The 88,408-nt window shown below is 71.3% G+C and carries 85 protein-coding genes, 2 tRNA genes, 1 rRNA gene, 1 other RNA gene and 1 pseudogene (1 of these 90 running past the window's edge); 33 read left to right on the plus strand and 57 right to left on the minus strand.

Annotated elements, in window-relative coordinates; genetic code table 11:
- The 3 genes from AB0B33_RS33285 to AB0B33_RS33295 all read left to right on the plus strand — a co-directional run.
- On the plus strand, positions 1–69 hold the final stretch of the coding sequence (locus tag AB0B33_RS33285) for a hypothetical protein (RefSeq protein ID WP_360779069.1). Its footprint begins 1,251 nt before the window's first position; only the last 69 of its 1,320 coding nucleotides appear in the window; its start codon lies off the left edge, out of view; the stop codon is at positions 67–69.
- A gap of 135 nt (positions 70–204) precedes the next feature.
- Positions 205–2,256 (plus strand): DNA topoisomerase IV subunit B, encoded by a 2,052-nt coding sequence (locus tag AB0B33_RS33290; RefSeq protein WP_247014293.1) that lies wholly within the window; start codon positions 205–207, stop codon positions 2,254–2,256.
- 28 nt (positions 2,257–2,284) lie between these two features.
- On the plus strand, positions 2,285–4,768 hold the full coding sequence (locus AB0B33_RS33295) for a DNA topoisomerase (ATP-hydrolyzing) (RefSeq protein ID WP_247014295.1): 2,484 nt from the start codon (positions 2,285–2,287) through the stop codon (positions 4,766–4,768).
- 45 nt (positions 4,769–4,813) lie between these two features.
- Here the strand turns inward: AB0B33_RS33295 and AB0B33_RS33300 are convergent, their stop codons facing one another.
- From AB0B33_RS33300 to AB0B33_RS33345, 10 genes are all read right to left on the minus strand, one after another.
- Positions 4,814–5,071, minus strand: coding sequence for a hypothetical protein (locus tag AB0B33_RS33300; protein ID WP_247014297.1), 258 nt, complete (start codon positions 5,069–5,071; stop codon positions 4,814–4,816).
- Entirely contained in the window at positions 5,068–5,601 is a 534-nt protein-coding gene (locus tag AB0B33_RS33305) for a hypothetical protein (protein WP_360779074.1), read from the minus strand. The genes AB0B33_RS33300 and AB0B33_RS33305 overlap by 4 nt, the downstream gene beginning before the upstream one ends.
- Before the next feature lie 63 nt (positions 5,602–5,664).
- On the minus strand, positions 5,665–6,240 hold the full coding sequence (locus tag AB0B33_RS33310) for a hypothetical protein (RefSeq protein WP_360779077.1): 576 nt from the start codon (positions 6,238–6,240) through the stop codon (positions 5,665–5,667).
- Positions 6,237–7,106 carry an SDR family oxidoreductase gene (locus AB0B33_RS33315; protein WP_360779080.1) on the minus strand — a complete coding sequence of 290 codons (870 nt, stop codon included), beginning with the start codon at positions 7,104–7,106 and terminating at the stop codon, positions 6,237–6,239. Before AB0B33_RS33315 ends, AB0B33_RS33310 begins: the two co-directional genes overlap by 4 nt.
- Positions 7,106–7,945, minus strand: a complete 840-nt coding sequence (locus tag AB0B33_RS33320) for a MaoC/PaaZ C-terminal domain-containing protein (protein ID WP_360779083.1) — start codon at positions 7,943–7,945, stop codon at positions 7,106–7,108. Before AB0B33_RS33320 ends, AB0B33_RS33315 begins: the two co-directional genes overlap by 1 nt.
- On the minus strand, positions 7,942–8,373 hold the full coding sequence (locus AB0B33_RS33325; RefSeq protein ID WP_360779086.1) for an SRPBCC family protein: 432 nt from the start codon (positions 8,371–8,373) through the stop codon (positions 7,942–7,944). Before AB0B33_RS33325 ends, AB0B33_RS33320 begins: the two co-directional genes overlap by 4 nt.
- Positions 8,374–8,384: 11 nt before the next feature.
- Positions 8,385–9,569 (minus strand): lipid-transfer protein, encoded by a 1,185-nt coding sequence (locus AB0B33_RS33330; RefSeq protein WP_360779090.1) that lies wholly within the window; start codon positions 9,567–9,569, stop codon positions 8,385–8,387.
- Between the two features lie 79 nt (positions 9,570–9,648).
- Positions 9,649–10,953 carry a family 1 glycosylhydrolase gene (locus AB0B33_RS33335; protein WP_360779093.1) on the minus strand — a complete coding sequence of 435 codons (1,305 nt, stop codon included), beginning with the start codon at positions 10,951–10,953 and terminating at the stop codon, positions 9,649–9,651.
- A gap of 164 nt (positions 10,954–11,117) precedes the next feature.
- Positions 11,118–12,398 (minus strand): ThuA domain-containing protein, encoded by a 1,281-nt coding sequence (locus AB0B33_RS33340; protein ID WP_360779096.1) that lies wholly within the window; start codon positions 12,396–12,398, stop codon positions 11,118–11,120.
- Between the two features lie 31 nt (positions 12,399–12,429).
- Positions 12,430–14,262 carry a glycoside hydrolase family 3 N-terminal domain-containing protein gene (locus tag AB0B33_RS33345; protein ID WP_360779099.1) on the minus strand — a complete coding sequence of 611 codons (1,833 nt, stop codon included), beginning with the start codon at positions 14,260–14,262 and terminating at the stop codon, positions 12,430–12,432.
- A 154-nt stretch (positions 14,263–14,416) separates the two neighbouring features.
- Between AB0B33_RS33345 and AB0B33_RS33350 the strand changes: the two genes are divergently transcribed.
- From AB0B33_RS33350 to AB0B33_RS33365, 4 genes and pseudogenes are all read left to right on the plus strand, one after another.
- On the plus strand, positions 14,417–14,908 hold the full coding sequence (locus AB0B33_RS33350) for a DinB family protein (RefSeq protein WP_360779102.1): 492 nt from the start codon (positions 14,417–14,419) through the stop codon (positions 14,906–14,908).
- A 25-nt stretch (positions 14,909–14,933) separates the two neighbouring features.
- Positions 14,934–15,701 (plus strand): helix-turn-helix transcriptional regulator, encoded by a 768-nt coding sequence (locus AB0B33_RS33355; protein WP_360779105.1) that lies wholly within the window; start codon positions 14,934–14,936, stop codon positions 15,699–15,701.
- 49 nt (positions 15,702–15,750) lie between these two features.
- A pseudogene (locus AB0B33_RS33360) lies at positions 15,751–15,897 on the plus strand (IS630 family transposase); the annotation flags it as partial.
- Between the two features lie 132 nt (positions 15,898–16,029).
- Positions 16,030–17,166 (plus strand): 4-hydroxybenzoate 3-monooxygenase, encoded by a 1,137-nt coding sequence (locus AB0B33_RS33365; protein WP_360779268.1) that lies wholly within the window; start codon positions 16,030–16,032, stop codon positions 17,164–17,166.
- On the opposite strand, the gene AB0B33_RS33370 is transcribed toward AB0B33_RS33365, so the two are convergent.
- The 6 genes from AB0B33_RS33370 to AB0B33_RS33395 all read right to left on the minus strand — a co-directional run bounded on the left by AB0B33_RS33370 (position 17,163) and on the right by AB0B33_RS33395 (position 20,982).
- The gene (locus tag AB0B33_RS33370) at positions 17,163–17,678 is read right to left on the minus strand and encodes a YbaB/EbfC family nucleoid-associated protein (protein ID WP_360779108.1); all 516 of its coding nucleotides are present in this window, start codon (positions 17,676–17,678) and stop codon (positions 17,163–17,165) included. The genes AB0B33_RS33365 and AB0B33_RS33370 overlap by 4 nt on opposite strands.
- 4 nt (positions 17,679–17,682) lie before the next feature.
- Positions 17,683–18,063 (minus strand): YbaB/EbfC family DNA-binding protein, encoded by a 381-nt coding sequence (locus AB0B33_RS33375; RefSeq protein WP_360779110.1) that lies wholly within the window; start codon positions 18,061–18,063, stop codon positions 17,683–17,685.
- A gap of 3 nt (positions 18,064–18,066) precedes the next feature.
- Positions 18,067–19,200 (minus strand): C40 family peptidase, encoded by a 1,134-nt coding sequence (locus tag AB0B33_RS33380; protein WP_360779112.1) that lies wholly within the window; start codon positions 19,198–19,200, stop codon positions 18,067–18,069.
- On the minus strand, positions 19,197–19,547 hold the full coding sequence (locus tag AB0B33_RS33385; RefSeq protein WP_247014324.1) for a hypothetical protein: 351 nt from the start codon (positions 19,545–19,547) through the stop codon (positions 19,197–19,199). Before AB0B33_RS33385 ends, AB0B33_RS33380 begins: the two co-directional genes overlap by 4 nt.
- 112 nt (positions 19,548–19,659) lie before the next feature.
- The gene (locus AB0B33_RS33390) at positions 19,660–20,403 is read right to left on the minus strand and encodes a thioredoxin domain-containing protein (protein WP_360779116.1); all 744 of its coding nucleotides are present in this window, start codon (positions 20,401–20,403) and stop codon (positions 19,660–19,662) included.
- Between the two features lie 72 nt (positions 20,404–20,475).
- Entirely contained in the window at positions 20,476–20,982 is a 507-nt protein-coding gene (locus AB0B33_RS33395; RefSeq protein ID WP_360779271.1) for a MauE/DoxX family redox-associated membrane protein, read from the minus strand.
- 88 nt (positions 20,983–21,070) lie between these two features.
- Between AB0B33_RS33395 and AB0B33_RS33400 the strand changes: the two genes are divergently transcribed.
- The 4 genes from AB0B33_RS33400 (at position 21,071) to AB0B33_RS33415 (ending at position 26,370) form a co-directional block, all read left to right on the plus strand.
- Positions 21,071–21,901 (plus strand): glutamate ABC transporter substrate-binding protein, encoded by an 831-nt coding sequence (locus AB0B33_RS33400; protein WP_247014328.1) that lies wholly within the window; start codon positions 21,071–21,073, stop codon positions 21,899–21,901.
- Positions 21,898–24,282: an ATP-dependent helicase HrpB gene (gene hrpB, locus AB0B33_RS33405; RefSeq protein ID WP_360779120.1), complete on the plus strand. Its 2,385-nt coding sequence runs from the start codon at positions 21,898–21,900 to the stop codon at positions 24,280–24,282. Before AB0B33_RS33400 ends, hrpB begins: the two co-directional genes overlap by 4 nt.
- A 412-nt stretch (positions 24,283–24,694) precedes the next feature.
- Complete coding sequence (locus tag AB0B33_RS33410) at positions 24,695–25,609, plus strand: ATP-binding cassette domain-containing protein (RefSeq protein WP_247014331.1); 915 nt, start codon at positions 24,695–24,697, stop codon at positions 25,607–25,609.
- Complete coding sequence (locus AB0B33_RS33415; RefSeq protein WP_360779124.1) at positions 25,606–26,370, plus strand: ABC transporter permease; 765 nt, start codon at positions 25,606–25,608, stop codon at positions 26,368–26,370. Before AB0B33_RS33410 ends, AB0B33_RS33415 begins: the two co-directional genes overlap by 4 nt.
- Positions 26,371–27,149: 779 nt before the next feature.
- Here the strand turns inward: AB0B33_RS33415 and AB0B33_RS33420 are convergent.
- Positions 27,150–27,683, minus strand: coding sequence for a TetR/AcrR family transcriptional regulator (locus AB0B33_RS33420; RefSeq protein WP_360779127.1), 534 nt, complete (start codon positions 27,681–27,683; stop codon positions 27,150–27,152).
- A 50-nt stretch (positions 27,684–27,733) separates the two neighbouring features.
- Here AB0B33_RS33420 and AB0B33_RS33425 point away from each other — a divergent pair, with 50 nt between their 5' ends.
- Positions 27,734–28,861, plus strand: coding sequence for an FAD-dependent monooxygenase (locus AB0B33_RS33425; protein WP_360779130.1), 1,128 nt, complete (start codon positions 27,734–27,736; stop codon positions 28,859–28,861).
- On the opposite strand, the gene AB0B33_RS33430 is transcribed toward AB0B33_RS33425, so the two are convergent.
- Genes AB0B33_RS33430 through AB0B33_RS33440 form a run of 3 tightly spaced genes read right to left on the minus strand, consistent with a single transcriptional unit; the run spans position 28,806 to position 31,799 of the window.
- Positions 28,806–29,480 carry a response regulator transcription factor gene (locus tag AB0B33_RS33430; RefSeq protein ID WP_360779132.1) on the minus strand — a complete coding sequence of 225 codons (675 nt, stop codon included), beginning with the start codon at positions 29,478–29,480 and terminating at the stop codon, positions 28,806–28,808. The genes AB0B33_RS33425 and AB0B33_RS33430 overlap by 56 nt on opposite strands.
- Positions 29,477–31,045 carry a histidine kinase gene (locus tag AB0B33_RS33435; protein WP_360779135.1) on the minus strand — a complete coding sequence of 523 codons (1,569 nt, stop codon included), beginning with the start codon at positions 31,043–31,045 and terminating at the stop codon, positions 29,477–29,479. Before AB0B33_RS33435 ends, AB0B33_RS33430 begins: the two co-directional genes overlap by 4 nt.
- Positions 31,046–31,091: 46 nt before the next feature.
- Entirely contained in the window at positions 31,092–31,799 is a 708-nt protein-coding gene (locus tag AB0B33_RS33440) for a dienelactone hydrolase family protein (protein ID WP_360779138.1), read from the minus strand.
- A gap of 26 nt (positions 31,800–31,825) precedes the next feature.
- Here AB0B33_RS33440 and AB0B33_RS33445 point away from each other — a divergent pair, with 26 nt between their 5' ends.
- Together AB0B33_RS33445 and AB0B33_RS33450 are read left to right on the plus strand one after the other, a co-directional pair.
- Positions 31,826–32,035, plus strand: coding sequence for a hypothetical protein (locus AB0B33_RS33445; protein WP_247014339.1), 210 nt, complete (start codon positions 31,826–31,828; stop codon positions 32,033–32,035).
- The gene (locus tag AB0B33_RS33450; RefSeq protein ID WP_247014340.1) at positions 32,032–32,787 is read left to right on the plus strand and encodes a hypothetical protein; all 756 of its coding nucleotides are present in this window, start codon (positions 32,032–32,034) and stop codon (positions 32,785–32,787) included. The genes AB0B33_RS33445 and AB0B33_RS33450 overlap by 4 nt, the downstream gene beginning before the upstream one ends.
- Here the strand turns inward: AB0B33_RS33450 and AB0B33_RS33455 are convergent.
- Positions 32,760–32,981 carry a hypothetical protein gene (locus AB0B33_RS33455; RefSeq protein WP_360779142.1) on the minus strand — a complete coding sequence of 74 codons (222 nt, stop codon included), beginning with the start codon at positions 32,979–32,981 and terminating at the stop codon, positions 32,760–32,762. The genes AB0B33_RS33450 and AB0B33_RS33455 overlap by 28 nt on opposite strands.
- Before the next feature lie 8 nt (positions 32,982–32,989).
- Complete coding sequence (locus tag AB0B33_RS33460) at positions 32,990–34,114, minus strand: inorganic phosphate transporter (protein ID WP_360779145.1); 1,125 nt, start codon at positions 34,112–34,114, stop codon at positions 32,990–32,992.
- A gap of 195 nt (positions 34,115–34,309) precedes the next feature.
- Between AB0B33_RS33460 and AB0B33_RS33465 the strand changes: the two genes are divergently transcribed.
- Positions 34,310–35,710 carry a nitrilase-related carbon-nitrogen hydrolase gene (locus AB0B33_RS33465; RefSeq protein ID WP_360779148.1) on the plus strand — a complete coding sequence of 467 codons (1,401 nt, stop codon included), beginning with the start codon at positions 34,310–34,312 and terminating at the stop codon, positions 35,708–35,710.
- Here the strand turns inward: AB0B33_RS33465 and AB0B33_RS33470 are convergent.
- Complete coding sequence (locus AB0B33_RS33470) at positions 35,681–36,439, minus strand: acetylxylan esterase (protein ID WP_360779151.1); 759 nt, start codon at positions 36,437–36,439, stop codon at positions 35,681–35,683. The genes AB0B33_RS33465 and AB0B33_RS33470 overlap by 30 nt on opposite strands.
- A gap of 224 nt (positions 36,440–36,663) precedes the next feature.
- Here AB0B33_RS33470 and AB0B33_RS33475 point away from each other — a divergent pair, with 224 nt between their 5' ends.
- Positions 36,664–37,527, plus strand: a complete 864-nt coding sequence (locus AB0B33_RS33475) for a lipase (protein WP_360779154.1) — start codon at positions 36,664–36,666, stop codon at positions 37,525–37,527.
- Here AB0B33_RS33475 and AB0B33_RS33480 read toward each other — a convergent pair.
- The 6 genes from AB0B33_RS33480 to hutH form a co-directional block, all read right to left on the minus strand.
- Complete coding sequence (locus AB0B33_RS33480) at positions 37,511–38,662, minus strand: NAD(P)/FAD-dependent oxidoreductase (protein WP_360779156.1); 1,152 nt, start codon at positions 38,660–38,662, stop codon at positions 37,511–37,513. The two genes, AB0B33_RS33475 and AB0B33_RS33480, sit on opposite strands and share 17 nt — an antisense overlap.
- 113 nt (positions 38,663–38,775) lie before the next feature.
- Complete coding sequence (gene hutI / locus AB0B33_RS33485; protein ID WP_360779158.1) at positions 38,776–39,921, minus strand: imidazolonepropionase; 1,146 nt, start codon at positions 39,919–39,921, stop codon at positions 38,776–38,778.
- The gene (locus AB0B33_RS33490) at positions 39,909–41,141 is read right to left on the minus strand and encodes a formimidoylglutamate deiminase (RefSeq protein WP_360779160.1); all 1,233 of its coding nucleotides are present in this window, start codon (positions 41,139–41,141) and stop codon (positions 39,909–39,911) included. Before AB0B33_RS33490 ends, hutI begins: the two co-directional genes overlap by 13 nt.
- A 101-nt stretch (positions 41,142–41,242) precedes the next feature.
- Entirely contained in the window at positions 41,243–42,439 is a 1,197-nt protein-coding gene (locus AB0B33_RS33495) for an allantoate amidohydrolase (RefSeq protein WP_360779163.1), read from the minus strand.
- Positions 42,436–44,088 (minus strand): urocanate hydratase, encoded by a 1,653-nt coding sequence (gene hutU, locus AB0B33_RS33500; protein ID WP_360779165.1) that lies wholly within the window; start codon positions 44,086–44,088, stop codon positions 42,436–42,438. The genes AB0B33_RS33495 and hutU overlap by 4 nt, the downstream gene beginning before the upstream one ends.
- 2 nt (positions 44,089–44,090) lie before the next feature.
- On the minus strand, positions 44,091–45,617 hold the full coding sequence (gene hutH, locus AB0B33_RS33505; RefSeq protein WP_360779168.1) for a histidine ammonia-lyase: 1,527 nt from the start codon (positions 45,615–45,617) through the stop codon (positions 44,091–44,093).
- Positions 45,618–45,701: 84 nt separating this feature from the next.
- On the opposite strand from hutH, the gene AB0B33_RS33510 reads away from it, so the two are divergent.
- Together AB0B33_RS33510 and AB0B33_RS33515 are read left to right on the plus strand one after the other, a co-directional pair.
- A complete protein-coding gene (locus AB0B33_RS33510; protein WP_360779171.1) occupies positions 45,702–46,490 on the plus strand; it encodes an IclR family transcriptional regulator in 789 nt (262 codons plus the stop codon).
- A 30-nt stretch (positions 46,491–46,520) separates the two neighbouring features.
- Positions 46,521–47,765 carry a GGDEF domain-containing protein gene (locus AB0B33_RS33515; protein WP_360779174.1) on the plus strand — a complete coding sequence of 415 codons (1,245 nt, stop codon included), beginning with the start codon at positions 46,521–46,523 and terminating at the stop codon, positions 47,763–47,765.
- A gap of 2 nt (positions 47,766–47,767) precedes the next feature.
- Here the strand turns inward: AB0B33_RS33515 and AB0B33_RS33520 are convergent, their stop codons facing one another.
- Complete coding sequence (locus AB0B33_RS33520; protein ID WP_247014354.1) at positions 47,768–47,920, minus strand: hypothetical protein; 153 nt, start codon at positions 47,918–47,920, stop codon at positions 47,768–47,770.
- An 866-nt stretch (positions 47,921–48,786) separates the two neighbouring features.
- Positions 48,787–49,154, minus strand: a transfer-messenger RNA (tmRNA) gene (gene ssrA, locus AB0B33_RS33525).
- Between the two features lie 146 nt (positions 49,155–49,300).
- On the opposite strand from ssrA, the gene AB0B33_RS33530 reads away from it, so the two are divergent.
- The 6 genes from AB0B33_RS33530 (at position 49,301) to AB0B33_RS33555 (ending at position 54,198) form a co-directional block, all read left to right on the plus strand.
- Positions 49,301–49,975, plus strand: a complete 675-nt coding sequence (locus AB0B33_RS33530) for a sensor domain-containing protein (protein WP_360779177.1) — start codon at positions 49,301–49,303, stop codon at positions 49,973–49,975.
- Positions 49,972–51,105 (plus strand): sensor histidine kinase, encoded by a 1,134-nt coding sequence (locus tag AB0B33_RS33535; RefSeq protein WP_360779180.1) that lies wholly within the window; start codon positions 49,972–49,974, stop codon positions 51,103–51,105. Before AB0B33_RS33530 ends, AB0B33_RS33535 begins: the two co-directional genes overlap by 4 nt.
- Positions 51,106–51,144: 39 nt before the next feature.
- The gene (locus tag AB0B33_RS33540; RefSeq protein ID WP_247014358.1) at positions 51,145–51,786 is read left to right on the plus strand and encodes a response regulator transcription factor; all 642 of its coding nucleotides are present in this window, start codon (positions 51,145–51,147) and stop codon (positions 51,784–51,786) included.
- Positions 51,787–51,833: 47 nt separating this feature from the next.
- The gene (locus AB0B33_RS33545) at positions 51,834–52,424 is read left to right on the plus strand and encodes a hypothetical protein (protein ID WP_360779185.1); all 591 of its coding nucleotides are present in this window, start codon (positions 51,834–51,836) and stop codon (positions 52,422–52,424) included.
- A 150-nt stretch (positions 52,425–52,574) separates the two neighbouring features.
- Positions 52,575–52,790 (plus strand): hypothetical protein, encoded by a 216-nt coding sequence (locus AB0B33_RS33550; RefSeq protein WP_247014360.1) that lies wholly within the window; start codon positions 52,575–52,577, stop codon positions 52,788–52,790.
- Positions 52,791–52,884: 94 nt separating this feature from the next.
- Positions 52,885–54,198, plus strand: coding sequence for an acyltransferase (locus AB0B33_RS33555; protein ID WP_247014361.1), 1,314 nt, complete (start codon positions 52,885–52,887; stop codon positions 54,196–54,198).
- Here AB0B33_RS33555 and AB0B33_RS33560 read toward each other — a convergent pair.
- The 8 genes from AB0B33_RS33560 to AB0B33_RS33595 all read right to left on the minus strand — a co-directional run bounded on the left by AB0B33_RS33560 (position 54,188) and on the right by AB0B33_RS33595 (position 60,139).
- Positions 54,188–55,084: an amidohydrolase family protein gene (locus AB0B33_RS33560; protein ID WP_360779189.1), complete on the minus strand. Its 897-nt coding sequence runs from the start codon at positions 55,082–55,084 to the stop codon at positions 54,188–54,190. The genes AB0B33_RS33555 and AB0B33_RS33560 overlap by 11 nt on opposite strands.
- Complete coding sequence (smpB, locus tag AB0B33_RS33565; protein ID WP_247014363.1) at positions 55,081–55,563, minus strand: SsrA-binding protein SmpB; 483 nt, start codon at positions 55,561–55,563, stop codon at positions 55,081–55,083. Before smpB ends, AB0B33_RS33560 begins: the two co-directional genes overlap by 4 nt.
- Positions 55,564–55,610: 47 nt before the next feature.
- Positions 55,611–56,504: a permease-like cell division protein FtsX gene (gene ftsX / locus AB0B33_RS33570; protein ID WP_247014364.1), complete on the minus strand. Its 894-nt coding sequence runs from the start codon at positions 56,502–56,504 to the stop codon at positions 55,611–55,613.
- A gap of 48 nt (positions 56,505–56,552) precedes the next feature.
- On the minus strand, positions 56,553–57,242 hold the full coding sequence (ftsE, locus tag AB0B33_RS33575; RefSeq protein WP_003082104.1) for a cell division ATP-binding protein FtsE: 690 nt from the start codon (positions 57,240–57,242) through the stop codon (positions 56,553–56,555).
- Positions 57,243–57,354: 112 nt separating this feature from the next.
- Positions 57,355–58,458, minus strand: a complete 1,104-nt coding sequence (gene prfB / locus AB0B33_RS33580; RefSeq protein WP_247014365.1) for a peptide chain release factor 2 — start codon at positions 58,456–58,458, stop codon at positions 57,355–57,357.
- Between the two features lie 63 nt (positions 58,459–58,521).
- Positions 58,522–59,022 (minus strand): helix-turn-helix transcriptional regulator, encoded by a 501-nt coding sequence (locus AB0B33_RS33585; RefSeq protein ID WP_247014366.1) that lies wholly within the window; start codon positions 59,020–59,022, stop codon positions 58,522–58,524.
- A gap of 378 nt (positions 59,023–59,400) precedes the next feature.
- Positions 59,401–59,477 (minus strand) — tRNA-Met (locus AB0B33_RS33590).
- Between the two features lie 77 nt (positions 59,478–59,554).
- Positions 59,555–60,139 carry a TetR/AcrR family transcriptional regulator C-terminal domain-containing protein gene (locus AB0B33_RS33595; protein ID WP_360779196.1) on the minus strand — a complete coding sequence of 195 codons (585 nt, stop codon included), beginning with the start codon at positions 60,137–60,139 and terminating at the stop codon, positions 59,555–59,557.
- A gap of 94 nt (positions 60,140–60,233) precedes the next feature.
- On the opposite strand from AB0B33_RS33595, the gene AB0B33_RS33600 reads away from it, so the two are divergent.
- The gene (locus AB0B33_RS33600; RefSeq protein ID WP_360779199.1) at positions 60,234–61,655 is read left to right on the plus strand and encodes an FAD-dependent monooxygenase; all 1,422 of its coding nucleotides are present in this window, start codon (positions 60,234–60,236) and stop codon (positions 61,653–61,655) included.
- Positions 61,656–61,715: 60 nt separating this feature from the next.
- Here the strand turns inward: AB0B33_RS33600 and AB0B33_RS33605 are convergent.
- Positions 61,716–61,789: transfer RNA gene (locus tag AB0B33_RS33605), tRNA-Met, on the minus strand.
- A 67-nt stretch (positions 61,790–61,856) separates the two neighbouring features.
- Positions 61,857–64,859 (minus strand): UPF0182 family protein, encoded by a 3,003-nt coding sequence (locus tag AB0B33_RS33610; protein WP_360779202.1) that lies wholly within the window; start codon positions 64,857–64,859, stop codon positions 61,857–61,859.
- A gap of 149 nt (positions 64,860–65,008) precedes the next feature.
- On the opposite strand from AB0B33_RS33610, the gene AB0B33_RS33615 reads away from it, so the two are divergent.
- The gene (locus tag AB0B33_RS33615; RefSeq protein ID WP_360779205.1) at positions 65,009–65,548 is read left to right on the plus strand and encodes a PPA1309 family protein; all 540 of its coding nucleotides are present in this window, start codon (positions 65,009–65,011) and stop codon (positions 65,546–65,548) included.
- Here the strand turns inward: AB0B33_RS33615 and AB0B33_RS33620 are convergent.
- Positions 65,545–66,651: a PDZ domain-containing protein gene (locus AB0B33_RS33620; protein WP_360779208.1), complete on the minus strand. Its 1,107-nt coding sequence runs from the start codon at positions 66,649–66,651 to the stop codon at positions 65,545–65,547. The two genes, AB0B33_RS33615 and AB0B33_RS33620, sit on opposite strands and share 4 nt — an antisense overlap.
- Positions 66,652–66,751: 100 nt before the next feature.
- Here AB0B33_RS33620 and AB0B33_RS33625 point away from each other — a divergent pair, with 100 nt between their 5' ends.
- A complete protein-coding gene (locus AB0B33_RS33625) occupies positions 66,752–68,188 on the plus strand; it encodes a zinc-dependent metalloprotease (protein WP_247014370.1) in 1,437 nt (478 codons plus the stop codon).
- Between the two features lie 619 nt (positions 68,189–68,807).
- Here AB0B33_RS33625 and AB0B33_RS33630 read toward each other — a convergent pair.
- Entirely contained in the window at positions 68,808–69,317 is a 510-nt protein-coding gene (locus tag AB0B33_RS33630; RefSeq protein WP_247025317.1) for a M48 family metallopeptidase, read from the minus strand.
- A gap of 230 nt (positions 69,318–69,547) precedes the next feature.
- On the opposite strand from AB0B33_RS33630, the gene AB0B33_RS33635 reads away from it, so the two are divergent.
- The 3 genes from AB0B33_RS33635 to AB0B33_RS33645 all read left to right on the plus strand — a co-directional run bounded on the left by AB0B33_RS33635 (position 69,548) and on the right by AB0B33_RS33645 (position 73,046).
- Positions 69,548–70,603, plus strand: a complete 1,056-nt coding sequence (locus AB0B33_RS33635) for a ThiF family adenylyltransferase (RefSeq protein WP_360779212.1) — start codon at positions 69,548–69,550, stop codon at positions 70,601–70,603.
- Between the two features lie 52 nt (positions 70,604–70,655).
- Positions 70,656–71,996: an AarF/ABC1/UbiB kinase family protein gene (locus AB0B33_RS33640; RefSeq protein ID WP_360779215.1), complete on the plus strand. Its 1,341-nt coding sequence runs from the start codon at positions 70,656–70,658 to the stop codon at positions 71,994–71,996.
- A gap of 162 nt (positions 71,997–72,158) precedes the next feature.
- On the plus strand, positions 72,159–73,046 hold the full coding sequence (locus AB0B33_RS33645; protein WP_360779274.1) for a hypothetical protein: 888 nt from the start codon (positions 72,159–72,161) through the stop codon (positions 73,044–73,046).
- 285 nt (positions 73,047–73,331) lie between these two features.
- On the opposite strand, the gene AB0B33_RS33650 is transcribed toward AB0B33_RS33645, so the two are convergent.
- The 6 genes from AB0B33_RS33650 to AB0B33_RS33675 all read right to left on the minus strand — a co-directional run bounded on the left by AB0B33_RS33650 (position 73,332) and on the right by AB0B33_RS33675 (position 78,129).
- Positions 73,332–73,514, minus strand: a complete 183-nt coding sequence (locus AB0B33_RS33650) for a hypothetical protein (RefSeq protein WP_360779218.1) — start codon at positions 73,512–73,514, stop codon at positions 73,332–73,334.
- Entirely contained in the window at positions 73,511–74,383 is an 873-nt protein-coding gene (locus AB0B33_RS33655) for a class I SAM-dependent methyltransferase (RefSeq protein WP_360779221.1), read from the minus strand. The genes AB0B33_RS33650 and AB0B33_RS33655 overlap by 4 nt, the downstream gene beginning before the upstream one ends.
- A gap of 91 nt (positions 74,384–74,474) precedes the next feature.
- Positions 74,475–74,729: a hypothetical protein gene (locus tag AB0B33_RS33660; protein ID WP_247014376.1), complete on the minus strand. Its 255-nt coding sequence runs from the start codon at positions 74,727–74,729 to the stop codon at positions 74,475–74,477.
- Positions 74,726–75,082, minus strand: coding sequence for a WhiB family transcriptional regulator (locus AB0B33_RS33665; RefSeq protein WP_360779225.1), 357 nt, complete (start codon positions 75,080–75,082; stop codon positions 74,726–74,728). Before AB0B33_RS33665 ends, AB0B33_RS33660 begins: the two co-directional genes overlap by 4 nt.
- A gap of 151 nt (positions 75,083–75,233) precedes the next feature.
- Complete coding sequence (locus AB0B33_RS33670; protein ID WP_247014378.1) at positions 75,234–75,491, minus strand: hypothetical protein; 258 nt, start codon at positions 75,489–75,491, stop codon at positions 75,234–75,236.
- Between the two features lie 547 nt (positions 75,492–76,038).
- Positions 76,039–78,129: an ATP-dependent DNA helicase UvrD2 gene (locus tag AB0B33_RS33675; protein ID WP_247014379.1), complete on the minus strand. Its 2,091-nt coding sequence runs from the start codon at positions 78,127–78,129 to the stop codon at positions 76,039–76,041.
- A 65-nt stretch (positions 78,130–78,194) separates the two neighbouring features.
- Between AB0B33_RS33675 and AB0B33_RS33680 the strand changes: the two genes are divergently transcribed.
- Positions 78,195–78,923 carry a DUF4191 domain-containing protein gene (locus tag AB0B33_RS33680; protein WP_247014380.1) on the plus strand — a complete coding sequence of 243 codons (729 nt, stop codon included), beginning with the start codon at positions 78,195–78,197 and terminating at the stop codon, positions 78,921–78,923.
- A 60-nt stretch (positions 78,924–78,983) separates the two neighbouring features.
- Here AB0B33_RS33680 and AB0B33_RS33685 read toward each other — a convergent pair whose 3' ends face one another.
- Positions 78,984–79,373 carry an RDD family protein gene (locus AB0B33_RS33685; protein WP_360779276.1) on the minus strand — a complete coding sequence of 130 codons (390 nt, stop codon included), beginning with the start codon at positions 79,371–79,373 and terminating at the stop codon, positions 78,984–78,986.
- Positions 79,374–79,643: 270 nt separating this feature from the next.
- Between AB0B33_RS33685 and glnA the strand changes: the two genes are divergently transcribed.
- Entirely contained in the window at positions 79,644–81,068 is a 1,425-nt protein-coding gene (gene glnA / locus AB0B33_RS33690; protein ID WP_247014381.1) for a type I glutamate--ammonia ligase, read from the plus strand.
- Between the two features lie 300 nt (positions 81,069–81,368).
- Here the strand turns inward: glnA and AB0B33_RS33695 are convergent, their stop codons facing one another.
- The 6 genes from AB0B33_RS33695 to AB0B33_RS33720 form a co-directional block, all read right to left on the minus strand.
- Complete coding sequence (locus tag AB0B33_RS33695; RefSeq protein WP_360779231.1) at positions 81,369–81,854, minus strand: GNAT family N-acetyltransferase; 486 nt, start codon at positions 81,852–81,854, stop codon at positions 81,369–81,371.
- Entirely contained in the window at positions 81,851–82,276 is a 426-nt protein-coding gene (locus tag AB0B33_RS33700) for an acyl-CoA thioesterase (protein ID WP_360779234.1), read from the minus strand. The genes AB0B33_RS33695 and AB0B33_RS33700 overlap by 4 nt, the downstream gene beginning before the upstream one ends.
- Positions 82,277–82,290: 14 nt before the next feature.
- Positions 82,291–85,263, minus strand: a complete 2,973-nt coding sequence (locus AB0B33_RS33705; protein WP_360779237.1) for a bifunctional [glutamine synthetase] adenylyltransferase/[glutamine synthetase]-adenylyl-L-tyrosine phosphorylase — start codon at positions 85,261–85,263, stop codon at positions 82,291–82,293.
- Positions 85,264–85,292: 29 nt separating this feature from the next.
- A complete protein-coding gene (locus AB0B33_RS33710) occupies positions 85,293–86,426 on the minus strand; it encodes an inorganic phosphate transporter (protein WP_247014384.1) in 1,134 nt (377 codons plus the stop codon).
- A 97-nt stretch (positions 86,427–86,523) separates the two neighbouring features.
- On the minus strand, positions 86,524–87,273 hold the full coding sequence (locus tag AB0B33_RS33715; RefSeq protein WP_360779240.1) for a type 1 glutamine amidotransferase: 750 nt from the start codon (positions 87,271–87,273) through the stop codon (positions 86,524–86,526).
- A 15-nt stretch (positions 87,274–87,288) separates the two neighbouring features.
- Positions 87,289–87,711, minus strand: a complete 423-nt coding sequence (locus AB0B33_RS33720) for a rhodanese-like domain-containing protein (protein ID WP_360779243.1) — start codon at positions 87,709–87,711, stop codon at positions 87,289–87,291.
- Between the two features lie 111 nt (positions 87,712–87,822).
- Between AB0B33_RS33720 and AB0B33_RS33725 the strand changes: the two genes are divergently transcribed.
- Complete coding sequence (locus tag AB0B33_RS33725) at positions 87,823–88,263, plus strand: Lrp/AsnC family transcriptional regulator (protein WP_247014387.1); 441 nt, start codon at positions 87,823–87,825, stop codon at positions 88,261–88,263.
- A 54-nt stretch (positions 88,264–88,317) separates the two neighbouring features.
- On the opposite strand, the gene rrf is transcribed toward AB0B33_RS33725, so the two are convergent.
- A 5S ribosomal RNA gene (gene rrf / locus AB0B33_RS33730) occupies positions 88,318–88,408 on the minus strand; the annotation flags it as partial.

Genomic DNA, 88,408 nt, shown 5'->3' on the forward strand with positions numbered 1-88,408 from the left:
TTCCAGGTCCCGCGGAAGATCGAAGCCCTGCTGGGCCTGTGGCCCGACCTGGGCTACGACCCCCGCTAGCGGGCCGCCCCCGCCACTCCGGGACCGGGAGCGCGCGGAAGTTGTCGGGGTGGGCGGATATCCTGCACTACGGTGCAGGCGAGTCCGCACCACCACCAGCACTTTTCGCGAGCCACGATCCGGGAGAACGACCCTGTGACTGCCGAGACCTTGTACGGGGCCGACGACCTGACGCATCTCGAGGGTCTCGAAGCCGTCCGCAAACGACCCGGGATGTACATCGGCTCCACCGACAGCCGGGGCATCAACCACCTCTTCTCCGAGGTGGTGGACAACTCGACCGACGAAGGCGTGGCCGGGTACGCGACGAAGATCGTCGTCACGCTGCACGCCGACGGCAGCGTCCAGGTCGACGACGACGGGCGCGGCATCCCGACCGGCACCCACGCGAAGTCCGGTTTGTCCGGCGTCGAGCTGGTGCTGACCCGGCTGCACGCCGGCGGCAAGTTCGGCGGCTCCGGCTACAAGACCTCCGGCGGCCTGCACGGCGTCGGCGCTTCGGCGGTCAACGCGCTGTCCCACCGCTTCGACGTCACGGTGAAGCAGGACGGCAAGGTCCACCAGATGTCGTTCAAGCACGGCATCCCCGGCACCTTCGACGCACCCGGCCCGAAGGCGAAGTTCACCCGCCGCTCCGGGCTGAACCTCGTCGGCAAGATGAAGCGCGGCGAGCGCGGCGGCACGTCCATCCGCTACTGGTACGACGCGCGCTACTTCGAGTCCGGCGCGGCGCTGGACGTCGAGGGCGTCCGGACCAAGCTGCGCAACACCGCGTTCCTCGTCCCGGGCGTCACGTACGTGCTGCGCACCGCGATCGAAGACACGATCAACGAAGAGACGTTCCACTTCCCGCACGGCCTGGTCGACATGGTCGACTTCCTGACGCCGTCGGGCGAGAAGCCGGTCTGCGGCACCCTGCTGATCACCGGCGAAGGCACGTACAAGGAGAACGCGGCCGACGCCGCGGGCGTCATGCAGTCCAATGTGGAGCGCCACGCCGAGGTCGAGGTGGCGCTGCGCTGGGGCACCGGCTACGAGCGCACGGTCGAGTGCTTCACCAACACGATCCGCAACGTCCACGGCGGCACCCACCGCCGCGGGTTCGACCGCGCGGTCGCGAAGGCGTTGCAGGAGGCCATCTCCAAGACCCGCGGGCTGCTCAAGCCCAAGGAGGACATGCCGACGATCGAGGACGTCCTCGAGGGCATGACCGCCGTGGTGCACGTCCGGCTGCCGGAGCCGCAGTTCACCTCGCAGACCAAGGACGAGCTGTCCACCGCCGGCATCACCCGGGTGCTGCAGGGCATCGTCGACAAGCACGTCAAGGCGTGGACCGAGGACCGCAAGACCAAGTCCGAGGCCAAGGTCGTGCTGCAGAAGGTCGTCGACGCCTCCCGCGTCCGGCTGACCCAGAAGCAGCAGAAGGACGCGGCCCGGCGCAAGACCGCCCTCGAAGGCGCGGCCATGCCGCCCAAGCTGGTCGACTGCCGCACCACCGGCGTCGCCCGCAGCGAGCTGTTCCTGGTCGAGGGCGACAGCGCGCTGGGGTCGGCGCGGATGGCGCGCGTGTCGGAGTACCAGGCGCTGCTGCCGCTGCGGGGCAAGATCCTGAACGTGCAGAAGGCGTCGCTGGGCGACACGCTGAAGAACGCCGAGATCGCGTCGATCGTGCAGGTGCTCGGTGCGGGCACCGGCCGCACGTTCGACCTCACGACCATGCGCTACGGCCGTGTGATCCTGATGGCGGACGCGGACGTCGACGGCTCGCACATCCGCACCCTGCTGATCACGCTGTTCGCCAAGTACATGCGCCCGGTGATCGAGGACGGCCGGCTGTACGCGGCGATGCCGCCGCTGCACAAGCTCGTCACGAAGGGCCGCAACCCGGAGACGCACTTCACCTTCACCCAGCAGGAGATGGAGTCCAAGTACGCGGAGCTGGAGCGGGCGGGCAAGAGCATCGTCACGCCGGTGCCGCGGTTCAAGGGCCTCGGCGAGATGGACGCCGACGAGCTGTGGGACACCACGATGAACCCGGCCAGCCGCTCGGTCCGCCGGATCACCATGGACGACGCCGAGGCCGCCGAGGGCGCGCTGGAGCTGCTGATGGGCGAGAAGGTCGAGCCCCGGCGGAACTGGCTGGTCGCCTCCTCGGACCGGATCGACCGCGACGCCATCGACGCTTAAGTTTTCTCAGCTACCAAGGAGTTCTGCCGTGGCACGCCGCAAGGGCACCACCACCAAGGTCGATCCCAGCGCGTTCGACTCCGCCGGCGCGAACGTCTTCGACAACTCGCTGAAGACGGAGATCGAAGACTCGTACCTGGAATACGCGTACTCGGTCATCCACTCGCGCGCCCTGCCGGACGCGCGCGACGGGTTGAAGCCGGTCCACCGCCGCATCCTCTACTCGATGAACGAGAACGGCTACCGCCCGACGCACGCGTACGTGAAGTCGTCCCGCGTGGTCGGCGACGTGATGGGCAAGTACCACCCGCACGGCGACGTCGCGATCTACGACGCGATGGTCCGGCTGGCCCAGGACTTCTCGCTGAACGTCCCGCTGATCGACGGCCACGGCAACTTCGGTAGCCCGGATGACGGCCCGGCCGCTTCGCGGTACACCGAAGCGCGGATGTCGCCCGAGGCGATGCAGCTGGTCGGCGAGCTCGGCGAAGAGACCGTCGACTTCCGGCCCAACTACGACGGTTCGCTGCAGGAGCCGTCCGTGCTGCCCGCGGCCTTCCCGAACCTGCTGGTCAACGGCACGTCCGGGATCGCGGTCGGGATGGCGACCAACATGATCCCGCACAACCTCGGCGAGGTCGTCGCGGCGGCGCGGTGGCTGATCACGCACCCGAGCGCGACGCTCGACAAGCTGATGGAGTTCGTGCCGGGCCCCGACCTCCCGACCGGCGGCAGCCTGCTCGGCCTGGACGAGGTCCGCCGCGCCTACGAGACCGGCCGCGGCGTGGTCCGGATGCGCGCGAACTGCGAGACGGGGCCCCTCGAAGGCAGCCGCGGGCGGCAGGCGATCACCGTCACCGAGCTGCCCTACGGCGTCGGGCCGGAGAAGGTGATCGAGAAGATCACCGACGAGGTCAACAAGTCCAAGCGGCTCACCGGCATCGCCGACGTCAAGGACCTCACCGACCGCGAGAACGGCACGCGGCTGGTCATCGAGTGCAAGGTCGGCGTCAACCCGCAGGCGCTGCTCGCGGACCTGTACCGGCTGACGCCGCTGGAGCAGTCGTTCGGCATCAACAACCTGGTGCTCGTCGACGGCCAGCCGCAGACGCTGGGGCTGAAGGAACTGCTGGAGGTCTTCCTCCGCCACCGCTACGACGTCGTCACGCGGCGCACGAAGTACCGCCGCCGCAAGCGCGAAGAGCGGCTGCACCTGGTCGAGGGTCTGCTGGTCGCCCTGCTGAACATCGACAAGGTGATCCGGCTGATCCGCGAGAGCGAGAACGCCGCGGCCGCGAAGGACGGCCTGATGCAGCGGTTCAAGCTGTCGGAGATCCAGGCGACCTACATCCTGGACACGCCGCTGCGCCGCCTCACCAAGTACGACCGCCTCGAGCTGGAATCGGAGCAGGACCAGCTGCGCGAGGAGATCGCGGAGCTGAGCAAGATCCTCGACGACGAGTCGGTGCTGAAGAAGCTCGTCTCGGCGGAGCTGGCGAAGATCGCGAAGGACTTCCCGACCGAGCGCCGGACGTCCCTGATCGACGGCGACCTGAAGGAGGTCCTGGCGGCGTCGAAGCCTTCGGGCCCGCTGGAGGTCGCGGACGACCCGTGCCAGGTCATCCTGTCGGCGACGGGCCTGGTGGCCCGCACGGCGGCCGAGTCCGAGGAAGCGACGGAGACGCGTCGCCGCAACGGCCGCGTGAAGCACGACGCCGTCTCGGCGGTGGTCCACACCACGGCCCGCGGCCAGGTCCTGCTGGTGACCAGCCGCGGCCGCGCGTTCAAGACGGACGTGCTCCCGTTGCCGGTCCTCCCGGAACAGGCGGGCACGGTCTCCCTGCGCGGCGGCATGGCGGCCCGCGAGCTGGTCCCGCTGGAGAAGGGCGAGACGGTCATCGGCATCGCCCCCCTCGGCGACCAGGCGGCGGGCTCCCCCGGCCTCGCACTGGGCACCCGCGCGGGCGTGGTGAAGATCTGCTCCCCGGAGTGGCCGGTCCGCTCGGACGAGTTCGAGGTGATCAGCCTCAAGGACGGCGACGAGGTCGTCGGAGCCACGTGGCTGAAGGACGGCACGGAGACGCTGGCGTTCGTGTCCTCGGAAGCGTCGCTGCTGAAGTACGCGGCCTCGTTGGTCCGCCCGCAAGGCCTGAAGGGCGGCGGCATGGCGGGCATCAACGTGGGCGCGGGCTCGGTGGTCTTCTTCGGCGCGGTCCGCACGGACGACGACGAACACGGCGAGCCCCTGGTGATCACGGCGACGGGCCAGAGCGTGAAGGTGACGCCGTTCAGCGAGTACCCGCCGAAGGGCCGGGCGACGGGCGGCGTCCGAGCCCACCGCTTCCTGAAGGGCGAAACAGCGGTGCAGGTCGCCTGGATCGGCCCCCGCCCGGCCGCGGCGGCCCGCAACGGCGACCCGGTGGAACTCCCGGAGACCGACGTCCGCCGCGACGGCTCCGGCCACGCCCACCCGGGCCCGGACGTGGTGGGCCACCTGATCGAACGAAGCTGACACCCGCTCGTGAGTGGGAAACAGGGTTGTAACCCTGTTTCCCACTCACGAGCCGGGCCGGGAACGCTTCTTCTGCTCGCGGCGGATCAGGTAACGCCAGAGGGCCGCGAAGAAGAGCCACGTCAGCACGGCACGCGCGGCCGCGCTGATGATGTTCTCCGCGGAGAAGCTCCAGTGGTGCAGACCGGCCTTCACGAGCAGGTCGGCGCCGAACACGATGGCCTGGAGCAGCAGGAACGGCCACCACACCAGGGTGCGCACGTAGCCGCGGCGCTTGATCGCCTCGACGTCCACGCCTTTCATGCCGGCGAGTCCTCCCGCAGGCGAAGCAAAGCTCTGCTCAGCCGGACGCGTTCGTGGAGGAACACCCCGGCCACGATGACGACCCCGCCCGCGCCGAACAGGCCGATCACGTTGCCGAGCACCGCGTTCAGCGCGCTGACCCCCGCGGCCAGCGCGCAGGCGATGACCGTGCTGCGGCGACGGCGGCGGTGCTGGGCCAGCTGGTAGACCGCGAGGCGCGTCGCCGCCGCGTGCAGCCGGGGGTCCGGGGGCACCCGCCCCGAACGGCTGGCCCGGGCGGCGGCCCGGAACTCGGGCCAGGTCAGGTCTTCCGCGCAGGCGCGCCACATCTCGCGTTCCGTGCGCGTTATCGCCGGCCCCAGCACCGCGCCGAACACCGTGCCGGCGCAGAGGCCGGTCAGCACCGAGCCCCACCACGGGCCGTCCGGCCACACCACCGTCATGCCGAGCGGCACCAGCCAGGCGGCGAACAACCCGCCGGTCAGCAGTCCGAGTGCCCAGGCTCGCCGCGCTCCCCCTCGCGTCTCCACCCGTCCATCTTCGGGCGCTCCGGAGCCACCCGCGCGCTGACTACGCCGGACGGCCCAGCCACCTCAGGCCAGCAGTGCCTTCGCGATGTGGGTCACCTGGATTTCGTTGCTCCCGAACAACTGCACCGCCTCCATCGCCACCTCGGTCGCCGCCTCCGACGAATACAGCTTCATCGCCGACGCCTCCTCCATCTTCGCCGGCTTCAGCTGGATCAACTGGAACCGGCCGATCTCCCGGCCCCACAACCGGCGGCTCTTCGCGCACTCGACGCACAGCCGCAGGCACTCGTTGATCATCCCCCTCTTCTTGAACGGCTTGCCCCGCACGAAACCCGGCATCCCGCGGTCCAGCACGAACGTCAGCACCGGCCGGTCGCGGGCCGGCGAACCGTCGGCCAGCTTCGCGTACACCACCACCGTGTCCGCGTCCGCATGCCGCCGAACGCGTCCGAGCCAGAGCCGGGAAACCGCGTCCGCCGCCATGACGTCCAGCCCGAACGCCGCGTACAGCTTCCGGATGATCTCGTACGGCGGCAGCGAACCGCTCTCCAGGGCGTCCAGGTGCGGCCGGATCTCCTTCGCAATGAAGTCCCGGATCGAATCGCGGACCGGCAGGTCCGTCTCCGACCACTCGATCACGGCAGCCTCGCCGCGATGTCGTCGATCTCCCACGGACCGTCCGTCTCGATCACCTTGACGTCGTGCCAGCCCGCCAGCTCCGAGATCGCGCCGCCCTGGACCGCGAACACCTTGCCCGTCAGCGCGCACTTCTCGGCAGCCAGGTAGGCCACCAGCGGCGAGATGTTCGCCGGCGAGAACGCGTCGAACTCCCCCTCGGAAACCGGTTCGGCGAAGATCGCCCCCATGCCCGGGGTCGCCAGTGTCAGCCGCGTGCGGGCGATCGGGGCGATCGCGTTCACGCGCACCCCGTAGCGCTCCAGCTCGGCCGCCGCCACCAGGGTCATCGCCGCGATGCCCGCCTTCGCCGCGCCGTAGTTGAGCTGGCCCGCGTTCGGCAGGGTCACGCCGGACGCCGACGCCGTGTTGATCACCGACGCGGACACCGGCGAACCCGCCTTCGACGCGGACTTCCAGAACGCCGCCGCGTGGTGCAGGACCGCCGCGTGGCCCTTGAGGTGGACCGCGATCACGTCGTCCCACTGCTGCTCGGTGATGCCGGCGACGAACGCGTCGCGCAGGATGCCCGCGTTGTTCACCACGACGTCCAGCCGCCCGAACTCCGACACCGCCTGCTCGACCAGCTCCGACGCGCCCGCCCACGACGTCACGCTGGAGGTGTTGGCGACCGCCGAACCGCCCAGCTCCCGGATTTCGGACACCACCGAAGCAGCAGGCCCGGCGGAAGAGCCGGTCCCGTCGTTGCCGCCGCCGAGGTCGTTCACGACCACGGAAGCGCCTTCCCGGGCGAACAACAGTGCGTGCTCGCGGCCGATCCCGCGGCCCGCGCCGGTGATCAGCGCGACGCGCCCGTCCAGTGACCCCATCAGTTCTCTCCGATCTCGGCGAGGCCGTCCTTGATCACCAAGGTGTCGCCCATGGTCGTTTCGAAGGCGTACGAACCGGAACCCGCCGCCCAGATCGCCGTCGACAGGTCCCGGCCGGGCAGCACCGGCGAGGCGAACCGGACGGCCAGCCGCCGCAGCCGGGTCACGTCGGCGCCCGCGACTTCGGTCAGCACCGCCCACGACGTGAACGCCATCGTGCACAGCCCGTGCGCGATGATCCCCGGCAGCCCGGCCGCCTTCGCGACCTCCTCGTCGAGGTGGATCGGCATCGGGTCGCCGGCCGCCGGGCCGTAGCGGTAGGTCTGGTCGTCGTCGACGTGCTGGCTCACCTTCGCCACCGGCGCCTGCGAGCGCAGGGCGTCGGTGAACCGGTGCGCCGGCCCGAGGGTGCCGCGCTGCTCGCCGGTGTCGAAGCCGCGCACGAAGAACGTCACGTGCTGCTCGTTGACCAGCTCCCCGGATACCGACCGGCATTCGAGGTACACGGTCGCCCGCGTGCCCTTCGGCAGGCCCTCGTAGCCGGTCATCTTGGCGCGCGACACCAGCGCATCGCCGGGCCGGATCGGGCGGTGGAAGCGGAAGTCCTGCTCGCCGTGCAGCACCCGTCCGAACAGCGACGGCGGCACGACCTCCAGCGCCGGTTCCAGCAGCGACTGGAACACCGGCACGATCGCGAACACCGGGCTCGCGACGTCGCCGGCGCGGTGGGCCGGGATCGGGTCGTTCGTCGCCGCCGCGTACTCGGCGAGCCGCTCGCGCGTGACGTCGAACCGCACCGGTTCGGTCCACTTGCCGAGCCCGGCCGGGTCGAACTTCACGCGACCAGCGCCTTGAACTTCTCGAGCGACTCGTCGAGGTTCTTCTTCCCGTCCTTCTCCACGGCCTTGCCGAGCGCGCCGACGATCATCTGGCCGGTGAACTCCGCGTCGATGGTCGCCGCCGAGCCGGCCCCGGCCGCTGCCACCGAAAGCGAGAAGCTGATCTTCACCCCGGCCATGCCCGTGCCGGAGATGACCAGGCGGTTCGGAGCGTCGTACTCCTCGACGGTCCACGTGATGGTGTTCGCCATCCCGAGCATGGTGACCACCTCGGACACCTGCGAACCCCGGGAGAACTCCGCGGGGACGTCGCCCTTCCACTTCGTGTGGATGGTCAGCCACTTCTCGAAGTTGTTCGGGTTCGAGAACTCCGCCCACACCTCGTCCGGCGCGGCGGGCAGTTCGACGGTCGCGCTGATCCGGCCCATGGTTTCTTCTCCTAAGCTCGCTGGTAGGCGGTGACGACGGCGGCGCCACCGAGTCCGATGTTGTGCTGCAGAGCCGCGCGCACGTCCGGGACCTGGCGCTTTTCCGCGTCGCCGCGCAGCTGCCAGGTGAGTTCGGCGCACTGGGCGAGCCCGGTGGCGCCGAGCGGGTGGCCCTTCGAGATCAGGCCGCCGGAGGGGTTGACCACCCAGCGCCCGCCGTACGTCGTGTCGCCGGCGTCGACGAGGTGCCCGCCTTCGCCCTCTTCGCAGAGCCCGAGTGCTTCGTAGGTCAGCAGTTCGTTGGCGGAAAAGCAGTCGTGCAGCTCGATGACCTGGAAGTCCGCGGGCCCGAGCCCGGCCTGGTCGTAGACGCGCAGCGCGGCCTGCCGGGTCATGTCGTAGCCGACGATGTTCTTGGCGCTGCCGTCGAAGGTGCTGCGGAAGTCGGTGGTCAGCGCCTGCCCGGCGATCTCGACCGCGCGCCCGGCGAGGTCGCGGGATTCCACGAAGGACTCGCTCGCCAGTATCGCCGCGCCGGAGCCGTCCGACGTCGGCGAGCACTGCAGCTTGGTCAGCGGGTCGTAGATCATCCGCGACGCGCGGATGTCCTCGAGCGAGTAGACGTCCTGGAACTGGGCGTACGGGTTGTGCACCGAGTGCCGGTGGTTCTTCTCGCCGATCTTCGCGAAGTGCTCGGCGGTGGTGCCGTGCTTCCGCATGTGCTCCCGGCCGGCGGCGCCGAACATCCACGGCGCCGGCGGGAACAGCACCTCGGAGATCTCGGCGAGCGCCTGGAGGTGGTTGCCCAGCGGCTGTTCGCGGTCGTCGTAGGTCGACGCGAGCGAGCCCGGCTGCATCTTCTCGAAGCCCAGCGCGAGCACGCAGTCCGCGCGCCCGCCGCGGATCGCCTCCGCGGCCAGGTACAGCGCGGTCGAGCCGGTGGAGCAGTTGTTGTTGACGTTGACCACGGGGATCCCGGTCATCCCCAGCTCGTAGACCGCGCGCTGCCCCGACGTCGATTCGCCGTAGACGTAGCCGACGTAGGCCTGCTCGACGACGTCGAACGCGACCCCGGCGTCCTCCAGTGCCTTGGTCCCCGCCTCCCGGGCCATCTGCGGGTAGTCCCAGCCTTCGCGCCGCCCGGGCTTCTCGAACTTCGTCATCCCGACGCCGACGACGTACACCCTGTTCGCCATGCAACAAACATACAGACCGGCATGTATTTATCAACCCCCGACCGCACCCCCGCACTTTCACGTGAAAGTGCGGCTTGGGCTAGCCCAGGGGTGCGACCGGACCCGGGTAGCGAGCCGGGTCGAGGCAGCTGCCGAGGCCGTCGACGACCGAGCAGAAGCCCGGCGGCCGCACCGGCGCGTACCCGGCCGGGACGCCGTGGCCGGCGATCAGCTGCCGGTAGGCCGCGACGGCGTCGGTGGGCCGCCGGGTCAGCGCCGGGTCGCTCGAAGCGTCCACTGTGTACAGCCCGAACCGCGGCTGGTAACTGCCCCACTCGTAGTTGTCGGTGAGGCTCCAGTAGTTGTAGCCGATGACGTTCATGCCGTCGGCCTTCGCGCGCTGCACCCAGTAGATGTGGTCGCGCAGGTGGTCCGAGCGCGTGTAGCCGTCGGGGCGCGCGTTGCCATTGTCGGTCGGCATCCCGTTTTCCACGACGTAGAGCGGCAGGTCCGGGAACTTCCGCGCGTAGTACCGCAGCGCGTAGTAGATGCCGTCCGGCTGCGGCGTCACCTTCCAGAACTCCCCGCTCGCCGCGTGGACGGCGCTGAGGTTGTCGAGGCTCGCGCCGTAGTAGTAGTCGAGGCCGGCGAAGTCGAGCTTGTCGCGCACCCGGTCGAGGAACGACGCGTCCAGGATGCCCTGCGCGGCCGGGATGTAGGCGGTGTTGCTGGACACGAGCGCACCGGGGTCCAGCGAGTGGATCAGGTCGTAGGCCGCGCGGTGCACCGTCACCAGCCGCGCCTGCGCCCACGGCAGCTTCCACCCGGCGAGCCCGCCGTTGGCGGTTTCGTTCTGCAGGTAGACGGTCGGCTCGTTGATCGTGATCCAGATCGCGCCGAGCCCCTTGTACCGGTCCACGACGCGGCGGGCGTTGACGAGCCAGGCCTCGACGGTGCGGTCGGAGTCCCAGCCGCCCTGGTCGGCGACCCAGCCCGGGTAGACCCAGTGGTCGAGGGTGATCATCGGCCGCATCCCCGCGGCCACGACGCGGCGCACGACGTCGTCGTAGTACGCCAGCTCGGTCTGGTCGACCTGGCCGGGCCGGGGTTCGATGCGCGCCCACTCGACGCTGAAGCGGAACACGTTCACGCCGAGCTGCTTCGCGCGCTCGATGTCCTCGGCGTAGCGGTGCCGGAAGTCGACGGCGTCGCGGTAGGGCTCCTTGATCGACGACGTCTTCGCCCGCTCGTAGCGGCGCCAGTTGCTGTCGGGCGCCGAGCCTTCCGACTGGTACCCCGAGGTCGCGACGCCCCAGAAGAACGCCGGCGCCGCGACCGCGGGCGTCACCCCGGCGAGCAGGCCCGCCAGCAGGGCCACCACCACGAAAACCACTCCGCGCCGCATCGCACCCTCCGAGCGTTCATGAAAGAGCTTCATGTTAGCTAGCGGGTGACGCACCGCACATCCCCCGATGGACGGAACACGCGAGCAGTGGAGCGGGACCCGGACGACGACCGGCGTGGGGCGCCCGCGGAAACGCTTTCCGCGGGCGCCCCACGCACGCCGCGCTAGGCGACCTTGAACGACTGCGCGGCGCCGCCGTCACAGGCCGACTGGACCAGCTGGACGGCGTCCGCGGTGGACGCGCCCGGCACGGTCAGGCACTTGCCGCTGTGGCGGGCGACGAAGTGGTAGTACCCGCCGCCCTCCGGCACCGGCTGCCACTGCTGGTTGTTCCCGCCGCTGTAGGACCACAGCTGCAGGCCGGCGTTGTCCGTCGTCGCCACGTTCGTGACGTCGATGACCTCGGCCGGGTTGGTGCGGTTGTTGATCCGGTCGAAGCCACCGCTGGTCGGGGCGAACTGGTACTGCTGCGCGGTGGTCCCGTTGCAGGTGTACTGCTGGATCACGGTGCCGTTGGTGCTGCCCGCGGCCTTCGCGTCGACGCACTTGCCGGACGCCTTGTTCGACACCGCGTACCAGGCCGCCGGGTCGATCGTGCCGTCCGGCGGCGGGGTGGTCGTGCCACCGCCGCCGAGCCACTTCAGGCCGTCGAGCAGGAACCGGTTCTGGTCGGCGCTCTCGAACGTCGAGGACAGCGCGGTGTTCGTGTCGTAGTTCATCGCGTTGTGGCCGAAGTTCGAGTAGATCATCTTGTAGCTCTTGTTCGTCCACGAGATCGGGTAGTACCCGCTGTACCAGGTCTGGTTCGGGTCGGTGCCGATCGGGAACGTGGACGAGTCCATCGACGCCAGGATGCTGATGTTCGGGTTCTGGCGCAGGTCGTTCTGCCACGCGTACCACTCGGACGTCGAGGACTTGATGGTCGCCGGCAGGTTCACCGTCGACGGGTGCGTGCGGTTCTCGATCTTCAGCGTCTCCGGCGTCGGGCCCCACGTGTTCGACGTGAAGCGCCCGGTGCCGAGGAAGTCGTTGTGGAACCAGTCGGCGTACGACGGCGTCGAGCTGTCGTTGTAGGCGGTGACGTGGAAGCCGTAGAACGCGCCGCCGGCCTGCATGTACCGCTGGAAGCCCTGGAACTGCGCCTGCGACTGCGGCTGGTCGTCGAGGAACATGACGACCTGGTACTGACCCGGGGTGATGGTCGTGAGCTGGTTCCAGTTGTTCGTCGCGGTGTAGGTGAAGCCGTTGGCCGCCGCCTGCTGCGGGAACCAGACGTTGGCCTCCTTCTCGAAACTGATGTGCGCGGCGTCGTAGGTGCCGCTGTAGAAGGCGAGCACCTTGAACGGCGTCGCGGCTTCCACGGCCGGGCCGGCGAAGCTGAGCCCGAGGCAGGCGGCGAAGAACGCCAATATCCGGAGCAGCGGGCGGCGGGTTCTGGACGGCATGCGGGGACCTTTCCGTTGGGGGGACGGGGAATCACCAGGGGCGGTGCGGGTAGCGCAGCCCGAAGCCGAACGGGAACAGCGCGGGCTTGCCGTCACCGACGTTGATCGGCTGCTGGTCGGCGCTGCGCATCCAGGTCACCGGGAGCTTGCCGGTCGGGTTGTAGTCGCCGAAGAGCACGTCGGCGACGCCTTGTCCTTCGCTGCCCGGCAGCCACGACTCGACGAGCCCGGCCCAGTCCGGCAGCTGCGCACCGATGTCGAGCGGGCGCCCGGACACGAGCACGGCCACCGTCGGCACGCCGGAGTCCTTCAGCTTGCGCAGCGTGGCGAGATCGGTCTCGTCCAGTCCCATCCCTTGTGGACGGTCGCCCTTGCCTTCGGCGTAGGGCGTTTCGCCGATCACCGCGACGGCGACGTCGTAGCTGCCGTCGATCCCGGTGCCGTCCTTGGCGTAGGTGACCGCCGAGGACTTGCTCTCGATGCCCTGCAGGATCGTGGTGCCGGGGATGACCGGGCCGCTGGTCCCCTGCCAGCCGACCGTCCAGCCCCCGGACTGGTTGCCGATGTCGTCGGCGCTCTTGCCGGCCACGAAGATCTTCTCGTGCCGCTTGGCCAGCGGCAGCACACCGCCCTCGTTCTTGAGCAGCACCTGGGATTCCCGGACCGCCTGGCGAGCGAGGTCGCGGTGCTGCTCGCTGCCGATGGTGCCCAGGAAGCGCCGGTCGGTCAGCGGGTGCTCGAACAGGCCGAGCTCGAACTTCTTGGTGAGGATGCGCTTGTTCGCGTCGTCGATCCGGGACATCGGCACGCGCCCGTCCCGGACGAGGGTGCGCAGCGTGTCGATGAACTTCTGCCACTCGAAGGGCACCATCACCATGTCGATGCCGGCGTTGATCGAGGCCTCGACCTCTTCGGGGGTGAACCCGCTCTTGCCGTCGATCTTGTCGACGCCGTTGTAGTCCGAAACGACGATGCCCGAGAAGCCGAGCTCCTTCTTCAGGACGTCGTTGATCAGGTACGAGCCGGCGTGCATCTTGACGCCGTTCCAGCTGCTGTAGGAGATCATCACCGAGCCGACCCCGCGCTGGACCGCGGCCTTGAACGGCGGCAGGTGGATCGCGCGCAGCTCTTGCTCGCTGATCTCGGTGTTGCCCTCGTTGACGCCGCCGGTGGTGCCGCCGTCGCCGACGTAGTGCTTGGCGGTGGCCAGTACCGAACCCGGCCGGTCCAGGCGCGTGCCCTGCAGGCCGGTGATGATCGACGTCATCTCGGTGGCCAGCTGCGGGACCTCGCCGAAGGACTCGTAGGTGCGGCCCCAGCGGTCGTTGCGGGCGACGCACAGGCAGGGCGCGAAGTCCCAGTCGATGCCGGTGCCGGACACCTCTTCCGCGGTGGCGCGGCCGATCTTCTCGACCAGCCGCGGATCGCGCGTCGCGCCGAGGCCGATGTTGTGCGGGAAGACGGTGGCGCCGTAGAGGCCGTTGTGGCCGTGGACGGCGTCGACGCCGTAGATCAGCGGGATGCCCAGCGGCGTGGCGAGCGCGGCTTTCTGGAAGCTGTCGTACATGTCGGCCCAGCTGACGGGCGTGTTCGGCGTCGGCTGCGAGCTGCCCCCGGAGAGCAGCGAACCGAGCCGGCCGGTGGTGACGTCCTCGGGGCTTTTGACCCCGAGGCGTTCGGCCTGCATCATCTGGCCGAGCTTGTCGTCGAGGCTCATCCGGGACATCAGATCGGCGACGCGGACCTTCACCGGTCGCCGGGAATCCTTGTACGCCGGGCCGTTCCCGGCGAGAGCGGTGGTTTCCGAAGCCAGCAGCAGCCCGACGGCGAGCGCGCCGACCCCCAGCCTGCGTCCGAGGCCCATGTAGGTCCTCCTCGTCGAGAGACCAAAATTCACGCCTTGAATTAATGCATAGGCGTTGCCGGTTGGTCCAGACCTCTGAGTGAACTCGGGTGCCGCTGAGCGGGATCGTCAGTTGCGGCCAGTACCTGACCTAATTCGCTTCTACGGTGTGCCCATGACACGCGAAACCGACGAACTGCTCGCCCTCCTCGCCGAAGTCCGCAAGCGCTTGCTGATCCCGGTCCGGAACCTCTCGGACGCCGACGCGGCCCGCCGCATTACGGTCAGCACCCTCACCCTCGGTGGCTTGATCCGCCACCTGGCGACGGGCGAACGCCTCTGGCTCGAGATCCTGCGCAAGGGTGACGGCGAGCTGCCGGAGGGGATGCTGGACACGGCGCAGTACTCGATGAGCGAAACGCTGTCCTACTGGCTGAAGGAGTACGCGACGGCCGCCGCCGAGACCGACGCGTACGTGGCTTCCCTGCCGTCGTTGGACGTCGAGGTGCAGTTGCCGACGACGCCGTGGTCCCCGCCGGAGCCCCAGTTCTGGTCGGCGCGGCGGATCGTCCTGCACCTCGTCCACGAGACGGCCCAGCACGCGGGTCACGCGGACATCCTGCGGGAGTCCCTGGACGGCGCGAACTCCACGGCCCAGCTGGCGTGACCGGCCGGGCGTAGGCTGGCGGCCGATGCCGGAAACCCGCCACCGCAGGCCCGAAGGCCACACCCCCGAGGGGAAGGGCTGGCTGCCGCACGGCTTCCACCTCGGCACCCACCGCCACGCCGACGGCCAGCTCGTGTACGCGGCCGCCGGCGCCTTCGCCACGACGACCGAACGCGGGACCTGGGTCGCCCCGGCCAACCGCGTCGCGTGGACACCGCCGGGGTTCGACCACTCCCACCGCTGCTACGGCCGGACCGATTTCCGGCTCGTCGTCATCCCGGCCGACCTGTGCGGCGAGCTCGCCGGGCACCCCAACGTGTTCGCCGTGAGCCCGCTCCTGCGCGAGGTCATCCTGGCGCTGACCGACCCGCGGGAAAGCCGCCCCGGCGCGCACCGGCGGCTGCGCGCGGTGGTGCTCGACGAGCTCGCCGGGCCGCCCGAGCTGGCCCTGCACCTGCCGGAACCGCGGGACGACCGGCTGCGCGCGGTCACGGGTCTCCTGCACGCCGATCCCGCGCGAACCACGACGCTGGCCGAACTGGGCCGGACGGCCGGGGCGAGCGAACGCACCCTCAGCCGCCTGTTCCAGGCCGAGCTCGGGATGGGCTTCCTCCGCTGGCGCACCATCCTGCGCATCCACCACGCCCTGGTCCACCTCACCGAAGGCCGGTCGGTCACCGCCACCGCGATGGCGTGCGGCTGGTCCAACCCGTCGAGCTTCATCGACGCCTTCACCGAGGTCGTCGGCCAGACGCCGGGCCGCTACCAGGCCGGGCTGGACCGGCGGCGCTAGTGTCCTGAGTCTTGATCTCGTGGTCAGTGCCCAAAGTGCCGTGATGCCGACCCACGACTACGTGCGGCACGGCACCACCAGCCTGTTCGCCGCCCTGAACCCGGCCACCGGGTCGGTGATCGCCCAGCACCTGGTCTGCGACAACTACGCCACCCACAAGACCCCGGCGATCAAGAACTGGCTGCTGCAGCACCCCGACCAGATCCTCGACACTCTCGCCGCACACTGCCAACGAATCAACGACTCAGGACACCAGGTTGGCGGGTTTCCGGTATCCGTTGTCCCGTCACCGGTGGGGCGCGCCCGCGGCCGGAGCCACAGTGGAGTCATGACCGAACACACCACCGTCGTCGTCATCGGAGCCGGGGTCGCCGGGCTCACCCTCGGGAACCTCCTGCTGCGCAGCGGGATCGGCTGCGTCGTCCTGGAAAAGCACAGCCGCGAGTACGTCGAGCGGCGGCAGCGGGCCGGGACCATCGACAGCCGCGGCGTGCGCATGTTCCGCGAGTGGGGCCTCGAGGAGGTCTTCGCGAACGACGCCTTGCCGGACGTCGAGGCCGGCTTCTTCCTCGACGGCGAAGAACTCTCGATCGACTTCGCCGGGGACGACGAAAGCGTTTTCTGCCCCCAGCAGGTCCTCGTCCGGAATCTCACGGACGTCTTCCTGCGCGCGGGCGGGGATCTCCGCTTCGAAGCCGACGACATCACCCTGGACCTCGAACGCCCCGCCGTCCGGTACGCGGACGTCGTCCTCCCCTGCGACCACATCGCCGGCTGCGACGGCGATCGCGGGATCAGCCGGACGGCCTTCCCCGACGGCGTCCTCACCCGGTACTCCCGCGAATACGGCTACGCCTGGCTGAGCGTCCTGGCCGAAGTGGCCGCCGCCCCGTCCGGCATGGCGATCCACGCCCGCGGCCTGGCGGGGATGATCCCCCGCGGCGCGCACGCCAGCCGCGTCTACCTCCAGTGCCCGCCCGGCGACGAACTCGCGCACTGGCCGGACGAGCGCGTCTGGAGCGAGCTGAGCGCCCGCTTCGGCCGGCCGGTCACGCCCGGCCGGATCGCCGAGAAGAGGCTGGTGCCCCTGCGCAACGTGGTCCACAGCCCGATGCACCACGGCCCGCTGTACCTGCTCGGCGACGCGGCCCACATCGTCCCGCCGATGAGCGCCAAGGGAATCCACCTCGCGCTCTTCGACGCCGAGGTCTTCGCGAACGCCGTCGTCCGCCGGGCGAAGGAGGACGACCCGAGCCTGCTCGACGGCTATTCGGAGACGTGCCTGCGCCACGTCTGGAACTACCAGGCCTTCGCGGCGTGGATCACCGACGTCATGCACGACGCCGGAGATCCCTCCTACGCGGGGGAATTCCGCCAGCGGACCGCCCGCGCGGAGCTGGAGCGCCAGTTCACCTCCCCCGCCGCGGGCCGCCTCTTCGCCGAGTTCCTCGCCGGCGTGAGTTAGCGGTCCGAGCGCAGGGAAGCCGGGTCGAAGGACTCCCAATACGCGTCCTCGTCCTCGACGTTCGAAGCCGCCGGAGCTGCCGGAGCCGCCGGAGCTGCTTCCGAAGGTGCCGCGCCGAGGCGCTCGGCCCGCAGCCGCTGGAACTCCTCCACCGTCATGCCCGGGTCGTCGTCCTCGGCCCGGGCCGGCGCGGGCATGCCCGTCATCTGCTCGATCATGTACGTCATGTCTTCGCCCAGCAGCAAAGCGACCCGGTTGTAGGCGTCCTGGGTCGCCTCGCGCATGGCGGCCCGCGCGACCTCCACCACCCGCGGCGCCAGCTGCTCGCCCAGGTTCACCGCGGAAGGCGCCAGCCACAACCGAAGCAGCTTCCCGCGCGCGTCGACCGTCGCCTCGACCTGGCCGTCGACGTCGTGGGCGGTCCCGGAAGCGGCGGCCATCAGTTCGTCCACTCGGGACATCGCCGCTTCGCGCGCCCGGGCCTGGGCGATCAGCTGGCGGGTCGTGATCACCGCGTCATCTCCCGTACGTGTAGGTCTCGGCGTCCGGGTCGTCGTCCGGGATCGGCTCGTAGCCCAGCACTTCCAGCTGCGACGCGTCCACCACCGGCGCCAGCGCGTGGTACATCTTGTCGCCCGCGCGGCGGGTCGCACGCTGGGCCAGCTCGAGGATCTGGTCGGCGAGCACCGCCGAGCCGTGCCGCAGCGTCGAGCGGTGGATCGTCAGCCCGGTCAGCAGCCCGCCGGGGGCCACCTGGACCTCGATGGTGCCGTCCGGGGACGACGCCTTGCCCACCACCGGGCCCGAGCGGGCGAAGCGCGCCGAAGCGTCGGCCTCCGCGCGGTCCGCCTGCTCGGCGATCCGCGCGGACGCCAGGTCGATGTCGAAGTCAGCCACGACTCACCCCGTCGGCCGGTAGAAACCGATGAACGACTGCCCCGCGTTCGTGGTGCGGATCTTGCTGATCTGCACCGGATCCCCCGCCTCGACCATCTGGCCGTCGCCGATCACCATCGCCACGTGGCCGGACCACACGACGAGGTCGCCGGGCAGGAGCTGGTCGATCGAAGGCACCTCGGCGCCGACCGTCTGCTGCGCCGCCGTCCGCGGCAGCTGCAGGCCCGCGTCCTGGTACGACGTCATGGTCAGCCCGCTGCAGTCGAGGCCCTGGCCGCGCGCGGTGCCGCCCCAGACGTACGGCACGCCGAGCTGCGAAAGGGCGTTGCGCACGGCCTTCGCCGCCGTCTCGTTCGGCGCCATGACCTGCTTGCCGCCGGGGAGGTTGATCGCGACGCCGGAGCCGGGCTGCGGCGGGATCGCGACCGGCAGCCGGGGCTTGTGCACGGCGCCGCCGCCACCGCCGCCGCCTCCCCCACCGCCGCCGCCACCGCCGCCGTCCGAGCCGCCGCCGGAGTAGCCGCTGTTGCTGTTGAACGACGAGCCGACCTTCGTCGACGACGCGCTGCTCGACGACGTCGTCTGCTCGCCGCCGCCCAGCCGGGTGCCGATGTCGGTCAGCTGGGTGATCGTTTGCTCGCTGAAGGTCGCGGCCTGTCCGGTGAGCTGGCTGATCTTCGTCTGCAGCTTCATCAGGACGTCGCGCGACGCGGCGGCGCGGCTTTCCGGCGGCTGGATCGACTTCACCGCCGCCAGCGCCTTCATCGACGCCGAGATCTCCTTGATGATCTGGTCACGGACCTGGTCGTTCTTGATCTCGCCGACGTGCAGCGCCTCGGCGGCCTCGGTGACGGCCTTCTCGATCTCGGCGCTCTCGTCCAGGAGGTCCTGGACCTCTTTTTCGAGGCTCTGCGACGTCGCGGTCGCCCGGTCGGTCGTCGAACCCGAGCTGGCCGAGGCCAGGTTGACGCGCTGCTCGCCCGCGACGTCGCGGGTGCGGCCCACCGACGTCTGCAGGGCGTGGTGCGCGTCCCGGGCGCCGCCGATCGCGGCCGGGTCGTGGCGCACCTTGTCGGCGAACTGGTTCGTGGTGTCCAGGCCGTGCCGGACGAGCTGGTCGGCGTGGTGCTCGGTCACGCGGGGCCCTGCCCGAGCTCGGTCCCGAGTCGCCGCACGACGTCGCCGTGCTCGGCTTCGACCGCCGCGTAGTTGCGATCGGTCTGCCGGGCGGCCTCGCCGACCTGGCGCCAGCCGCCGCCGACGCGGTGCATCCGCTCCTGCAGCGCGCGCATCCGGCCGCTGTAGGCCCCGGAGAACCCGGACTCGCCGCCCATTTCCGAGAAGCCGTGACCGCCGAGCGTCACGTGCGGGCCGACGTGCTTGTCGGCCGCACCTTTGACGTCATCACCGAGCGGGTCGACTTCGCGCGCGTACCGCGTGTACGCGCCGTCGTCGACGTGAAACCCCGAATGCGAACCGTCCACTGGCCCTCCCTGTCACCAGGGGTGCGACGTGCGCACGCGACCCCCGGTTCCCCATGGTGCGGGATTCAGCCTAGTCGACGTTCCGTGCCCGCGTGGGCGAATTGCCCCGGGGTCAGCCGGTGACCTTCTTGAGCCAGTCGGGGTCCTGCCAGGACACGATCGAGCCGTTCGCGGTGACCGTCGGCGTGCCGAAGCCGCTCTGGCCGCCGCCGAAGTCCTGCGCCAGCTTCGGGTCCTTCTCGATCTGCTGGAACGCGCTGTCGAGCTGCTCGTCGTACGTCCCCGCGTTGACCGTCTGCGCGAACGCCGGATCGGTGATGCCGACGTTCTTGCCGAGCTCGATCAGCTGCGCCTTGTCGTAGCCGCGCTTGCCCTCCTCGGGCTGGTTCGCGAACAGGGCGTCGTGGAACTGGACGAACTTGCCGGCGTCGGCCGCGGCCAGCGCCGCGTTCGCCGAGTCGAGGGAGTAGCCGGGCGGGCTCGAACGCTGGTTCAGCAGCGGCACCATGTGGTAGCGGACCTGCAGCTTGCCGTCGTTGACGGCCTGCTCGACCTGGCCCTTGTACTGCTTCTCGAACTCGCCGCAGATCGGGCAGAGGAAGTCGGCGTAGACGTCGATCGAGGCTTTGGCGCCGGCCTTGCCGACGGTGACGACCACACCGTCACGCTTTTGGGTGACATCGGCGGCGAGCGAACTGGGCGTCTCGCCGGCGCCGATGATCTGGCCCTTGGTCTTGTTCCGGTCCGAGATCGTCCAGATCACGCCGCCGATCACGAGCGCGGCCACGACGACCACGGCGGCGATCCCGATGATCCACTTCCGCTTGTCCCCGGACGCGCCCCTGGCCTGGGCCACCGCCTTGGCTCCCCCGGCCTGCGCGGCCTGACGACGCTTCCGAGCGGTCCGCTCAGCTCCACCCACTGTGTATCAATTCCCTTCCGCGATACCCGAGTAGTCGGACCCGGGCTCGGTGGAGTTCCCGCGACCTCGCGCCAGCCAGCTGTCGACCGACAGCCAGGTGCGCGGCCGCGCCAGCAGCCACACGGCGAGCAGCGCGAATCCGGAGTCGCGGAGGATCTCCTGCGGGTACTCGGTCTGCCCCGCCGCCACCTGGCCGCCGCCGCCGAAGCACCCGCAGTCGATGCTCAGCCCGCGCGCCCAGGACTGGGCGATGCCGGCGATGAGCACGACGAGCAGCACCAGCGCGGCACCCGCGGCCCACCGGGTCGCCAGGCCCGCGAGCAGGAACAGCCCGAGCACGAGTTCGACGAGCGGCAGCGCGATGGCCACCACGTTTTCGAGTGCGTCCGGGAGCAGGTCGTACGCCTGCACGGCGATCAGTGTCTGCCCCGGATCCGCCAGCTTCAGCGCACCCGAAACGAGCCAGACGGCAGCCAGCCCGAGCCGGGCGAGCGTGCCGACGGCGTCCAGCACGGGTTGGGACGGTCGCACCACGCACTTAGGCTAACGGGAGGACCTGAGAACTTCGTGAGGGCAGGGCAGCGGCGGAGGGAGCGGCTGGATGCGGTGGCGCACGCTCCTCGCTTCGGCGTTGTTGCTGGTCACGGCGTCGGCGTGCGGGCCGGCGAGCGTTTCGCCCGGCGACTCGCTGGTCACCCGTGCGAGTGCCACGGATCACCTGACCATCGGCATCCGGTTCGACGCGCCGGGCCTCTCGGAGCACACCGTGGACGGCCGGTTCGTCGGGTTCGACGTCGACGTCGCGACTTTCGTCGCCTCGGAACTCGGGGTCGCGGCGAAGGACATCACCTGGCGCGAAACGACGCCGGCGACGCGGGAAACGGACCTCACCTCCGGTGCGGTCGACCTGGTCGTGGCCACCTATTCGATCACCGACAAGCGCAAGCAGGTCGTCTCGTTCGCCGGGCCGTACTTCACCACCGGCCAGGACCTGCTGGTGCGCCGGACGTCGGCCGACATCACCGGGCCGGAGGCGCTCAACGGGCGGCGGCTTTGCTCGGTCACCGGGTCGACGCCGGCCCAGCAGGTGAAGGACAAGTTCGCCCAGGCCGTCCAGCTGGTCGAGTACCCGCGGTACTCCGACTGCGTGACGGCGCTGCTGGCCGGCCAGATCGACGCGGTCACCACGGACGCGGTGATCCTCGCCGGGTACGTGACCCGCGACCCGGAGCTGCTGAAGATCGTCGGGAAGCCGTTCTCGGCGGAGAACTACGGCGTCGGCCTGCGCAAGGGCGACACCCAGGGCGTCAACGCGGTCGACGACGCGATCCGCAAGATGATCTCCTCCGGCGAATGGCTCCGCTCGCTCAACGCGAACATCGGGCCGTCCGGTTACCAGCTGCCCCCACCCCCCGAGGTCACCGCGAAGTGAAACTGCCCGACCTGCCGGTCCGCGCGGTCCTGCCCGACGTGCTTTCCGCACTGGACGCCCACGGCACCGCGGTCCTCGTCGCGCCGCCCGGCACGGGGAAGACGACGCTGGTCCCGCTCGCACTGGCCGAAGCGGGCGGCCGGGTCGTCGTCGCGGAGCCGCGGCGCCTGGCGGCCCGTGCCGCGGCCGCGCGGATGGCCGCGCTGCTGGGCGAACCGGTCGGCGAGACCGTCGGCTACGCCGTGCGCGGCGACCGGAAGGTGTCCGGGCGCACGCGCGTCGAGGTCGTGACGTCGGGCCTGCTGGTGCGGCGGGTGCAGGGCGATCCGGAGCTGCCGGGCGTGTCGACGGTGCTGCTCGACGAGTGCCACGAGCGGCACCTGGACGCGGACCTGCTGCTGGCGCTGCTCCTGGACGTCCGCGCCGGGCTGCGCGACGACCTCCGCCTGCTGGCGACGTCGGCGACGGTCGCGGCCGGGCGGCTGGCGGCGCTGCTCGGGGACGCGCCGGTGGTCACGGCCGAAGCGCGGACCTACCCGATCTCGTACGAGTACCTGCCACCGGCGCGGGGCGAGCGCGTGGAGGCCTGCGTCGCCCGGGCGGTGCGGACGGCGTTGTCGTCGGGCGAGGGCGACGTGCTCGCGTTCCTCCCCGGCGCGGGGGAAATCGCGCGGACGTCGAATCTCCTGCGGCTGTCCGAATTGGACACTGTGGACGTCCTTCCGCTGCACGGCCGCTTGTCGGCGGCCCACCAGGACGACGCGCTGCGGCCGCGTGGCCGCCGGCGGGTGGTGCTGGCGACGGCGGTGGCCGAGTCGAGCCTGACCGTCCCGGGCGTGCGCGCGGTGGTGGACTCGGGACTCGCGCGCGTGCCGCGGGTCGACCACCGGCGCGGGCTGCCCGGCCTGGCGACGGTCCGCGTGTCGGCGGCGGTCGCGACGCAGCGCTCGGGCCGCGCGGGCCGCGAAGGGCCCGGGCGGGCGTACCGCTGCTGGGCGGAGAACGAACAGTCGCTGCTGCCCGCGTACCCGGAGCCGGAGATCCGCACGGCGGAGCTGGCGCGGCTGGCGCTGGAGCTGGCGTGCTGGTCGACGCCGGACGGCAGCGGGCTGGCCTGGTGGGACCCGCCGGGCGAGGGCGCGCTGGCGGCGGGCCGGGCGCTGCTGGCGACGCTGGGCGCGACGGCCGACGGCGTCGTGACCCCGCGCGGGCGGCGGATGGCGGAGCTGGGCCTGCACCCGCGGCTGGCCCGGGCATTGCTGGACGGTGCTTCGGCGGTCGGCGCCCGGAACGCGGCGGAAGTGGTGGCCCTGCTGGATTCGGGCGGCACGCTGACCGACGTCGAGGCCGAGCTGCGCCGGCTGCGAAGCGCGAACGACGACGCCTCGCGCCGCTGGAAACGGGAGGTGCAACGGCTTTCCAAGCTCGTGACCGGCGCCGGGAAACCGGATCCGGCGCTGGTCGTCGCGCTCGCGCACCCCGAGCGGCTCGCCCGGCGGCGACCCGGCGGTGCGCCCGTCTACCTGATGGCCGGCGGCACCGCGGCCGAACTCCCGCCGGGCAGCGGCCTCGACGCCGAATGGCTGGCCGTCGCCGAAGCCACCCGCGACCCCGGCCGCGTCCACGGCACCATCCGCCTCGCCGCGGCCGCCGACGAACGCCTCGCCGTCCGCGCCGGCTCGGTGTCCGAAGTGGACGAAGTCACCTGGGACGGCGACGTCGTCGCCCGCCGCGTCCGCAAGCTCGGCGCGATCACGCTTTCCGAGAAGCCGTTGAAGGACGCGAACGTCCACGACGCCCTCGTCGCCGGCCTCCGCGCCGAAGGCCTCGGCCTCCTCAAGTGGCGCCCGGACGCGACCCGCCTGCGCGAGCGGCTCGCGTTCCTCCACCACGTCCTCGGCCCGCCGTGGCCCGCGGTGGACGACGCCGCGCTGCTGTCCGATGTGGACAGCTGGCTGGACCTCTCCGCCACCCGGCGGAAAGCGGACCTCGCGACCATCGACGCCGGCACCGCCCTCAAGGCCCTCCTCCCCTGGCCGGAGGCGGCGAAGCTGGACGACCTCGCCCCGGACCGCCTGGAAGTCCCGTCGGGCTCCCACATCCGCGTCGACTACCGCGAAGACCGGCCGGTACTGGCCGTCAAGCTGCAGGAGACGTTCGGCTGGACCGAAACCCCCACGCTCGCCGGCGTCCCGGTGGTCCTGCACCTGCTCTCCCCGGCCGGCCGCCCGGCCGCCATCACGGCCGACCTGGCCGGCTTCTGGACGACGGGCTACCCGGCGGTCCGCGCCGACCTGCGCGGCCGCTACCCGAAGCACCCCTGGCCGGAGGACCCCGCGACCGCCGCCCCGACCCGGCACACCTCCCGCAAGAAGAATTGACGGACCGAATCGGAAATCGCTCTTCGGGCCGCCTGATCATTTCACCGGCCTCGTTTGCCGGTATGCATCGAAACGGTTCCCTTCGGTAACGACCGGGCTGAGGGCCGGCGCCGGCCGACGCTCCGTTCGACTGGTACCGCTCGCACGCCATCCACTCGCGGCGGTGGTACCGGCGGGTCGAGGCGGCGACGATCGCCTTGTCCGCCGGCCTTCCGGTGCTCGTCGTCGGGTCGGGCCTGCGGTCGGTGTTCCACTGGCAGGACAACTACTTCCGACGTGGGCCAAGCTGGCCGCGGAGAAGCCCCGGACCTGACCCCCGCCGAAAGTCGGGGGCGGCGCGCGACCGACGTCCGATGCTCCCGGCACCCCGGAAACCCCAGACTCCCGGTACAGGCGAACACCGGGAGGAACCATGATCACGCTTCGCGCACTCACGAAGCGCTACGGGGAAAAGACCGTCGTCGACGCGCTCACGTGCGACGTCGGACCGGGGCGGGTGACGGGGTTCCTCGGCCCCAACGGCGCCGGGAAGTCGACGACCATGCGGATGACCGTCGGGCTCGACCACCCGCAGCAGGGCGAAGCCCTCGTCGGCGGGCGGCGCTACGCCGAGCTGCGGCACCCGCTGCGCGAGGTCGGCGCGCTGCTCGACGCCAAGGCCCTGCACCCCGGCCGCAGCGCCGGGAAGCACCTGCTGGCCATGGCGCGCAGCAACGGGATCGCGGCTTCGCGGGTCGACGAGGTGCTCGCGACCGTCGGGTTGTCGGACGTCGCGGGCAAGCGCGCCGGGCAGTTCTCGCTCGGCATGGGGCAGCGGCTCGGCATCGCGGGCGCGCTGCTCGGCGACCCCGGCGTGCTGCTGTTCGACGAGCCGGTCAACGGCCTCGACCCGGACGGCGTCCGCTGGGTCCGGCAGCTGATGCGGTCGCTGGCGGCCGAGGGGCGGACGGTGTTCGTCTCCAGCCACCTGATGAGCGAGATGCAGCTGACCGCGGACCACCTGGTGGTGATCGGCAAGGGCAAGCTGCTGGCCGACGCCCCGGTCGCGGAGTTCATCGCGGGCAACTCCCGCACGACGGTCTCGGTGCGCGTCCCGGCCCCGGCCGAACTCACGACCTTGGACGCCCGGCTGCGCGCCGAGGGCGGCCTGACCCACCCCGGCGAGCCGGACGAGCTGGTGGTGGACGGCGTCGACGTCACCCGCGTCGGCGACCTGGCGCACGAACTGGGGATCCGCCTGCACGGCCTCGCGGAACGGACGGCGTCGCTCGAGCAGGCGTACATGGAACTGACCGCTTCTTCGGTGGAATACGGGGTGTCGGCATGACGACGGCGGTGCGCGGCGCGGTGGCTTCGGAGTGGACGAAGTTCTGGTCGGTCCGGGCCACGTGGTGGTGCCTGGTCTCGGGAACGGCCCTGATGCTGGGCTACGCCACGCTGTCGGGAATCGCCCAGCGCTACAACGACGAAGCACTGGGGGCGAACACGATCGCCCTCGGCGGCGGCTTCTACCTGACGCAGTTCGCGGCGATCGCCTTGGCCACACTGTTCGTGACGAGCGAATACACCGGCGGCGGCATCCGTTCGACGCTGCTGTGGACCCCGGTCCGCCCGCGGGTGGTCGCGGCGAAGGCGGCGGTCCTGCTCCCGGTGCTGTTCGGCTTCGGAGTCGTGCTGGCGTGCGCGGGAATGGCACTGGCCAGTGTGGTGAAGGACGGCTACGGCCTGCCGACGTCGTTCGAAGGAGCGTTCACGACGGCCTCGGGCATGGGCGGCTACTTCGCTCTGCTGGGCCTGCTGTGCACGGGCGCCGGCTGGGCGCTGCGCAGCGCGGCGGGCACGCTGGTGTCGGTGATCGTGCTGCTCATCCCGCTGCCGCTGATCGTGGCTTCGCTGGGCCTGCCGGAGCTGGTGCCGTACTTCCCGGGCATCGCCGGCCTGAACGCGATGGTGGAAGCGGGCCACCCCAACCCGATCACGATGACCCCGGCCCCGTACGCCCCATGGGTGGGCCTGCTGGTGTGCGCGTGCTGGACGGCGGCGGCACTGGCGGTGGGCACGGCGGTGCTGCGCCGCCGGGACGCCTGAACCGAAACCCCGCCCTCCCTGGGGGGGCGTGCCCTTGTCCAGCCTATCGGCGCCCACCGACAAAAACCGGCGTGAAGCGTCAGCGGGCGGCTCGGCACCGCTGACGACACTTGGCACCATCCGGCCGGCGGTCCCACAGCGAGGTGGCCCTGCGGCCGCCGCTTCCTCAGCCAGTCGGTCACGGGGGCGGCAAGTGCATCGGAGCGGAGCGGCTCAGTCGAAGGTCGCGAATGACTCATTGAGGACCTCGGACGTCCCGAATGAGTCATTCGCGACCTCCCACCGCCACCGAGCCGGCCCAGCGGCCCCATCCAGCCGAGCCGGTGAGGACGCCACCACCGGGCCGGCCAGCGGGCCACCACCCGACCCGGCGCCGCGAACCACCACCCGAGCCAGCACCCCGAACCACCACCCGGCCCAGCAACCACGCCACCACCAAGCCAGATCAGCGAGCCACCATTTGAACCGGTGCCGCGACCCAGCTCCCGATCCGGCCGAGCCGCCACCCGCAGCAGTCGGCCGGCCACCACCCCAGCCGCCATGCGAGCCAGCCACCACCCGGCCCGGCAACCACGCCACCACCAAGCCAGATCAGCGAGCCACCACCCGGGCCAGCGCCGCGAACCACCGCCCGGGTCAGCAAGCACGCCACCCCCGAGTCGGGTCATCGGGCCACCACCTGAACCGGCGCCGCGACCCAGCTCCCGATCCGGCCAAGCCGCCACCCGCAGCAGTCAGCCGGCCACCACCCCGGCCACCACCCGAGCCGGCCGGCCGCTTCACCCCACCCCGATCCCCGCCAGGATCTCCCGGGCACTCTTCACCAGCGACTCTCGGGACGCCGGTGCCGAAGCCCCCGCCAGCGCGCCGAAGATCGTCCCCTCCATCCAGTCCACCACCACCCCCGCGTGCCGCACCGGGTCCGCTGATCCCGCCGCCGCCAGCACCTCCGCGGCTCGGCGGCGGATCAGCGCCCCGCCCGAGTCGTACTCCGCGCGCAGCTCCGGCCGCCGCGTGGCCTCCAAAGCGAACTCGTACCGCGCCAGCATTCGCGTCCGGCCCGAAGTGATCGCCTCGAACGCGTACCCCGCGATGAACTCCGCCAGGTCGCCCGACGACGCCGAAACCTGGTCCAGCTCGACGATCCGCGCGAAGGCCAACGACAGCAGCGCCGCCCGCGTGCGCGCGTAGTACGACGTCGAACCCACCGGCAGGCCGGCCGCGCGGTCGACCGCCCGGTGGGTCAGGCCGCGCATGCCGTCCGCCGCGATCACCTCGATGGCCGTGTCGGCGATCACCTCGAGACGTTCCACCCCCTCACTCTACAGGTGTAGAGTCCTCTACACCTGTAGAGGAGGACGTCATGCACGCAGTGGTCGTCGGAGGCGGGATCGGCGGGCTGGCCGCGGCCGCCGGTTTGCACCGGGTGGGCTGGCGGGTCACCGTGCTCGAACGAGCACCCGCGTTCGGCGACGTCGGCGCCGGCATCTCGCTCTGGCCGAACGCCCTGCGCTGCCTGGACGAACTCGACGTCGACCTCGGCGACGACCTCGCCCCGCAGCGCGACGGCGGGTTCCGCGACCGCCGCGGCCGCCGGCTCACCCGCTGGGACTCGGCCGCGTTCGAACGCCTCCACGGCCGCCCGCTCGGGGCCATCCACCGGCGCGACCTCATCAAAGCACTCAAGGACGCCGTCCCCGCCGACAGCCTCCGGACGGGCACCGAAGTCACCGAGGTCCGCGAAGACGGGCTCGTCCGCTTCGACGGCGGAGAAATCAAGGCCGATTTGGTCGTCGCCGCCGACGGGATCCGCAGCCGGGTCCGCCACGCGCTCTTCCCGCGCCACCCCGAGCCCGTCTACTCCGGCAGCGCGGCCTTCCGCGGTGTGGCACGGCTTCCCGGCACCCGGCTCAGCACGAGCTTCGACCGCGGCACCGAGGTCGGCGTCCTGCCCCTCACCGGCGACGACGTCTACTGGTGGATCTGTTACGTCACCGAGCCGGGCCGGCACCCGGGCGAGCCGGACTTCGGCGACTGGCACGACCCCATCCCCGCCCTGATCGACGCGACCCCGCCGGAAGCGTTGCTGCACCACGACCTCCACCACCTCGGGACGCCGCTGCCGACCTACGTCCGCGGCCGGATCGCCCTGCTCGGCGACGCCGCGCACGCGATGCCGCCGTTCCTCGGCCAGGGCGGCTGCCAGGCCCTCGAGGACGCCGTCGTGCTCGCCCACGCCATGTCCACAACGGACGTCCGAAAAGGACTTAGGACCTACGACGAAGAACGCCGTCCACGCAGCCAGAAGGTCGCGAAGGAATCCGTCCGGATGGGCAAGCTGGGACCGCAGCTGACCCACCCGATCGCGACGAAGCTGCGCACGGTCGCGGCGAGGCTCCTCCCGGCGAAGGCGGCCGTCCGGATCGGCGCGGGCGTCACGGGGTGGCGGCCGCCGCGTCTCCCCCGACCAGCCCCGCCTCGTACGCCGTGATCGCCGCCTGCACCCGGTTCTTCGCGCCGAGCCGGGTCAGGATGGTGCTCACGTGCGCCTTCACCGTGCCCTCGACGACGAACATCTTCGCCGCGATGTCCGCATTGGACAGTCCGGAACCGAGCAACGTCAGCACTTCCCGCTCACGCGGTGTCAGCACGCTGATCCGTTCCCGGGCCGCGGCCGCGCGCGTCAGCTGACCGCCGGACAGCCGCGCGATGACCCGCTGGGCGACCTTCGGCGAGAGGAACGCGGCCCCGCCCGCGACGGCGTGGATCCCGGCCAGCAGTTCGCGCGGGTCGCCCGACTTCAGCAGGAACCCGCCCGCGCCGAGGCCCAACGCGCGTTCGATGTACTCGTCCTCGCCGAACGTCGTCAGCATGATCACGCCGGTCGAGGGCAGCAGCTTCCGGATCTCGGCGGCCGCGCCGAGGCCGTCCAGGCCCGGCATCCGGATGTCGAGCAGCACGACGTCCGGGTGCGTGGCGAGCGCCTGCGACACCGCCTCGCGCCCGTCGCCGGCTTCGGCGACGACCTCGATGTCCGGGTCCGCGCCGAGGATCGCCGCGACCCCCGCCCGCATCAGCGCTTCGTCGTCGGCCAGCACGACCCTGATCACGATGCCCCCTCTTCGAACCAGTCCTTCGAAACCAGTTTCCCCTCGGCGAAACACAGCCGGTAGGCCGCGTAGTCGTCGTTCAGCCACGACCGCCCGGCACCGTAGTACTCGCACGCGGTCCCGGGCACCGGCGGCGGCTCGCCCCGGGTGGGCCGCGCCGAGCGCTGGCGTTCGGGCAACGTCAGCTCGGCCCGCGACTGCCCGATCCGCAGTCGTTCGTAGGTCCCGCCGGGCAGCTCGGAGGAGTTCCACTGGTAGAGGAACGCGATCCCGCCGACCGCCAGCACCACCCCGAACAACGCGAGCGGCACGACGACCGCCTGGACGAGGCTGCGCCGCACGTCCCGGCGCGCCAGCTCCAGCGCCCGGGCCGACGTCGACTGCCCGACCTCGTCGTCGGCGGCCTCGCGCAGCTCCGGCGTCTCCTCGACCGGCGCGGCGTCGTGCGGCAGCGTGGCGGTGACGGCGAACCCGCCTTCGTGCGGCCCCGCCCGCAGCGTGCCGCCGACCAGCCGGACGCGCTCGCGCAGGCCGATCAGCCCGCGCCGCCCGGACGCCGCGCCCGGCAGGGGCCCGGCGGGCGGCGGCGCGTTGACGACGCTCACCTCGGTCACGGCGCCGGAGCTCGTCACCCGGACCACGGCCGCGGCGCCCGGCGCGTGCTTCGCCACGTTCGTCAGCGCTTCCTGGACCACGCGGTGGGCGGCGCGGGCGACCATCGGCGGCGCCTGCGCGCAGTCCACCGTCGCATCGATGAGCAGTCCCGACGCGCGCGCCCGTGAGATCAGCTCACCGAGGTCGCCCTGCACCGGTTCGACCGGCGCGGCGTCCTCCCGCAGCACGCCGATGATCTCGCGCAGCCGCTCGGTCGCGGCCGCGGCGCCGGCCCGCAGCTGGGTGGCCGCGTCGCGCTGGGTGCCGTCGAGCCCGGCCGCGACCTCGAGCGCGGCGGCGCGGACGGCGATCAGGCTCAGCTCGTGCCCGAGCGAGTCGTGCATGTCGCTGGCGATCCGGGCGCGCTCGCGCAGCCGCGCCTGGTCGGCGACGAGCCGCTGCCTGCTCTCCATCTCCTCGGCCCGGCGCCAGCCGGTGCGCGCGAGCTCGCCGCGCACCCGGACGTACCGGCCCAGCAGCCACGGCGACAGTCCGGCGAACACCAGGATCGCGACCATCGCGGCCCAGTCGCCGATCCCGTCCGGCCCGACGAACAGCGCCAGCGGCAGGCCGAGCACCGTCACGGCCGCGCCGATCAGCAGGCCCGGCCGCGCCCGGTCCATCCGCAGCCCGGCGAGGTAGCTCATCGCCACCAGCACGAACACGACCCAGACGGCCACGCGGTCGCCGTACGGGAACGGCACGGCGAGCGCCCCGGCCAGCGCGATCCCGAGCGAGACGACGGGGTGGCGGCGGGACGTCGCGACCGTGCCCGCCACGACGGCGAGACCGCCGGCCAGCTCCCAGTACGACCGGCTCTCGATCGTGCCCGCGACGACGACGAAGCCGAGGAACAGACCGAGCCCGACGTCGAGCACCACCCGCCACCTGCGCTTCGTCACCTCCTGCACGGGATCGAAGCTACAAGGCGCGCCCGCGGGCGACCACTGCCGAAAGTCAACCTTCCAGCGTGTCGAGGAAGGCCAGCGTCTGCGGCCAGGACAGCGCGAACGCGTCGGCGTTCACCGTCGTCCCGTGCCGCGAGGAGTCGCTGAAGCCGTGCTCGGCGCCCGGGAAGTGCTGGCTGAACGTCGCGCCCCGTGGCCGCGACTGCAGTGCCGTCTGGAGCCGGGCGAACGTCTCGTGCGAGACGACGGTGTCGGCCTCCGGGTAGGCGACGAGCACGGGCGCGGTGATCGATGTCGACAAAGCGACCGCGTCGAGTTCGTGGTTCGGCGGCGCCGGGACGCGGATCGTCGGGTGGTAGGCCACGACCCCGGAAAGCCGCTGGTCACGGGCCCCGAGCAGGAGCGCGAACCGGCCGCCGAGGCACCAGCCCATCACCCCCGCGGACGCGCAGCCCAGCTCGCCGAGCAGGTGGTCGAGCAGCGCGGTCTGCTCCGCCAGCGCGGTTTCGTCACGCAGGTCGCCGAGCTTCGCGCCGAGGTCCTCGCGGGAGGTGTTGTCGGTGCTCGCGCCGTGGAAGACGTCCCAGGCCAGCGCGGTGATCCCGCGGCCGGCGAGCTCGTCGGCCCAGGCCCGGACCTGCGCGCCGATCCCGGTGATCATCGGCAGCAGCAGCATCCCCGACGCCGACCCGCCGTCCGGCCTGGCCAAGTACGCGGAGAGTTCGCCGACACGGACCGTGGACGTCTCGAAGGTCATGTCCGCATGATGCATGATGATCCACCATGGCCGAGCGCACACTCGCCGATCAGTTGGGCGGCTCCCTCCCCGAAGGCATCGAGGCCCTCGAAGCGCACGAGCGCCAGGACCTCGCCGACGCCTTGCGCGACGCGCGCCGCCGGCAGGCGAAAGCGCTCGCCGAAGCCGGCGAGGAGGGCCTCCGGTACGTCCCGGCGCTGCTGCGCGGCGCGGTGCGGAAGGCGGTGGGCCTGTGACCGCGGACTACGCCTCGCGCGCGGAGATCCTGAAGCTGGCCCGCGTCCTCGACGTCGAGCCGGCGCGGCTGGACTACCTCGCCCGCGTCGACGCCGACGACCTCAAGGCGTTCCGCGGCCAGGTGACCGACACGCTGTTCGACGCGAACAGCGCCGTGCTGCAGCGGATGGCGCTGGCGGCGCGGCTGCTGCCCGGCGCGGTGCTCGCCAAGATCGCCGAAAAGGTGTTCGGCCCGCTGCTGTGCGCCCGGATCGCCGGGCTGGTCGACGTCTCCCGCGGCGTCGACGTCGCCAAGCGGCTGCACCCGCGGTTCCTCGCCGAGGTCGCGGCCGAGCTCGACCCGCGGCGGGCGAGCGCGATCATCTCACGCATCCCGCTGGACACCGTGCTCGCGGTCGCCGCCGAGCTGGCGCGCCGCGAGGACTGGATCACCCTCGGCCGGTTCGTCGGGCACCTGCCCGACCCGACCGTGCGGCAGGCGCTGGAGCGGATCGACGACCCCGGCCTGCTGCGGATCGCGTTCGTGCTCGACGACAAGGGCCGCATCGACCACGTCGTCGGCCTGCTGCCCGCGCACCGGCTGGGCCGGCTGATCACCGCGGCGGGCACCGACGAGGACCTCCGGGACCCGGCGCTGGACCTGCTGACGCACCTGAGCGCCGAGCGCCGGGGCACGCTGGCCCCGATGCTCGGCGGGCTCCCGGACGGGTTCCGGGAACGCGCTCAGGCGACGATCAAGAAGATCCCGTAGCCGACGATCGCCGCGCAGAGCACGAAGCAGATGACCGCGCCGGCCAGCGGACCGCTGCCCGAGCCACCCGCTTCACGGGCCTGGTCGCGCTGGGACAGCCCGACCACCCCGAAGGAGAAGAGGCTCGTCAGCACGACGACCGACGCCAGCGCGACGACGAAGACGAGACCGAGGGAACCCCCATCGATGTGCACGGCGCTCCTCAGAGGTTGGCCGGCTGCACGCCGGGCTCGGACTCGGAAATGGAGTCGGCGCTGACCGGGTTCCGCTTCGACGCGAGGTAGATGCCCACCGCGACGACGACCCCGGCGAGGCCGATCAAGACGGTGCCCCAGGTGCCGAGCGTCGAGACCTCGGCGGCGATCGCGCCGACGATCGCGGCGGCGGGCAGCGTCAGCGCCCAGGCGAGCACCATCTTGCCCGCGACGCCCCAGCGGACTTCGGCGAGCTTGCGGCCGAGGCCGGAGCCGATGATGCCGCCCGAGCAGACGTGCGTGGTGGACAGCGCGAACCCGAGGTGCGCCGAGGTGAGGATGACCGCGGCGGCGCTCGTCTCGGCCGCGAAGCCTTGCGGCGTCTGGATTTCGGTGAGCTTCTTGCCCATCGTCTGGATGATCCGCCAGCCGCCGAGGTAGGTGCCGAGCGCGATCGCGGTGCCCGCGGTCAGGATCACCCAGAGCGGCGGTCCCGAATTCGGCGCGAGCGAGCCGGACGCGATCAGCGTCAGCGTGATGACACCCATGGTCTTCTGGGCGTCGTTCGTACCGTGCGCCAGCGACACCAGCGAAGCCGAGGCGATCTGGCCGGCCTTGAACGTCCGGCCCACCGTGTCCTGCTTCGCCCGCGCGGTGATCCGGTAGACGAGGAAGGTGCCGAGCGTCGCGACGATCCCGGCGACGATCGGCGAAGCGAGCGCGGGGATGAGGACCTTCTCGACGACCTTCCCGAAGTGGACGGCGTCGGAGCCCGAGGCGATCCAGGTGGCGCCGATGAGCCCGCCGAACAGGGCGTGCGACGAACTCGACGGCAGCCCGATCAGCCAGGTCAGCAGGTTCCACACGATGGCGCCGACGAGCCCGGCGAAGATGATCACCGGCGTCACCTTGGTGTCGTCGACGATGCCCCCGGAGATCGTTTTCGCGACCTCCACCGAGAGGAACGCGCCGACGAGGTTCAGCACCGCGGAGACGCCGACGGCGACCCGCGGTTTGAGCGCCCCGGTGGCGATGGAGGTGGCCATCGCGTTGGCGGTGTCGTGGAAGCCGTTGGTGAAGTCGAAGGCCAGCGCGGCCACGATCACCACCAGCACGATCAGCGAGAAGTCCATGCCCGGCTCTCTCTCCGTAGCTGTTCTTTAGCAACGCTACTGATCCACAAGACCGCCGCCGATCCCTGTCGCGTGACGGCTCCTTGAACTCTCGATGAACCGAGGTGGGGCCACCCCCACCAAAAGCCCGGTGGCCCGGCCCAGTGCCCGCGCGGATCTCGCCTGAAACCCTGGAACCGGGCGAAAGGGGCACCGATGAAAGCGATCCTGGCGACACTGGCGTCGGCCGTGCTGTTCTTCTTCGGCACCGGGCTGGACCCGCTGCCCGAACTGGCGTGGCTGGCGCCGTTGCCGATCCTGCTGCTGGCGCCCCGCGTCCACGGCGGGGTCGCGCTGGCAAGCGCTTTCACCGCCTACCTCGCGGGCAGCGCCGGCAGCTGGAGCTACTTCTGGCACTCCCAGTCGGTCCCCCGGCCCGCCGCGCTCGCGATCCTCGGCGGCAGCGCGGTGCTGTTCGCGCTGCCGGCCGCGCTCTTCGGGGTGCTGGTCCGGCGTGGCCACGGTTTCCTGGCCGCGCTCGCCGCACCCGCGTTGTGGACCGTCGCGCTCTACGTCGTCTCGCTGCTCAACCCGACCGGCCTGATGGGCACCTTCATGACGACGCAGGCCGACCGGCCCTCGATCGTGCGGATCGCCGCGGTCACCGGCGGCTGGGGCGTGGAGTTCCTGGTGCTGTTCGTCCCGGCCGCCGTCGCCGCGGCGCTCGCACCCGGGCTGCGCGGCCGGACGCGGCTCGTCCCCGTCGTCGCACTGGCCGCGATCGCCGGCGGGCTCGCGTTCTGGAGCACACGACCGCTCACCGGGCCGTCGACGCGGGTCGCCCTGATCGCACCCGGGCAGAACCGCTGGGCGGTCGACGTCGCCACCCGCGACGGCCAGGCGCTCCTCCAGTCCTATGTGGACCAAATCGGCCGGTTGCCGGAAGGCGTCAAGGCCGTCGTGCTCCCCGAAGCCACCTTCGCGGTGGACCGGACCAGCCGCGCGAGCCTCGTCACGGCGCTCACCGAAGTGGCCCGCGCGAGGGACCTCGACGTCGTCACCGGCGTCCTCGACAGCACGCCCGACGGCCGGTTCAACGCCGCACTCGCCGTGGCCCCGTCCGGCGCGCCGGTCGAATACCGCAAGTGGCACAACGGGGATTCGCCGAACCTCCGCTCCGGCACCGAGCTGACCCGGTTCGCCGGGATCGGCCTGCTGGTGTGCATGGACGTCAACTTCGCCGACCCGAGCCGCGGTTACGGCGACGCGGGCACCGGCCTGGTCCTCGTCCCGGCCTCCGACGAAGACGTCGACGGCTGGGCCCACAGCCGCACGGCGCTGCTTCGCGGCGTCGAGAACGGCTTCTCGGTCGCGTGGAGCGCGGCCCGCGGCACCCCGATGCTCGCCGACGCCCAGGGCCACGTCCTGGCCGGCGCGCACACCGGCGGCAGCCCGTTCACGGTGGTCGTCGCGGACGTCCCGAGCGGCGCGGGGAAGACGCCGTACGCCCGCTTCGGCGACTGGTTCGCCTGGCTCTGCGGCCTGCTCGCGGCGGCCGGGATCGCGGCCGCCGTCCGCAAGCCGTCGTCAGACCTGGAGCGCGAGCCCGTTGCGTAGCACCTTCGACCACGCCGGATCGGTGCACAGCGTGCAGCCCGGCCCGAAGAAGACGCCCTTGGCCCGGGTGTCACCCGCCAGCCAGTACCGGAACCACGCGGTGATCGCGCCGCGGAAACCGCCGGCGTCGCCCACCGCGGTGAAGTGGGTGGCTCCGGCCAGTTCGCCGTAGACCGCGGGGACGTGCGACGCGGCGTAGTAGCGCGGGATGACCAGCAGTCCCGGCACGACGATCACGTCGAGCTGGCCGCCGAGGAAGAACACCGGGCCGTGCAGCGCCGGTACGGATCCGAGCGGACCCGGCTCGAGCGGGACGGTGGTGGTGATCAACGGGTCCGCGCCGGCGGCGATGGCCCCGCCGCCGCCCTGCGAGTGCCCGGTCGCGCCGATGTGCGCGGTGTCGATCCGGCCGAAGTACCGGCTGCCGGGGCGCGCGTTCTCCGCCACGAGCGTCCGGGCGCCGGCCAGCATTTCCGCGCCGCTCCCCGAGCTGGGCGTGTCGGCGGCCGCGACGACGAACCCGTACGACGCGAGGTGGCGCAGCAGCGGCGCGTAGATCGCCGGGGTCGCGCCCGTTCCGTTGCCCCACACGATGACCGGGTGCCGGTCGCCGCCGAGGTCGGCGGGCCGGAAGACGGTGTGGGTCCCGTCGAGGGCTTCGCTGACGACCGGATGCGGACCCGGCTGGTCCCAGTGCACCGGATCCGCCAGCGCCGGCTTGGGCGCCACGAAAAGGGCGGTAGAAATGGCCACGAGCCAGAGACGTCGCACGGCTCCTCCTGTTTCGCCGGTGAACCAGTCCCTTTGACCATCGGCCAGGAACGCCGTTCTCTTGGTTGTCACTTGTCACAACAAACGGCCACCATCTCTGAGCGTTGTCCCAGGTCGCCTCTTCAGCGCTGTGACCGATCATGAGCTGCATCACTTACTGATGTGTAACTGGAGGCAGTGGAATGCGGGTCACCAACGGCGGTGCCAAGCGGATCCTCACAGCGGTCGTGGCGGCGGTCACCCTCGGCGTCGCCGCCCCGGCGGTCGCCGAAGCGGCGCCGAGCAGCGGCTGGAACGACTGGGGCTGCCGCCCCTCGGCCACGCACCCCCAGCCCGTGGTCCTGGTGCACGGGCTCGGCGCGAACGACACCGTCAACTGGTTCTTCCACGCGCCGAAGATCGCCGCCCAGGGCTACTGCGTCTTCTCCCTGACCTACGGCACCGGGATCCTCCCCGGCGTCGGCGGGCTGGCCTCCATGCGGGACAGCGCCGGCCAGCTCGGCCGGTTCGTCGACAAGGTCCGGACGACGACGGGCGCGGCGAAGGTCGACATCGTCGGCCACTCCGAAGGCAGCACGATGCCCGCGTACTACCTGAAGTACGGCGGCGGCGCGGCGAAGGTCGCGAACTTCGTCGGCTTCGGCGCCAACTACCGCGGCACCACGCTCGGCGGCCTCGACGCCCTCGCCAAGGCGCTCCTCACGACCGTCCCGGGCCTGGACCTGGTCCTCAAGACGGCGTGCGGCGCGTGCAAGGAGTACCTGGCCCCGTCGGCCTTCCTGGACGACCTCGCCCGCGGCGGCGTGCACGTCGCCGGACCGGCGTACACGAGCATCGTGAGCAAGTACGACGAGGTCGTGACGCCGTACACGAGCGGGATCCTGAACGAGCCGGGCGCGAAGGACGTCGTGCTGCAGGACTTCTGCGCGTCCGACGCTTCGGGCCACCTGAGCCAGGCGATCGACCCGAACGTCACCGGCCTGATCCTGCACGCGCTCGACGCGAGTTACCTGCCGAAGTGCACGCCGTTCACGCTTCCGCTGTGAGCGGGTTCTGCCCGAGGAAGCGCCGCCCGTTCTCGGCGGACTCGCGCACCGCGGCGAACCCGTAGCCCACCATCGCCGTTTCGTAGGCCTCGACGGCTTCGAGCAGCGGAGACCCGGCCAGCGCGGCCGCCAGCACCGCACCATCGCGCAACGCGGTGTTGGCGCCCGCGCCGCCGGCCGGGCTCATGGCGTGGATCGCGTCGCCGACGAGCGTCACGCGTGAAGGGGCCCACCGTGCGATCGGGACGCTCGTGCGGATCGGCTGCGGGAACGTCGCCGGGAGGTCCCAGTGCCCGACCATTGCGCCGGCCAGCGGGTGCCAGCCGTCGACCAGCCCCAGCGCCAGCTTCCGGAGGTCGCCGGGCGCCATCGCGGCGAGTTCGGCCTCGTCGTGCCCGACGACTTCCCAGCGCGCGCCCACCGAACACGTCATGTAGCTCTCGGCGTCGCGCAGCCGCAGGTCCGGCACCAGCCGCGCGCACGCGTCGGCGACCGGTCCGGGGTAGTCGACCGGGGCGAACCCGGCCATCGTCCGGTCCGGCCCGACGATCATGGTGAACACCGCGAACATCTCCGGCTCGAACAGCGCCCGGGTCTCCGGGGTGAGCGGGATCCGGCCGTAGAGGTGCACGAGCCCGGCGTCGACGACCTCGGCGTGCGGCAGGTACTGCCGCCGCACCGGGGAGTTGATCCCGTCGGCGCCGACCAGCAGGCTGCCGCGGGTGGAAGTCCCGTCGGCGAAGTACGCGGTCACGCCGTCGTCGCCGGTTTCGTAGTGCGTGAACCGCTTGCCGTAACGGACTTCCTGGCCGTGCAGCAGGATCTGCCGCAGGGTGAAGCGGTTGACGTTGAGGTGGGTTCCCTCGTCCGCCAAACGCGTGACCAGGCCCAGCCGCTCGTCGTAGACGTTGGTGTGCGGCCGCGCCCGGCCCGCGGTGGCGTGGAAGAGTGCGTGCAGCTCCGGCGGCAGCACCTCGCGCAACGCCGAGTCGCCGACGTCACCGATGTGCAGCCGGTAGCCCTGCTTGCGCGCGCCCGCCGATTCGTCGCGTTCGTGGACCCCGCAGGGGATTCCGGCCCGGCGCAGGCCGTGCGCGAGGCTCAAGCCACCCAGACCGGCCCCGATGATGATCACCGACACAGCTGTCCCTTCGTCGCTTCCGAGGAAGGGACGCACAGGTGAGCCTGGCTGCGCCGCCCGGACTAACCCATACCGGACTGTGTCTTCGCGCGTCCTCGCTTTCGACGTTAGCGCACGCGATCTCCGGCGCGCCACACCGAGTTCGTGAGCGGCACCCCCGGCCGGTACGCCAGGTGCGTCACCGAAGGTGCGTCGAGCACGTGGACGTCCGCCCGAGCACCCGGCCGCAGCACGCCGACGTCGTCGCGGCGCAACGCCTTCGCGCCGCCCGCGGTCGCGGCCCAGACGGCCTCTTCGATCGTCATCCGCAGCTGCAGCACCGCCGTCGCCACGCAGAACGCCATCGACGTCGTGTACGAGCTGCCGGGGTTGGCGTTGCTGGCCAACGCGACCTTCGCCCCCGCGTCGAGCAGCCGCCGGGCCGGCGCCATCGCCTGCCGGGTCGACAAGTCGCACGCGGGCAGCAGGGTCGCCACGGTTTCCGACGCGGCGAGCGCCTCGACGTCGGCGTCGCTCAGGTACGTGCAGTGGTCGACGCTCGCCGCGCCGAGCTCCACCGCGAGCCGCACGCCGGGCCCCTCGCCGAGCTGGTTGCCGTGCACCCGCAGGCCGAGCCCGCGTCCGGCGGCGGCCTTCAGGACCCGTGCCGACTGGGCTTCGTCGAACGCGCCGGTCTCGCAGAACACGTCCGCCCAGCGCACGCTTCCCGCCACCGCGTCGAGCATTTCGCCGCACACGAGGTCCACATAGGACTCCGCGTCGGCGCCCGGCGGCACCAGGTGCGCACCGAGGAACGTGACTTCGTCGGCCACCGCAGCGGCGATCCGCGCGCTCCGGGCTTCGTCCTCGACGGTCAATCCGTAGCCCGTCTTGGTCTCCAGGCACGTCGTCCCCTGCCGGGCCGCTTCGTCGACGTGCCGGCGCAGGTTGGCCGCCAGCTGCTCGTCCGACGCCTCCCGCGTGGCGCCGACGGTGATCGCGATTCCCCCGGCGGTGTAGGGCTTCCCCGCCATCCGGGCTTCGAACTCGGCGGTGCGGTCACCGGCGAAGACGAGGTGCGTGTGGCTGTCGACCCAGCCCGGCAGCACCGCGCGGCCTTCGACGTCGACGCGCTCGTCCGCGTCCGGTGCGTCGGACGCGCTGCCCACCCAGGCGACGCGCGAGCCGTCCAGCACCAAGGCCGCGTCGGACAACCGGCCCAGCTCGGGGTCGTTCGTGGTGAGCTCGCCGATACCCGTGATCAGGACTGCCACAGTTCCTCGATCTCCTTGGCCAGGACGGTTTCCGGTCGTTCGACCAACTGGTGCGCGCCTTCGCGCACGACCTCGCGGCCCGCCACGACGACGTGCCGGACGTCGGCGCCGGACGCGGCGAACACCACGCCCGAGGGCTCGATCCCGGCCGTCCGCACCGAATCCAGGGTCACGGTGACGAGGTCCGCGCCCGCCCCCTCGGCGAGCGCGCCGACCTCGGACCACCCGGTCGCGGCGTGGTCGGTGCCCGCTTCGAGGAGTTCCTCGGCGGTGAACCGGCCGCGTTCCTCGCTGGCCAGCCGGTCGTCCAGCTCCAGCGCGCGGGTTTCTTCGAAGGCGTCGACGACGGCGTTGCTGTCGCTGCCGACGCTCAGCCGCACCCCGGCGTCCCGCAGGGCGCGGGCCGGGCCGATGCCGTCGCCGAGGTCGCGTTCGGTGGTCGGGCAGAAGCAGGCCCGCGCCCCGCGCAGCCGCTCGACGTCCGACGCCGTGAGGTGCGTGGCGTGCACGGCGACCAGCCGGTCGGTCAGCACCCCGCGCTCGTGCAGCAGCTCGGTGGGCGTGCGCCCGTACGCGGCCAGGCACTGCTCGTTCTCGGCCCGCTGCTCCGACAGGTGGACGTGCACCACCCGCGGACTGTCCACAAGCGACAATTCCTCGGCCGGAACCGCGCGCACCGAATGGATCGCGGCGCCGACGCGGAACAGCTCGTCTTCCCGCAACGACGCCACCCGTGAAGCCCACGCCGAGGCCGAGCCGTCGGAGAACCGCCGCTGGACCTCGTCGGGCTCGACGCCGATGCCGCCCGCCAGGTAGCACGTGTCCAGCAGCGTCAGCCGGATCCCCGCGTCGGCTGCGGCCTCCCGCAGCGCCGCCCCCATCGCGTTCGGGTCGGCGTAGGGCTTCCCGCCGGGCGCGTGGTGCAGGTAGTGGAACTCCCCCACGCTGGTGTACCCGCCCAGGACCATCTCGGCGTAGACCCCGCGCGCCAGCCGGTAGTAGGTGTCGGGGTCGAGCCGGGACGCGAGCGCGTACATCCGCTCCCGCCACGTCCAGAACGTGCCGCGTTCGTGGTGCGTCCGCCCGCGCAGCGCCCGGTGGAAGGCGTGCGAGTGCCCGTTCGCGAACCCCGGCAGCGTCAGGCCTTCGAGCACGGTGCCCGTGCGCGGCGAATCCGGGGTCACGCCCGTGATCCGGCCGTCGGCAACGTCGATCCGCACGCCGGACGCGATCCCGGCCGGCAGCCACGCCTGTTCGCACCAGAAAACTGTCGGTGCCTGACGATAGGCTGGAGACGGGGGGCGCCCCCGCGGGCCGGAGGTCATCGCGCCAGCCGTTCCAGGACCGTGGCCAGCGCCGCCGCGCCCGCTTCGACGTCGGCGGTCTCGGCGAACTCCTCCGGCGAGTGGCTGATCCCGGTCGGGTTGCGCACGTAGAGCATCCCGGCCGGGACGAACCCGGCGAGGATCGCGGCGTCGTGCCCGGCGCCGGTCGGCAGCTCCGGCGGCCCGCCGAGCCACCCGCCGAGGTCGTCGCGCAGCCGATCGTCGAACACCACATCGTCCGAATAGGACTCCCGGGTCACCTCCACCCGGCAACCTTCTTCCGCCGCCGCCGCCTCGGCCACCCACGTGATGTCCTCGACCAACGCGGGGGTCACGGTCCCCGGCACCCGCGCGTCGAGCCAGAGGTCCACAGTGGACGCGATGACGTTGGTGCCGCCCGGCGTCGGCACGAGCCGCCCGACGGTCGCCCGCGCGTCCGGCACCGCGCGGGCCAGCCGCCGGACGGCGGTGACCGTCGCGGCGGCGGGCAGCATCGGGTCGGCCCGGTCGGCGAGCAGTGTCGCCCCGGCGTGGTTCCCCTGCCCCGCGAAGGAAAACCGCCACCGGCCGTGCGCGATCACCGTGTTCCCGACCGCCACCGGAGCGCCGAGGTCGATCAGCCCGCGCCCCTGCTCGACGTGCAGCTCGACGAACTTCCCGACCAGCCCGAGCCGTTCGGGGTCGGCGCCGATCAGGGCCGGGTCGAAGCCGGACCGCCCGGCGGCCTCGGCGAACGTGACGCCGTCGGCGTCCCGCAACCCGCGTGCCTTGTCGGCGTCGATCGTGCCGGTGAGCAGCCGCGAACCGAGGCACGGGACGCCGAACCGGCCGCCCTCCTCCTCGGTGAACACGACGACCGCGAACGGCTTCCCCGGCCGGAAACCCCGCGCCTGCAAGGATTCCACCGCGGCCAGCGCGCTGACGACGCCGAGCGGGCCGTCGAACGCACCGCCGCCGGGCACCGAGTCGAGGTGGCTGCCGGTGACGACGGCGTCCGGCCCCGGCGGCCCCCACCACGCCCAGATGTTGCCGTTGTGGTCGGTGTCGACGTCCAGCCCGAGCCCCAGCGCCCGCTCGCCGAACCACGCGCGCAGGTCTTGCTCGGGCGCGTCGAAGGCGTGCCGCGAGTAGCCGCCGCGTTTCGGGTCACGCCCGACGTCGTCGATTTCCGCGAGCAGCCCGGAGGCCGTCACGCCTGCTCCCGCATCGGCACCCGCACGCCGCGCTCGTCGGCGACTTCGTTCGCGCGGTCGTACCCGGCGTCGACGTGCCGGATGACGCCCATGCCCGGATCGTTGGTGAGGACGCGCTCCAGCTTCTGCGCGGCCAAGGCCGTCCCGTCGGCGACGCTGACCTGCCCGGCGTGGATGGACCGGCCCATGCCGACGCCGCCGCCGTGGTGGATCGACACCCAGCTGGCCCCGGAGGAGGTGTTGACCAGCGCGTTCAGCAGTGGCCAGTCGGCGATCGCGTCGGACCCGTCGGCCATGCCCTCGGTCTCGCGGTACGGCGAGGCGACGCTACCGGAGTCGAGGTGGTCGCGGCCGATGACGACCGGCGCCTTGAGCTCACCGCTGGCGACCATTTCGTTGAACCGCAGGCCGGCCAGGTGGCGTTCGCCGTAGCCGAGCCAGCAGATCCGCGCCGGGAGCCCCTGGAACGCCACGCGCTCACCGGCCAGCTTGATCCAGCGGGCGAGGGATTCGTTCTCCGGGAACAGTTCCAGCATCGCGCGGTCGGTCGCGGCGATGTCCTCGGGGTCGCCGGAGAGCGCGGCCCAGCGGAACGGGCCGTTGCCCTCGCAGAACAGCGGCCGGATGTAGGCGGGCACGAACCCGGGGAAGTCGAACGCGCGCTCGCAGCCGCCGAGCTTCGCCTCGCCGCGCAGGGAGTTGCCGTAGTCGAAGACTTCCGCGCCCTTGCCGAGGAACCCGAGCATGGCGTCGACGTGGTCGGCCATCGACTCGCGCGAGCGGTCGGTGAACTCGTCCGGCTTCTTGGCCGCGTAGTCGTGCCAGTCCTCGACGGCGATGCCCTTGGGCAGGTAGGAAAGCGGGTCGTGCGCGGACGTCTGGTCGGTCACGATGTCGACCTCGACGTCGCGGCGCAGCAGCTCCGGCAGCACCTCGGCCGCGTTCCCGACGACGCCGACCGACAGCGGCCGCTTCTCGCGCTTGGCCTTGGTGACCCGGGCGATGGCGTCGTCGAGGTCGTCGGCCACCTCGTCGAGGTAGCGCGTCTCGACGCGGCGGTGCGCGCGCTGCGGGTCGCACTCGATGACGAGCGCGACCCCGTCGTTCATGGTCACCGCGAGGGGCTGCGCGCCGCCCATCCCGCCGAGGCCGGCGGTCACGGTGAGGGTGCCTTTCAGCGTCCCGCCGAACTTCTTCTTCGCCACGGCGGCGAACGTTTCGTACGTGCCCTGGAGGATGCCCTGGGTGCCGATGTAGATCCACGAACCCGCGGTCATCTGCCCGTACATCGTCAGGCCCTGCTGCTCGAGCCGGCGGAATTCGGGCCAGGTCGCCCAGTCCCCCACCAGGTTCGAGTTCGCGATGAGCACGCGCGGCGCCCACTCGTGCGTGCGGAAGACGCCGACCGGCTTGCCGGACTGGACGAGCAGCGTCTCGTCGACGTCCAAAGTGGTCAGTTCGCGGGTGATCGCGTCGAAGCTGGCCCAGTTGCGCGCGGCCTTGCCGGTGCCCCCGTAGACGACCAGGTCCTCCGGCCGCTCGGCGACGTCGGGGTCGAGGTTGTTGTGGAACATCCGCAGCGCGGCTTCGGTCTGCCACGACTTGGCGGTGAGCTGGGTGCCGCGGGCGGCACGGACTACGCGGGACATTCTCAGACCTCCAGACGGGCGGCGTCGAGGACGGCGCCGGAGCGGACGAGTTCTTCGGCGGCCGCGATCTCGGGCGCCAGGTGCCGGTCGGGGCCGGGGCCCGCGACCTTCGTGCGGAGCAGGTCCCGGACGCGGCCGGTGACCGGCGACGGCTCGAGCGGCGCGCGGAAGTCCAGCGCGCGGGCCGCGGTCAGCAGCTCGATCGCGAGCACGGTGGTCAGGCCGTCGACGGCCTTGCGCAGCTTCCGCGCGGCCGACCAGCCCATGGAGACGTGGTCCTCCTGCATGGCGCTGCTCGGGATCGAGTCGACGGACGCGGGCACGGCGAGCCGCTTGAGCTCGCTGACCACGGCAGCCTGCGTGTACTGCGCGATCATGTGTCCGGAGTCGACGCCGGGGTCGTGCGCGAGGAACGGCGGCAGGCCGTGCGAGCGCGCCTTGTCGAGCATCCGGTCGGTGCGGCGCTCGGCGATGCTGGCGACGTCCGCGATCGGGATGGCCAGGAAGTCCAGCACGTACGCGACGGGCGCGCCGTGGAAGTTGCCGTTGGACTCGACGCGGCCGTCGGCCAGCACGACGGGATTGTCCACAGCGGACATCAGCTCGCGCTCCCCGACGAGCTCGGCGTGCGCGAGGCTGTCGCGCGCGGCGCCGTGCACCTGCGGGGAGCAGCGCAGCGAATAGGCGTCCTGGACGCGGTTGCAGTCCGGGCCGCGGTGGCTCTCGACGATCTTCGAGCCCTGCAGCGCCTGCCACATCCGTTCGGCCGACAGCGCCTGCCCGGGGTGCGGCCGCAGCGCCTGGAGGTCGGCGGCGAAGGCGCGGTCGGTACCGAGCAGCGCCTCGACGCTCATCGCGGCGGTCAGGTCGGCGATGTCGAAGAGCCGGTGCAGGTCGGCGGCGGCGAGCAGGAGCATGCCGAGCATGCCGTCGGTGCCGTTGGTGAGGGCGAGACCCTCCTTCTCGGCGAGCACGACCGGCTCGATCCCGGCGTCCTTCAGCGCTTCGCCGGCTTCGACGAGCTCGCCCCGGTACGTCACCTGGCCCTCGCCCATCAGCGCGAGCGCGACGGCGGCCAGCGGCGCGAGGTCGCCGGAGCAGCCGAGCGAGCCGTACTCGTGGACGATCGGGGTGATGCCGGCGTTGAGCAGGGCCGCAAGCGTTTGCGCGGTGCCCGGCCGGACGCCGGTGTACCCGCTGGCGAGGGTCCGCAGCCGCAGCAGCATCAGCGCGCGGACGACCTCGGCCTCGACGGCGGGTCCGGCGCCGGCGGCGTGCGAGCGGATCAGGCTGCGCTGCAGCGCGGTCCGGCTCTCGACCGGGATGTGGCGGGTGGCCAGCGCGCCGAAGCCGGTCGAGACGCCGTAGGTGGGCGTGACGGCGTGGGCGAGGTTCTCGATGTGCTGGCGGGTCGCGGCGAGGGTCTTCTCGGCCGCGTCCGTAAGCCTGACCGGCGCGTAGCCACGGACGACGTCGACGACCTGGGCGGCGGTGAGGGGTTCGAGGCCCAGGAGCACAGTTTCCGGCATGGGCTCATTGGACATCGTCCTTCCCGCTGGTGGGATGGCCCACGGGGTGGTTCTGTCTGGTATCCCAGACGCTAGGGTCGGGCCATGGGTGACAGCAGCGAGGTCCCGGCGCTGCGCCGCGGCCTCGCGGTGCTGCGCCTGCTCGCGACGCGCCCCGGCCCGGTGACGGCGGCGGCGATCGCGCGCGAGGCGGGCCTCCCCCGCTCGACGACGTACCACCTGCTCAACGAGCTGGAAGCCGCCGGTTTCGTCGTCCACCTGCCCGCCGAACGCCGCTACGGCCTGGGCATCGCGGCCTTCGAGCTCGGCTCGGCGTACCTGCGGCACGACCCCCTCGAGCGGCTCGCCGGGCCGTTGCTGCGCAAGCTCGTCGACCGCGTCGGACACACCGCGCACCTCGGCGTGCTGCACGGCAGCGAGTCGCTGTACCTGATCAAGGAGCGCCCGCTCCGCCCGGAGACGCTGGTGACCGAGGTCGGCGTCCGCCTGCCCGCACAGCTGACGGCGTCCGGCCGCGCGATCCTGCGCCACCTGCCCGCCCCGCACGTCCGTGCGCTGTTCCCTTCGGCGGCGGCGTTCGTGCTCCGCACCGGCCGCGGCCCGGGAACGCTGGCCGACCTGCGCCGCACGCTGACCGCGGAGCGCCGCCTCGGCTGGTCGGTCGAGGACGGCCACGTCACGGCGGGTTTCGCCTCGGTGGCCTGCCCGGTCTTCGACCACGGTGCCCGCCCGATGGCGGCGATCAGCGTGACGCTGCGCCACCACTGCGCGACGGACCCGTGCGAGGAGACGTGGCCGGAGCTGGCGACCGAGGTGGCGGCGACGGCCGCCGAGCTGACCACCCGCATCGGCGGCCACCCGGTCGCGCAGTAACGCCGTCCTGATCGCCTTCGATCCCGTGGTGTGCTCGTCCCACCCGCGCAGTGGGCGTTGTGGAAGCAGCGGCCTCGGATCGTCGTGTACTGCCTGGCGAGCGAAGCCTTGGCCGTGACACTCGCTTCCCGGCCGTCACCGATCGCCGTCGACCAGCGCTCGCTGACCGTGCTCGGCGCGCTGCTGGCCCTCGGCGTGGTCCAGGCGGAGGCGGGACGCCGGGTCGAGCGCAGCCAGCGCCGGGCGGCGAAGACCCCGCACATCAACATGACGTCGGTCTGGACGTTCGCCGGCGTCCTGGTGCTCCCCCCGCTGTTGCTCGCCGTTCTGGTCGGCGGCCTGTACCTGCACCTGGCGCTGCGCAGCTGGTACCGGCTGCAGCGCGTCCCGCCGTCCCGGACGTGCAGCAACGCGGCGATCATCCTGCTGTCCTGTTACGCGGCCCAGGGAGTGCTGGACCTGACCGAGGTGGCGGACGTCCGCGCGGCGGTCACCCGCGGCTGGACCGGCGCGTGGCTGGTCGCGGCGGCCGGGGTGACGTTCTTCGTCGTGAACGCACTGCTGGTGCTCCCGGCCCGCCGGATCGTCGGGCGGTCGGTGGTCGAGCTGTTCGGCACCTGGTCGGACAACGGCCTGGAGGCCGCGACGCTGTGCCTGGGCGCGTTGAACGGCCTCGCACTGGCGACGTTGCCGGGCATGGTGGTCCTGGTGCTGCCACCGGTGCTCCTGCTGCACCGGACGGTCCTGGTGAAGCAGCTGGAAGCGGCGGCGCAGCGCGACGAGAAGACGGGCCTCTACACCATCCGCAGGTGGCGGGCCCTGACCGAACGAGCACTGGCGGACGCGGAGCGCCACGACGGGACGGTCGGCCTGTTGATGCTCGACCTCGACCACTTCAAGCAGGTCAACGACACGTACGGCCACCTGGCCGGCGACACGGTCCTGTCTTCGACGGCCGAGGCGATCGTCTCGGCGGTCCGCGGCCGCGACGACGCGGTGGGCCGGTTCGGAGGCGAAGAGTTCGTCGTCCTCCTGCCGGGAACCGGCCGGCCTGATTGCGGCGCGGTGGCCGAGCGCATCCGCCGGGCGATCAGCGTCCTGACCGTCCCGGTGGGGCAGTCGTCGATCACGGACCTGTCGGTGTCGATCGGCGTCGCCGTCTACCCGAAAGCGGGCAGGTCACTCCAGGACCTCTTGGACGCGGCGGACGCGGCCCTGTACCGGGCGAAGGAGACCGGCCGGAACAAGGTGGTCCACGCGGCGGACCTGCGCTGAGGTCAGCGCTCCCGCCACAACCCGGCGTCGAGCCCGAGCATGTCGAGCAGCTCAGCGCACTCCCGGGAGTTGGTCGAGTGCCCGGCAACGGTAACGAGAGCCCGAGAGTGCTCCGCGGCGAGCCGTTCGGCCTCCTCGGCCCGCAAAACCCCCATCCGACTGTCTTCATCGTGGGCGCTGGTGCTGCCACTGTGCCGTGCCCAGGTCATCGGGCCACCTACTTCCAGCCCCACGGGTGCAGGGCCAAGGTCGGGCCCTCAGCATGACACTCACAAAAACTTCACCCGCAAGTGGGCCCCGTCACACCGTATAGCGCATGACAGAACACGGAGAGCAAACAGCCCCATCTGAGCCAGGCCCACAACGCAGAGAGCGCAAGCGTTCACCCACCCGCGGAACCGCCGGTCCGACGCGGACCCCGCTCAAAGTCCTCAAAGCAGCCGAAGCGGCCGTACTGGTCCTGGCAGCGGCGTCGTCGCTCCCGAGTTCCCACCCCGGACGTGATATCACCCAAAAACGGAGCCCCGGCCAGCAGGATCAAGCAACGAAGCGGTCCTGACGGCAGTCCAGACCGGCTCACATCGTGCGCCCGAACCGAAGTCCTCCAGCAGGCGAACTGCCCCCAGAAGATCGACGACCCGACCGGCCAAGCCACCGACGTCCACTGGCCCCTCCACGGCACCCCGATCGACGGAACGTACGGACCGATCTGGAACAACGACCGCTTCTACGTAGCGGGCTACGCGGTCATGACGGCCTCCAGCGCAGCTGGCCCCAGCCCTCCGAACGGCGTTCGACAAGTGCATCGCAGCCAAGCGATCCCCATGCCCCCACCGTGCCCCACTCCAAATCAAGTCCCTCTACCCCCCAACCCGCACCACCGGCGGGGGCAAGGGGCGGCAGCCCCAGGAAGGGGTCCAGGGGGCGAAGCCCGCCTGGCGGGGGTCTGGGGGTTCGACCCCCGGAAAAACACCCGAGAACGAGAGAAGGCCCAAGCCCCGAAGGGGCGTAGGCCTTCTCGCAGTGGAGGTGCCGGGAATTGAACCCGGGTCCTCTGGCGTATCAACAGGACTTCTCCGTGCGCAGTCCGCTACGTCTCTACTTGGCCCCCTCGGTCACGCGAACAAGCCGAGGTGACGAGCCCAGCCACTGTTTGCTTCACGGCAGTTCCCCGTGGCCGGGACTGCCGCTGAGCCTCCTAGCTGATGCCGGTACCCGGGCCGGAGGCGAACCCGGGCCGACAGAGACGCACTCGCTCAGGCGGCGAGGGCGTACTCGCGCTGACTGGAGTCGGCGCTTATTTGGTTGCGATGACGCTTACGGTGGTCTCTCGCCTGCACCGGCACGCTTCTCCTGAATCAACGTCCAAAGTCGAAACCGTTCACCCCCTTGATGGGACACAACCTGACCATCATAACGCGTCCCGCCACCTCTTTACTCCGGTAGGGCCAGCCCTACCGCGAGGATGCCCGCGCGCACCATGTCGGCCGCTCGCCTGGCAGGTGATGCTTGAGCGAGACAGAAGGGAGCCGGTCATGGTGAGCGACAGGCGGGATCCGCCGTTCGGTGGTTCGGTGGTGTTCCTGCTGATGAACCTGCCGCTGGGGGTGGTGGCGTTCGCTTTGCTGACGTCGTTCACGGCGGCCGGCCTGGGCACCGCGGTGGTGTGGGTGGGTGTGGGTCTGCTCGCGCTGCTGGTCCTGGCCGTGCGGGGGGCCGCGCGGCTGGAGCGTGCCCGGGTGTACGCGCTGCTGGACCGGTACATCGATCTGCCGTACCTGCCGCTGCCCGCCGAAGGTCAGAAGCTCCGGTGGAAGGCGCGGTTGAAGGACCCGTCGACGTGGCGTGACCTGGCGTACTTCTTCGTCCTCTTCCCGCTCGGGCTGGTCGAGTTCGTGCTGGTGACGGTCTTCTGGTCGACGAGCCTGGCGCTGGCGGGGCTGCCGATCTACTTCCGGTGGCTGCCCGGCGGTGCGTACTACTTCCCGGCGGATGACCTGCGGTGGCTGACCGTGGACTCGACGCTGGAAGCGTTACCGTGGGCGGCGCTGGGGGTGCTGTTCATCGCGTTGTCGGTCGCGCTGACGAAGGCGCTGGCGGGGACGCACGCCCGGCTGGCGAACGCGCTGCTGGGGCCGACCGTGGCGCAGCGCCGCCGGATGGAGCGCTGGTGGGAAGACGCGGAAGAGAAGAACCTGGTGGCGGGATGACCGAGGCAGCACCGGTGGAGCACCCGCGGCCGCACCCGGCTCGCACGATCGTGTACATGATCGTCAGCTTCGTCTTCCGGATCCTGCAGTTCGTGCTGATCGTGACCGGGCTGGCGGTGGGGGTCTCGACGGCCGTGGTGTGGATCGGGTTCCCGATCCTGCTGGCGACGACGAGCTTCATCCGCTGGTCGGGCGACCGCGAGCGGGGCTGGCTGGGCACGATGCTGCGGGTGCCGTTGCCGCCGGCGCAGCGGCGGCCGTACGAAGAGGGGCAGCCGCTGCTGCGCCGCTGGGTGGTGCGGCTGAGCGACCCGACGACGTGGCGTGACCTGGCGTACCTGATGGTCGCGTTCCCGCTGGCGTGCGTGGAGCTGGGGATCGCGCTGGCGTCGATCGTGCTGCTGCCGATGGCGGTCTGGGTGACGCCGTGGCTGGGCTGGCTGCACGGTGAGCTGGGGCTCGCGCTGCTGGGGCCGGACCGCACGAAGCGGCTGGAGCAGAAGGCCGAGCGGCTGCAGGCGTCGCGAGCACGCGGTGTCGACGCGGCCGAAGCCGAGCGCCGGCGCATCGAGCGCGACCTGCACGACGGCGCCCAGCAGCGGCTGGTCGCGGTCGCGATGAGCCTGGGCCGGGCGAAGGCGAAGTTCGACCACGACCCGGAGTCGGTGCGGGAGCTGATCGACGAGGCCCACGCGGACGCCAAGCTCGCGGTGTCCGAGCTGCGCGACCTCGCCCGCGGCATCTACCCGGCCGTCCTCGGCGACCGCGGGCTGGACGCCGCGCTCTCGGCGCAGGCGGCGAAGTCGCCGATCCCGGTGGACGTGCGGGTCGACGTCGAGCCCCGCCCGCCGGCGGCGGTCGAGACGACGGCGTACTTCATCGTCGGCGAGACCCTGACGAACATCGCGAAGCACGCCGGCGCGACCGAAGCGGGCGTGAAGGTGTGGCGGACCGACGACCACGTGGTCGTCGAGATCACCGACAACGGTCACGGCGGCGCCGAGGTGCGCCCCGGCGGCGGTCTGGCCGGCCTCGCCGACCGCGCCGCGACGATCGACGGCGTGATCACGGTCGTCAGCCCGGTGGGCGGGCCGACGGTGATCCGGGCTGACCTCCCCTGCCAGTGGTGAATAGGCTGGGCCCCGTTCATCCACGAGCTTGGGGGCCGGATGCGGGTAGTCATCGCCGAAGACGCCGTCCTGCTGCGGGCGGGGGTCATGCGCCTGCTCGCCGACGAGGGCATCGAGACGGCCGCGGCCGTGGACAACGGCGACGACCTGCTCGGCGCGATCAAGGAACACCGCCCTGACCTGGCGATCGTGGACGTCCGCATGCCCCCGACGTTCACCGACGAGGGCCTGCGCGCGGCGCTGGCGGCGCGCAAGGAGATCCCGGGGCTCCCGGTGCTGGTCCTCTCGCAGTACGTCGAGGAGTCGTACGCGGTGGAGCTCCTCTCGGGGGGCGCGGGCGGCGTCGGCTACCTGCTGAAGGAGCGCGTCGCGGACGTCGCGGACTTCCTGGACGCGGTCCGCCGGGTCGCGAACGGCGGCACGGCGATCGACCCGGACGTCATCGCCCAGCTGATGGCCCGCGGCCGCCGCAACCCGCTGGACGCGCTGACGGCCCGCGAGTCGGAGGTGCTGGGACTGATGGCCCAGGGCCTGTCGAACACGGCGATCGCGAACTCGCTCGTCGTCTCGCACGGCGCGGTGGAGAAGCACATCGGGAACATCTTCTCGAAGCTCGGCCTCGAGGCGAGCGCGGAGGAACACCGCCGCGTCCGGGCGGTGCTGACGTACCTGGGCCGCTGACCCGGGGGTCTTGTCCGTCAAACGAGGACTGTGCAGGGGGAGCCGTCATGAACACCGCTTCGCGCAACCACGACTGCCGGGCCGGCCAGGAGTTCCGGGACGGGATCGACCTCCCCGGCTGGGAAGAGCAGAGCGTCTGGGGCTGGGACCCGCCGGCCGGCAGCTTCTTCGCCCAGCTGTGGCGCAACGGCAGCACCGGCGACGAGCCCGACATCTGGATCAGCGGCGTGGACACCGTGTTCCGGTGGCCGTCCGGCATCGTGCTCGAAATCGTCGAGCGGACACCGGAATCCCCGGCAACGGTGGTGGCCGCGCTGGGACTGGCCGCCCCGCAACCGCGGCTACGCGACGACGCCGAGGTCATCGCGCTGCTCCGCTCCGCCGTGGACCGGGAAAAGACCGCCCTCCGCCGTGGTGCGATCCACGCGCTCGGGTGGACGCAGGGCTTCGCGAAAACCACCCCCGTCCTCCGCGGCGAATGGCGCGGCCCCCGGCCGACGGCCGCGGAAGTCGAAGCCGAACACCACCTGGTCACCGGCGCGCTGCACCGGCCGGGCGGCGACCGCGACTTCCTCTCCGGCGTCGACGCCTCCCTCTGGTGGCTGCTCACCCGCGGCTCCGACACGTGGTTCCTCTGACCCGCCGCCACCGTGCGGACTTGCCCCCGGAGCCGACGATCAGTGACCAAAAGTCCCGTAGGGTGGACTCACGGTCACCCGTTCCGCGGGCGGCACCCCCAGCACCGCTCACCTACCATGAGCGGACCCGCCGGCGAGAGGAGCGAGCAGATGACCGATGAAGTCCGCTTCTTCGGCGGCCCGCTCGACGGCCGCGTCCAGGAGCTCGGGGACGCCGAGCCCGTTCCCGGCACCGTGATCCGGCACATCCACCTGCACGGCGGCCCGAAGATCGAGACCCGTTACGAGCTCGGGCAGACCGATCACGGCTGGGAGTACCGCGTCGCCGCGACGCAGCACGAACCCGAGCCGGACGGGCTGAGGTAGGGAGAACCCCCGTATCCGGCGGGGGTGAACAGGACCCCGAAGACGCCGGTCAGCACCGCTGTCCCGGAACCCCGGACCGGCCAAGCTCAGCAGCATGCAAACGAGCCGGGACCGCTTCCTCGACGTCGTCCGGGCGGGGGCCATCCTCGCCGTCATCGCCCAGCACTGGGTCATGCCGGTGCTCTCCTACTCCGACGGCCGCCTCGCCACCGGGAACGCACTCGCGACGCCGGGGTGGTGGATCGTCACCTGGCTCAGCCAGGTCATGCCGCTCGTCTTCTTCGCCGGCGGCGCCGCGAACCTGATTTCCTTCCGCCGCGCGGAATCCACGCGGACGTGGCTCGCCGCCCGCATCAAGCGGCTGATGGTGCCGGTGCTGCCGTTGATGGCGGTCTGGCTCGTCGTCCCGGACTTCCTGCGCGGCCTCGGTGTCCCGCCGCAACCGCTGCAGGTCGGCAGCGCGATCGCCGCGCAGCTGCTGTGGTTCCTCGCCGTGTACGTGCTCGTCGTGCTGCTGACGCCGCTGATGGTCGCCGCGCACCGGCGCTGGGGCCTGAAGGTTCCGCTCGTCATGGGCGCCGCGGGCATCCTCGTGGACGTCGCGCGCTTCAACGACCTCGGCTACATCGGTTACGCCAACGCGATCTTCGTCTGGGTCGCCGTCCACCAGCTCGGGTTCCACTACGTCGAAGGCCGCCTCGGCACGCTCACCCGCCGCGCCGCCCTCACGCTCTCGGCCGCCGGCTTCGGGATCACCGCGCTGATGGTCGCGTTCGGCCCGTACCCGGCCAGCATGATCGGGATGCCCGGCGCGCCGGTGTCGAACATGAGCCCGCCGACCGTGCTGCTCGCCTTCCTCGCCGTCGGCCAGATCGGCCTGCTGCTCGCCTTCCGCCCGCAGCTCAACGCGCTCGCCGAACGTCCCGGCATCGGCCACGCGCTCAGCTGGCTCGGCGCGCGGTTCATGAGCGTCTACCTCTGGCACATGCCGGCGCTGATCGTGGTGGCCGGTGTGACGGTGTACGGCCTCGGCTACGAAACCCCGGCGCCGGGAACGCTGCTCTGGCTGGTCATGGCGCCCGCGTGGTTCGCCGTGTGCGGAATGGTGCTGCTCGGCCTGCTGCGGCTGTTCGCGCACTTCGAGATGCAGCGCGACACCGGTGAGATCACCGCGAAGCTCCCGCAGCTGGTCGTCGCCGGGCTCCTGGTTTCCGGTGGCCTGCTCGGGCTGGCCGCGCACGGGTTCGCGCCGCTTTCGGACGGCATCGCGCACGGTCCGGTGCCGTGGGTGGTCCTCGCGACGGCCGGGTTCCTCCTGGCGGGCAAGCGGATCCCGGTGACCGCGCTCGGCACCCGCTACCTGGGCCGCGCGGTCGCGGTGAGCGAGCGGGTCGCGCTCAAGCGTTGAGCAGGCGCAGCGGGGTGTCGTGCAGGACCGCCCGCAGGAACGGCTCGCCCAGGCGATCGTCGGCCGCCCAGCCGGCGATCGCCTGCAGCTGCGTCGCGTAGGAGTACGGGATGTTCGGGAAGTCCGTGCCGAGCACGACGCGGTCGGCGAACTCCGCCAGCCGCGCCGTCCAGTCCGGTGGCAGCGGCGACATCGCCTCGGCGAACGGGACGCCCACCATCGTCGTGTCCAGGTGCACCCGCGGGTACTTCGCCAGGAGCTCGAAGGCCGTCCCGAACTCGGGCATCGCCGAGTGAGCGAGCACGGCCGTCAAGTCCGGGTGGCGCGCCAGCACCTCTTCGAAGACCGACAACCCGGTGAAGTCGCCCCGCAACGGTCCGTGTCCACAGTGGACGACCACGGGGACACCGGCGTCGGCGAGCGCGCCCCACACCGGCTTCAGCAGGTCGTCACGCGGGTCGTACGCGCCCACCTGCACGTGCGCCTTGAACACCCGGGCGCCGGCGCGCAGCGCACCGTCCACAGCGGACCCGGCGCCGGGCTCGGGGTAGAACGTCCCGGTCGGCACGGCGTCCGGCACCTGCGCGGCGAACTCGAGCGCCCACGACGTCAGCCACTCCGCCATCCCCGGCTTGTGCGGGTAGACCAGCGGCGCGAACCGCACCACCCCGAGCGACCGCAGCGTCGCCAGACGCTCCTCTTCGGACGTCCGGTAGTGCACCGGCCACTCGGTGCCGTAGTGCGTCGAAGCCCGGTCGAAGTACGCCCAGACCTTGTCCATCACCGGTTTCGGCAGGAAGTGGACGTGCAGGTCGACCAGGCCCGGCAGGCCCAGCGACGCCGTCCACGCGGCGACGTCGGCATCCGAAGCCGGGCCCGCCGTCACTCCGTGAACCGGCCCTTCAACGCGCGGCCCATGGCCTTCCTGATGTCCCGGTCCGCGTCGCGCTTGGCGAGCGTCTGGCGCTTGTCGTAGGCCTTCTTGCCCTGGGCCAGCGCGATCTCGACCTTGACCTTGCCGTCCTTGAAGTACATCGACAGCGGCACCAGGGAAAGCCCGCTCTCCTTGGTCTTGCCGATGAGCTTCTCGATCTCGCGCCGGTGCAGCAGCAGCTTCCGGGTCCGGCGCGGGGTGTGGTTGGTCCACGTGCCCTGCGTGTACTCCGGGATGTGCACGTTGCGCAGCCACACTTCGCCGTCGTCGACCGTCGCGAACGCGTCCGCCAGGGACGCCTTGCCCTCGCGCAGGCTCTTCACCTCGGTACCGACGAGCACGAGACCGCACTCGTAGGTGTCGATGATGGAGTAATCGTGCCGCGCCTTGCGGTTCGACACGATCACCTTCTGGCCACGTTCCTTGGGCATACGACCACTCTACGTGATTCCGGGTAGGACGAGCAGCCGGTTAAACGCTAGTGCCGGACGTACAGGCGCAGCGTGACGTAACCGGTGATGGCGGAGATCACCACGGACACCGCGAGCAGGATCGGCGCCACCGGGAACAGCAGCTCCAGCATCGTGATCTTCGGGAACACGTCACCGGTGAAGACCGAATCGAGGAAGCCGGCCTTCGTGATGATGAGCATGATGATCCCGAGGATCGCACCGACCGCGCCGGCGACCACCGCCTCCAGGAGGAACGGTAGCTGCGTGTACCACCGCGTCGCGCCGACCAGCCGCATGATGCCGACCTCCGTGCGCCGCGTGAACGCCGACACCTGGATCGTGTTCGCGATCAGCAGCAGCGCCGCGATGGCCATGATGAGCGCGGCGCCGAACGCCATGTTCCGGACGCCGTTGAAGGCGTTGAACACGCGGTCGAGGAACTTCTTCTGGTCGTCGACCTTCCGCACGCCCGGCTTGGTCGCGTACTCCTGCACGATCGAGTCGCTGCGGTCCGGGTCCTTCAGCTTCACGTGCAGCGACGCGGGCAGCGACTCGGGGCCGGTGAGCGCGATCAGCTCCGGCTGGCTCTCGAAGATCTTCTTGAACCGGTCGTAGGCCTGGTCCCGGTTCTCGAACACGACCGACTCGACGCCGCTGTTGCTCTGCAGGTCCGACCGCAGTGACTGGCACAGCGCCTGCGCGCAGTTCTTGTCCGTCGTGCTGATGTCGTCGGTGAGGTAGACGGAAACCTCGACGTCGGCGAGGAAGTTGGACTTCATCTTGTCGATCGTGCGCACGGCCAGCAGGCCGCCGCCGAGCATGGCGAGTGACACGGCCGTGGTCAGCATCATCGCGATGGTCATCGTGATGTTCCGGCGCAGGCCGGTGACTACCTCACTGAAGACGAAACTGGCGCGCATGGCGGGTGCAGGTCCTTGGGGTCGGGGTCGGTGCGGGGTGGGCGGGTCTCAGCGACCGATGCCGTAGACGCCTCGGGCGTCGTCGCGGATCACCCGGCCGAGCTGCAGCTCGACGACTCGGCGCCGCATGGAGTCCACGATGGAGTGATCGTGGGTCGCCATCAGGACGGTCGTGCCGGTGCGGTTGATCCGCTCCAGCAGCAGCATGATGTCCTGGCTGGTGTCGGGGTCCAGGTTCCCGGTCGGCTCGTCGGCGAGCAGCACCAGCGGCCGGTTCACGAACGCGCGCGCGATCGCGACGCGCTGCTGCTCACCACCGGAGAGCTCGTTCGGCAGCCGGTCGGCCTTGCCGTCGAGCCCGACGAGCTCGAGCACCTCGGGGACGACCTTCTTGATGGTCGGGCCGGGCTTGCCGATGACCTCGAGGGCGAACGCGACGTTCTCCGCGACGGTCTTGTTGGCCAGCAGACGGAAGTCCTGGAACACGCAGCCGATGGTCTGCCGCAGGCGGGGGACCCGGCGGCGGGCCAGCTTGGCGACGTCGAAGTTGGACACCATCACGCGGCCCTTGCTCGGCGTCTCTTCGCGCAGCAGCAGCCGGAGGAAGGTCGACTTCCCCGATCCCGAAGGACCGATGAGGAAGACGAACTCACCCTTTTCGATGTCGACGGACACCCGCTCGAGCGCGGGCCGCGTCGAGGTCTTGTAGACCTTGGAAACCTCTTCGAGCCGGATCACGATTCGGCATACTACCCACCGGTCTCGTGAAGCCCCGGTTGCCCGGTCCACCCGGGTGGAGCAGCGGGCGTTCGCGCACGGTGAGCGGTCGCGCGAACACCCCCCGCGCCGATCAGGCGTTGGCGGTCTGCTTGCGCCAGCGGATGCCGGCGTCGAGGAAGCCGTCGATGTCGCCGTCGAGCACCGCGCTCGGGTTGCCGACCTCGAACTCGGTCCGCAGGTCCTTGACCATCTGGTACGGGTGCAGCACGTAGGAGCGCATCTGGTTGCCCCAGCTGGAGCCGCCGTCCTTGAGCGCGTCCATCTGCTTGCGCTCTTCTTCCTTCTTGCGCTGCAGCAGCCGCGACTGGAGGACCTTCATCGCGGCCGCCTTGTTCTGCAGCTGCGACTTCTCGTTCTGGCAGGAGACGACGATGTTCGTCGGGATGTGCGTGATGCGCACCGCGGAGTCGGTCGTGTTCACGCTCTGCCCACCGGGGCCCGACGAGCGGTAGACGTCGACCCGGATGTCCTTCTCCGGGATGTCGACGTGGTCGACCTCTTCGACCTCGGGCAGCACCTCGACGTGCGCGAACGACGTCTGGCGGCGGCCCTGGTTGTCGAACGGCGAGATCCGGACGAGCCGGTGGGTGCCCTGCTCGACCGAAAGGGTGCCGTAGACGTAGGGGGCGCTGACCGTGAACGTCGCCGACTTGATCCCGGCCTCTTCGGCGTAGGAGGTGTCGTAGACGTCGGTCGGGTAGCCGTGGCGCTCCGCCCAGCGCAGGTACATGCGGAGCAGCATCTCGGCGAAGTCGGCCGCGTCGACGCCGCCGGCTTCGGCACGGATGGTGACGACGGCGTTGCGGTCGTCGTACTCGCCGGAGAGCAGCGTGCGGACCTCGAGGCCGTCGATGGACTTGCCGAGGTCGGCGAGCTCGGTCTCGGCCTCGCCCATGCTGCCGGCGTCGCCTTCGGCCTCGGCGAGCTCGTACAGCACGCCCAGGTCGTCGAGCCGCTGGCGCAGTTCGGAGACCCGGCGCAGCTCGCCCTGCCGGTGGGACAGCTGGCTGGTGACCTTCTGGGCCGCCTCCGGGTCGTCCCAGAGGGTCGGGCTCGAGGCCTGCTGTTCCAGGTCGGCCACCTGGGCACGCAGCGCATCCAGGTCCATCACCGACTCGATTTGCGTCAGTTTGCCGGTCAGGTCCTTCAGTGCCGCGTCGAACTCATCACTCACGTTTGTCAAGGTTACGGCAAAACCCACGACCGGTTGCGAGGACCGGTCGTGGGCGCGCGAACCTCAGGCCGCGGGGATGGCGTCGAGCAGCTTCAGCGCGGCCTTGGCCTGAGCCTGGGCGAACTCGGCGACGGCCTTTTCGTACGGCCCGTCGGCCGCCTTGGTGGCCGCCTTCGCGTCGTCGAGCTGCTGGCCGTAGCTGGTCCGGGCCGACTCCAGCAGCGACTGGCGCTGCTTCGCGGTCAGCGACCCCGCGTGCACGAGCCGCAGGATCAGCGGGCTGCGCAGGTGGTCGGGACCGGCCTCGGACGTCAGCCAGGCCTTGAAGGCCTTCTTGCCGGCGGCGGTGATCAGGTACTGCTGGCTGGAGCGCGGGCCCTGCTTGCCGAGCCGGACGAGACCTTCCTTGGACAGCGCCGGGAGCTCCCGGTACACCTGGCTGCGGGTGACGCTGAAGAAGGCGCCGAATCGCTCACCAGCTCCCGCGACGAGCTGCCCGCCGGTGGCGGGACCGTCGTGGAGCAGACCGAGCAGGGCGGCGGCTGTTGCATTCAATTCGGACACGTCCCCTACATTCCCACTTATCGGCCCCTGTGTCCACAGTGGTCAGCGGAGCTGTCCATTGTGGCTAGTGAGATCCCCTCGTTCGGCCCAATGCGACCAGGTCCACTGTGGACCGCGGACACGCAGCGCAACCATGGCCGCGGTTCTTTGGTCCAACCAGCCGCACGCGAACGGCCGCGGAACGGCCAGGCAGGTGAGTCCGGCAGTCGGTTTTCCCCGGCTTGGCCGAGAGCGGACACGCACCGCAACCACCCCGCCGCGAGCGCCGCATCGCGGAATCCGCGGTTTTCCGAGCGTTTCGCGGGAAAGTCGCAGCGGAAGTTGTGCGGATATGACAAAAGAGGCGCGTTCCCGGATTTCCGAGAACGCGCCTCTTCGTGGTAGCGGGGACAGGATTTGAACCTGCGACCTCTGGGTTATGAGCCCAGCGAGCTACCGAGCTGCTCCACCCCGCGCCGTTGTGGTACTTGAATAGATTACACGGGGTCGCCAACGGCTTTGCACCGGGGTCCACCAAGCGGCTGACCAGGCGTTACTCCACTCCGAGCCACCGGCGTGCTCCACTCAGGACCATGGCGAGCCCGTCCTCGAACCGCGAATCGACGTCGGCCAGCAGGTCCCCGGCCTCTTCGCTGCGGTAGCGCTCGTCCAGTTCGCCGGGCTTCGGGTAGACGGCCTGCTCTTCGATGGTGAACCCGACGACGTAGCTGTACACGGTGAACAGCGCCTGAGCGGCCCGGCGCTCGTCCAGCCCGGCCTCGATGCTGCGGCGCAGCGGACTGGGCGGGACCGATCCGGTGTCCCCGAGGTAGGTACCGGCGAAAACCTTCCCGCCGTCGCGGTAGGACAGCATCATCCGCCGCAGCGCCCGCGCGCTGTGCGCGACGGCGTCCCACTCCCCCAGCCCCGCCGGCGGCAGGCGGTCCTCGGCGGAATCGCGGTACATCTGCGTCGCCATCTCGTCGAGCAGCTCCTGCTTGTTCTTCAGGTGCCAGTAGAGCGCCGGCGCCTTGACGCCGAGATCGGCCGCGATCAGCCGCAGGGTGAGGCCGTTGAGGCCGGCCTCGTTGAGCAGCTTCAGCCCCGAGCGTGCGATGTCCTGCCTGGTCAGGGCCATTTTTCCGGTTCTCCTCGCGGTGCCTGCTTGACAATTTAACGATGTTAAGGGCATCCTCGGGTCAGGTCAATTTAACGTTGTTAAGGAGCTGGGGATGGACGAGCTGACCGCGGACGTGGTCGTCGCCGGGGCGGGCCCGACCGGGCTGATGCTGGCGAACGAACTGGCACTGGCCGGAGTGGACGTCGTCGTGCTGGAACGGCTGGCCGGGCGCACCGGGCTGTCGAAGGCGCTGAACCTGCAGCCGCGCACGGCGGAGGTGCTGGACCTGCGCGGCCTGCTGGGCCGGGCGGAGCAGCGCTCGTTCACGACCGTGCCGGAAGGCCACTTCGCGATGATCCCGGTCAGCTACGCGGGCTGGGACACGCGGCACCCGTACCAGCTGGGCATCCCGCAGGCGCAGGTCGAAGCGGCGCTGGAGGAGCGCCTGGCCGAGCAGGGCGTGAAGGTGCTCCGCGGGCACGAGCTGACCGGCTTCGCCCAGGACGAGGGCGGCGTGACGGTCACGGCGGGCGACGTCCGGGTCCGCGCGGCGTACCTGGTGGGCTGCGACGGCGGCCGCAGCGCGGTGCGGAAGGCGCTGAACCTGCCGTTCGAAGGGGTCGAAGGCCGCGGGCACGGCGTCTCGGCGGACGTCCTGTTCCGGTCGGCGCCGCCGGGCGCGCCGACGGAGTGGCGGTCGATGCGGGACCTGGTGCGCTCGGCGGCGTCGCCGGGATCGTTCGTCGGCCTGATCCCGCTGGCCGAGCCGAACCTGTACCGCCTGAGCTACGGCGACCGGCTCAACCGCCCGGCGGACCTGCGGGCGAAGGTGACCGACGACGAAGTGCGCGAGGTGGTCCGCGGCCGGTTCGGCGACGACGTCGAGATCGCCGAAATCCGCTGGGCGTCCCGGTTTTCCGACGACGCGCGCGTGGCGGGCCGCTACCGGGTGGGCCGGGTCTTCCTCGCCGGCGACGCGGCCCACACCCACTTCCCGGCCGGCGGCCAAGGTCTGAACCTCGGCGTCCAGGACGCGGTGAACCTGGGCTGGAAGCTGGCGGCGGAGCTGAAGGGCCGCGCCCCGGCGGACCTGCTGGACACCTACGAAGCCGAACGCCGTCCGGTGGCGGAAGCGGTGCTCGCGAACGTCGCGGCCCAGACCGCGTTGATCCCCGCGACGCCGGAGCAGGGCGCGCTGCGGCTCCTCTTCCAGGACCTGACGGCGATCCCGGCGGTCCAGCACCGGCTGTCCGGAATGGTCTCGGGCCTGGACATCCGCTACCCGTCGCGAGAACCCCACCCGGCGGCGGGATCGCGCCTCCCGGACTTTCCCCACGGCGACGGCCACGTGAGCGACCTGTTCCACAAAGGAAAGTTCGTCCTGCTGAGCACGGCGCCCGTGGCGCCACCGCATCCGGACGTGGTCGTGGCCCGGGTGGCCGCGCTCCCCTGGCCCGACCTGACGAGCGTGCTGGTCCGCCCGGACGGTTACGTCGCGACGACAACGGATTCGATGGGCGCCTGGCTCGTCTGAAGAAACTCGCCTGATGGAAAAAAGAAGAGGCGTGGCCATCGGCCACGCCTCTTCTTCCAGTAGCGGGGACAGGATTTGAACCTGCGACCTCTGGGTTATGAGCCCAGCGAGCTACCGAGCTGCTCCACCCCGCGTCGTGAGACCTACCCTACGCCACCCTTTCCCGGGGGTGCAAAGCAGGTGCCACTTAGGTAACTGACGTCACCCTCCAGGCTGCGTGGTGGACGGCGGAGCGCTGCTGGACGGCGCCGCCGGCTTCGCTGCCTCGTACGCCCTCGCGGCCGCATCGAGCGCCGCGAGCGCCGCACCCTGGTCGGCGAAGTTGCCCGACTGCTGCGCCGCCTTCAGCTTCGCGATGGCCGCCTGGATGTCCGTGACCGCCTTGTCGAGCGCCGCGTTCCCGCCGCCGGCGTTGGGCGGGTTCGTCGGAGTCGTGGCCGGCGTGGTGGGCGGTGTCGTCGTCGGCTGCCCCGCCTGCGGTGGCGTGGTCGTGGCTTCGCCGGTGCCGGCCCCGAAGACCTGGTCGAGCGCTTCCTGCAGCGTCGCCCCGTAACCCACCTTCGGCCCGTACGAAACGAGGACGCGGGCCAGCTGGGGATAGCTGTTCTGGTTGCGCTGGCGGATGTAGACGGGTTCGACGTAGAGGAAGCCGTCCGCGACCGGGAGCGTGATCAGGTTGCCGTAGATCGGGATGACGTTGGGGTTGTTGAACAACGTCCGGTCCTGCGCCACCCGTGGATCGCTCTGGAACCGGTTCTGCACCTGCACGGGACCGTCGACCTGGGTCGCCCCGGTCGCCGCGCTCGGTAGTTGCAGGACGCGGATCTTCCCGTAGTCGTTCGCGTCGGACGACACCGACATCCACGACGCCAGGTACTGCCGCTGCAGACCGGTGAGCGAGCTGGTCAGCTGGAACGTCGGTTTGTTCTGGCCCGGGGTGTCGGCGAGGACGTAGTAACCGGGCTGGTTCGCCGCGCCCGCCGCGGCCGGGTTGGAGCCGCCTTCGGCCGTCGGGTCCTGCGGGACGCTCCAGAACGCCTGCTGCGAGTAGAACTCCTGCGGGTTGCTGACGTGGTAGCGGGACAGCAGTTCGCGCTGGATCTTGAAGAGGTCCTCGGGGTAGCGGAAGTGCGAGCGCAGGTCCGGCGAGATCTCGGAGCTGGGCTTCACGAGGCCGGGGAAGACCTTCTCCCAGGCGTTGAGGACCGGTTCCTTGTCGTCGATCGAGTACAGCGTCACCGTGCCGTTGAAGGCGTCCACGGTCGCCTTGACGGAGTTGCGGATGTAGTTGATCGAGCTGTTGGCCTGGCGCGCGACGCCGTTGAGGGAGTCGTTCGTGGCCGCGCCCAGCTGCGTCTGCTGGGCGTACGGGAAGTTGTTGAGCGTGGTGTAGCCGTCGATGATCCACTGGATCTTGCCGTCGACGACGGCCGGGTACGGGTCGCCGTCGAGGGTCAGCCACGGCGCGACCTTGCTGACGCGGTCACGCGGGTCGCGGTTGTACATGATCTTGGAGTTGTCGCCGATGGCGTCGGAGAACAGGATGTTCCGTTCGCCGTATTCGGCGGCGAAGGCGAGGCGGTTGAACCAGTTGTCGACCGAGACGCCGCCGGTGCCCTTGTAGGTGTAGCGGTCGGTGGCGGTGTCGTACTCGCCGGGCGCGTTGCCCGTGGTGCCGCCGACGATGGCGTAGTCGGACTCCGCGGCGGACAGCTCGCCGTAGTAGATGCGGGGTTCCTTGACCTCGATGCCGGGCTGGCCCGCCCCGGGCGAACCGGCGCCCCCCGGGTTCTGCGTGTCGCTGGTGGTGGCGATCGGGTAGCCGCCGTCGGAGTTGGCGTCCTTGACCGCGCGGTCGATGGTGTTGGCCGGCGCGGCGACGAACCCGTTGCCGTGGGTGTAGACGAGGTGCTTGTTGATCCAGCTCGTCTGGTTGCCGGTCAGGCCCTCGGTCTTGATCTCCTTGGCCGCGACGATGTAGTCCTGCGTCACGCCGCCGACGGTGTAGCGGTCGATGTCGAGCTTCGCCGGGAAGCCGTAGAAGTTCTCGCGGCCGACGCGCTGGGTGAAGGTGTCGGAAAGGATGTTCGGGTCGAGCAGCCGGATGTTCGACATCGTCCCGCTGTCGGACTTCAGCTGGTCCGGTGTGGCCGACGACGCGCCGTTGTACTGCTGGTACTGGACGTCGGTGAGGCCGTACGCGCGGCGGGTGGCGTCCATGTTGCGCTGGATGGACGTCGCTTCCTTCTCGTTCGCGTTCGGCTTCACCGAGAACTGGTCGAGGATCGCGGGCCACGCGACGCCGACGAGGATGCTGGACAGGATGAGCAGCACCAGCGCGATCGCCGGGAGCTGCAGGTTGCGCAGGAACGCGCCGGCGAAGAACGCGACCGCGCAGATCACCGAAATGCACAGCAGGATCAGCTTCGCGGGCAGGACCGCGTTCAGGTCGGTGTAGGTGGCACCGATGAACAGCGGGGCGCCGCGGTCGGACAGCAGCAGGTTGTAGCGGTCGAAGAAGTACTCGGCCGCCTTCAGCAGCACGAAGAGGCCGACGGTGATGGCGAGCTGCGCGCGGGTCGGGCCGGCCAGCTGGCCGCCCTTGCCGGCGAGCCGGATGCCGCCGAAGACGTAGTGCGAGATCAGCGCGCCGAAGAAGGAGATGACGACGGCGATGAACAGCCAGCCGAGCAGCCAGTTGTAGAACGGCAGGTCGAAGGCGTAGAAGCCGACGTCGTTGCCGAACTCGGGGTCGGTCTGGCCGAACGAGGTGCCGTTGAGGAACAGCTGCACGACCTGCCAGTCGCCCTGCGCGGACAGACCGGCGATCAACCCCGTCAGCACCGGGATGCCGATCCCGAAGAGCCGGATCCGGGCGACGATCGCCGAGCGGTAGCGCGCCAGCGGGTCGTCCGCGCCGGAGATCGGGACGAACACCGGGCGGGTCCGGTAGGCGATCATCAGGCTGATCGCGAGCGCTCCGCCGACGAACACGCCGACGGCGAAGAACAGGATGACCCGGGTCACCACCTGGGTGGTGAACACCGATCGCGCACCGACTTCGCCGAACCACAGCCAATCGACGTACGTGTCGAGGAGGCGGGCCCCGAGCAACAGCGCCAGCACGATCACCGCGGCGATGATGAGGAGGATCCGGCTCCGCCGGGACAGCTTCGGCAGGCTCACCGGGGGCCGAGTCGCCACGGCACACGCTCCTGTCTTCGTCAACACTTGAACAGGGGCGCGTGCGCCCCCTGATTCCCTAACTCTACGGATGCCCCGTGAAGTTCCCGGGACCCGCCCAAACCGGACTCGCGAAGATCGCGCGCCGGCCGGCCTGACACCATGTGCGCATGGCAGCAGACGAAGCGCGACAGGCCGGTGTGGCCGCGCTCGCTCGTGAGATCGAGGAGTTCATGGCCGCGGGTGGCTGGGACCAGCCGCCGCAGCTGTTCGCGCTGGTGCCGACGGCGGCGCTGCTGGACGAGCAGCCGGAGCTGGCCGGGCAGCTGGACCGGGCGAACCCGCTGACGCCGGTGGCGCAGGAAGCGCTGCCCGACGGCGACCTCGCCGAGGCGCTGGGCCGGATCGCGTGGCCCGATCTGGTGATCGGCTGCGCGCTGGCGCAGGAGATCATCGTGCTGCCGCCGGGCTCGGAGTCCGAGCTGCCCGACGTCGCCGAGGCGGACGCGGAGAGCCTGCGCCGCGCGGCCGCCGACCACCCGCAGCGCACGGAGGCCCGCCTGGTGGCCGCGGTCCTGCGCGACGGCGAAGGCGCCTGCGCGATGCGGCTGCGCGGGGTCGGCACCGAGGAGCCGGTCGACGAGATCGTCGAGAGCCCGGACCTGGCGCCGAACCTGCTCGAAGCGCTCAAGGCGACGCTGCTCCCCTAGCAGGCGGCCGTCGGACGGCCCGCCTTCAGGTTGCCCAGCTGGGTGAGCGCGTCGTCCAGTGTGGACACCTTGATGAGGTTGAGCCCGGCCGGCGCGTTGGTCTTCGCCTCGGCGCAGTTGTGCTCGGGCACCAGGAAGTCGGTCGCGCCGGCCTCGCGCGCGCCGACGACCTTGAACGAGATCCCCCCGATCGGGTCGACCTCACCGGTCTCGGTGATCTCGCCGGTGCCGGCGATGTGCCGCCCGCCGGCCAGGTCGCCGGGCTGCAGCCGGTCGATGATCGCGAGCGTGAACATCAGGCCGGCCGACGGGCCGCCGACGTCCTGCAGGGAGATGTTGACGGTGAAGGGCGCGTCGGCCCGGTCGACCGCGGTGAGGCCGATGAAGCCCTCCTTGCGGTCCGGGCGCGCGGCGAGCGTGAGCGGCACGGTCCGTTCGGGCTGGCCGTCGGACTGGAAGGTGATCTGCACGGTCTGGCCGGGCAGCGTGCCGGCCAGGGCGTTCCGGACGTCGGCGGCCTCGACGATCTTCTTGCCGTTGACGGTGATCAGCTTGTCGCCGGGCGAGAGCACGTGGTCGGCGGGGCTGCCGGAGACGATCTGCTTCGCCAGCACCTTGACCGGGTAGCCGAGCTTGCGCAGCGCCGCGACCTGGGCGTTCGTCTGCGAGTCCTGCAGCTGCTGGATGTTCTCCTGCTTGACCTGCTCGTTGGTCTCGCCGGGCTTGAAGTACTCCTCGCGCGGCGCGAGCGCGTACCGGCCGCTGGCCCAGAAGCCGAGGCCCTGGAAGAGGGTGACGCCGTCGTGCAGCGAGACGGTCGTCATCCGCAGCTCGCCGGTGGTCTGGAAGGTGTCGTGACCGGTGACCTGGATGACCGGGTTGCCCGCGGCGTCGCGACCCAGCGTGTCGTAGGTCGGGCCCGGGCTGATCGCGACGAACGGCACGGGCACGACCGAGCCGAGCACCACGAAGATCAGGAACAGCGAGCCGCTGACCACGAGTGTCCAGCCGCGGCGGGTCATCCGCCGGGCCTCGCCGGCCGGTTCCGCCGCCGGTTCCGGCGCGCTCTTCGCGGGGGCGGTCTCCTCGGAGGACTTGGTCACGACCGACAGCGTACGGTGACCGCGTTCGCTTCTCGGTGAAGGCCACGCAACGGGTCCGGTTCACGCCCTCGACCGCCGCCGACCCGCGTACGGTGGACACATGAGCAAACCCCCGTTCGGCTTCGGACCGTCCGATCCCGACAAACGAGGTGAGAACGACCCCTCGGAGCCTTCGGGCGCCGAGGCCTTCAACCAGCTCGGGCAGATGCTGAGCCAGCTGGGCCAGATGCTCAGCCAGGCCGGTACTTCCAGCGGGCCGGTGAACTACGACCTCGCCAAGCAGATCGCCCTCCAGACCCTCGGCAGCGCCGGCAACACCGGCCAAAGCCGCCTCGGCTTCAGCGGCGGCGACGACGCGAACGCCGCGGTCCGCGACGCCGCCCACCTCGCCGAGCTCTGGCTCGACGCGGCAACGGTCTTCCCGGCCGGCGCGACGTCGACGGTCGCCTGGTCTCCCCGCACCTGGGTGGAGAAGACGCTCCCGACGTGGCAGCGCCTCTGCGACCCGGTGGCCCAGCAGATTTCGGGCGCGTGGATGCAGGCGTTGCCCGAGGAGGCCAAGCAGGCCGCCGGCCCCCTGTTGCAGATGATGGGCCAGATGGGCGGCATGGCCTTCGGCTCCCAGCTCGGCAACGCGCTGGCCCAGCTGGCCTCGGAGATGCTGACGGCTTCCGAGATCGGCCTCCCGCTGGCCCCCGCCGGAACATCGGCCCTGCTGCCGGCGAACATCGAGAAGTTCGCCGACGGCCTGGAGCTGCCGAACAGCGAGATCCTGGTGTTCCTGGCCGCCCGCGAGGCCGCCCACCAGCGCCTGTTCACGCACGTCCCGTGGCTGCGCCAGCGCCTGCTCGCGACGGTCGAGGAGTTCGCCCACGGCATCACGGTCGACACGTCGGCCCTGGAGTCCCTGGCCGGCCGCATCGACCCGTCGAACCCGGCGAGCATCGAAGAGGCCATGTCTTCGGGCCTCCTGGAGCCCCAGACGACGGACGAGCAGAAGGCGGCCCTCCGACGCCTGGAGACGCTGCTGGCCTTGGTCGAAGGCTGGGTGGACGTGGTGGTGGCCGAAGCGGTCGGCGACCGCCTCCCGGGCGCGGACGCCCTGCGCGAGACCCTCCGCCGCCGCCGCGCAACCGGCGGCCCGGCCGAGCAGACGTTCGCCACCCTGGTCGGCCTGGAGCTCCGCCCCCGCCGCATGAGGGACGCATCCAACCTGTGGAGCCTGGTGGGCGACCGCCACGGCGCCGAGAAGCGCGACGGCCTCTGGTCCCACCCGGACCTGATGCCGACAGCGGAGGACCTGGACGAGCCGATCGACTTCGCGGACCGAGTGGGCGAGAGCGGCTCACTGGACGACCTGGACCCGATGGCGGAGCTGGAGCGCACGGAGCGGGAGGAGCGGGAGAAGAAGAACCCGTCACCCAAGCCGGACTCCGCGGCCGCGTCCGACTCCGACACTGCCGCCGGCTCCGGCTCCGGCTCCGACAAGGCCCCGGACACCGACCCCGACTCCGACAAGGGCGGCCAGTCCTCCTGAGCCGACCCCGGCGAGGCTGACCGGCCCTCCAGAGTTAAGCCCGCGAGGCCGACCGGCCCTCCCGAGCTAAGCCCGCGTGGCCAGCCAGTCCTCCCGAGCTAAGCCCACGAGGCCGACCAGCCCTCCCGAGCCGGAAGTCCGACCGGGGCGCGATCGCCCTAGAGCTGTGGTCCAGAGGGCCGGTGACCTGCGCAGAGGGTCACCGGCCCTCTGCGTTCACCACCGTCCCCATCCAGCACCATCCGGGCACCCCCCGGGTCCCAACCGCACCTCCCGCGCGCCGGCCTCAGCCACCGCACCGTCCTCCCGAGCTAAGCCCGCAGGTCACCGACCCTCTGGCATCCACCACCGTCGCCAGCCGGTTCAGCGGGTCAACGCCCCGCCACCCAGCACCGCCAGGCGCCCCGGGTCCCGCCCGCACCTCCCGTGCGCCCAGCCGGCACCACCGGCCGGCCCGGGCCGCCCAAGCTCCGCAGCCACCAGCCGACTCGGCCACTCAAGGCCCGCAGCCACCCGCACGGCCCTCACCGTCACCAACCACCCCACTCACCCCTCCTGGCGCCCCGAAACCAACCGGGGCAACCCGCGAACACGCAGGTCACCCCGGCCACCTCACCGCTCAATCCTCGAGGGAAATCCCCCACCCGGCGGCCGCCGACAACCCCTCCAGGTACCCGATCGCCCGCTCGGTCTTCGGGTACCGCTGCACCAACGCCCAGAACGCCGCGTCGTGCCCGGGTTCACGCAGGTGCGCCAGCTCGTGCACCAGCACGTAGTCGAGCACCCACGGCGGCACCTTCCGCAGCCGGTCGCTGACCCGGATGGTCGCGTCGACCGGTGTGCAGGACGCCCACCTCGTGCGCATCGGCGGCACCCAGCGGACGCTCGCCGGCCTCGCGTCACCGCCCAGGTACTTGCCCGACAGCAGCGCGCAGCGCGCGAGCAGAGCTTCGTCCGACGTCTTCGGGGACGCCGGCCGACGTGGTTCCGAGCGCTGCAGTTTGCGCTCCATCTCGGCGACCCAGTGTTTCTCCTCCGCCCTGGTCATCCGCGCGGGGATGAGCACGACGAGCGTGTCGTCCTTCCAATACGCGGTGACCGTCCGGTGCCGGCGCTGGCTGCGCCGCACTTCGACCTTGTGTCCCGGTGTGTCCGACGAGGGGTTCGCGTCCCCTCGGCCTCTCAGTGAAGGCATGCGTGCTTCGACCACTCGACAACGGTAAGGCCAGGCACCGACAACTCCGAGAGACTTGCGGTCACAGACCCGAGTTGTCCACAGCCCTCTCCACTTGTGGACAACTCGGCCGATCCGGCGCCTTCCCGAGCTTTCCGGTCGGTCCGGGGTGCCATCCTGCGGACATGCTCCTCACCACCGCGGACATGCCCCCGGTCCTCCTGCCCACCCATCCCGCCCTGCTCCCGGGCCTGACCGTGCTCGAACGAGGCCCGCGCGAGATCCAGATCGGGCTCGACCCGCGCCACGGCGTGATCGTCGAAAACCTGGCACCGGAGCTCACCGCACGAATACGCGCGCTCGACGGCAGCAAGCCCGTCGAGCGGCTCCTGCTCGCCGAGAGCGAACACCGTGACCAGCTGCGCACACTGCTGCGGCAGCTGACCGCGCTCGGCCTGGTCACCGACGCCGGCCGCCCCGAAGGCCCGGGGCTGCGCGGCGAAACCGGCCTCTGGTCGCTGCGGGCCCGGCATCACCAGCTCGCGCTGGCGGAGCGGCGGCGCGCCGCGGCGGTCACGGTGCACGGCAACGGCCGGGTGGCGGTCGCCGTGGCCGTCCTGCTGGCCAACGCCGGGGTCGGGCACGTCGAGCTCCAGCAGTCCGGCGCGGTCACCGAGCACGACCTGGGGTCGGGCTTCACCACCGCGGACCTGGGCCGGACCAGGCGGCAGGCGCTCGCCGACCTGCTCCGCCGGGTCGACCCCGAGGTCCGCGTCACGCGCCTGCACGACCGGTACCCGGACCTGACCCTGCTCACCGACGCCGTCGTCCCCGCGCCGGAGGCCGTCGCCGAGCTGATGGAGGACGGCGTCCCGCACCTGCCGGCGCGCGTCCGCGACGGCACCGGCATCGTCGGGCCGCTGGTCGTGCCGGGCCGCAGCTCGTGCCTGCGCTGTGCCGACCTGCACCGGACGGACCTCGACCCGTGCTGGCCCCGCGTCGCCGGGCAGCTCGTCGGCCGGCACCAGCGGCCCGACCTCGGCGCGGTCCACGCGTGCGCGTCGCTGGCCGTCGCCCAGGCCATGCGGCTGCTCTCCCCCGCCGCGCCGGCGCCGCCGGTGTGGAACGCGACGCTCGAAATCGACGCCTTCGACGGCCGCATCCGCCACCGCGGCTGGCCACCCCACCCGAGCTGCGGTTGCGGCGCGCGACCCCCTACGACAGGAGACGTAGGCCACTAAGACCGCGTGAGCAGGCTGCGCACTCCCGTGCACGCAAGGCAGAATCGCGGGGGTGACCGACTTCCGCGACCCGGGCGACCGCGACACCGCGATGCCGCGCAAGGGTGCCGCCCGCACCGCCAAGCTCGCCAGTCTCCCGCTCGGCATCGCCGGCCGGGCGGTCGGCGGGTGGGGCAAGAGGCTCGCGGGCCAGAGCGCGGAACAGGTGAACGCGACGCTTTCGGCCAAGGCCGCCGAGCAGCTGTTCGAGGTGCTCGGCACGCTCAAGGGCGGGGCGATGAAGTTCGGCCAGGCGCTGAGCGTGTTCGAGGCGGCGGTGCCGGACGACATGGCGAAGCCCTACCGCGAGGCCCTGACGAAGCTGCAGGCCGCCGCGCCGCCGATGCCCGTCCGGCAGACCCACCGGGTGCTCGCCGAGCAGCTGGGCCGCACCTGGACCAGCCGGTTCGCGTCGTTCGACGACGAGCCGGCGGCGGCCGCGAGCATCGGCCAGGTCCACCGCGCGGTCTGGCACGACGGCCGCGAGGTCGCCGTCAAGGTGCAGTACCCGGGCGCCGACGAAGCGCTGCGCAGCGACCTGCGGCAGCTGCAGCGGTTCAGCCGGCTGTTCCAGGCGTTCGTGCCCGGCACCGAGGTCAAGCCGCTGCTGGCCGAGCTCGCCGAGCGGATGAACGAGGAGCTCGACTACCAGGCCGAGGCGCAGCACCAGCGCGCCTTCGCGAAGGCGTTCGACGGCGATCCCGGCATCCTCGTGCCCCGGGTGGTGGCGAGCGCGCCGAAGGTCGTCGTGACGGAGTGGGCCACCGGCACACCGCTGTCCAAGGTGATCGCGGACGGCGACCGCGAGACCCGCAACCTGGCGGGCCGGCTGCTGGCGGAGTTCCACTACTCCTCGCCCGAGCGCGTCCACCTGCTGCACTCCGACCCGCACCCCGGCAACTTCATGATCACGGCCGACGGCAGGCTGTGCGTCATCGACTTCGGCGGCGTCGCCCGGCTGCCCGAGGGCATCCCCCGCCACCTGGGCGAGATGACGAGGCTGGCCCTCGACGGCGAGTCCGCGGACCTGATGCGCCTGCTGCGGGAGAACCGCTTCATCCGGCCGGACAGCGACCTGACCGCGGACGAGGTGCTCGCGTACCTCGCGCCGTTCACCGAGCCGCTGGCCGAGCCGACTTTCCACTTCACCCGCCGGTGGATGCAGAAGCAGGCCTGGCGGGTGGGCGACAGCCGCGGCAACGACTTCCGGGTCGGCCGTTCGCTGAACCTGCCGCCCGAGTACCTGATGATCCACCGGGTGACGGCCGGCTCGACGGGCATCCTCTGCCAGCTCGACGCGGAGATCCCGGCACGCGGCATCGTGGAGCGCTGGCAGCCGGGTTTCGCCGGCTGAGTTGTCCACAGGCGGGGCCGCGAAGGGGTGGTTGCCGCCGAGTTGTCCACAGGCGGCGGGGAGGCTGTTCCACCCGGTTGGCGGAGCCGTCATGCTCGATGCATGGCTGCTACTCAGTGCACCGACCCGCTGTCCCTCAGTAACCCCGGCACGTGCGAGGTGATGAACCTCGAACAGTTGCGAAGGGCCGGAGTGTCCGACCGAAGAACCAGGCGGCTCTGCGGCCCCGGCGGGCCGTGGCGCCGCCTGCACCCCGGCGTCGTCCTGCTGCGCAACACGGCTCCGACGCGGCAGCAGCTGCTGCACGCCGCGCTGGTGCGGTACGGGCCGCAGGTGGTGATCACCGGTGCGGACGCGCTGCAGGCCCACGGCGTGAAGTACCCGCCGTCGGAGGAGATCCGGCTGCTGGTGCCGGATCATTGCCGGGTGGTGGCGTGCGAAGGTGTCCGCGCGGCCCGCACGGCCCGGCTGCCGTCCCCGGTCCAGGTCGACGGCCTGCCGTTCGCCCCGCCGGCCAGGGCCGCCCTCGACTTGGCGCGAGCGGAGCCGGATCCGGCGCGGATCCGCCACCTGCTGACGCTGCCGCTCTACTGGGGTCTGTGCGACCGCCAGGAGCTGGTGCGGGAGCTCGACACGGGCCCCCAACGCGGCACGTCGGCGGTTCGGCGGGTGCTGCGTGACCTGGACGAGGGCCCGATCCAGGCGCACGGCCTCGCCACCCGAGTCCTGGAGACGGCTCGCCTCCCACCGCCGAACTGGGACATGACGATCTGCGACCGCCGAGGCCGCCGCATCGGCCAGGCCGACGCATGGTGGGACGAGCAAGGCCTCGCCTGGCAGTACCGCTGCGGCCCCGGCCCCTCCGGCGGCTTCAGCCACCTGGCCCTGGCAGCGACCGGCATCGTCCTGGTCCGCTGCACGGTCCGCCAGCTGCGCCAGGTCCCCCACGAGGTGGCCCAGGAACTGGCCCGGGCGTACGGCGACGCGTCCCGCACACCTCGCCCCCGGGTCCGCGCCATCCTGATGTCCACCTCGGGCGACGCGGCCTGACACCCCCGGCCCCACCGAACCCGACCACCCCACAGGAGGCCAGATCGAGCACGAACACGCCCCACCCGGCAACCCATGCGGCTCTCGACCACCGAGCCTGCCCGCACCCGCCAAGCCGGCCTGCGCCCACCCAGCCACCGGCCGGCAACCCGCTCCACCCGGGCGACTCGCGCCCCACCGAGCCCCGCGCCCGCCAACCCACCGAAGGCCCGATCACCGACCACCGAAACCAGGCGCGACCCGACTCGTGCCCGGGCCGACCGACTCCTCAGGAGGCTGAATCGATCACCAATACTCGTCGGGCAGCTTGCCCTCGATGTCGCGCACGTGCTGCCGAGCGCAGTCCGGGCACAGCCACCGCAGCGCGCCGCGCTCGCGCGTCGAGACCCATGCGAGTGCCGTAGCCGGATCGTCGTCCGAGCGACGGCGACCGCAGCGGGTGCACGTCGGCGATTCCGGGGCGCTCATCGCGACCGTCCACAGTGGATTGCCTTGGCGCCGAACAGGAAAAGGTCGTCCCGGTGGCCGAGGAAGTCCGGGCTCCGCGGGTCGGTCAGCGCGGCGACGGCCTCGCGGTCGTCGGCCGCAAGCCACTCCCCGACCGACTCGGCGAGCCACCCGACGCGCTGCAACACGTACTCGCGCAGCCGGTCCGAACCCGGCGCCGGGTGGTCGATGAGCGCGCCGAACGACTCGACGTCCTCGAGCCCGGCTTCGCGAAGCGCGCGGGTCCAGCCGTAGGGCATGGCGACACTGCCGTCGGTCTCGGCCCGCATCCGGGCGAACCACTCGCCCCGCGCGGCGAGCAGTCGTTGCTCCAGTCCGGGCCGGCCGACGCCGAGCTCCCAGGGCAGGCATCGCAGGTCGAGGCCGCCTTCGGCGATGGCGAGCACCCCGCCCGGCCGGAGCAGACCGGCCAGCGTGCGGAGCGCGGCCTGCTGGTCGCCGACGTGGTGCACGACGCCGGCGGCCCACACGAGATCGGCGGCGGGCACCTGCCCGGCCAGGCCGGGATCGGCGAGGTCCGCACGCCGGGCGACGACGTCGACGGCGCCGCCGGCTGCCTCGGTGACCGCCCGCTGGGCCTCGGCCAGCAGTTCCGGCGTCGCGTCGACGAGCACGACGGTGCCCCCGCCCGCGCGGGCGAGCTCGCGCGCGAAGAGCACGCTCATGCCGCCGGCCCCGGAGCCGACGTCGACGACGGTCGGCCGCGCACCGACCGCGGAGAGCAGTCGCTGGGCGACGGGCGCGAGCGCTTCCGCGTCGAGTGCGTCGGCCATGCGCAACTGGGCCAGGCGGTCGGCCCAGTCGATGTCGTGGTGGGTGTGTCCGGACATCAGCCCATTGAACACCAGCGTTCTCGCCGGGGAGCCGGACGAAGCGCGCGCGCAGGGCCCCCGCCACCCGAAGGCGGCAGGGGCCCTGCGCTCAGTTCTGGTCCTGGTACCGCTCCGCGCGTCGGGCCGCCCATCGGGCTACTCGGCTCCACCGGCGGACGGCGCGTGCGCCACCTCGGGCCCGCTGCGCGCGGACCCCCTCTTCGAGATCCCGTATTCGGGCCCTCGACAGTTCTTCGTACAGCAACATCTCGCTGATCTCCTCGATCTCGGTCTTCGTCAACTGCAGCGGTTCACCGCTGGTGTGTGCTTCGTAATCCCTGGTCGTGACCGGTTCGACGCTCATGCGGCGGCGCTCCGGTGATCACCGCGGGCCTTGGCCGCGGCGGGCTCGACGGTGGCGTTCTTGCGCGGCCGGCCACGGGGCCGCTTGCGCGCGATCACGACGCCGCGCTCGAAGATCTCGCCACCCCAGACGCCCCACGGCTCACGCCGGGCCAGCGCGCCGGCCAGGCAGGCCTCGCGCACCGGGCAGTCGGCGCACTGGGTCTTCGCGCGCTCGAGCTCGGCCGGGGACTCCGCGAACCAGAGGTCCGCGTCGCCCGAACGGCAGGGCAGCGCCACGTCGGGGACGGCGATCGGGTCGAGCAGGTCGGCGAATATTGCCTCACCGGAGGTGTAGGCGACGGCCGATGACATGGTGGTTCCTCCTTGAGTCGTACGGGATTGCGAGTGGGTGCTTGAGCTGGGCAACGCTGTTCCTCTTGGGGTTGTGCAGCCAAAAACACGAAGGCCGCGGATCCGGGTTTTCCGGTTCCGCGGCCTTCGTGAGCCTCGTGTCCTGACTAGGTCAGGAACTTCGCTCCCGTATCGACAACGGAACACGGAACTGCTTGACGGTCGGCAGATCAGCCTGCGGGTACGCGGCGAGAACGCCCTGCGTCCCGAAGACGACGACACCGGTGGCCCAACGCCGCTCGACACGGCGCATGCCACGGATCCCGTGCGCGCTCACGGACACACCGGTGCCCGGGCGCTGAGCAGCCGCAACTTCCGCGGCGCAGGACAGACGGGTGCCCGGGTTCGTGAGCGTCAGGTTGATGGTCATTTCACCGGCACCTCCTTCTGTACTCTGCACACGCGGCCGCCGAGCGGCGCTGTCAACGTGGATCCCCAGCCGAGCCCTTCGGGCTCGGTACTGGCAGGTTATTGCTCCCCACCACACCGAGGCAACTCAATTAACGGGAAAATCCTCGAAGATACGAAGATCGCCCCTGAGCAGCGGGTTCGCCGCGTCGATCATGGCTCGGACGCGGTCAACACCGCATCGGCGCGGGCCCACCACCCGAGGCGCGCAGGTCGGCCGCAGGAGCCGCGCACATCCCGCCGCGAAGCCACTACCGAGCGACGCGAACGACGCCGGACATGCCGCGCGAATGGCACCCGTACGCCGCGCACGCAACACCGGTTACCCCCGCAGCCGCACGAACGGCACCCGCACGCCGCGCACACGACACCGGGCGCCCCGGCAGCCACACGAGTCACGCCGACCGCGCCCGGGTGCCCGGACCACCCAACGCGTACAGCGCCGAGCCCACGTCCCGGCCGCGTCGACCCCATCGCGCGAGCCCAGAGAGGGATCGGCGCCGGCCGGCTCAGGACTCCGTCGACGCCCGGACCACCCCGAGGATCTCGGTGCCGAACCGCTCGAGCTTCGTCGCGCCGATGCCCGAGATCGTCACCAAGCCCGCCTCGTCCGTCGGGCGCTGCTCCGCGATCGCCATCAACGTCGTGTCGGTGAACACGACGAACGCCGGCACCTTCAGCTCCCGGGCGCGCTCGCCGCGCCAGGACTTCAGGCGCTCCAGCAATCCTTCATCCACTGTGGACGGACACCGGCCGCAGCGGCCGAGCTTGACCTCGAGGGTCTCCAGCAGGGGGCCGCCGCACACGCGGCAGCGGGTCTTCACCGGGTTCGCCGCCATCGGCTTCTGCTGGGACCTCGCCGCGCGGGCGGCCGGGTGGTCCTCCGGGATCAGGCCGTACAGGAAGCGGCTGCGGCGTCGGTTGCGCCGTCCGCCCGGCGTGCGGGCCAGGGCCCACGACAGCCACAGGTGCTCGCGGGCGCGCGTCACGCCGACGTAGAAGAGGCGGCGCTCCTCCTCGATCGCGGCCTCGTCGTCGCCCGCGTGGAGGATCGGCATCGTGCCTTCGGCCAGGCCGACCAGGAACACCGCGTCCCACTCCAGGCCCTTCGCCGCGTGCAGCGAGGCCAGCGTCACGCCCTCGACCGTCGGGGGGTGCTGGGCCGCCGCGCGCTGGTCGAGCTCCGCGCAGAAGCGGGGCAGGTCCGCGTCCGCGACCGTCGAGGCGAGCTCTTCGGCGAGCTCGACGATCGCCAGCAGCGCGTCCCAGCGCTCCTTCGCCGCGCCGCCGGCGGGCGGGGACTCCGTGAGGCCGACGCGGGCGAGGACCGACCGGACCGTCGTGACCAGGTCGGAACTGACGTCGCCGCTCGCCGCGCGCAGGGCCGACATCGCCTGGCGGACCTCGGTCCGGTTGAAGAAGCGCTCGCCGCCGCGGACCAGGTACGGGATGCCGGCGTCGGACAGCGCCGACTCGTACGCCCCGGACTGGGCGTTCACGCGGTAGAGGATCGCGATCTCGCTCGCCGGTACGCCGCCGTCCAGCAGCTCGCGGATGCGCCGCGCGACGGCCTCCGCCTCGACCGCCTCGTCGTCGAACTCGGCGAAGCGCGGCTCCGGGCCCGACGGGCGCTGGCCGATCAGCTTCAGCCGCGAGCCCGCCGGGCGGCCGCGTGCCGCGCCGATCACGCGGTTCGCCAGCGAGACGACCTCGGGCGTCGAGCGGTAGTCGCGCTCGAGGCGGACGACGGTGGCCTCCGGGTAGCGCCGCGTGAACTCCAGCAGCGCCTTCGGCGACGCGCCGCCGAAGGAGTAGATGGTCTGGTTGGCGTCACCGACGACGGTCAGGTCGTCGCGGCCGCCGAGCCACGCGTCGAGCAGGCGCTGCTGCAGCGGCGTCACGTCCTGGTACTCGTCGACGACGAAGCAGCGGTAGCGGTCGCGGAACTCCTCGGCGACGACGCCGTGCTCCTCCAGCACCGCCGTCGTGTGCAGGAGGAGGTCGTCGAAGTCGAGGACCTGCGCCGCGTTCTTCAGCTCTTCGTACGTCCGGTAGACCTCGGCGATCTGCGCGGCCGGCGCCGGGATGTCCCGCTGGGCGCGCGCGGTGACGGCCGGGTAGTCGTCCGGGCTGACCAGCGACGCCTTCGCCCACTCGATCTCGCTCGCCAGGTCGCGCAGGACCTCGACCTCGGTGCCGAGCTTCGCCCGGTTCGCGGCCTGGCCGACGAACCGCAGCTTGTTGTCCAGCAGGTCCCACGGCCGGTCGCCGACCACGCGCGGCCAGAAGTACCGCAGCTGGCGGCGGGCGGCGGCGTGGAACGTCAGGGCCTGCGCCGCGTCGACGCCGAGGCCGCGCAGCCGGGTCCGCATCTCGCCCGCGGCCCGCGTCGTGAACGTAACGGCAAGCACCTGACCTGCGGAAACGTGCCCGGACCCGACCAGGTGGGCGATCCGGTGGGTAATCGTGCGGGTCTTGCCCGTGCCGGCTCCGGCGAGCACGCAGACCGGCCCGCGGGGGGCACTGGCGGCGGCATGCTGCTCGGGGTCGAGACCGTCGAGCAGGCGGGAGCGGCCCTTCGGGGAAAGTACGCCAGTCACGTCCCGCATCCTCGCAGAGGGGGACGGGGAATCGGGGCAGGGGCACGCGGCCGTATCCTGGTCATATGGCGGGACAGCAGGACAAGGAAGCGGCCAAGCAGGCCAAGAAGGAGAAGCGCGCGGCGAGCAAGGCACGCCGTGGCCAGCTCTTCGAGGCCTTCAAGATGCAGCGCAAGGAAGACCCGTGGCTCATCCCGTGGATGGCCGGCTCGATCGTCGTCGTCGCCGGCGTCCTGTTCGGAATCGGGTTCTTCTTCGACTCGCAGTGGGTGCTGCTGCCGCTGGGCATCGTGCTCGGCGCCCTGCTCGCCATGGTCATCTTCGGCAGGCGCGTCCAGAAGACGGTCTACTCGAAGGCCGACGGCCAGCCCGGCGCCGCGGCGTGGGCGCTGGAGAACCTCCGCGGCAAGTGGAAGGTGACGCCGACCGTCGCGGCGACCACCCAGCTCGACGCGGTGCACCGCGTGCTGGGCGGCCCGGGCGTGGTGCTGGTCGCCGAGGGCGCGCCGCACCGCGTGAAGACGCTCCTCGCCCAGGAGAAGAAGCGCGTCTCCCGCCTGGTCGGCGAGACGCCGATCTACGACGTGATCATCGGGCACGAAGAGAAGCAGATCCCGCTGAAGAAGCTCCAGGGCTACCTGATGAAGCTGCCGCGCAACCTCAAGCCCGCCCAGGTCGACGCGCTCGAGGCGAAGCTCGCCGCCCTCGGCAACCGCGGCGCGGCGATGCCGAAGGGCCCGATGCCGGCCGGCGCGAAGATGCGCAACGTCCAGCGGACGATCCGCCGCCGCTGACCCCCGCTCACGACGAAGGCCCCGTCCGCGACCCGGACGGGGCCTTTTTCGTGAGCGGGTTCAGCGCAGCCGGACGACGACGGTGCCGGTCAGCCGGTCGAGCCAGCTGCGGCCGTCGGCGTTGCGGACCGCCGCCGGGATGATGAAGAACGTCAGCACCGCCCGGACCAGCGCGCGCGGCGGGCCGACCAGCGCGGCGCCGTCGAGCCGGGCGACGCGGATGCCGACGACGCCCATGCCGGGGGTGAAGCCGAAGAAGCCGGCCGAGACGACCGAGATGACCGCCCAGACCCCGCCGGACCAGAGGTTGAACACCTGCATCGCGGCCGGGTCCTGCAGGCTCGGGTGCAGGAAGATGGCCGTGACCAGGGCCGCGACCGCGAGGTCGACGATCAGCCCGAGCAGCCGGGCGCCCCCGGTCGCCGCCGAGCCGACGCCCGATTCGGGCAAACCGAACTTCTCACCCGGCCAGCGCGCGCCGTCTCGAGCCTCGGCCTGCCCGCCCTCGCCGGTGCCGGGCAGCCATTCACCGGTCCATCTCGCCACCCGTCCAGGGTATGCCGGTGGCGCAGACCACGTTCGCCCTGGTCGGATAGCCGGTATCCACCCACCCGTTAACACCGGCGAAACATACGGGTGACGGTCGGGCAACACCGCGCTTTTAGCGTGAGCCGAAGAGAGCACTGCCGTACGAGCTCGAACGAGAAGGAGTCACCGAGGGTGCCCACTACTCCAGACGACATCCAGCGCCTCATCGCCGACCAGGACGTCGAGGTCATCGACGTCCAGTTCTGCGACCTGCCCGGCGTGATGCAGCACTTCACGGTCCCCGCCAAGGCCTTCACGGAAGAAGCCTTCGAAGAGGGTCTCGCGTTCGACGGCAGCTCGGTGCGCGGCTTCCAGTCCATCCACGAGTCGGACATGCTGCTCCTGCCCGACGCGGAGACCGCGCGGATCGACCCGTTCCGCAAGGCGAAGACGCTCGCGCTCAACTTCTTCGTGCACGACCCGTTCACGCGCGAGGCGTACAGCCGCGACCCGCGCAACATCGCGCGCAAGGCCGAGCAGTACATCGCCGAGTACGGCGTCGCCGACAACGTGTACTTCGGTCCCGAAGCCGAGTTCTACATCTTCGACTCGATCCGCTTCGACTCCGCCGAGCACGCCTCCTTCCACGAGATCGACTCGGTCGAGGGCTGGTGGAACACCGGCACCGACGAGGTGGGCGGCAACCAGGGTTACAAGACGAAGTTCAAGGGCGGCTACTTCCCCGTCCCGCCGGTCGACCACTTCGCCGACCTGCGCGACGACATCGTCCGCAACCTGACGAACATCGGTTTCGAGATCGAGCGCGCGCACCACGAGGTGGGCACCGCCGGCCAGACCGAGATCAACTACAAGTTCAACACGCTGCTGCACGCGGCCGACGACCTGCAGCTGTTCAAGTACATCGTGAAGAACACGGTGTTCGCGGCGGGCAAGACGGCGACGTTCATGCCGAAGCCGCTCGCGGGCGACAACGGCTCGGGCATGCACTGCCACCAGTCGCTGTGGAAGGACGGCCAGCCGCTGTTCCACGACGAGTCGGGCTACGCCGGCCTGTCGGACACCGCGCGCCACTACATCGGCGGCCTGCTCAAGCACGCCCCGAGCCTGCTGGCCTTCACGAACCCGACGGTGAACTCCTACCACCGCCTGGTCCCGGGCTTCGAGGCCCCGGTTTCGCTGGTCTACTCGCAGCGCAACCGTTCGGCGTGCGTCCGCATCCCGATCACGGGCAACAACCCGAAGGCCAAGCGCGCCGAGTTCCGCTGCCCGGACTCGTCGGGCAACCCGTACCTGGCCTTCTCGGCGATGATGATGGCCGGCCTCGACGGCATCAAGAACAAGATCGAGCCGCCGGACCCCATCGACAAGGACCTGTACGAGCTCCCGCCGGAGGAGGCCAAGGACGTCAAGCTGGTCCCGGGCGACCTCGGCACGGTGCTCGACACGCTCGAGGCGGACCACGAGTACCTCCTCGAGGGCGGCGTGTTCACGCCGGACGTGATCGACACGTGGATCTCGTACAAGCGCGACAACGAGATCGACCCGCTGCGCCTGCGCCCGCACCCGTACGAGTTCAGCCTGTACTACGACGTGTGATCGGCGCGGGGCTTTGACCAGGGTTTCCCCGGTCGGAGTCCTCGCCAGGCCGCCGGCTGACGGCGGCCCACCAGACACGGGACGGCGGTCGAGGGGAACACCCCGACCGCCGTCCCGTTCTTTGTGCGCTCACCGCCTCGCGCGGCGTCGTCCCGGCGGAGCACGTCGTTGCGTGCGGCAGCGCTCTCGGTCATGGGCAACGTGCGTGCAAAGCGCACGGCCATCGGTGACACCGAGCGTCAGGTCCGCGAGGTCGAGCACACCAGTCGGGAGCTTGCGCAATCCGTCGCGTTTCTCGTTTCAGTGCAGGTCCAGCCACATCATGCGCAGGCCCACGTCGCCGTGGTGCGGGTGGCGGAACGCTCCCGGGGCGACGCCCAGCGTCGTGAAGCCCAGGCTTTCGTACAACGAGATCGCCGCCGTGTTCGTCTCCACCACCGCGTTGAACTGGAGCGCCGCGAAGCCCGACTCGCGGGCCCACGCGATCATGTCCGTCGCCAGTTCCCGGCCCACTCCCCGGCCCCGGGCCGACGCCGCCACCACCAGGCTGCCGGACGCGATGTGGCTGCCCGGGCCCGGGCGGTTGGCGTACATGTTCGCCGTCCCCAGCACCGAGTCGCCCTCGGTGAAGACCACAACCCGGGCCGGGGCCGGGAGCAGCCAGGAAAGGCGGGCCGCTTCCGAGGAGAGCGCCGGGTCGTACGGCATCGTCTCCTGCGCCGTGGCGACCTCGGAGATGATCGGCCAGATCGACGGCCAGTCAGCGGAAACCGCGGGACGGATCATTCCGCCGTCGACAGCACGCGCAGGTCCGCGCCCGCCGCTTCGAAGCGGCCTCTCGGGTCCGGGACCAGCTTGCGGAGCTCCAGGTCCATCAGCCCCAGCGTGCAGCTGATCTCCGCGGCCAGTGTGCCGTCCAGCTTGTAGATGTTCGAGTCCATCTTGAACGTCTTGCCGCTGCCGAACTTGACGTCGCACGTCACGTCGACCTCGTCGCCCGCGCGGAGTTCGCGGCGGAACACCACGTTGGTCTCCAGCAGCACCGATGCCACGCCCGGCAGGCCCTTCAGCGCGCCCGCCTTCTCCAGCAGCTCCAGGCGGGAGACCTCGCCGTACGAGTGGTAGACGGCGTGGTTGAGGTGGCCCAGGGTGTCCAGCTCGTAGTGCCGGACCTTGATCCGGGTTCGGAACGGCTCGCGATCGGTCACCAGGCCACTGTAGGTCAGGCCTCGTAGAACAAGTGCTCCACCACCGTGTGCGCCCGCCGGGTGATGCGGCGGTAGGTGTCGAGGAACTCGCCCGGGTCGGCCGTCGCCGGGTGGCCGAGGACGCGGGCCACCGCGGCCAGGTCGCGGCCCGAGCCAGGGACCTCGTCGACCGCCTTGCCGCGCACCAGCATCCCCGCGTTGCGGACCCGGGTCGCCAGCAGCCACGCCTCCCGCAGCGAGTCCGCTTCGGACTGCTGGGCCAGGCCCGCCTCCGGCAGCACCGCCAGCGCGTCCAGCGTCGACGTCGTCCGCAGGCCGGGAACCGAGCACGCGTGCTGGAGCTGGAGGAGCTGGACCGTCCACTCGACGTCGGCCAGGCCGCCGCGGCCCAGCTTCGTGTGGCGGGTCGGGTCCGCGCCGCGCGGCATCCGTTCCGTCTCCACGCGCGCCTTGATGCGGCGGATCTCCCGCGCCTTCGTCGCGTCCAGGCCGTTTTCCGGGTAGCGGATCGGGTCGATCATCGCGATGAACCGCTCGCCGAGGTCGTCGTCGCCGGCGATGAAGCGGGCGCGCAGCAGCGCCTGCGTCTCCCACACCTCGCCCCAGCGGGCGTAGTACGCGCGGTACGACTCGAGCGTGCGCACCAGCGGCCCGCTGCGTCCCTCGGGCCGCAGGTCGGCGTCGACGACCAGGGCCGGGTCGGAGCTCGGCGCGCCCAGCATCTTCCGGACGCTCTCCGCCACCGACGACGCGAACTTCACCGCGTCGGCGTCCGAAACCCCTTCGGACGGCTCGCACACGAAGAGGACGTCGGCGTCGGAGCCGTAGCCGAGTTCGGCGCCGCCGAGGCGGCCCATGCCGATGACCGCGATGCGGGCCGGCGTCTTGCCCAGCTCGGCCTGGCGCTGACGGAACGCCGCGGCCAGCGCGCCCTGCAGCACGGCCACCCAGACGCTCGACAGCGCTTCGCAGACCACGGGCACGTCGAGCAGGCCGAGCAGGTCCGCGCAGGCGACGCGCAGCAGTTCGTGCCGGCGCAGCGAACGCGCCGCGGCGACGGCCGCGTTCACCCCGGGCTGACGGCGGACGGTGGCCCGCAACGACGTCGCGACCTCGGCGGGCGTGCGGCCCAGCAGCCGGGCCGGGTCGCCGAGCAGGCGCAGCACCTCGGGGGCGCGGACCAGCAGGTCCGGCACCAGCCGGGACGTGCCGAGCAGCAGCGCCAGGTTCTCGACGACCGTGCCCTCGTCGCGCAGCACCCGCAGGTACCAGGGCGTGTCCTGGAGCGCCTCGGACACCTTCCGGTACGACAGCAACCCGCCGTCGGGATCGGGGGTGTCGGCGAGCAGGTCGAGCAGCACCGGCAGCAGCGCCTGCTGGATCGCCGCGCGGCGCGAGACGCCCGAAGTGAGGGCCTTGATGTGCTGCAGCGCCCCGTCGGGCGCGGTGTAGCCGAGCGCGGCGAGCCGGCTGGCGGCCTGCTTGGTGGTCAGGCGCAGCGCCTCGGTCGGCACGTTCGCGACGGACTGCAGCAGCGGCCGGTAGAAGATCTTTTCGTGCAGGCGGCGGATGCCCTGGCCGTGCCGCTTGAACTCCGCGAGCAGCGCGTCGCCGGGGCTCTTGCCCCCGGCCGGCTTGATGCCGCTGGCGCGGGCCAGAATCCGCAGCTCGGCGGTCTCCGACGCCGCCGGGAACAGGTGCGTCCGGCGCAGCCGCCGCAGCTGCAGGCGGTGTTCGAGCATCCGCAGGAACTCGTACGACGCGCCCAGTTCGGCGGCGTCCTGGCGGCCGACGTAGCCGCCTTCGCCGAGCGCCGCGAGCGCGTCCATCGTGGACGGCGAGCGCAGGTCCGCGTCGATCCGGCCGTGCACGAGCTGCAGCAGCTGGACGGCGAACTCGACGTCCCGCAGGCCGCCGCGGCCGAGCTTCAGCTCGCGCTCGGCGTGCTCGGACGGCACGTGACCCTCGACGCGGCGGCGCATCTGCTGCACCTCGTCGACGAAGTTGTCCCGGTCGGCCGCGGACCACACCAGCGGCGCGACCATCTCGGCGTACTGGCGGCCGAGCTCGGCGTCGCCGGCCACCGGGCGCGCCTTCAGCAGCGCCTGGAACTCCCACGTCTTGGCCCACTTCTGGTAGTAGCCGTGGTGGCTTTCCAGGGTGCGGACGAGCGCGCCGGCCTTGCCTTCGGGGCGCAGCGCCGCGTCGACCTCGAAGCACGCCTTGCCGACGACGCGCATCATCGTGCTCGCCAGCCTCGTGGCCACGCCGAGGTCGCCTTCACCGACGAAGATGACGTCGACGTCGCTGACGTAGTTGAGCTCCCGGCCGCCGCACTTGCCCATGGCGATCACGGCGAGGGTGCCTTCGACCGGCTTCCCTACTTCGGCTTCGGCCACCACCAGCCCGGCGGCCAGCGCGGCTTCCGCGAGCTCGGTCAGCTGGGCCGCGACCTCGGCGTAGCTCGGGTGCTCGAGCCCGGCCTCGACGAGGTGGCCCAGGTCGGCGGCGGCGATGCCGAGCAGCTGGCCGCGGTAGCCGATCTTGAGGGCCTGCTCGGCTTCGAGCCCGGTCAGCACGGCGTCGTCACGCAGCAGCGCCGTGCGCAGGGCTTCCCGGTAGCAGGCGGAGTCGGTGCACTTGTCGGCCGTGAGCGAGTGCCACTGGTCGGGATTCGCGGCGAGGAAGTCGGCGAGCGCGCTCGACGTGCCGAGCACGCCGAGGAGCCGGCCGCGGAACGTCCGGTTGGCGCGCAGCTGCTCTTCGAGCCGGCTCCACTCGGTGTCGTCGGCTTCGCGGATGCGGTCCAGACCACGCAGCGCGAGGTCCGGGTCGGCCGCTCGGGACAACGCCGCGAGCACGTCGGCGGCCGCGGCGACCGGGCCGGCGTCGTCCCACCAACCGGCCGCGCGCAACTGACCCTCGGCACGGGAATCGGTGAAGCCGTACCTCGCCGCCGAAGCGGTCGTTCGCGCGCGGTCTGCCATCACCGAACACCGTAGCCGGGGAATCCGGCTCAGGCGGCCAGGCGGCCCGGTTCGGTATCGGCGGGCGTCGGCTCCGGCACCTGGAAGCTGTGCGCGGTCACGGGGTGGCGGCGCGAAAGCAGGTAGATGCCGACGCCCACGCCGAGGCCGGCCACGCCGACGGCGATGGTGCCCGCGTTGCCGAGCGAAGCGATCTTGCCGGAGATCGCACCGACGATCGCGGCCGCGGGCAATGTGAACAGCCACGCGACGACCATCCGGCCGGCCATCCGCCAGCGGACGGGTGCTTCCCGGCGGCCGACGCCGGAGCCGACGATGCCGCCCGAGCAGACGTGCGTCGTCGAGAGCGGGAAGCCCAGCCGCGACGAGATCAGGATGACCAGCGCCGAGCTCGTCTGGGCGGCGAAGCCCTGCGGGCCCTCGATGTCGGTCAGGCCCTTGCCGAGGGTGTGGGTGATGCGCCAGCCGCCGAGGTACGTGCCGGCCGCGAGGGCGCACGCGGCGCTGATGATCACCCAGACCGGCGGGGCGGCACCCGACGGGAGGCTGCCGGCGCTGACGAGCGTGAGCGTGATGACGCCCATCGTCTTCTGCGCGTCGTTCGTGCCGTGCGCGAGCGAGACCAGTGACGCCGAGACGATCTGGCCGACCTTGAAGCCGCGCGTGGCCGGGCGGCCCCGGACCAGGAACCGGTAGACGAGGTAGGTCGCGACCATCGCGACGAGGCCGGCGATCACCGGGCTCGCCGCCGCGGGCACGAGGACCTTCTCGACGATCTTTCCGAAGTGGACCGAGTCGGCGCCCGCCGAAACCCAGGTGGCGCCGATCAGGCCGCCGAACAGCGCGTGCGACGAACTCGACGGCAGGCCGACGAACCACGTCACGAGGTTCCAGACGATCGCGCCGATCAACCCGCCGAAGACGATCGACGGGCCGATCTTCGTGTCGTCGACCAGGCCGCTGGAGATCGTCTTGGCGACCTCCACCGACAGGAAAGCACCGACCAGGTTCAGCACCGCGGAGATCGCGACGGCCACCCGCGGCCGGAGCGCGCCGGTGGCGATCGACGTCGCCATCGAGTTCGCGGTGTCGTGGAACCCGTTCGTGAAATCGAATACCAGAGCCGTGACGACCACGATCACGACCAGCAACGAGGGCTCCACCCCGACCTCCGAACGCCCTTGTGGGGACTCTTCCCGCAAGGTACCTGACGGGTGACGCCTGGCGTTAACAGGCCGTAGCTGTTTGTGACATCCGCCGTTAAGCCAGCGGTAACCGGCGTTGACTCTCGGCGGCGGGCTCGAGGTCACCGGCGGCCAACCGGACGAACCGCTGCGCGAACGGACCCCAGGTTTCGGCGATGTCGGCGTGCACTGTGGTCAGCACGTCGCGCTCGAGTGAGCCCGGACGAGCGAATTCCGCCTCCTGCGGGCTTTCCGCGGCCCAGCTCTCGACGACGGCGGGCGTCGTCTCGATGTGGAACTGGACGCCGTAGACACAACGGCCGAACCGGAAAGCCTGGTTCGTGTAGCGCGGAGCGGACGCGAGCAGTTCGGCGCCGGGCGGGAGCCGGGTGATGACGTCGTTGTGGAACTGCAGGACGTCCTGCATCAGCGGCAGGTCGGCGAAGAGCGGATCGGTCCACGCCGCGTCCTTCTTGGCGACGAGGTGGGGACCGACCTCGGGGCCGTCCACCCCGGCCTCGACGCGGCCGCCGGTCGCGACGGCCAGCAGCTGCGCGCCGAGGCAGATCCCGAGGGTGGGGAGCTGCTTCGCCGCCGCCTTCGACAGCAGCCGCCGGACGTCGGCGAGCCACGGGTGCTTCGCGTCGTCCTCCGCGCCCATGCCGCCGCCGAGGACGACGACACCCCGGTAGCCGTCGAGGTCCGCGGGCAGCTCATCGGTCGGCGGCAGCCGGACGTCGAGTTCCGCGCCGGCTTCGGTCAGCCAGTCGCCGAGGGGACCGAGCGGATCCGACGCGTCCGGCTGGATGATCAGCAATCGTGTCACGGTTTCCAGGGTAGGTCAGCAGGCGCAGCGGATTCCGGGGGCCGCGGTCCCTTCGACGGGGTAGCCGGCCGCGATCCAGCTCGTGATGCCGCCGGAGAGCCGCTTCACCCGGAACCCGAGCTGAGCCAGCTTGAGCGCGCCTTTGGTGGCGGCGTTGCAGTGGGTGCTCTCGCAGTAGCAGACGTAGACGACGTCCCGGTCGAGGTGCTTCGTGCTCTCGGCGGTCAGGTCGCGGTAGGGCAGGTTGACCGCGCCGGGGATGTGCGCCTGGGCGAACGCTTCGGGCGCGCGCGTCTCGACGATCACGTAGCCGTCCGTGTGGCCGGCTTCGAGGTCGCGGACGAGGTCGTCGGGGTCGACTTCGAACGCGAGCTCGGCGCCGAAGTAGGCGGTGGCGAGGTCCGGCGCCGGGGCGGGGACGGTGAGGGTGCGTGTCATGAAGAGAATCCTGCTGGTGGCGGGGCCGCGGGCACAGAGGAGAATCGGGGCGGGAACCCCGGTGCGCCGGGGATTTCCGCGTTCTGGCCGGGCACAGCAGGGAGAATCGCGGTGGACCTCGACGACGTCGATTGGCACCTGCTGGAGCTGCTCCAGTCGGACGGCAGGCTGAGCTTTTCCGAGCTGGGCCGCCGGGTGTCGCTGTCGGGCTCGGCGGTGACCGAGCGGGTGCGCCGGCTCGAGGAGCGCGGCGTGATCACCGGCTACACGGCCCAGGTGGACACGAGCAAGCTGGGACGGCCGATCGAGGCGCTGGTGCGGGCCCGCGTGCGGAGCCTGGACACCCCGCGCTTCCGGACGGCGGTGCTGCCGCTGCCCCAGGTCATCGCCGCGGACCACATCACGGGTGACGAGTGCTGGATCCTGCGGGTGCTGTGCCGGAGCACGGGCGAGCTCGAGGAGCTCGTCGAGAAGGTGCAGCGGTACGGCGAGACGACGACGTCGCTGGTGCTGTCCTCGCCGCTGCGCCGGCGTCCCGTGTCGCGGGCATGAAAAAAGCCCCGGGAGAACCAAAACTGGTCCTCTACCGGGGCTCTTCCCAAGTAAGTTCGGCGGTGTCCTACTCTCCCACAACCCTTCGGTTGCAGTACCATCGGCGCTGTCAAGCTTAGCTTCCGGGTTCGGAATGGGACCGGGC

It is taken from the genome of Amycolatopsis sp. NPDC049159 (genome assembly GCF_040648295.1).
GTDB lineage: Bacteria > Actinomycetota > Actinomycetes > Mycobacteriales > Pseudonocardiaceae > Amycolatopsis > Amycolatopsis pretoriensis_A.

What these genes read in the sequence shown, in the direction of transcription:
- AB0B33_RS33300 (WP_247014297.1), bottom strand. Translation starts at nt 5,071, where the DNA reads ATGAAAGGCGTGGACGTCGAGGCGATCAAGCGCCGCGGCTACGTGCGC.
- AB0B33_RS33315 (WP_360779080.1), bottom strand. Translation starts at nt 7,106, where the DNA reads ATGGGGTCACTGGACGGGCGCGTCGCGCTGATCACCGGCGCGGGCCGC.
- AB0B33_RS33325 (WP_360779086.1), bottom strand. Translation starts at nt 8,373, where the DNA reads ATGGGCCGGATCAGCGCGACCGTCGAACTGCCCGCCGCGCCGGACGAG.
- AB0B33_RS33330 (WP_360779090.1), bottom strand. Translation starts at nt 9,569, where the DNA reads ATGGCGAACAGGGTGTACGTCGTCGGCGTCGGGATGACGAAGTTCGAG.
- AB0B33_RS33335 (WP_360779093.1), bottom strand. Translation starts at nt 10,953, where the DNA reads ATGCGGCGCGGAGTGGTTTTCGTGGTGGTGGCCCTGCTGGCGGGCCTG.
- AB0B33_RS33340 (WP_360779096.1), bottom strand. Translation starts at nt 12,398, where the DNA reads ATGCCGTCCAGAACCCGCCGCCCGCTGCTCCGGATATTGGCGTTCTTC.
- AB0B33_RS33345 (WP_360779099.1), bottom strand. Translation starts at nt 14,262, where the DNA reads ATGGGCCTCGGACGCAGGCTGGGGGTCGGCGCGCTCGCCGTCGGGCTG.
- AB0B33_RS33350 (WP_360779102.1), top strand. Translation starts at nt 14,417, where the DNA reads ATGACACGCGAAACCGACGAACTGCTCGCCCTCCTCGCCGAAGTCCGC.
- AB0B33_RS33355 (WP_360779105.1), top strand. Translation starts at nt 14,934, where the DNA reads ATGCCGGAAACCCGCCACCGCAGGCCCGAAGGCCACACCCCCGAGGGG.
- AB0B33_RS33365 (WP_360779268.1), top strand. Translation starts at nt 16,030, where the DNA reads ATGACCGAACACACCACCGTCGTCGTCATCGGAGCCGGGGTCGCCGGG.
- AB0B33_RS33400 (WP_247014328.1), top strand. Translation starts at nt 21,071, where the DNA reads ATGCGGTGGCGCACGCTCCTCGCTTCGGCGTTGTTGCTGGTCACGGCG.
- AB0B33_RS33410 (WP_247014331.1), top strand. Translation starts at nt 24,695, where the DNA reads ATGATCACGCTTCGCGCACTCACGAAGCGCTACGGGGAAAAGACCGTC.
- AB0B33_RS33415 (WP_360779124.1), top strand. Translation starts at nt 25,606, where the DNA reads ATGACGACGGCGGTGCGCGGCGCGGTGGCTTCGGAGTGGACGAAGTTC.
- AB0B33_RS33425 (WP_360779130.1), top strand. Translation starts at nt 27,734, where the DNA reads ATGCACGCAGTGGTCGTCGGAGGCGGGATCGGCGGGCTGGCCGCGGCC.
- AB0B33_RS33440 (WP_360779138.1), bottom strand. Translation starts at nt 31,799, where the DNA reads ATGACCTTCGAGACGTCCACGGTCCGTGTCGGCGAACTCTCCGCGTAC.
- AB0B33_RS33445 (WP_247014339.1), top strand. Translation starts at nt 31,826, where the DNA reads ATGGCCGAGCGCACACTCGCCGATCAGTTGGGCGGCTCCCTCCCCGAA.
- AB0B33_RS33460 (WP_360779145.1), bottom strand. Translation starts at nt 34,114, where the DNA reads ATGGACTTCTCGCTGATCGTGCTGGTGGTGATCGTGGCCGCGCTGGCC.
- AB0B33_RS33465 (WP_360779148.1), top strand. Translation starts at nt 34,310, where the DNA reads ATGAAAGCGATCCTGGCGACACTGGCGTCGGCCGTGCTGTTCTTCTTC.
- AB0B33_RS33475 (WP_360779154.1), top strand. Translation starts at nt 36,664, where the DNA reads ATGCGGGTCACCAACGGCGGTGCCAAGCGGATCCTCACAGCGGTCGTG.
- hutU (WP_360779165.1), bottom strand. Translation starts at nt 44,088, where the DNA reads ATGTCCCGCGTAGTCCGTGCCGCCCGCGGCACCCAGCTCACCGCCAAG.
- hutH (WP_360779168.1), bottom strand. Translation starts at nt 45,617, where the DNA reads ATGCCGGAAACTGTGCTCCTGGGCCTCGAACCCCTCACCGCCGCCCAG.
- AB0B33_RS33510 (WP_360779171.1), top strand. Translation starts at nt 45,702, where the DNA reads ATGGGTGACAGCAGCGAGGTCCCGGCGCTGCGCCGCGGCCTCGCGGTG.
- AB0B33_RS33520 (WP_247014354.1), bottom strand. Translation starts at nt 47,920, where the DNA reads ATGGGGGTTTTGCGGGCCGAGGAGGCCGAACGGCTCGCCGCGGAGCAC.
- AB0B33_RS33530 (WP_360779177.1), top strand. Translation starts at nt 49,301, where the DNA reads ATGGTGAGCGACAGGCGGGATCCGCCGTTCGGTGGTTCGGTGGTGTTC.
- AB0B33_RS33535 (WP_360779180.1), top strand. Translation starts at nt 49,972, where the DNA reads ATGACCGAGGCAGCACCGGTGGAGCACCCGCGGCCGCACCCGGCTCGC.
- AB0B33_RS33540 (WP_247014358.1), top strand. Translation starts at nt 51,145, where the DNA reads ATGCGGGTAGTCATCGCCGAAGACGCCGTCCTGCTGCGGGCGGGGGTC.
- AB0B33_RS33545 (WP_360779185.1), top strand. Translation starts at nt 51,834, where the DNA reads ATGAACACCGCTTCGCGCAACCACGACTGCCGGGCCGGCCAGGAGTTC.
- AB0B33_RS33550 (WP_247014360.1), top strand. Translation starts at nt 52,575, where the DNA reads ATGACCGATGAAGTCCGCTTCTTCGGCGGCCCGCTCGACGGCCGCGTC.
- AB0B33_RS33555 (WP_247014361.1), top strand. Translation starts at nt 52,885, where the DNA reads ATGCAAACGAGCCGGGACCGCTTCCTCGACGTCGTCCGGGCGGGGGCC.
- smpB (WP_247014363.1), bottom strand. Translation starts at nt 55,563, where the DNA reads ATGCCCAAGGAACGTGGCCAGAAGGTGATCGTGTCGAACCGCAAGGCG.
- ftsX (WP_247014364.1), bottom strand. Translation starts at nt 56,504, where the DNA reads ATGCGCGCCAGTTTCGTCTTCAGTGAGGTAGTCACCGGCCTGCGCCGG.
- AB0B33_RS33595 (WP_360779196.1), bottom strand. Translation starts at nt 60,139, where the DNA reads ATGGCCCTGACCAGGCAGGACATCGCACGCTCGGGGCTGAAGCTGCTC.
- AB0B33_RS33600 (WP_360779199.1), top strand. Translation starts at nt 60,234, where the DNA reads ATGGACGAGCTGACCGCGGACGTGGTCGTCGCCGGGGCGGGCCCGACC.
- AB0B33_RS33615 (WP_360779205.1), top strand. Translation starts at nt 65,009, where the DNA reads ATGGCAGCAGACGAAGCGCGACAGGCCGGTGTGGCCGCGCTCGCTCGT.
- AB0B33_RS33625 (WP_247014370.1), top strand. Translation starts at nt 66,752, where the DNA reads ATGAGCAAACCCCCGTTCGGCTTCGGACCGTCCGATCCCGACAAACGA.
- AB0B33_RS33635 (WP_360779212.1), top strand. Translation starts at nt 69,548, where the DNA reads ATGCTCCTCACCACCGCGGACATGCCCCCGGTCCTCCTGCCCACCCAT.
- AB0B33_RS33645 (WP_360779274.1), top strand. Translation starts at nt 72,159, where the DNA reads ATGAACCTCGAACAGTTGCGAAGGGCCGGAGTGTCCGACCGAAGAACC.
- AB0B33_RS33650 (WP_360779218.1), bottom strand. Translation starts at nt 73,514, where the DNA reads ATGAGCGCCCCGGAATCGCCGACGTGCACCCGCTGCGGTCGCCGTCGC.
- AB0B33_RS33655 (WP_360779221.1), bottom strand. Translation starts at nt 74,383, where the DNA reads ATGTCCGGACACACCCACCACGACATCGACTGGGCCGACCGCCTGGCC.
- AB0B33_RS33660 (WP_247014376.1), bottom strand. Translation starts at nt 74,729, where the DNA reads ATGAGCGTCGAACCGGTCACGACCAGGGATTACGAAGCACACACCAGC.
- AB0B33_RS33665 (WP_360779225.1), bottom strand. Translation starts at nt 75,082, where the DNA reads ATGTCATCGGCCGTCGCCTACACCTCCGGTGAGGCAATATTCGCCGAC.
- AB0B33_RS33670 (WP_247014378.1), bottom strand. Translation starts at nt 75,491, where the DNA reads ATGACCATCAACCTGACGCTCACGAACCCGGGCACCCGTCTGTCCTGC.
- AB0B33_RS33680 (WP_247014380.1), top strand. Translation starts at nt 78,195, where the DNA reads ATGGCGGGACAGCAGGACAAGGAAGCGGCCAAGCAGGCCAAGAAGGAG.
- AB0B33_RS33695 (WP_360779231.1), bottom strand. Translation starts at nt 81,854, where the DNA reads ATGATCCGTCCCGCGGTTTCCGCTGACTGGCCGTCGATCTGGCCGATC.
- AB0B33_RS33705 (WP_360779237.1), bottom strand. Translation starts at nt 85,263, where the DNA reads ATGGCAGACCGCGCGCGAACGACCGCTTCGGCGGCGAGGTACGGCTTC.
- AB0B33_RS33720 (WP_360779243.1), bottom strand. Translation starts at nt 87,711, where the DNA reads ATGACACGCACCCTCACCGTCCCCGCCCCGGCGCCGGACCTCGCCACC.